We start from the raw sequence: 106,139 nt of genomic DNA on the forward strand, positions 1-106,139 counted from the left end.
AAACCGGCCTGCCCGGGGTATTTTATAGTCTGGCATTGACTTTTGGCACGCTGTTGAGTTCTCAAGGAACGGAAGCTTCCTTCGAGACCGTCTCACCGGCCCCTCCGGGCTTTCCCTTCGTGTTTCCAACCTTACCAGATCCGTTTCGCGTTTCCGCTCTTCGTTTCCGGCCCCCTGCTGGAGCGGGGTTTTTGTTTCGCGCCTTCCGGCGTGTCCACTACTTTAGCGGGTTTCCCTCCGGGCTCCTAATCGAGCCTTTCGAATCAAATTCAGGCATGCTGAAATTGACCCCGCCGGGGTGCCGTGCAGTAGTGGTTGCCGCCGGTGCGGCTTGAGTGGCTACCGCGGACCGTTACCAGTCCGAAGCAGCTGTACGACACTACACCAGGGTGCGCGGAGCACCAAAACTCGTCCCTGCGGACACGTTTGAGGCATGCGCCGGGGGGCATTTACATGCGCTTGAGCACCATCCACCGCACGGCCGTCATGGTTGGCGGGCCTGGACAAGGAGGAACGGCGGCAGGCCGGCCCGTTGTGGCTGTTGGGCGGTCAACTGGGCGTTGGGGGCGGGCTCGGCCATGGCCTCGATCGTGAACCCGTGTCCGATCAGCGCGGTGACGTAGGTCGACAGCGTCCGGTGCTGATTCCCCGGCCCGGCGGGCGCCCTCCGGGTTGGCGGAGCGCCAGAATCCCTCGGCCAGGTAGCTGCCGATGACCCGGCGGGGCGTTCCGTCCTCCGCTTCGGTCCATGTCGCGTGCGGTACCTCGAAGCATGGGTGCGGGACGGTGAAGACCAGACGCCCACCCGCCACCAGGACGCGGCGTACTGCGGTGAGCGCGGCCGGAAGGTCGGGCACGTTGTTGAGCGAAAGCCCGGCAATCACCCATTCGACGGAGCTGGTGGGGACGGTCGAGAGCGTGCATCCGTCGTCCACCGCATAGACGGCACCGGTCCGGCGGTCGGCTTCGGCGGCCCGGGCGTGGTGGATCAGGCGCGGCGCCGGATCGATGCCGATGACGGAAGCGCTGCGGGCGGCCACCGCGCGGGTGAGGATGCCCTCGCCGCAGCCGAGATCGAGGATGCGCTGATCCCCCAGGTCGTCAGGAAGACGGTCGAGGAGGATGTCACGGGCGAAGTCGTGCATCGCGGAACCGGCCCGCAGGAGCTCCGCGTACCAGTCGGCGATCGTGTTCCAGGAGTCAGCCATCGAGACCACGACCCTACTGGTGACCCCCTGAGGGTGGTGCGTCTCAAGTGCTGCAAACCGGTGGCGGGCGACTCGCCCAAGCGATATGTTCCGAGTATGACTATGCATGCGCACTCCACTCAGTGGTGGGCCGCCTGACGGCGGCCGGCGTTCAGCGCATGCGTTCCACGGCCGCCGCCTCGGCGGCCGTTCGCGTTTCTCCTGGAGCTCGCGGCCGACGGAAGCGGCGGCCCGACATAGGAGACGACGACACAGGTGACGCGGATCTTCAGCGGGGTCAAGCCGACCGGGCATCTCACGTTGGGCAATTACCTCGGCGCGGTGCGCAGGTGGGCACAGAGCGATCAACACCGCGCGGACGCGCTGTTCTGCATCGTGGATCTGCATGCGCTCACGGTCGAGCATGATCCGGCGCGGGTGCGGCGGCTGAGCAGGCAGGCGGCGACCCTGTTGCTGGCCGCGGGGTTGGATCCGGAGGTGTGCACGGTGTTCGTGCAGAGCCATGTGGACGAGCACACGCGGTTGTCCTACGTCCTGGAGTGCACGGCCACGGACGGGGAGATGCGGCGGATGGTCCAGTACAAGGAGAAGGCGGCGCTGGAGCAGAGGCGCGGGGGGAGTGTGCGGCTGTCGCTGCTCACGTATCCGGTGCTGATGGCGGCGGACATTCTGGCCTACGGAACGGATGAGGTGCCGGTGGGGGACGACCAGGCGCAGCATGTGGAGCTGACTCGGGATCTGGCGGTTCGGTTCAACCAGCGGTACGGGCACACCTTTGTCGTGCCGAAGGCCGTGCATCCGCCGGTGGCCGCGCGGGTGATGAATCTGCAGGATCCGGGCTCGAAGATGGGGAAGTCGGACGACGTGTCGTCCGGGATCGTCTATCTGCTCGATGAGCCGGATGTCGTCCGTAGGAAGGTGCTGCGGGCGGTGACGGACAGCGGGCGCGAGGTGGAGTACGACCGGCAGGCGAAGCCTGGGGTGGCGAATCTGCTGGAGATCCTGGCGGCGTGCACGGGGCAGGAGCCGGGGGCGCTGGCGGGGCGGTACGACTCGTACGGGGCTTTGAAGAAGGACACGGCGGAGGCGGTCGTCGAGTTGCTGCGGCCGTTGCAGGCGCGGCATGCGGAGCTGTGTGCGGATCCGGGATACGTGGACGGGGTACTGCGGGCCGGGGCGGAGCGGGCGCGGGGACTTGCGCGGCCGAGGGTGGACGCGGCCTACCGGGGGGTCGGGCTGCTGCTGCCGGGGTAGTCGGGGTGGCTGTCGGTTGTGGCCGGGGGCAGGTTTGTGGACACTGCCCCGGCCGTGATCGCCGGTGTCACCTTAGGGGTGCCCCGCTCGGGCGGCGTAGTGATTAATCGGCCACGCAGGACCCGTTAGTGGCTCGCTCCCAGTTCGCGGCTGCGGTCGCGGGCGGCTTCGAGGGCGTCGAGGAGGGCGGCGCGGACGCCGTGCTTTTCGAGCTCGCGGATGGCGTTGATGGTGGTGCCGGCGGGAGAGGTGACGGCCTCGCGGAGCTTGACGGGGTGCTCGCCGCTGTCGCGGAGCATGACGGCGGCGCCGATGGCGGATTGCACGATGAGGTCGTGGGCCTGGGCGCGGGGCAGGCCGAGGAGGATGCCGGCGTCGGTCATGGCTTCCACGAGGTAGTAGAAGTAGGCGGGGCCGGAGCCGGAGAGGGCCGTGGCGGCGTCCTGCTGGTGTTCGGGGACGCGGAGGGTTTTGCCGACGGGCTTGAAGATCTCTTCGGCGCGCAGGAGGTGGGCCTCGGTGGCGTGGCTGCCGGCGGAGATGACGGACATGCCTTCGTCGACGAGGACGGGCGTATTGGGCATGACACGTACGACGGCGATGCCCTCGGCGAGCCGGTCCTCGAAGAACGAGGTGGGGATGCCGGCGGCGGCGCTGATGACGAGGCGGTCTTCGGCGACGTGCGGGGCGAGCTCGTCGAGGAGGGCGGCCATGTCCTGCGGCTTGGTGGCGAGGATGAGGGTGTCGGCGGTCTTGGCGGCCTCGGCGTTGGTCACGGCCTCGACGCCGTAGCGGGTACGGAGTTCCTCGGCGCGGTCCGCGCGGCGGGCGGTGACGAGGAGGTTTTCCGGCTTCCAGCCGGCGCGGAGCATCCCGGAGAGGAGGGCTTCGCCGATCTTGCCGGTGCCAAGGACTGCGACTTTCTGGCTCATGAGGTCCATGGTCCCACTGCGGCGCGCTGCGCTGCGCTGGGCGGGGTGCGGTTTACGGCCTGCGGGCCGTGGGCGGTCACTTGCGCCTGCGGCGCACTGCGCCGCACTCGGCGGCGATGCGATGACGGCCTGCAGGCCATGACCCGCACCTGCCGCGCACTGTCTGCACTCGGCCACGGTGCGGTGACGGCCTGCGGACCGTGACCCACGCATACGGGCGCGCTGCCTTGCACACCGCGACGGTGCGGTGACGGCCTACGGACCGTGGGCGGGGGTTGCCACTCTCCTCCAGGCTTCGGCCGGAGGGGGCGCCGCCGGTCACGCCGTGCGGCGGCGTAGGGTCGCGGCGCCGAGGGCGAGGGCTAGGAGGGCGCAGGCGGCGACGATTGCGAGGTCGCGGATGAAGTCGCCGGTGACGCCGGTGTGCTGGAGGACCTCTTTCATGCCGTCGACGGCGTAGGACATGGGGAGGACGTTGGAGAGTGCCTCCAGGGCCGGGTGCATGCGGTCGCGGGGGACGAGGAGGCCGCAGAGCAGGACCTGGGGGAGGATCACGGCCGGCATGAACTGGACGGCCTGGAATTCGCTGGCGGCGAAGGCGCTGACGAAGAGGCCGAGGGCGGTGCCGAGGAAGGCGTCGGCGAGGGCGACGACGAGCAGCAGCCAGGGGGAGCCGGTGACGTCGAGGCCGAGGGCGAAGACGGCGAGGCCGGTGGCGAGGAAGGCCTGGACGACGGCGACGGCGCCGAAGGCGATGGCGTATCCGGCGAGGAGGTCGCCTTTGCCCAGGGGCATGGCGAGGAGGCGTTCGAGGGTGCCGGAGGTGCGTTCGCGCAGGGTGGCGATAGAGGTCACCAGGAACATGGTGATGAGCGGGAAGATGCCGAGGAGCGAGGCGCCGACGGAGTCGAAGGTGTGCGGGCTGGAGTCGTAGACCCAGGAGAGCAGGGCGAGCAGCACGCAGGGGACGACGAGCATCAGAGCGACGGTGCGGGGGTCGTGGCGGAGCTGGAGCAGTACCCGGCGGGCGGTGGCGAAGGTGCGGTGCGGGTTCATCGGCGGGCCTCCTCAAGGGACTTGGCCTGGTCTACGAGGTGCAGGAAGGCGCCCTCGACGGTTTCGGAGCCGGTGCGGGTGCGCAGGGCTTCGGGGGTGTCTCCCCCAAACTCCGTTTGGGAGGTGCCCCCAGCGAGGATCCGGCCGTCGCGCATGAGAAGGAGGCGGTGGCAGCGTTCGGCCTCGTCCATGACGTGGGAGGAGATGAGGAGGGTGGCGCCGCGCTCGGCGGCGAGGCGGTGGAAGAGGTTCCACAGGTCGCGGCGGAGGACGGGGTCGAGGCCGACGGTGGGCTCGTCGAGGACGAGGAGCTCGGGCTCGCCGAGCAGCGCTACGGCGAGGGAGACGCGGCTGCGCTGGCCGCCGGAGAGGTTGCCGGCGAGGGCGGCGGCGTGCGAGGTGAGGTCGACGTCGGCGAGGGCGCGGTCGACCGTGTCACGGGGGGTGCCGAGGATGGCGGCGAAGTAGGCCAGATTCTGGCGGACGGTCAGGTCGTCGTAGATGGAGGGGGCCTGGGCGACGTAGCCGATGCGGGGGCGGAGGGCGCGGTCGCCGGCGGGGCGGCCGAGGACGTCGAGGGTGCCGGTGACGCGGGCCTGGGTGCCGACGATGGAGCGGATCAGGGTCGATTTGCCGCAGCCGCTGGGGCCGAGGAGGCCGGTGATCTGGCCTTGGGGGATGCTGAATTCGAGGCCGTCGAGAACGGTGCGGCCGCCGCGGACGACGACGAGGCCGCTCGCCCGGATCGCGGGCTCCCCACTTTTATTCATCATGTGATGAATATGCTCTCGCGGCCGTCTCCCCGTCAAGCGCCGCACGGGAATGAGCCGGAGTGAACGGAGTGAAGGGGCTTGCGCTTTGGTAACACTGTGTTCACAGCCCGATTACTCTATGACTTGCGCATTGGCATCTGGCTGTGGACACAATGGAGTCCGCTGTCCAACAGCGCGGGAGGGAACGGGTGGCAAAGCTCTGGACGCTCGCGCGGGGATTCGTCGCGCTGCTGTCGGTACTGCTCGCGTTAGCCCTCCTCAGCGACGGGCCCACGGCCCTGCCGCTGCCCCCCGCCAAGTCGTCCGCCGCACTGTCCGCGGACGACGGCGACCCGGCCTACGCCGTCGCCACCACCGAGAAGCGCCGTCAGCCCGCCGCCGTCACCCGGCCGCAGCCCCGCACAACCAGGGCACTCCGGCAGCCGGCCCCCGCCGGGCGCCGGCAGGCCGCCGAAACGGCGGAGGACATGGCCGCCGAGCTGCTTCCCGTCGCCCGCCGCCATGGCGCGCACCGGCACAGACCGGGCGGAGTCCCCGCCGCACTCCAGGTGTTCCGCTGCTGAGCGCGACTCCGCGCTTCGCACACCCCTGACGCTGCGGCGCGGTGGGCGCGCGGGCGCGTGGCAACGACCTCGGACCGGTCCCGGCGGTACGGGACTGGCTCACCGAGCCGTTGCCCGCCGGGCTGCCCTCGGACGGCGGCCCGGATGTCACCGCAGCCGTGCGGCACGGCTGCGGACGCACGGCTGGATCTACGACATACAAACCGGTTCCTCTCCCTCTGACCCCCACCAGGAGGCTTCCCATGGCACATTCCCACTCTCCGCCGCGTATGTGGCGGGCCGACGTCACCGCGTCCGTCGTCGTGTTCCTCGTTGCCCTCCCCCTCTGTGTCGGCGTTGCTGTCGCCTCGGGCGCGCCGGCCGAGGCCGGACTCATAACCGGGATCGTCGGCGGACTCGTCACCGGTCTGCTGCCGGGCAGCTCTTTGCAGGTCAGCGGGCCGGCCGCCGGGCTTACCGTGCTCGTGTACGAAGCTGTACAGGAGTACGGCCTCGGCGGCCTCGGCGTCATCGTGTTGCTCACCGGCATCGTCCAGCTGCTGCTAGGAGCGCTGGGCTTCGGGCGCTGGTTCCGGGCGATCTCGGTAGCCGTCGTGGAGGGCATGCTCGCCGGGATCGGCCTCGTCATCATCGCCGGACAGCTCTACGCCATGGCCGATGCCAAGGCGCCCGCCTCCGGGCCGGAAAAACTCACCGGACTGCCGGGACTGGTGGCTGATGTCGCCGGGTCGTCCGCCATGCTCGCCGCGTTCGGCATCGGCGCCGGCACGATCGCCGTCATGGCGCTGTGGAAGCGGATGCCCGCCAGGGCCCGGCTGGTGCCGGGCGCGCTGGTCGCCGTCGTCAGCGCGACAGCCGCCGCCACACTGCTGTCGCTGCCGGTGAAAAAGGTCGAGGTGCGAGGGCTGCTCGGCTCCATCTCCTTCCCCGGTCCGGAGGACTTCGGGCGGCTCGGCGGTCTCGGGGTCATCGGCACCGTACTGGCGTTCACGCTCATCGCCTCCGCCGAGAGCCTGTTCAGCGCGGCGGCCGTCGACCGGCTGCACGACGGCCCCCGCACCTCGTACGACAAGGAACTCATGGCCCAGGGCGTGGGCAACGCCGTATGCGGTGTGCTCGGCGCGCTTCCGATGACCGCGGTCATCGTGCGCAGCGCGGCCAACGTCCAGGCCGGCGCCCGCACCAAGGCCTCCCGGGTGCTGCACGGGGTGTGGCTGCTGCTCTTCGCGGCGCTGCTGCCGGCCGCGCTCGGCGTGATCCCGGTCGCGGCCCTCGCGGGTGTGCTGGTGTACGCGGGCTGGAAGCTGCTTCCGCTCCAGGAGCTGGTCCCGCTGTGGCGGGAGCACCGCGGCGAGGCGGTGATCCTGGTGATCACGGCGGGGGCGATCGTGGTGGTGAACATGTTCGAGGGAGTGCTGATCGGGCTCGCGCTGTCGGTCGTCAAGACCGCGTGGGAGACCTCGCACGTCCATGTCGATGTGGACCAGCTGGAGCTGGAGGGCGACGGGCCGCTCACGGTACGGGTCTCGGGCAATGCCACCTTCCTGCGGCTGCCGAAAATGCTCGACAGCCTTGAGGCGCTGCCCGCCGGGCGCCCCGTCGAGCTGGATCTGACCGGGCTGCGCCACCAGGACCATGCGAGCGGCATGGCGCTGGTGGGGTGGCTGGAGCGGCACAACTCGCAGAGTGCGGCAATGGCGCGGGTCGCGACCACCTGAGGCTCCTCCCTGGGGCGGTCCGAACCCCGGGCCGTCTCAGGGTCCATCCCTATGGCGATGGCGGGCGGGGCGTCGCGGCGTCAGCGCTGGATCTTTACGGCGACGGTCACGTCCACCCCGTACGGCTCTACGACTGTGCCGTCCGGGAAGACCTTCAGCAGCTCGCGCCGCTCGTCCGCGAGGATCGGTGCCGCCGCCTCGCCGAGCACCGCGAAGTACGAGCGGCTGCCCAGCATCGCCAGATGCGTGTCCAGGGGGACGCTGCGGGTCCATCGCAGGCTGCGTGACTCCGTACGGAGGGCGGCGCCGAGGCCGAGGCCGGTGATGACGTGCTCGGCGTCGCCGGTGAGGCCGTGCTGGTGGTACCCGGGCATCCGGCGGTCCAGCCTTGCCTCCTGGGCGGCGGCCCATGGCACCGCGAGGTCCGGGACGTTCCACCACAGGGCCAGCGCGCCGCCCGGCCGCAGCACCCGCAGCGCCTCCGGCACCGAGCGGGCCGGGTCCGTCCAGTGCCAGGACTGGGCGTACGTGATGAGGTCGGCGGTGCCGTCGGCGAACGGGAGGGCGTTGCCGTCCGCACGTACGAGCGGTGCGTCCGGCTGGTCGGCGCGCAGTTGCGCCGCCATGTCGGCACCGGGCTCCACGGCGGTGACGTGCGCGCCGCGTTCGCGCAGCAGGCGGGTGGCGATGCCGGTGCCGGCGCCTATGTCCAGCGCGTCCGCGCCCCTGAGCGGGCGGCGCGCGATCGCCTCGACTGCGTCGAGGAGCGCGGGCGGGTATCCGGGGCGGGCGGCGGCGTACTGGGCGGCGACGGCGTTGAAGGACTGGGCGCGTTCCATTGCGGGGTTCTTCCCGCCCCACACGGCCATTACGCGGCACCCCTGAGGCGGCCGGGGCCCGGACCCCCGGCCGCCTCACGTTGCCGACGTACGCCTCACGCTCGACGGTCGTCAGGCGCAGCGCGGGGCGATGTAGCCGTCGACGCCGGTATGCACGTACGTGTCGGAGACGTACTGACCAGGGTTGATGTTGTCCCAGAGGTTCGACGTACCGTAGTAACCGCTGACGGTCGTGCCCGGACTCTGGCAGTAGACGGCTACGTTAGCGTCGTACGGCAGGACCTTCACTATCTGGAAGTTGGTTCCAGGGCCACTGCGGACGTTGACCCGGACACCGGGCGCCACCGGGTAGGTGACCACCGCGCTAGCGGTCGTGGCACCTCCGACCACAAGGGCAAGCGCCCCGGCCAGGCCGGCTGTCAGCAAGCCGCGCCTCTTGGCAATCCTCATCGCGTTCCCCTTACTCGTCCGGTTGTCAGGCGCAGCGCGGGGCGATGTAGCCGTCACTGCCGGTATCCACGTAGGCGTCGGAGACGAACTCGCCGGAGCCGATGTTGTCCCAGACGTTCGACGTGCCGTAGTAACCGCTGACGGTCGTGCCCGGACTCTGGCAGAAGATGGACACGCGGGCGTTGTACGGCAGAATCCGTACAATCTGGTAACTGGTTCCCGGGCCACCACGGACGTTGACCCGGACACCGGGCGCCACCGGATAGGTGACCAACTCGGCGGTCACGCTCTCCGCGCTCTCGACGCTTTCCTGGACATGACTTTCGGCCATGCGGCCCTCCCCCGGTGGGTTCCACCCTCTGTCGGCCGACAGGCTAGCGCTCCGAGCGCCCTTTTGTACGGCCAATCGACTAGGCTCCGGGGGTCGCGGCTGTACGAGCACACGGGGGTGGTGAGCATGCCGCCACTACATGGGCACGGGACCGATCCGGAAGCGGAACGTCCGGAATACGCCGGGCAGTACCCGCTGGAGAAGCGTCTTGGTTCCGGGGGCATGGGCATCGTCCATCTGTCGCGCTCAACCTCCGGGATGCGCCTGGCCGTAAAGGTCGTGCATCAGGCATTCGCTGCGGACCCCCACTTCAGGGCACGTTTCCGGCAGGAGGTGGCCGCCGCGCGGCGGGTCAGCGGAGCCTTCACGGCGTCCGTCGTGGACGCCGATCCGGAGGCCGAGCGGCCTTGGATGGCGACACTCTTCATCCCTGGGCCGACCCTCCACGAATTCGTGAAGCGGAACGGTCCGGTGCCTCCTGCTCAACTGCGCCATCTGATGACGGGGTTGGCCGAAGCTTTGCGTGACATTCACAGGTCGGGTGTCGTACACCGCGACCTGAAGCCGAGCAATGTGCTGCTCGCGGCCGACGGCCCCAAGGTGATCGACTTCGGGATCTCACGGCCGTCGGACAGCGCGCTGCGGACGGAGACGGGCAAGCTCGTCGGGACGCCGCCCTTCATGGCTCCCGAGCAGTTCCGGCGTCCACGCGAGGTCGGTCCCGCTGCGGATGTGTTCGCGATGGGGTGCGTGCTGGTGCACGCGGCGACGGGACGCAGCCCGTTCGACTCCGACAGTCCGTATGTGGTGGCGTACCAAGTCGTCCACGACGAGCCGGACCTGAAGGACATCCCGGCTGATCTGCAGCCGCTGATCGAGCGCTGCCTGGCGAAGGAGCCGGAGGACCGGCCGACTCCGGACGCGCTGATGGCGGAGCTGCGGACGGTGTCGGCCTCGTACAACACGCAGGCGTTCCCGTCGTTCGACATCGAGGCTTTTATACCGGCACAGCGACAGTCCGGCGGAGCGGAACACATCAGCGACGCGCCGGAGGCGGAGACCGAGCCGGAGCGCCGACGACCACGCCGGATACGGCGAGAGGTGGCACTCGCTGTGGCACTCGCCGTAGTCGTCGCAGGCGGGGTCCTGGCGGTCCAGCGCATCTCCGGTCTGGGAGGCGCCGGGTCCGCACCTTCCGGGCCGGGCAGGAACCCCGGAGCCGCAAAAACCTTCCGTCCATGGAGTTCGACGCTGGGGCATGGCACGGCGGATGACGGCACGATGCCCCTCTGCTCGTACGCGGAAGGTGCCCTCTACTGTGTGCGGCGGGGCGTGGAGGCGGCGAAGCTGGATCCACGTGACGGCGAGGTGGTGTGGTCGCGGCAGGCGGGACGGGACGGGACGAACGACGTCCTGCCCCTCTCACCCATCCTGTCGGACGGCCTCCTCCGGGTCGTCACGCCGGACAGATCCCGGTTGGAAGGGCTCGACCCGTCCACTGGCAGTACGCGGTGGGACCTCGACATCTCCAAGTACCGCAGCGGCTTGTACAACGCGGGCGCCACCGTCCTTCTTGTCTCGTCCGGTGGAGTCGTGACCGGGGTCGACGGTGCCTCGGGGGAGAAACGCTGGCAGAAAACCCTGCCCGGCCACACCTGGCCAGCCTTCACGCACTACGGGGATTCCGGCCCCGCCTATGCGGTCGAGCTAGCCGGCGACGGGGCGAGCACGCTGGTCAGCGCGGTCGATCCGGACACCGGTGAGGTGCGGTGGCAGCGGCGGCTGGACGGGAATCTCAGACCCATCGGAAACTCGGGCGGTGCCGTGTACTTCTACGCCGTCGCGTCCGATGCGGATGCCCAAGCGGTGGCAATCGTGCGCTACGACCCCGCCGGCCGCACAGTGCGGCGTATCCCCCTTGTCTTCCCCCTGTCGAACGTACGGGCCACTGTGCACGGCGACGTGGTCTATCTGCTGGGTTACGGCGGTTCCCTGCTGGCCGTCAACACCCGAAGCCGGGGCAGCGCCCAGGACGCGCAGCTGTGGCGGGCGGAGACGTCGGTCGCCGAGGGTTCGGAGCCGGTCGTGGTCGGTGACCGGCTGTACTTCACCGCCGGCGACGGCCGACTGCTGGCGGTCGACACGAAGCGCGGCGAACTCATCGGACAGACCAAGCCGCGCCCGGACAAGGATCCGAGCCGTTATGTGGAGGCACTGCCGTCCCCGATCGCGGTGGGCGGCAGGGTCTTCGCCACCGCTCCCGACGGCACCGTCTTCGCCGTGGACGCGCGGGACCCCTCCCGCTGGTGAGCCGTAGGAGGGGTCCCGCGATCTTCTTGGGTCTGTGACCTTCTTGGGTCTGTGACCTTCTTGGGTCTGTGACCTTCTTGGGCCTTGCAGCCGTCAGCCGTCGAGCTTGCTGACGTCGCGGACCGCGCCCTTGTCGGCGCTGGTCGCCATCGCCGCGTACGCCTTGAGGGCGGTCGAGACCTTGCGCTCGCGGCTCTTCGGGGCGTAGACGCCGCCGAGCGCCTCGCGGCGGGCGGCGAGGGTGGCGTCGTCGACCTTGAGCTCGATGGAGCGGTTCGGGATGTCGATACGGATCAGGTCGCCGTCCTCGACGAGGGCGATGGTGCCGCCGGACGCCGCTTCCGGGGAGGCGTGGCCGATGGACAGGCCGGAGGTGCCGCCGGAGAAGCGGCCGTCGGTGACGAGGGCGCAGGTCTTGCCCAGGCCGCGGCCCTTGAGGTAGGAGGTGGGGTAGAGCATTTCCTGCATGCCGGGGCCGCCCTTGGGGCCCTCGTAGCGGATGACGACGACGTCGCCGTCCTTGATGCGCTTGGTGAGGATCGCGTCGACGGCGTCCTCCTGGGAGTCGACGACGACGGCCGGTCCCTCGAAGGTCCAGATGGACTCGTCCACCCCTGCGGTCTTCACGACGCAGCCGTCCTCGGCGAGGTTGCCCTTGAGGACCGCCAGGCCGCCGTCCTTGGAGTAGGCGTGCTCCATGTCGCGGATGCAGCCGCCGGCGGCGTCCGTGTCGAGGGTGTCCCAGCGCTCGGACTGCGAGAAGGCGGTCGCGGAGCGCACGCAGCCAGGGGCGGCGTGCCAGAGCTCGACGGCTTCGGGGGACGGGGAGCCGCCCCGTACGTCCCAGGTCTTCAGCCAGTCGGCGATGGAATCGGCGTGCACGGCAGAGACGTTTTCGTTGAGCAGCCCGGCGCGGTACAGCTCGCCGAGGATGGCGGGGATGCCGCCGGCCCGGTGCACGTCCTCCATGTAGTACGTGCCGCCGGGGGCCACATTCGGCGCGACCTTCGCCAGGCAGGGCACCCGGCGCGAGACGTCGTTGATGTGGTCCAGCGTGTAGTCCAGCTCGGCCTCCTGGGCGGCGGCGAGCAGATGCAGGATGGTGTTGGTGGAGCCGCCCATGGCGATGTCGAGCGCCATGGCGTTGTCGAAGGCGGCGTGGGTGGCGATGCTGCGGGGCAGGACGGTGCTGTCGTCCTGCTCGTAGTAGCGCCGGGTGATGTCGACGATGGTGCGGCCGGCGTTCTCGTACAGCGCCTTGCGGGCGGTGTGGGTGGCCAGCACCGAGCCGTTGCCGGGGAGGGCGAGGCCCATCGCCTCGGTGAGGCAGTTCATCGAGTTGGCGGTGAACATGCCGGAGCAGGAGCCGCAGGTCGGGCAGGCGTTCTCCTCGATGCGGAGGATGTCCTCGTCCGAGATGTTCTCGTTGACGGCGTCGGACATCGCGTTGATCAGGTCGAGCTTGCGGACGGTGCCGTCGACGAGGGTGGCCTTGCCGGCCTCCATCGGGCCGCCGGAGACGAAGACCGTGGGGATGTTGAGGCGGAGCGCCGCCATCAGCATGCCGGGGGTGATCTTGTCGCAGTTGCTGATGCAGATCAGCGCGTCCGCGCAGTGCGCTTCCGTCATGTACTCGACGGAGTCGGCGATCAGGTCGCGGGAGGGGAGGGAGTACAGCATGCCGCCGTGGCCCATCGCGATGCCGTCGTCCACGGCGATCGTGTTGAACTCCCGGGGGATGGCACCGGCCGCCTTGATCGCTTCGCTCACGATCCGGCCGACCGGCTGGAGATGGGTGTGACCCGGTACGAACTCGGTGAAGCTGTTCGCGACCGCGATGATCGGCTTCCCGATGTCCGCACTCGCAACACCGGAGGCGCGCATCAGCGCGCGGGCTCCCGCCATGTTGCGGCCGTGGGTGACCGTACGTGACCTCAGCTCGGGCACGGTTGCTCCACTCCCTACCATTACGTCACTGGAGCTTCCGAGGCTACGCCCCGGGGCCGGGGTCGGGACAGTCCGTCCGCACTCCGGACATCCCGTCCACGGACCGGATCCTTCCACCCGGGCCGGGTCGCGGTCGCCTGCGGCGCCGTCCCCTCCCCGCCCCTTCCCGAAACTGGGGCTCCGCCCCAGACCCCAGTCCTCAAACGCCGGACGGGCTGGATTGTGCCGGCACATGGACACCGGGGTCCGGTCAGGCGCCGCCAGCAGTCAGGTAGCCCTGCAGAGTGGGGGCGATCATGGCGACGACGTCGTCGAAGTCCGCGGAGGCGATGGGCTCCACTTTCAGCACATGCCGGAGCACGGCGACACCGAGCAGCTGGGCAGCGGCGAGCTGCACCCTCAGCTCCGGCTCGGGGACATCGAGTTCCCCGGCGACACGGGCCAGGATGCGACGGGTGAGCATGGAGCGGAAGACCTCGGCGGCCGATTCATTGGTGAAGGCGGAGCGCAGGACGGCGAGGATCGGCTCGCGGGTGGGGGTGCTCTCCCAGATGCCCAGCATGAAACGGGCGACGCGTTCGCCGATGCCTTCGGGGGCGCCGAAGACCGCGTCCGGGCCGGCGAAGGCGGGGGCGAAGGTCAGCTCGATGGCGGCGCCGAAGGTCTGTTCCTTCGTACCGAAGTAGTGGTGCACGAGGGCGGGGTCGACACCGGCGGCCTTGGCGATGGAGCGCATGGAGGTCTTGTCGTAGCCGCGATCGGCGAACTCGGTGCGGGCGGCGGCGAGGATACGTTCCCGGGTCTCGGCGGTGCCGGCGCGGACGCCGGCGGGGCGCCCCCGGGACCGCTTCGGGGCGGGCGCCGGGCCGGGGGTCACATCGGGAGTCACGACCCAGCCACACCGGCGGCGGCCGCGAGGTGGAGTCGGGTGAAGGCGAGCGCTTCGGCGAGGTCGGCCTCGCGTTCGGCGGCGGTCATGGCACGGCGGGTGTTGACCTCGATGACGACATGACCGTCGAAGCCGCTCACGGCGAGGCCTTCGAGCAGCTCGGCGCAGGGCTGGGTGCCGCGGCCGGGGACGAGGTGTTCGTCCTTGCCGGAGCCGGTGCCGTCCGCGAGGTGGACGTGGGCGAGGCGGCCGCCCATGCGGTCGGTCATGTCGAGGGCCTCGGAGCGGGCGGTGGCGGTGTGGGAGAGGTCGACGGTGAAGTGGCGGTAGTCGTCCTTGGTGGGGTCCCAGTCGGGGGCGTACGCGAGCATTTCGCGGTCGCGGTAGCGCCAGGGGTACATGTTCTCGACGGCGAAGCGGACATCGGTCTCGTCGGCCATCCGCCAGATGCCGCGGACGAAGTCGCGGGCGTAGTTGCGCTGCCAACGGAACGGCGGGTGGACGACGACGGTCGAGGCACCGAGCTTCTCGGCGGCGGCGCGGGCGCGCTGGAGCTTCACCCAGGGGTCGGTGGACCAGACCCGCTGGGTGATCAGCAGACAGGGCGCGTGCACGGCCAGGACGGGGATCCGGTGGTAGTCGGAGAGGCGGCGCAGCGCCTCGATGTCCTGGCTGACCGGATCCGTCCAGACCATGACCTCGACCCCGTCGTAGCCGAGCCGGGCCGCAATTTCGAAAGCCGTCGCGGTGGACTCCGGGTAGACCGATGCCGTGGACAGCGCGACCTTCGCGTCGGGCACACGCACCGCGTGTCCCGCCGCGATCGCGTCGCACGCGTGCGTCTTCGGCTCGACTGGTTCAGCCACGAAGGACAGCGTACGGCGGTCGGCCGGACGGACGGGACATCGCTGCCGACCGCTCGCCGACCGCGTACGGCCGGGGTAGCGGGGGCGCGACCGTGTGGCAGTCAGCCCCGCTCACCCGACATCACGTCCAGTTTGCGCAGAATGACCCCTTCGCGGAGCGCCCATGGACAGACCTCCAGCTCCGCGATCCTGAAGAGGTCCATCGCGCCCTCCGCGACCAGCGCCCCGGCCAGCAGCTGCCGGGCGCGCCCCTCCGACACGCCGGGCAGGGCGCCGCGGGCGGTCCCGGTCATCGAGGCCAGCCTGGGCACCCACTCCTCCAGCGACTTGCGGCTCAGGGTGCGCTGTACGTACGCGCCCTCGGCGGAGCGGGCCGCGCCCGCTATCCGGGCGAGCTGCTTGAAGGTCTTGGAGGTGCCCACGACATGGTCCGGCTTGCCCATGCGGGTGACCTCGGCCACCGTACGGGCGATCTCCGCCCGTACGTGCTTGCGCAGCGCCCGTACGTCCTCCGGTGCCGGCGGGTCGCCGGGCAGCCAGGTGCTGGTGAGGCGGCCCGCGCCGAGCGGCAGCGAGACCGCTGTGTCCGGGATCTCGTCCATGCCGTAACCCACCTCCAGGGAGCCGCCGCCGATGTCGAGGAGCAGCAGCCGGCCCGCCGACCAGCCGAACCAGCGGCGGGCGGCCAGAAAGGTGAGGCGCGCCTCGTCCTCGCCGGAGAGCACGGTGAGGGTGACCCCCGTCTCAGCGGCGATCCTGGCCAGGACCTGCTCGCCGTTGGCCGCCTCGCGGACGGCGGAGGTCGCGAAGGGGAGGACGTCTTCCACGCCCTTGTCCTCCGCCACCTGCATCGCGGTGGAGATCGTGGAAACCAGCCGGTCCACGCCGTCCTCGCGGATCGCGCCGTCGGCGTCGAGGACTTCGGCCAGCCGGAGCTCGGCCTTGTGGGAGTAGGCCGGCATCGGGCGCCCGCCGGGGTGCGCGTCCACGACCAGCAGATGAACCGTATTCGAACCCACGTCCAGGACGCCCAGTCTCATGCCCGGAACGCTACTGCCCCGAATGCGGGCAGCGGATATCTGCGGACGTGGCACTGGCCACTGAAGAAGCTTCACGTGCTTACCCTGACATCGTGGCGAAGGCGAAGAAGGCAAAGCGGCAGCAGAGCGACCCGGACGAGGTGGAGCTCGACTTCGCCCGTGCCTGGGTCGAATTCCCTGATCCGGCGGACGATGAACAGGTTTTCCGCTGTGATCTGACATGGCTCACATCACGGTGGACGTGCATCTTCGGGCAGGGCTGCCAGGGCATCGAGGCCGGACGGGCGAGTGACGGGTGCTGCACGCTCGGCGCGCACTTCTCCGACGAGGACGACGAGAAGCGCGTCGCCCTGCACGCGGAGCGGCTCACGCCGGAGACCTGGCAACTCTACGACTCCGCCCTCGACGGCGGCGGCGACGGCTACGGCTGGGCCGAGGTCAACGAGGACGGTGAGCGGCAGACCCGGCGGGTCGACGGGGCATGCATCTTCCTCAACCGGCCCGGCTTCCCGGGCGGCGAAGGGTGCTCTTTGCACACACTCGCCCTCCAGGAGGGGCGCGAGCCGCTGGAGACCAAGCCGGACGTCTGCTGGCAGCTGCCGATCCGGCGTACGTACGACTGGGTCGACCGGCCCGACGACTCCCGGGTGCTCGTCGTCTCCATCGGCGAGTACGACCGCCGGGGGTGGGGGCCCGGCGGGCACGACCTCCACTGGTGGTGCACCGGCGCCACCTCCGCCCATGGCGCCGGGGATCCGGTGTACGTCTCCTACCGCCCCGAGCTCACGGAGCTGATGGGCTCCGCCGGTTATGACGCTCTGGCCGAGCTCTGCGAGGCGCGGGTCGCGGCGCTGCTGCCCATGGCCCCGCACCCGGCGGACCCGGTCTGACGGGCAGCCGACGGCTGGCGCCGGGCGCCGGTCCCCCCTCACCCTGAGGGCGAAGGGTCCGGGGAGCTGGACGGCGGGGCCGGGGACGGGGTCGGGCTGGGCGTCGGGACCGGGGCCGGGGACTGTGGGCGCCCCGAGCCGTGGAGAGTGACGACCGCCCCCGAGGGCTGGAAGGCGATGCGCGCGGTCCACGGGCCGACGGGCTCCGCCGAAGGGTCGACGCTCACCGTGATCGTGGCCGTCCCGCCGGGACGCAGCGTCCCGCTGCTCGCGCTGAGCCGCAGCCACCCCGCGCCTGTGGACGCCGTCCAGGACACCGGCGATCCGTCGGCCGCCGCCGTGAGGGTGATCAGGGTGTCGCCGCCGCGCGTCCCCGCCCGGACAGAGAGCGCCCCGGGCCCCGGCCGGGCGCTGCCGCCCGGCGTGGGCGACGCCGCGCCCGGGGCGCCACTGGCGACCGAGGCCGAGACGGACGGCCTTCCGCCCTGGCGTGAGGGGGGCGTGGGGTCGGAGACGGCGCCGGCGGTGCCCGTTCTTTCGTACGTGTCGCCGCTGAGGACGCCGGCCTGTGGGCCCGCGGAGAAGGAACCGTCGCCCTTGGTGCCGTGCGGGGCGGCCAGCGTGGTCTGGTAGGCGGTCCAGATCGCGAGCACCGGCGCGGCGACGACGGCCACGACGACCGTCGTCGTGACGGCGCGGTGGCGCAGCCGGGCGCGCCGCACGGCGTGCTCCGTCACGTCCAGCGGGAAGCCACGCCGGTCGAACCGCGGCGTGGCCGCCCGCGTGCGGCCCGCGCCGGGCGGCATCGTGTGCAGCAGCGCGGCGTACACGGCCGGGCGCGGCGCCGGGACCACGGCGAGCACGGCGGTGGCGGCCGTCGTGGCCAGGCCCGGCCATGGCGCCGTGGCGACCGCGCGCTCCGCGGTGATCCGGCACTGCGGGCACTCGTCGACATGGCGCACGATCTGCTTGCGCAGTTCGGGCCCCAGTGGCAAGTGCGGGTCCCCGGCCGCCAGCCGCGCCACAGCCGTGCATCTGCCGAGCTCGACCACCGCCAGGGCCGCCCGGGTCCGCTCGACCTCGCACGCGGCCCGGGCCAGCAACGCCCGCGCGGCCTCGGTCTCCATCCCGAGCACCGCCCCGACCTCGTGCGGCCGCAGCTGGTGCCGTACCGCCAGCTCCAGCGCCTCCCGCTGTGCCGGGGTGGTCCCGGCCGCCTCCGGCCACGCCAGCGACGCCAGTTCTCCACGCCGCTCCGCCGAGGCCCTGAGCGGCTGCTGCCGACTGCCTTGCTCCGGCCTGTCGTCCTGCGGCCTGCCTTCCTCCAGCCGCCGTACGCAGGCCCAGCGCGCCAGCGCGTAAAGCCACGCCCGGCGCAGCTCCGCGTCCCGCAGCCGCGGGCGCTGCCGCTCGGCCAGGGCCAGTGCGTCGCCGAGTGCCGCCGCGGCCGCGTCGTGCTCGCACAGTATGGAGAGGCAGTACGTGAACAGCCCGTCCAGATACGGCTCGTAATCCGCGGGTGGCCGCGCCGGCAGTGTGCCGCTCGCGCGCCGACGCACGCTCCGGACCGGCGCGCTGTGTCGACGGTGCGCGCCGGTGGTCCGTGTCGGGGGTTCAGGCCTGCTGCTCATCACTACGTGACGGTAGGGCTATGGCCCGTTCGGCCTCAGCAGTCACGGCGGCCTTTAACCCATTCGGGTGGTCATCCCGCTCAATCGGGGACAGCGCCTGCGCATGCGTTCCCCCTTCGCTACCCCACCCGCCCGCCCGACGCTGCGAGGCCGGGCCCTGCGCGCCCCACGTCCTCAATCGCCGGACGGGCCGGGTTTTTGGTGCTCTGCGCCGTGTGCGGAGCGCCTTGCCTGCGCTGCGCGCGACCGGAGATGCCTCCCTCACTGTCTGCGGTGGTTGCCGCTCCGTCCTCAAACGCCGGACAGGCCGGGTTTTGGTGCCCTGCGCCGTGGGGCGGAGCGCCTTGCCTGCGCTGGGCGCGACCGGAGATGCCTCCCCCACTGTCTGCGGTGGTTGCCGCTCCGTCCTCAAACGCCGGACAGGCCGGGTTTTGGTGCCCTGCGCCGTGTGCGGAGCGCGCTGTGTTGTCGGTTGGGTCGGTGGCGCCTCCGGGGTGACTCACTCCCCCAGCCTTCGGCCGGGAGGTGCCCCCAGGAGGTGCCCCCACGACTGTGTGCCAGGGCCCGGGACGTCATGCGCCGTCGCCGGCGGCACTTGGGCGACACAGTCTGCGGGGACACCCCTGCACCGCCCCCTCCGGCCGTCACAGCGCCTCACGGTGCGTGTTCCTTGCGGTCCGAACCACCGGGTGCGGGGCGTTGATTTTACGGTCTCCGCCCTGAGCGGCCGTCACGCGCACATCCGGCCGGGAGGGGACGCGCCGGGGTGTCCCCGCAGGGGACGAGCACATGCACCCCGGGCGCCTTCACTGCGGACCCGCACGTGCGAGCCCCGAGGAGATCACCCCACAGCGGCCCCGACCCCGACCACCACATGGCGCGCCGGCACGCACGACAACCCAGCCCGTCCGGCGCTTGGGGGCACCTCCTGGGGGCACCTCCCGGCCGAAGGCTGGGGGAGGTAGCTGGGGGAGGAGCGGCAACCCCGGCAGACGGGGCGGAACCGGCACGCCCGCAGCCGGGGCCTCCGGCTGCGGACCGGCACCGGCCCGCAGCCGGAGAGCCCAACAATGTCGGCGCCAGCCGATACGGTGCACCGTATGGCTGTACGCACCCGCACCTCCCCCAAGGACCGTCCCTCCTACCGCTGTACGGAATGCGGCTGGACAGCCGCCAAGTGGCTGGGCCGGTGCGGGGAGTGCCAGGCGTGGGGCACGATCGAGGAGTACGGGGCCGGGCCGGTCCGGACGACGGCAGCCGGGAGGGTCACGACCCCGGCGAAGCCGATCCGAGAGGTGGACGGCCGCCAGGCCACGGCGCGGAGCACTGGGGTGCCGGAGCTGGACCGGGTGCTGGGCGGGGGGCTCGTTCCGGGCGCGGTGGTGCTGCTGGCGGGCGAGCCGGGCGTGGGGAAGTCCACGCTGCTGCTCGATGTGGCCGCGAAGGCGGCGAGCGCGCAGGGCCGGACCCTGTATGTCACCGGCGAGGAGTCGGCGTCGCAGGTGCGGCTGCGGGCGGACCGGATCGGCGCCCTGAGCGACCACCTGTATCTCGCCGCGGAGACCGATCTGTCGTCCGTGCTCGCGCATTTGGACGATGTGAAGCCCGCGCTGCTGATCGTGGACTCCGTCCAGACCGTCGCGTCGCCGGAGATCGACGGCGCGCCCGGCGGCATGGCGCAGGTCCGCGAAGTCGCCGGGGCGCTGATCCGCGCGTCGAAGGAGCGCGGGATGTCGACCCTGCTCGTGGGCCATGTGACGAAGGACGGCGCGATCGCGGGCCCGCGCCTGCTGGAGCACCTCGTGGACGTGGTCCTGAGCTTCGAGGGGGACCGGCACGCACGGCTGCGTCTGATCCGCGGTATCAAGAACCGCTTCGGTGCGACCGACGAGGTCGGCTGCTTCGAGCTGCACGACGAGGGCATCACGGGCCTCACCGATCCGTCCGGCCTGTTCCTGACCAGGCGCGACGCGCCCGTCCCCGGCACGTGCCTGACCGTCACGCTGGAAGGCAAGCGGCCCCTGGTGGCGGAGGTGCAGGCGCTGACCGTGGACACCCAGATCCCCTCGCCCCGCCGGACGACGTCCGGCCTGGAGACCTCCCGGGTGTCGATGATGCTGGCGGTGCTGGAGCAACGCGGCCGTATCAAGTCAATCGGCAAGCAGGACATCTACACGGCCACCGTCGGCGGTGTGAAGCTCACCGAGCCCGCCGCGGACCTGGCGGTGGCGCTCGCGCTCGCCAGCGCGGCGATCGATACGCCGCTCCCGAAGAACCTGGTAGCGGTGGGTGAGGTCGGACTTGCCGGGGAAGTTCGCAGGGTCACAGGGGTGCAGCGGAGGCTGGCGGAAGCGGCCAGACTGGGCTTTACGCATGCCCTCGTACCGCCGGATCCCGGGCGGATTCCGAGCGGGATGAAAGTGACGGAAGTGACGGACATAGGGGACGCCTTGCGCGTGCTGCCCAAGAGGGCCCCACGCTCGTAACAGTTCCGACGGTAAACTTTGCCCTGGTCCCGCCCATCCGGGCATTCGTAGCGACCGGAGGAGAGCAGTGGCAGCCAACGACCGGGCGGCAGCTCCCGGCAAATCCGGCGGGAGTTCCGGCACCGAGGGCCTCATGCGAGCTTCCCTCAGCGCCGTCGCGCCGGGCACCGCTCTGCGTGACGGCCTGGAGCGCATCCTGCGCGGCAATACGGGCGGATTGATCGTCCTCGGTATGGATAAAACCGTCGAATCGCTCTGCACCGGCGGCTTTGTGCTGGACGTGGAATTCTCCGCGACGCGGCTGCGCGAACTGTGCAAGCTGGACGGCGCGCTCATCCTCGACACCAACATCACCAGGATCGTCCGGGCGGGGGTCCAGCTCGTGCCCGATGCCGCGATCCCCACCGAGGAGACCGGCACCCGGCACCGCACCGCGCAGCGCGTATCGATCCAGACCGGTTATCCGATCATCTCCGTCAGTCAGTCGATGCGGCTGATCGCGCTCTACGTCGACGGGCAGCGCCGGGTCCTGGAGGACTCCGCGGCGATCCTCTCCCGCGCCAACCAGGCGCTGGCCACCTTGGAGCGGTACAAGCTGCGCCTGGACGAGGTGGCCGGCACCCTCTCCGCCCTGGAGATCGAGGACCTTGTCACGGTCCGGGATGTGACCGCCGTGGCCCAGCGGCTGGAGATGGTCCGGCGCATCGCCACCGAGATCGCCGAGTACGTCGTCGAGCTCGGCACCGACGGCCGGCTGCTCACGCTCCAGCTGGACGAACTGATCGCGGGCGTCGAGCCCGAGCGCGAGCTCGTCGTACGCGATTACGTCCCCGAGCCCACCGCCAAGCGCAGCCGCACCGTCACCGAGGCCCTCGGCGAGCTGGACGCCCTCCCGCAGGGCGAGCTGCTCGAACTCCCCACCGTGGCCCGCGCCCTGGGCTACGCCGGCTCGCCGGAAGCCCTGGACTCGGCGGTCTCGCCGCGCGGCTACCGGCTGCTGGCGAAGGTGCCCCGGCTGCCCAACACCGTCATCGAACGGCTCGTCGAACACTTCGGCGGCCTGCAGAAGCTGCTCGCCGCCAGCGTCGACGACCTGCAGACCGTCGAAGGCGTCGGCGAGGCCCGTGCCCGGTCGGTCCGCGAGGGCCTGTCGCGCCTCGCGGAGTCCTCGATCCTGGAGCGTTACGTCTAGGGCCTGTTGGCCGGAGTGGCCTAAGAAGCGCTCAGTACGAACGACGTCTGCTTGGCCGCGAAGCCCGGCAGCTTGGCCTCCACCAGATAGGTCCCGGCCGCCGCCGCCTGCCCCTTCGGGGTGGCGCACTTCGGCGAGCTGCCCCTGCGGTCCCACTGCGCGACGTAGGCCGTCTTGCCGTTCGCCGGGACCTGCACGAGGTACGCGCTCCGGCTGCTCGGGCAGTCGTCGCTCGCCCATACGTGGTTGTCGCTGACATCCGTGATGGTGAAGACCGCCGCCGTCACCCCGAAGTTCAGCTTGCACGCCGTGCCGTTCGCGTTCGTGGCCGCCAGGCTGAACTTCGGCTTCACGCCGGGTTCGTAGGAATTCTGCACGCTGCGCAGCGTCAGCGTCACGCCGGTGCTCGTGCAGTCCGGCAGGCTCGACCCGGCCGGCAGCTGCACCGCGCCACCCGACGACGTGCCTCCGCTGCCGCCACTGCTGCCGGCGCTTCCGGTGTCGCCGCCGGTCGTTCCGGCCGCCGAACTCCCGGCCGTGGCAGTGGCGCCGCCGCTACCACCTGACGACGTACCACCGCTGCCGCCGCTGCCCGAGCCGCCGCTGCCGCTGTCACCCCCGACGGAGCCACCCGGCCGGCTGCTGTTCAGCGGCCCGCTCGCCGACGGCCCCGGCGTGATCGACGTCGCCGGAGTCTGGCCGCCGCTGCCGTTCGCCCCATTGCCCTTGCCCCCGCCCCCGCCGGAGTTGACGGCCCAGAGGATCAGCAGAGCGAGCAGCGCGAATACGCACAGCGCAACAGCCCTCCGTCGCCAGTAAATGGAGGACGGCAGAGGTCCGACGGGATTGCGCATAGAGCCCACGCCCAAACCTTATGCGGTCTCGGTCCAAACCACCGATGGCACGCTGGTACCCACCCGCAACTTGTGTGCCTATAAGCCCACTGGTCGGACCAGGACGCGCCGGGCCGGGGTTCAACGGGCAGGCCACTGGTAGGGCCACTGGTGGAGCCAGCGGGAGGCGCCGCGCCCGGCGCAGCGAAACGCGCCGGAGGCACGGGTAGCATGGGTGGCTCTATGAGCGCTGATGCCGACCTCCACTCCCCCGTGATCGACTGGTTCGACGAGAACGCCCGCGACCTCCCATGGCGCCGCCCGGAAGCGGGCCCCTGGGGCGTGATGGTCAGTGAGTTCATGCTCCAGCAGACCCCGGTCAGCCGCGTGCTCCCGGTGTACGCGGGGTGGATGGCGCGCTGGCCGAGCCCGGCCGTCCTCGCCACCGACCCGCCCGGCGAAGCCGTCCGCGTCTGGGGCCGACTGGGCTATCCGCGCAGGGCGCTGCGGCTGCACGCCGCCGCGACGGCGATAGCGCAGCTGCACGGCGGCAAGGTGCCGAGCGAGCATGCCGAACTGCTGGCGCTCCCCGGGATCGGCGAGTACACGGCGGCGGCGGTGGCATCGTTCGCGTACGGGCAGCGCCACGCGGTCATGGACACCAACGTCCGCCGGGTCTTCGCCCGGGCCGTGAGCGGCATCGAGTACCCGCCGACTGCGACGAGCGCCGCCGAGCGGCGTATCGCGCAGCGCCTGCTGCCGCTGGACGAGAGGACCGCCGCACGCTGGGCCGCCGCGACGATGGAGCTCGGCGCGCTGGTCTGCACCGCCCGCAGCCCGGAATGCGTACGGTGCCCGATCTCGGCGCAGTGCGCGTGGCGGCTGGCCGGGTCGCCGGCGCACGAGGGGCCGCCGCGCCGGGGGCAGAGTTACGCGGGGACGGACCGTCAGGTCAGGGGCAAGCTCCTCGCCGTGCTGCGGGAGGCGAGCGGCGCGGTGTCGCAGGCGGCGCTGGACGCCGTATGGCAGGAGCCGGTGCAGCGGGCGAGGGCGCTGGACGGTCTGGTGGCGGACGGCCTCGTCGAGGCGGTCGCGGGCGGAGTGTACCGATTGCCCCAGTAAGGGCAGCTTGGGATCGCTTACCCAAAGCGCTGTTACATAACCGTCGGGTTCCTGTGAGTCCGCTGAGCGGTCACGGTGACGAAGGCAGGACTTCCGCTCCGTAGCGTCGCTGGTGTCGTAGTGAAACGCAGCAGGACGCGGACGGAGGATCACCATGGCGGTGAACGCACAGGTACTGGATTTTGAGGAGTACGTACGTACGCGCCAGGACGCTCTGCTGCGCAGCGCCCGCCGCCTCGTCCCGGATCCGATCGACGCCCAGGACCTGGTCCAGACCGCTCTGGCGCGTACCTACCCGCGCTGGCAGGCCATCGCCGACAAGGGCCTCGCCGACGCGTATATGCGCCGAGTGATGATCAACACCCGCACCGAGTGGTGGCGCGCCCGCAAGTTGGAGGAGGTCCCCACCCCCGAGCTCCCGGACGCCTGCGTCGACGACGGCTCCGAGCAGCGCGCCGACCGCGAGATGCTCAGGGACGCGCTGCGTGTGCTGGCGCCGAAGCAGCGTCAGGTGGTGGTGCTCCGCCACTACCGGCAGCTGAGCACCGAGGAGACCGCGCACGCGCTGGGCATGTCGGTGGGTACGGTGAAGAGCACCCTGCACCGTGCGCTGGCGCGACTGCGCGCCGAGCTGGAAGCGGGCTGCTACGGTTACGGGCCCGCGATCGGCGCCAGGCGGGCAGGGCAGTGCCGGACCGGGATGGAGGACGTGTGCGCAGTAGCCGCATAACTGCCCCACGGCTGGCGCGGCGGCACGCCGGACGGGCTCTGGTCCCGGTCACGGCGATTGCCGCCGTTTGCGCGTTGATCGGCGTCAGCGGCTGTGCGGACACCGGTGGTGTACGCCTGGAGGGCGCCGCCTCCACCTCCAAGGCCTCGCCGTCCCCGACGGTCAGCGCCGGGAAGGTCAACCCGGTGACCCTGCTGAAGCAGGACCCGAAGGTGCGCCAGGAGTTCAAGGAGGACGTGAAGCCCTGTCCGGGCACGGGCGCGGGCAAACCCAAGAAGTACCCTGTTGAGGCCAAGTACGGATACCTGACCGACAGCCGTTACCCCGATGTCCTCATCAATCTGTCGACCTGCGGGGACGGCACGGGCCTCGGCGTTTACGTCTACCAGCAGAAGGGGGGCTCGTACCAGAATGTCTTCATCGACGAGACCCCTCCCGTCCACGGCGAGATCGGCGACAGCTATCTGGAGATCATCCGGAAGGTGTACACCGACACTGATGCGGTGTGCTGCCCGACCGGCAAGAGCGTGACGACCTACGCCTGGACCGGAGGCTGGTTCTCCGAGATCTCCCACAGTCGTGCTGTAGGAAAATAGCGGGTATACACCAGCAGATACCGGCATAGAGCAGAAAGCAGACGAATGGCCGAGACCCATGTGCTCTTCGTCGAGGACGACGACGTCATCCGCGAGGCGACCACCCTCGCTCTTGAACGCGACGGTTTCAGGGTGACCTCCGTCCCCGACGGCCTGACCGGCCTGGAGGCCTTCCGCGCCAACCAGCCCGACCTCGCCCTGCTCGATGTGATGGTGCCGGGCCTGGACGGGGTCAGCCTGTGCCGCCGGATCCGCGACGAGTCCACCGTTCCGGTGATCATGCTGTCGGCGCGGGCCGACGCGATCGATGTCGTCCTCGGCCTGGAGGCCGGTGCCGACGACTACGTGACCAAGCCCTTCGACGGAGCCGTGCTCACCGCTCGGATCCGGGCCGTACTGCGCCGTTTCGGCCAGGCCTCCGCAGGTGACGGACTGGTGGAGACCACCCTGCTTTCCTTCGGCGACCTCGAGATCGACCCGGACGGCATGGAGGTGCGGCGCGACGGCGAACGGCTCGCGCTGACCCCGACCGAGATGCGGCTGCTGCTGGAGTTCTCCGCCGCTCCCGGCTCCGTCCTCTCCCGGGACCGGCTGCTGGAGCGGGTGTGGGACTACGGCTGGGGCGGCGACACCCGGGTCGTGGACGTCCACGTCCAGCGGCTGCGCGCCAAGGTCGGCCAGGACCGGATCGAGACCGTGCGCGGTTTCGGCTACAAGCTCAAGGCCTGATCACCCATGGCCCTCCTTCTGTTCCGCAAGACCGGACTGCTCCGTAGGGCGGGGCTGCTCCGCAAGACGGGACTGCGCTGGAAGCTGAGCGCGGCCATCGCGGCCGTCTCCGCGCTGGTCGCCGTCGTGCTGAGTTTCGTCGTGCACAATGCCGCCCGGGCCAGCATGATCGACAACTCGCGCGATGTGCAGATGGAGCGGGTCGTCTTCGCCCAGACGGTCTACGAGTCCACCGGCCGCCTCGCCATCAACGCCCGGCTCGACGACGACGACCTGCCGTCGGCGCTGCGGCACTTCGCGGCAAAGGACAAGCGCGCCACCTTTGTGCAGGAGCACGGCAACAGCCCCGTCGTCTGGGCGGAGACCCCGCTCTCCAATGGCCGGGTGCTCTCCATGAGCAGCAAGTTCTCCGACACCTTCGCCGTCCTGGACGACCTCGACCAGGCCCTGATCCTCGGCTCCGCCGCCGTCGTCCTCGGCGGCACCGCGCTCGGCGTGCTTGTCGGCGGCCAGCTCTCACGGCGGCTCCGCAAGGCCGCCGAGGCCGCCGGGCGGGTCGCGGGCGGCGCCACCGACGTACGCGTACGGGACTCCATCGGCGCCCGGGTCCGCGATGAGACCGACGAGCTCGCCCGCGCCGTCGACGCCATGGCCGACGCCCTGGCCGGCCGGCTCGAAGCCGAGCGGCGGGTCACCGCCGACATCGCCCACGAACTCCGCACCCCGGTCACCGGCCTGGTCACCGCCGCCGAGCTACTGCCGCCGGGCCGCCCGTCGGAGCTCGTACGGGACCGCTCCCAGGCCCTGCGCACCCTCGTCGAGGATGTCCTGGAAGTGGCCCGTCTCGACGGCGCCACCGAAAAAGCCGACCTGCAGGACGTCGCTCTCGGCGAGTTCGTCCGCCGCCGGGTCGCCATCACCGCTCCGGACGCGAAGGTGCTGGTCGTCGCCGACGCCGTCGTACGCACCGACCCCCGCCGCCTGGAGCGCATCATCGGCAACCTGGTCGCCAACGCCGCCCGCCACGGCAAGCCCCTCATCGAGGTCACCGTCGACGGCCCGTACATCCAGGTCCGCGACCACGGCCCCGGCTTCCCCGAGGACCTCCTGCGCGAAGGCCCCAGCCGCTTCCGTACCGGCTCCCCCGACCGCTCCGGCTCCGGCCACGGCCTGGGCCTCACCATCGCCACCGGCCAGACCCGCGTCCTCGGCGCCCGCCTCACCTTCCGTAACGCCGCCCCCGAGGACGGCGAGGGCGGCGGGGCAGTGGCGCAACTGCTGCTACCGCGCGAATGAGGCCGCGCCCGGGCTCCGGCGCCTGAACAACAGCGGGGGCCCAGGGGCCCGAGGGTAGAACCCCCGGGCCCCTGGGCCCCCGCTTTCCGAAAAGGGAGGGTCAGGCGAGCAGCCCGCCGCAGCCGCGCCTCACACCGCCTCCCCCACCGACATCACCGGCACCGGCTCTTCCCCCGCAGCCGCCGCCTGCGGGGCACCCCGCAGCGGCACCTCCTTGACGAACCACGCCGCCGCGAAGCCGATCACACTGATCGCCGCGCCCCACAGGAACACATGGTGCGTCCCGCTCGCCACCGCGTGCAGATACGCGTCCTTGACCGCGGCCGGCAGCTTCCCGATGCTCGTCGGGCTCAGCTGCGCCGACCCCGACGTCACCGACGCCCCCGTCCCGCCGGCCCGCGCGGCCATCGTGCTCTGCACCTGGTGGGTGAAGACCGCGCCGAACATCGACACCCCGAAGGAACCGCCGATCGTCCGGAAGAGCGTCGAGGACGACGACCCGACCCCCATGTCCTTCATCTCGACGCTGTTCTGCGCGATCAGCATCGTGATCTGCATCAGGAAGCCCATGCCGGCGCCCAGCACCGCCATGAACGCCCCCGACATGAATCGCGTCGTCCCAGTGTCCATCGTCGACAGCAGGTACAGGCCGACGGTGATCAGCCCACCGCCCAGGATCGGGAAGACCTTGTACCTACCGGTCGACGTCGTCACCCGCCCGGCTATCAGCGACACCACCATCATCGCGAGCAGCATCGGAAGCAGCAGCAGCCCGGAGTTGGTCGCCGAAGCCCCCTGCACCGTCTGCTGGTACAGCGGCAGGAAGGTCATCGCCCCGAACATCGTGAAGCCCACCAGGAACCCGATCACCGAGATCAGCGAAAAGTTCCGGTTCCGGAAGATGTGCAGCGGCATCACCGGCTCCGCCGCCCGCGTCTCCGCGTAGACGAACGCGGCAAGCGCCGCGACCCCCAGCACGCCCAGCCCGATGATCTGCGCCGAGCCCCAGCCGTACTGCGTACCGCCCCAGGTCGTGATGAGCACCAGCGAGGTGATCCCGACCGTCAGCAGCGCCGCCCCGAGGTAGTCGATCCGCGCCTGCACCCGCTTCTTCGGCAGATGCAGCACCACCGAGATCATGAACAGCGCCACCACGCCCAGCGGCAGGTTGATGTAGAAACTCCAGCGCCAGCCCCAGTTGTCGGTGATCGTGCCACCCACCAGCGGCCCGCCGATCATGGCTATCGCCATCACCCCGGCGATCATGCCCTGGTACTTACCGCGCTCCCGCGGCGGAATCAGATCGCCGATGATCGCCATGACACCGACCATCAGGCCACCCGCGCCGAGACCCTGCACCGCCCGGAACGCGATGAGCTGGTCCATCGACTGTGCCATCCCCGACAGCGCCGAGCCGGCCAGAAAGAGCACAATCGACGTCATGAAGACGCCCTTGCGGCCGTACATGTCGCCGAGCTTTCCCCAGATGGGGGTCGAGGCGGCCGTAGCGAGGGTGTACGCCGTGACCACCCACGACAAGTGGCTGAGCCCGCCCAGCTCCCCCACGATCGTCGGCATCGCGGTGCCGACGATCATGTTGTCGAGCATCGCCAGCAACATGGCGATCATCAGCCCGAACAGCACCACTCGGACACTGCGCTGCTTGGGTTCCACCGCTTCGGGCGGGGCTTCTGCGGTCTGGGACATGACCTGTGTCTCCCCCCAGGGAAGGGCGGCTCGCGCAGACTCGGAGATACGTAGATCCACTTACTTGCCGCCCGGCTAGTTTATGTACGACAGTGAGATTAAGCTTTCCGCTAGCCGGTCGTCAAGTAAGTTAATATCAGCGCAAAAGCGACCGCCGGGGGGACCGGCGGCGCGCAACGCAGGAGAGCAGCAGCCATGGCCACATCGCAGGCCCGCCGCGGCGACACCCGCCGCCGTATCCAGGACGTCGCGCTGACGCTCTTCGCCGAGCACGGCTACGAGAAGACCTCGCTCCGCGAGATCGCCGAGCACCTCGACGTCACCAAGGCCGCGCTCTACTACCACTTCAAGACCAAGGAAGACATCCTCATCAGCGTCGCCGACGACCTCGTCAAACCCATTGACGAGCTCATCGCCTGGGCCCAGGCCCAGCCCAGAACCCTTGCCACCAAGCAGGAGTTCCTCCGCCGCTACAGCGAGGCCCTCTGGGGCGCTTCCCGGCTCTTCCGCTTCATGCAAGAGAACCAGGCCACCATGCGCGAACTCAGCATCGGCGAGGCCTTCAAGGACAGGATCGGCGCCCTCGGCGCCCTCCTCAATGAGCCCGGCTTCTCCATGACCGACCAGGTCCGCTGCATGACCGCTCTCTTCTCCATGCACGCCGGCATGTTCGCCATGCAGAACATCGAAGGCGACCCCGACGCCAAGCGCCTCGCCATCCTCGAAGTCGCCCAAGGCCTCATCGCCGACGCCCACGCCGAGCGCGGCTGACCCCGCCACCGTTGCCCTACCAGAGGTGACAAGGGGGACGCCATGGGCAACGACCATCTCGCCGACATCGAGCTTGCCGACGCCGTCGAAGCGATCCGCGACGGCCTCACCGCCGCAACGGCCCGCGGCACCGACCAGGATCTTCGCTTCGAACTCGGCGACATACACATGGAGTTCACCGTCGAAGTCCGCCGCGACGCCCGAGCCCGGGGCGGGGTGAAGGCCTGGCTCGTGGACGCCTCCGCCGAGAGCGGGCGCTCACGGGCCCAGACCCACAAGGTCTCGTTCACCCTGAAGCCGAAGCACGCCGCCACGGGCGGCGGCTGGGACATCGGCGCCGCCCGCCAAGGCAGCGGCTACCTGCTGACCGCCAAGCTGATCCTGACCGCCGGCCATGTGGTGCGGGACAGCGCTCGCATCCAGGCCGCCGTCCCCGGTGGGCTCGGTCTGATCGACTGCGATCTCCTCTGGTCCGGTCTCGACCACGGGATCGACGCCGCGCTGCTTCGAGCCCGCAAGCATCTCGTACCGCTGATGACATCGAAGAAGTTCAGCCTGACCCGATGGGGCGTGGTCAACTCCCTCACCCGCATACCCGGCTGCGAAGCCATCGGCTTTCCCCGCGCCCAGCGCATCGGACAGGGGAGCCTCGGCAGCGAACAGCTCGTCGGCACACTCAAACCCGGCTCCGGCCTGCTCAACAACCGGTACGTACTCGACAGCGACCACACCCCGCCCACGCCCCGCCCGGACGGCGGCTCCCCCTGGGCCGGAATGTCCGGGGCGGCGCTCTTCGCACAGGACTTACTCCTGGGAGTCGTAGCCTTCGACCCGGTGGCTGACAGCACGGCCGTGTGGAAGCCGTGCCCACACACCTCCTGCTCAACGACTCCGGGTTCCATGAAGCTCTCGGCCGGGACGCCCCCGGCCAGTACTCGATCATCACTGTCCAACCCACTGTGGATCCCGACGCCGAATTCCAGCAGCGCTACGCCGACTACCTCGCCGTCAAGCACGGCATCCTCACCATCTTCGGCATCGACCTCACCGACCGCTCCCGTGCCACCTGGCCGCTCGACGCGGCCTACCTGAGCCTGGAAGCCGCCGCCTCCGAGACGACCCGCGACTTCCCCGGCACCAACGGCGGCCCCCTCCACGCCCCCAGCGCCCCGCTCCCCGCCGACCAGGCCCTCGCCGGACGCGAGCGCGTCCTCCTGCGCGGCGTCGCCGGCTCCGGCAAGACCACCCTCGTCCAGTGGCTCGCCACCACCGCCGCCCGCCACGAACGCGGCGACAAAATCCCCTTCGTCCTCCCCCTCCGCACCCTCGTCCGGCACGGTCCCATGCCCATGCCGGACGACTCCTCCCCTCCGTACGCGTCCCCATCAGTCGCTGGCCAGCCGACATCTTGACCTCCCTGCCCCATCATCTCCCCCTGGCAAGCCTCCACCTGCCCAGCGCCGCAGGTGGCCTCGAAGTCCTCGCCGCATGGCCAAGCCTCATCACCCTCGGCTTTGCCGATCGCGATTCCGTCCTCAACCCGGACGATTGATCGCGTCCCGCCAGATGGTGTAGCCGATCAAGTACTCGGAATGCGCAGGTCATCGCCGCATTGACGCGGTTCAGGGCCGCCAATGGCGCTGACGGCAGGTCAGCCGCGCGCGACGCGGGAGCCGTGGCCCATGGGATGGCCGACACGTGGCTTACCGGAACGCGTCGAGCAAGGTCGCTTACACCACGAGGCGGGACACGACCGGATGATTGGGCACACGTATTCTCACTGCCCAATCTGGCGTTCCTGTTGTTCGCCGATCACACGGACCATGCCCTCTTCCCACCCGGCATGAAATCGCACCGCGTCACCACCCTGGTCCTCAATCGGCTATCCAGTGATGGTCATATCAGGAACCTCAGCGCGGTCCTTCCCGGCCTCCAGCGCCTGTACCTGAACGCCGCCTCCGGCGCCTTCCCCACCATCGACCTCGCGCCCCTCGCCGCTTTGCCGGACCTGCAGACCCTCACCGTCAGCTACCCCGGCACCGTCCTGAACGCCCACCTCCTGCCCTCCACCGTCAAACTCACTCTCCGCCCCCGGCCTCGGCAGTAGCCGCCTGCGTACACTTCGGCCCGCGCCTGCGTACACCCCGGTGTGACCGAAGTGCACGCAGGCATGCGCTGAAGCCCACGCAGGCGCCAGTCCCCCGATGGGGTGGCGCCATGTCACAACCCCGTGACCGCCGTTCCGGCCGGGCCGGGGCCGGGCAAGGGGCGGCCATGACGATCTCCTACGACGACGCGCTGGCCAGGCTGGCCGCCGACGACGACCATGTCGCCACGCACGCCCAACTGCTGCACGTCGGGGTCGGCGACAGCACGATCGCCGGGCGGTGCGGGCCCGGCGGGCCCTGGCAACGGCTGCTGCCGCGCACATACCTGCTGCACACCGGGCAGCCGACGCATTTGCAGCGCATGCGGATGGCGCTGCGCTACGGCGAGCACGGGCACCCCGGTTCGGCCATGCTCACCGGGACGGCGGTGCTGGCGCTGCGGCGGCTGAAGCACGCGCCGCAGCCGGAGCACGTACGGAACGTGGATGTGCTGGTGCCCGCCGGGCGACGGCGCCGGGACGAGGAGTTCGCGCGGGTGCGGCCGACGCGGCGGATGCCGGAAGCGGTGCGGGTGGAGGGGCTGGCGTGCGCGCCGCTGGCGCGGGCGGTCGCGGACGCGATGGCCACGGTAGGCACCGACGTGCGGGGGCTGCTGGCCGAAGTGGTGCAGGCCCGACGGTGCCCTGTGTCCAGGCTGGCGGAGGAGCTGCGGGCGGCGCGGCTGGACCGGCTGCCGCACATTGCCCAGGTCCTGGCCGACTTGGGGGCGGGTACGCGCTCGCCGGTGGAGGCGGAGGCCCGGGACGTGGTTGAGGGGTGTTCGGGGCTCCCCCGGCCGCTGTGGAACCCGGAGTTGCGCCTGGACGGCCGGTTCCTGGCGGTGCCGGACGGCTATTGGCCGGACCATGGCGTACTGCTGGAGGTCGAATCGATCGCGCACCACTTCGCCCTGCCCGACTGGGAGTCGACGTGGGACCGTCACAACCGCCTCGACGCACTCGGGCTCTGCGTCCAGCACATCACGGCCCGACAACTGCGGGAGCGTCCCGACGTAGTGCTTGACCGGCTGCGGTCCGCCCTGGCTGGCGGCCCGTACGGTCCGCTGGACCGGATTCAGGTGCTGCCCTGCTGAGGCACTGGGGGCGTCACCCCTCGGGCGAAACGACGTTGAGCTCGAACCAGACGCCCTTGCCGTTGCCGTCGCTGTCGGGTGCCACCCCGCACACGTCCGAAAGCGCGGTGACCAGGAACAGACCCCGCCCGTGGGTGTCGTGCCTGCCCGGGCGCCGGGGCGAGGGCAGCGCGTCACTGCCGTCGTGTACGTCGACCCGGATGCGGGTCGGCTCGATAGCGAGCCCGAGGCGGATGTCGCCCTTGGCATGCAGATGGACGTTGGTCGCCAGCTCCGAGGTGCACAGCGCCGCCGCGTCCGCCGGGCCCGCCAGGCCGGAGGCGTTGAGGGCGCTGCGTACGAAGTCGCGGCACACCCTGGGCGCGGTGGCGACGGCGGGGGCCAGCAGGGTGTAAGTGAGCGGTAGGTCGGCGGGCGGTGCCACGAGGGCCTCCAAGACTGTGTTGAAGGGCGGGAGGTGCGGTGGCCTGCCGCCCCCTTGGACATGCCGGTGCTTTGGCGGCAGACGGCATGGATCGGGGGGCGGTGCGCTTCCGCGACGGTGAGACCCAGGGCACGTTGGCGGCGGGGCCGCCGTTGTCCCTGTGTGAGCGATGCAACACTCACGGTAGAGGTTAGGTACTCATTCCTGCAACCTAATCTCACGATCGAGTGGACCCCGTCGCCAGCCACAGGCAGACTGAGCGCCGAACTCCGAGGAGACCCGCAGTGCCACTACGCACGACCATCACCGAGCGACAGCGCCGACTAGGAGCAGAGCTACGCCAACTCCGGGAACTCAGCGGCATGTCACTCACCCAGGTGGGTGCTGAGGTCGGCATGGGCGGTCCTCACCTGAGCCACGTCGAGTCCGGCCGGACCTCGATCACAACCGATCGTCTCCGCGCTCTATGTCGCGCCTACCGCTGCATTAATGAGCCCTTCATCGCCGCCCTCGTCACGATGGCGGAAAGCAGCGGCAAGGGCTGGTGGACCGAGCACAAGAAGAGGCAGCAACAACCTGCCCTCAATCTCGCGGAGCTCGAAGCCGGCGCGCGGCGCATCCAGAGCCAGGAATCGCTGTTCATCCCAGGGCTCTTCCAGACGGAGCAGTACATGCGCACGACCTTCGAGAACGTCCGTCCCAAGCTGACCGCGAAAGAGATCGACGATTCCAGCGCCTTCCGCCTCGAGCGCCAAAGCGTTCTGACTGGGGAAGATCCGCCGGTCATGCACGCCGTGATCCATGAGGCCGCCCTGCACATGCACATCGGCAGCCCGGAGATCATGCGGGCGCAGCTGCTCCACCTCATCGAGCTCGCGCGACTGCCCAACGTGGTGATCCAGGTGTTCCCGTACGAGGCAGGCGTCTACGCGGCCCTCAGCGGAACCTTCACCCTGATCACGCCTACCGCCAGAGAGTTGAGCACCGTCCTGCTGGACCACCCGGTCCGGTCCCTCTACATGGGCGACGAGCCCCACATCACCCAGTACAGCGACATGTTCGGCAAGCTGGCAGAGCTTGCGCTACCCCCGATCAACCCGGCGGCGGTCCCGGAAACGCACTCCGGGAAAAGCTCGCTCGGCCTCATCCAGCACATCCTCTACACCCTCTAGGAGAGCGAGCATGCCCACGCTCCATTGGCAAAAGTCCAGCTTCAGCGGTGACCCCAACACCAACTGCCTGGAACTCGCCCCGTCCAGCGACGGCGTCCTCATACGCGAGAGCGAAGCCCCCGGCTTCATACTCACCGCCAGCCGGGCCGGGCTGGCCGCCTTCCTCCAGGGCATCAAGGCCGACGACTTCGACCAGCCGAGCTGACCCGTTGCCGCCCGGTGTACCCCACGCCGGGCATACCGTAACGGGCGACTGCCGACTGTCGGCGTCCGCTGCACTGCCTACGGAGATTCGCATGGCCATCGATTACGTCAAACGGCCGCGCCCGGCGTCCGCGTCCGGGACTTCGGCGATCAGCCTGGAGAAGGTCCAGGTGACCGCGCCCCGTCTGGTCGACCTGTACAAGACAGCGCGGGTGTCGTTGGAGAAATCCGGCGTGGCCGGGCAGCGCGCTGCCGTTTACCTGGTCATTGACCGTTCCGGGAGTATGCGCGGCTATTTCGAGGACGGAACCGTCCAGCATTTGGCGGAGCAGGCTTTGGGGCTGTCAGCGAATCTCGATGATGACGGCACGGTGCCTGTAGTGTTCTTTTCGACCGGCATCGACGGTATCGCCGACTTCAGCCTGGACTGCTATGAGGGCCGCGTGAATGCCCTGCACAGTGGTTACGGACATATGGGGCGCAGCAACTATCACGTGGCCATGCAGGCCGTTATTGACCATTACACTACCTCCGGCGCCACTGACCCCGCCTTTGTCATCTTCCAGACAGATGGCGGCCCCACGTCTCGCGTGGCCGCCGAGCGCGTGTTGTGCGCTGCGGCCCGGCTGCCGATCTTCTGGCAGTTCATCGGTTTCGGGGACCCGGACGACAAGCAATTCGACTTCCTGCGGAAGCTCGACGATCTGCCCGTTCCGGCTAAGCGGGTCGTGGACAATGCGGGCTTCTTTCCCGCCGGCACCGATCCCCGGGCCGTGCCGGACACGGAGTTGTTCCAGGCGCTGATGAGCGAGTTCCCGCAGTGGCTGGGTGCCGCGCGGGCTGCGGGCATCGTGCACGTGCGCGTGCGGGCGCGCGGGCGCTGAAAAGGGGCTACCCCGGGGCCGTACCGCTTACGGTCCCGGGGCGGGCCGGCCGCCTTACTCCCGGACCGCCCCAGCGCCGCAGGCAACGCGATTCACCCGTTCGACGGACATTACTGGTCGTAGCTGACTGAATGCATATGATCTACGCAAGGCTCAGCAGCGGGTCAGAAAACATCAAGAACAGACCAGTCGTACCCGCCCAGCTCCGTGCCCTGCCGCCAGGGCACGGAGAGCTCCTCGACGACCTGAAAGCGATCGTCAAGCGCTCCAGCATCCGCGCCCAGCGTGCGGTCAACACCGAGCTGATCCAGATGTACTGGGAGCTGGGCCGCACCCTCCTGGAGCGCCAGTCCAGGAAGCGTGGGGCACCAAGGTCATCGACCGGATCGCCGTCGACATGCGCACGGCGTTCCCCGGGCAGCGGGGCTTCTCGCTCCGCAACCTCAAGTACATGCAGCAGATGGCTCGAACACGGCCCGAACAAATTGGGCAACAGGCTGTTGCCCAATTGCCCTGGGGACACATCATCGTCCTGATGGGCCGCCTCGATACCCCCGCTGAGCAGGACTTCTATGCGAAGACGGCCGTGCAGCACGGCTGGTCGCGCGGGATGCTGGAGCACTGGATCGGTCATCGTCTGCATCTCACCCAGGGGGCTGCGAGCAGCAACTTAGACCTGTCCCGCCTGGTCCAGGACGTCATCGACGCGGACGGCCGGGACGACTGAAAGGGGCTGCCCCTGGACCGTACGAATACGGTCCAGGGGCAGCCCCTCAGACAGGCCCGGCGCGGAGCGCTTACGCTTCCTTGCTCAGGTTCGGGGCACCGCCGGAGCCGGCCGCCTCGATGGGCGGGGTGTCGGCGACGGAGACCTTTTCCTCACCGCGGAAGGTGAACTTGCGCTCTTCACCCTCGCCCTCGGCGCCGACGACCACGATGTGGCCGGGACGGAGCTCGCCGAAGAGGATCTTCTCGGAGAGGATGTCCTCGATCTCACGCTGGATGGTCCGGCGCAGCGGCCGGGCACCCATGACCGGGTCGTAGCCCTTCTTGGCGAGGAGGGACTTGGCGTCGGAGCTGAGCTCGATGCCCATGTCCCGGTCCTTGAGGCGCTCGTCGACGCGGCCGATCATGAGGTCGACGATCTGGATGATGTCTTCCTCGGTCAGCTGGTGGAAGACGACGATGTCGTCGACACGGTTGAGGAACTCGGGGCGGAAGTGCTGCTTGAGCTCCTCGCCGACCTTGGCCTTCATCCGGTCGTACCCGGTCTTGACGTCTCCCATGGCGGCGAAGCCGAGGTTGAAGCCCTTGGAGATGTCCCGGGTGCCGAGGTTGGTCGTCATGATGATGACCGTGTTCTTGAAGTCCACGACCCGGCCCTGGGAGTCGGTCAGGCGACCGTCTTCCAGAATCTGCAACAGGGAGTTGAAGATGTCGGGGTGGGCCTTTTCGACCTCGTCGAAGAGGACAACGGAGAACGGCTTGCGGCGGACCTTTTCGGTCAGCTGGCCGCCCTCTTCGTAGCCGACGTAGCCGGGGGGAGAACCGAAGAGGCGGGAAACTGTGTGCTTCTCCGAGAATTCCGACATGTCGAGCTGGATGAGGGCGTCCTCGTCACCGAACAAGAACTCCGCGAGGGTCTTGCTGAGCTCGGTCTTACCGACGCCGGACGGGCCGGCGAAGATGAAGGAGCCACCGGGACGCTTGGGGTCCTTGAGGCCGGCCCGCGTACGGCGGATGGCCTGGGAGAGGGCCTTGATGGCGTCCTTCTGGCCGATGACGCGCTTGTGGAGCTCGTCCTCCATACGGAGCAGCCGGGAGGACTCCTCCTCCGTCAGCTTGAAGACCGGGATGCCCGTGGCCGTGGCCAGGACCTCGGCGATCAGCTCCTCGTCGACCTCGGCGACGACGTCCATGTCGCCGGCCTTCCACTCCTTCTCGCGCTTGGTCTTCGCGGAGAGAAGTTGCTTCTCCTTGTCGCGGAGACTGGCCGCCTTCTCGAAGTCCTGCGAATCGATCGCGGACTCCTTCTCGCGGCGCACGTCGGCGATCTTCTCGTCGAACTCGCGGAGGTCCGGCGGCGCGGTCATGCGGCGGATGCGCATGCGGGAGCCGGCCTCGTCGATGAGGTCGATCGCCTTGTCCGGGAGGAAGCGGTCGGAGATGTAGCGGTCGGCGAGGGTCGCCGCGGCCACCAGGGCGGCGTCCGTGATGGACACGCGGTGGTGGGCCTCGTAGCGGTCCCGCAGGCCCTTGAGGATCTCGATGGTGTGCGGCAGGGACGGCTCGGCGACCTGGATGGGCTGGAAGCGTCGCTCGAGGGCGGCGTCCTTCTCCAGGTGCTTGCGGTACTCGTCGAGCGTCGTGGCGCCGATGGTCTGCAGCTCGCCGCGGGCCAGCATGGGCTTGAGAATGCTGGCGGCGTCGATCGCGCCCTCGGCGGCGCCGGCACCCACGAGGGTGTGGAGCTCGTCGATGAACAGGATGATGTCGCCGCGGGTGCGGATCTCCTTGAGGACCTTCTTCAGGCGCTCCTCGAAGTCACCGCGGTACCGGGAGCCGGCGACGAGTGCGCCGAGGTCCAGGGTGTAGAGCTGCTTGTCCTTGAGCGTCTCGGGCACTTCGCCCTTGACGATCGCCTGGGCGAGGCCTTCGACGACGGCGGTCTTGCCGACGCCGGGCTCGCCGATGAGGACGGGGTTGTTCTTGGTACGGCGGGACAGCACCTGCATGACCCGCTCGATCTCCTTCTCGCGCCCGATGACCGGGTCGAGCTTGGTTTCACGAGCAGCCTGGGTCAGGTTGCGGCCGAACTGGTCCAGGACGAGGGAGGTCGAGGGGGTGCCCTCGGCCGGGCCGCCGGCGGTGGCGGCTTCCTTGCCCTGGTAACCGGAGAGCAGCTGGATGACCTGCTGCCGGACCCGGTTCAGGTCGGCGCCCAGCTTGACCAGGACCTGGGCGGCGACGCCCTCGCCCTCGCGGATCAGGCCGAGCAGGATGTGCTCCGTACCGATGTAGTTGTGGCCGAGCTGGAGGGCCTCGCGGAGCGACAGCTCCAGGACCTTCTTGGCACGCGGGGTGAAGGGAATGTGCCCGGACGGGGCCTGCTGCCCCTGCCCGATGATCTCCTCCACCTGCTGGCGAACCGCCTCGAGCGAAATCCCGAGGCTCTCCAGGGCCTTAGCGGCGACACCCTCACCCTCGTGGATCAGGCCCAGGAGGATGTGCTCAGTGCCGATGTAGTTGTGGTTGAGCATCCGGGCTTCTTCCTGAGCCAGGACGACAACCCGCCGCGCACGGTCGGTGAACCTCTCGAACATCGTTAATCGCTCCTCAGAGCGGTCGGGCAGTTAGGGGTCGGTCCCCTCCCTGTCCTTCCGCATGCTAGTCCCGCACCGCGGGGCAGCTCACTTCTACTGTCGACACCCATCCGGGACTCTTAGTCCCACACAGCTGACAACAGCTCCAACCCGATGGTGCGAGACGATGTTCCCGCAGGCCAGGCAGATAGACCCTTATTCGCTACGCCGATGGCGAACGCCCACCTTTCCCGACACGCCCGTCGCCCCTCTCCACTAGGTCTTTCTTACCCCGTACCCCCGACACTCCATGCAGATCCCTATGGTTCCCTGCGCTACGGGCGAACATGCTTGCGCGATGCACGACACGCATCGTAAAAGAACCGGCACTCGTTGTTGGCGATATGGGCTGGTACGAGCGCGAGCTGGGTTGGCCGACCGCAGGAGCGGTTCCGCCGGACCCGGTCACGGCGACACCGGGCACCAAGCCGGTCAGGAACCTGCTCACCGGGGTGCGTTTCGATGCGCTCGACGTCCCGGCCGAGGCGGGCTTCGAGGTGCTGGACCTGCGGCGCTTCGCGCGGGCCACGGCCACCGGGCCGGTGGCGCTGGACGGGCGGCGGATGCGGCTGCTGGTGGCCGCCGGGAGCTCGGAGGAGCTGCCCGGGCTGCTGGACTGGCTGGAGTGGGGGGGAATTCCGCTCGATCTCACCGCCCTGGGGGCCGGCGGGTGGATGCCCGCACCGACGGTGCCACGGGGTATCCGGCGGGAGACCGCGTACGACCGGCTGGCGCCGGTTTGGCTGCGGCCTCCCGGACCGGGAGACGAGGTGGAGCGGTCGCTGCCCACGATGAGCCTCGCGGGCCGCTCCGGGGCCTGTGAGGCCCCCTGGAAGGCCGGCCGGGCCGACGGGGAGAGTGGGGGGCCCGTCGGCCTGGTGGCGCTGGTGGCCGCACTCGCGACCGCCTGCCACCGGGTGAGACTGCGGCGCAGTCACCGTGCTGTGCCTGATCTGCTTGATCCGCGGGACGGGCGCGCTCAGCCGTGCACCTTGTCGTAAGCCTCGCGGATCGTCGCGGGGACGCGACCGCGGTCGTTCACCTCGTAGCCCTTCTCCTTCGCCCATGCGCGGATCTTCGCGGTGTCCTGGCCCGCAACACCCACTCGTGCGGCCTTCAGCCCACGGCCCCGGCCAGCGCGTCCGCCGGTACGGCGGCCGCTTTCCAGGTACGGAGTGAGCAGACCTCGGAGCTTGTCCGCGTTGGCGGTGGTGAGATCGATCTCGTACGTCACTCCGTCCAGAGCGAACGTCACGGTCTCGTCAGCCTCGCCGCCGTCGAGGTCGTCAACAAGAAGGACCTGAACCTTCTGTGCCACCGGCTTCCCTTTCATCGAATACGGATAACCGGTAAAAGCAAACCGCCTTTCCCCGGAAAACACAAACCCCTTGGGCGAACTCGTCCCTACCCAAGCCTGTGAGCAGGCCCTTCCATGCGGAACGATTCGGGCATAACGATCTCTCGTGACCCGCCCCTCACAGTTGCAGCAGCATGCGGCTGTTGCCCAAGGTGTTAGGTTTCACCCGTTCGAGGTCAAGGAACTCCGCCACTCCCTCGTCATTGGAACGGAGCAGCTCACCGAAGACATCCCCGTCGACCGGGGTCTCGCCGATCTCCACGAAGCCATGTTTCGCGAAGAAGTCCACTTCGAAGGTGAGACAGAAAATCCGCCGCACACCGAGCCATCGCGCGGTCCTCAACAGCTTGTCGAGCACAAGATGGCCGATACCCTTCCCGTGCAGGGCCGGATCTACCGCAAGAGTACGCACCTCGGCCAGGTCCTCCCACATCACATGCAGGGCGCCACAGGCGACGACCTCGGCGTCCTCGTCGCGTTCGGCGACCCAGAACTCCTGGATGTCCTCGTAAAGCGTCACGGTCGGCTTGTCGAGCAGGATACGGTCCCGCACATAGGAGTCCAGGAGACCGCGTACCGCGGCCACATCGCTGGTCCGGGCCCGGCGGACTGTGACAGCTTTTGATTCAAGAGGCGCTGAGGGCATGGCCGGACGCTATCGCCCGCCGGGATCAGGCGGCCGGGCGGGGTCCTCGGGATCTGCGGACCTTGCACGATCCATGGACTCCGCGGAGACTGCGGGCCGCGTCGGTTGTACAGGATCCACTGACCGTACGACGCGCATTGCGTCGCGCAGCGCTTCTCGCTGTTCCGGCGACATCATGCCGAAGAAGGCCACAAGGGCGGCTGCGGGGTTGTCACTGGCCGACCATGCCTCGTTCATGAGTGCGGCCGAGTAAGCGGCCCGGGTGGAAACCGCCTCATAGCGATAGGCACGGCCTTCGGCTTCCCGCCGCAGCCAGCCCTTGTGATGCAGGTTGTCCATTACGGTCATGACCGTCGTGTACGCGAGGGAACGCTCCTGGCGGAGGTCTTCCAGTACTTCGCGCACCGTGACCGGGCGGTTCCACTCCCACACCCTGGTCATGACGGCGTCTTCGAGCTCTCCCAAAGGACGGGGCACGTTCGAATACTACGCGCGGGTGTCGCGAATGACCGTTTCTTAGTGCGCCGGGCCTTCTGACTGGCGGGCACTCTCGGCGCGGGCGAGCGCGGCATCGACAGCCGCGTCTTCCTTGCCCTTGTTGGCCCCGCCCTGGCTCTTGATCATCGTCCGGATAACGAGCGTGAACGCGACGGCCATCACCAGGGAGGGCACAAGCGCGGCAACATAGTCCATGGATCCAGAGTAGTCACGGTCTCTTTTGCCGAGCATTGCGGGGCGGCCGCAAAGGCGCCCGTCACTCCGAAGGGGGAACAGGTGACGGGCGCCTGTGCTGTCCGGAGGTCAGCCGGTGGCGCGTTCCTCCGGAGCAGGGGGGCCCGGCTTCTCCGGCGGGCTCGGCTGGGGCGGTGACGCGGGCTCAGGCTCCGGGTCCGGTGGGGGCGCCGGGTGACGGCGCCGGGGGAACACCTCCCCGGGGGTCGGCACCGGACGCGACGGGCGCGGCGGGAGGTCCGCCGCGCACCTCCCGCCCGGCAGGGCGTACAGCCGGGCCCGGAGGGCCGCTGCGGCCCGGGCCCCGCCCGCACCGGCCGGTGCGGGGATACGGGCCTCCAGGCGGGCCCTCACGGCCAGCTCCGCCAGGTGCTCGCAGCGGCGCAGCATCGCGTCGTAGCGGCCCCCTCGCAGCCGGCGCAGGGCGGCGAGGTCGTCCGGGAGCGGGACGTAGCCGGAGTCCAGCGCTCCGTTCAGCCGTTCCAGGAAGCCGGTGGCGCTGCCGGGGAGCGCTGCGCGGTAGCGGACGAGTTCCGCGAACAGGAATGTCCGCAGCCGTACGCTCTCGCGCGCCGCCTCATCGACGGCGTCGGCCAGGCGGAGGTAGTCGTGGACGTCCTCCGGGTGGGGAGGGGTCGGGGATGTGGAGGGCTGGAGGGCCTGTGCGAGGGCGCGCCGGAGCACACGCAATTCGTCCGCGCTGAACGCCATGCCGCCTCGGGACCCGTGTGGCGTGGGCATGCACCGACTTTACGTACTAAGCGGACAAAAGGCGCGTAACGAGATATGTGCGGCGCGGCGTAGCGCGGCGCGCAGGCGGGCCGGGTCCGACTGGCTCGCCTGCGCGGCTACGTGGTCGAGACGTTGCGCTCGTAGACCAGCCGCAGGCCGATCAGGGTGAGCCACGGCTCATGGGCGTCGATGACCGCCGACTCGCCGAGCACGAGCGGCGCCAGGCCGCCCGTCGCGATGACGGTGACGTCGTCGGGATCGTCGGCGAGCTCGCGGGCCATCCGCTCGGCGACACCGTCGACCTGGCCGGCGAAACCGTAGAGGATGCCGGACTGCATGGCCTCGACGGTGTTCTTGCCGATGACGCTGCGCGGGCGGGCCAGCTCGATCTTACGGAGCTGGGCGCCGCGCGCCCCGAGCGCGTCGACGGAGATCTCGATGCCGGGGGCGATCGCGCCGCCCGCGTACTCGCCCCGTGCGGAGATCGCGTCGAAGGTGGTGGCCGTGCCGAAGTCGACGACAATGCACGGACCGCCATATAGGTGCACGGCGGCCAGCGCGTTGATGATGCGGTCGGAACCGACCTCCTTGGGGTTGTCCATGAGGATCGGGACGCCGGTCTTGATGCCGGGCTCGACGAGGATGGCCGGGACATCACCGTAATAGCGGCGGGTGACTTCACGCAGCTCGTGCAGGACCGCCGGCACGGTGGAGCAGACGGAGATGCCGTCGATGCCGTCGCCGAGGTCCTGGCCGAGCAGCGGGTGCATGCCCATCAGGCCATGGAGCAGCACCGCGATCTCGTCGGCGGTGCGGCGTTGGTCGGTGGAGATCCGCCAGTGCTCGACGATCTCCTCGCCGTCGAAGAGACCAAGGACGGTGTGGGTGTTGCCGACGTCGATGGTGAGCAGCATGCGGCTTACTGCTCCGCTCGCAGGTCGAGGCCGATGTCGAGGATCGGCGAGGAGTGGGTGAGCGCGCCCACCGCGAGATAGTCCACACCGGCCTCGGCGTAGGCGCGGGCGGTGGCCAGGGTGAGCCGGCCGGAGGATTCCAGGGCGGCGCGGCCTCTGACGAGGGCCACGGCCTCCTCCGTCTCGGCGGGGGTGAAGTTGTCGAGGAGGATCAGGTCGGCGCCCGCGTCCAGGACCTCGCGGACCTGGTGGAGGGTGTCGGCCTCGACCTCGATGGGTACGTCGGGGAATTCCTGCCGTACGAGCTTGAAGGCCGCCGCGACGCCGCCCGCCGCGATGACGTGGTTGTCCTTGACGAGGGCCGCGTCGGACAGCGACATACGGTGGTTGACGCCGCCGCCGCAGCGAACGGCGTACTTCTCCAGGGCCCGCAGGCCAGGGGTGGTCTTGCGGGTGTCGCGGACCCGGGCCTTGGTGCCTTCGAGGAGGTCGGCCCACTCGCGGGTCGCGGTGGCGATGCCGGAGAGCCTGCAGAGGAGGTTCAGCGCGCTGCGCTCGCCGGTGAGGAGGTCGCGGGTGCGGGTGCGGACGGACAGCAGGACCTGGCCGGCCTCGACGCGGTCGCCGTCCTCGACATGGCGCTCGACCTCGAACTCGTCCGTGCAGACGACGGAGAGGAGCGCCTCGGCGATCCGCAGGCCGGCCACGGTGCCCGGCTCGCGGGCGGTGAAGTCGCCGGTCGCGAGGGCGTCCTCGGGGACGGTCGCGATGGTGGTGATGTCCGTGCCGCCGTCGAGGTCCTCCTCGATCGCCATGTGGGCGATGTCCTCGACCTCCACCGGGTCGAGTCCGGCGTCCGTCAGGAGCTGCGCGAGGGCGGGGTCCAGACCGCACTCGTAGGCGTCGTCATCACGCTCCGCACCGCAGGCGCAGCCGTCGCCGCAACCGCCGGTCCCCTCGCCGGGGTGGCCGACGAGCGGCAGCTGCCCGCCGATGGACTGGTCGGGGTGGTGTGGATGGTCGGGCGTGCTCACGAGATCTCCTCCGGAGATGCGGGGCCCGCTGCGCGGGCGCCATGGGGACGCGGTGCTTGGCCCGCGCCGGCTGCGGCGGCCGGGGCGGTTGCCGCGCCCGGGGCGGCGCCGGACGCGGCGCCCTGTGTCGTGCCGGACGCTCCGCCGGGCGTGTCGGCCGGGTCGGGCAGGGTGGCTGTGGGCGGGAAGGCGGCGGTTTCGGTGGTGTGGATGGCGAGCGTGCGCTCGGGGGTGAGGCGTACCACGAGGTGGCGGCGCCAGATGGCGTCGTCGCGGTCGGGGCGGTCCTCCCGCCAGTGGCAGCCGCGGGTCTCCTCGCGGCGGCGGGCGGCCTCGACGAGGACACGGGCGACGGTGAGGAGGTTGGTGGCCTCCCACGTCTCGACGCAGGGCTCGGCGGTCTTGCCGTCGCGTTCGAGGTCGTCGGCGGCGGTGTGCTGGATGCGCCGGAGGGCGGCGGCGGCGCGGTCGAGGCTGTCGGCGCTGCGCAGGACGCCCGCGCCGGCGGTCATGACGCGCTGGATCTCGTAGCGGGCCTCCGGGGCGAGCAGCGGGAAACGGCTCGGGACAGGAATGACGGGGGCGCCGGGCCCGGCCGGGCGGGCGACGATGTCGGCGGCGATGCGCTCGGCGAAGACCAGGCCTTCCAGGAGGGAGTTGGAGGCGAGGCGGTTCGCGCCGTGGACCCCGGTGCAGGCGACCTCGCCGCAGGCGTAGAGGCCCGGGACGGTGGTGTGGCCGCGCGGATCGGTCCGTACGCCGCCGGAGGCGTAGTGCGCGGCGGGGGCGACCGGGATCGTCCCGGTGACCGGGTCGATGCCGTGGGCCCGGCAGGCGGCGAGGATGGTCGGGAAGCGGTGGGCCCACATCTCGGCGCCGAAGTGACGGCCGTCGAGATACATGTGTTCGGCGCCCTGCTCGCGCATGCGGCGCATGATGGCCTTGGCGACGATGTCGCGGGGGGCGAGCTCGGCCAGCTCGTGCTGCCCCTGCATGAAGCGGACGCCGTCGGCGTCGACGAGGTACGCGCCCTCGCCCCGCACCGCTTCGGAGACCAGCGGCTGCTGGCCTTCCGCGTCCGGACCGAGCCAGAGCACGGTGGGATGGAACTGGACGAACTCCAGGTCGGAGACCTCCGCCCCGGCGCGCAGCGCGAGCGCGACGCCGTCGCCGGTGGAGACTGCGGGGTTGGTCGTCGCCGAGAAGACCTGGCCCATGCCGCCGGTGGCCAGGACGACAGCCCGCGCGCGGACCGCGCCGACACCGTCCCGCTGGCCCTCGCCCATGACGTGCAGGGTGACGCCCGCGGTGCGGCCGGCGGCGTCGGTGATGAGGTCCAGGACGAGGGCGTTCTCGATGGTCTCGATACCGGCGTCCCGCACCGCGTCCACCAGGGCCCGCGAGATCTCCGCGCCGGTCGCGTCGCCGCCCGCGTGCGCTATCCGGCGGCGGTGGTGGCCGCCCTCCCGGGTCAGCAGGATCTCCCCGGTGTCGGGGGCGGTGTCGAACCGCGCACCGGTCGCGATGAGGCGGCGTACGGCGTCCGGGCCCTCGGTGACCAGATTCCGTACGGCCTCCTCGTCGCACAGACCGGCGCCCGCCACCAGGGTGTCGTCCAGGTGTTGCGCGGGCGTGTCGCCCTCGCCGAGCGCCGCCGCGATGCCGCCCTGCGCCCAGCGCGTCGACCCGTCGTCCAGGCGGGCCTTGGTGACGACGGTGACCTTCGCCCCCGCCGCCGCGCAGCGCAGCGCCACGGTCAGCCCGGCCACACCGGACCCCACGACGACCACGTCCGCGTCGATGGCCCAGCCGGGGGCGGGGGCGCGCAGCCGCACGCCGGAGGGCACTATGGCGGGCGTGGTGCCGTTCACTGGACGCCTCCGAAGTCAAGGGGCACGTTGTCGATCAGACGGGTCGAGCCGACCTTGGCGGCGACGGCCAGGACCGCCGGGCCGGTGTGGCCGGGGGCGGCGTCGGTGAAGTCGGTGGGGTCGATGAGCGCGAGGTAGTCCAGGACGAGACCGTCGGCACCGTCCAGGACGGCGCGGGCGGCCGCCCGTACGGCGTCGGGGCCGCCGTGCCGCGCGTCGCGCCCGGCGAACAGGGCGCGGGAGAGAGCGAGCGCGGACTGCCGCTCGGACGGCGAGAGGTAACGGTTGCGGCTGGACAGGGCCAGGCCGTCCGGCTCGCGGACGGTCGGGACGGCGACGATCTCGACCGGGAAGTTCAGGTCGGCGGCCATCCGGCGGATCAGGACGAGCTGCTGGGCGTCCTTCTGGCCGAAGAAGGCGGCAGCGGGCTGCGTCAGATGAAGCATCTTGGCGACGACGGTCAGCATCCCGTCGAAGTGCCCGGGGCGCGTGGCTCCTTCGTACCGCTCCCCCGTCGGCCCCGCCGAGATCCGCACCTGCGGCTCGCCGCCCGGGTAGACCTCATCCACGGACGGGGCGAAGACGGTGTCCGCGCCCGCCTCCTCGGCGACCTCTCGATCCGCATCAAGGGTGCGGGGGTAGCGCTTCAGGTCCTCGTTCGGCCCGAACTGCAGCGGGTTGACGAAAACGGTGACGACGACCTCGCCGTCCTCGCCCACATGCTGACGCGCGGTGCGGACGAGGGTCGCGTGGCCCTCGTGCAGCGCGCCCATCGTCATGACGACAGCCCGCGTTCGGCCGTCGGCGCCCGCCGATCGCAGTTCTTCCGCCGTCCGCAGCAGTTGCGCGGTCATCGCGTACCCCCCTCCGCGAGGACGCCCAGCAGAGCCTCGGCGAATTCCGGCTTCAACATTCCGCTGGCCAGCGCCCGGTCCGCCGTCGCCCGTGCCATCGCCAGGTACGACGCCACGGCCTGCGGCGAGTACTTGCGCAGCTCTTCCAGGTGCGCCGCGACCGTGCCCGCGTCGCCGCGCGCGACGGGCCCGGTGAGGGCGGAGTCGCCGGAGCGCAGTGCGTTGTCGAGCGCGGCGCCGAGCAGCGGGCCGAGCATCCGGCCGGGTTCGGCGACTCCGGCGGCGCGCAGCAGTTCCATCGCCTGGGCGACCAGGGTGACCAGGTGGTTCGCGCCGATCGCGAGGCCCGCGTGATACAGCGGACGGGCTGACTCCTCGATCCACTCGGGCTCGCCGCCCATCTCCACAACCAGCGCCTCCGCAGCCATCCGCAGCGGCTCCGGCGCGGTCACCCCGAACGAGCAGCCCGCCAGCCGCTGCACGTCCACCGATGTGCCGGTGAAGGTCATCACCGGGTGCAGCGCCAACGGCAGCGCGCCGGCCCGCAGCCCGGGGTCGAGGACATCGGTGCCGTACCGGCCGGAGGTGTGCACCAGCAGCTGCCCGGGTCGTACGGCCCCGGTGGCGGCGAGGCCTTCCACCAGGCCGGGCAGCGCGTCGTCCGGCACCGTCAGCAGCACCAGTTCCGCTCGCGCCAGCACCTCGGCGGGCTCCACCAACGCTACTCCGGGCAGCAACGCGGCCGCCCGCCGCCGCGAGGTGTCCGACACCCCCGACGCCGCCACCGGCCGGTGACCCGCCAGCTTCAACGACGCCGCCAGCGCCGGTCCGACCCGGCCAGCGCCGACGACTCCGACCGTCAACCTCGCAGGGCGGTCCGCCGCCTCGGGCGGTAGCCCCGCCGTATGTGATGCGTTCACGCTTTGCAGGCCTTCCCGTTCCAGTCCGCGGGGGGTACCGGACGTACAGGTTCATGCTACGGGAGTGTTACCCGCAGTCCGCCCCCCTGCCAGGATCACAGGTATGACGGATACGAACGAGGCCGAGCAGAGAGCACGGCGGCGGGCCGCGGTGAACGGGTGCGACAAGGTCCTGTCGGACGGGAAACGCCCCAGCCTGCGGGAGCGGCTGTCCCAGCTGCAGGTGGAGGCGGACGCGGCCTACGACCTGGACGGCCCTCCGGACGTCTACGGCGACGGGGTGGTGGCCGAGCTGGAGCGGCGGACGGCCGGGCTGCTGGGCACCGCTGACGCGGCGTTCTTCCCCACCGGGACGATGGCGCAGCAGGTGGCGCTGCGGTGCTGGGCGGGGCGTACCGGCAATACGACGGTGGCGCTGCACCCCCTGTCCCACCCCGAGATGCACGAGCGCCGCGCGCTCTCCGCGCTGACCGGGCTGCGCAGCATACATCCCACCAGGGAGCGGAGGCTGCCGGACGCGGAGGAGGTGCGGGGGCTGGATGAGCCGTTCGGCACGCTGATGCTGGAGCTGCCGCTGCGGGACGCCGGTTTCGTCCTGCCGACGTGGGAGGAGCTGACGGCGACGGTGGACGCGGCCCGGGAACGCGAGGCGGTGGTGCATTTCGACGGGGCGCGGCTGTGGGAGTGCCCGCCGCACTTCGGCCGGCCACTGGCGGAGATCGCGGGGCTGGCGGACAGCGTCTATGTGTCGTTCTACAAGTCGCTGGGCGCGCTCTCGGGCGCGGCGCTGGCGGGTCCGGCGGAGCTGGTGGACGAGGCGAGGGCCTGGCGGCACCGCTACGGCGGGCTGCTGTTCCAGCAGTGGCCGGCCGCGCTCGCCGCGCTGGCGGGCCTGGAGCGTGAACTGCCCCGGCTGGAGTCGTACGTGGCGCACGCCAAGGACGTCGCGGGGGCGCTGGCACAGGGCCTGGCCGGCGAGCCGTGGTCCCGGGTGCATCCCTCCATACCGCATACCCACCAGTTCCAGGTGTGGCTGCCGTATCCGGCGGAACTTCTGGACGAGGCGGCGCTGCGGCAGGCGGAAGAGACCAAGGTTTCGGTTTTCGGCGGCAATAGGTGGTTCGCCGCGGAGGTCCCGGGCGTCTCGGTGACCGAGGTGACGGTGGCGGCATCGGCGCTGGAGTGGACGGCCGAGGATGTGACGGAGGGCATCACCGACTTCCTGCGGTTCGTCCGCCGGGAACTCCCCTACCCCGCCCCGCCGGCCCGCACCAGCCCGGTCTCGTAGGCCATCACGACGGCCTGCACCCGGTCCCGCAGTCCGAGCTTGGTGAGGATCCGGCCGACGTGCGTCTTGACGGTCGCCTCCGACAGCACCAGCTCCTTCGCTATCTCCCCGTTCGACAGGCCCTGTGCGATCAGCAGCAGCACCTCCCGCTCGCGGTCGGTGAGCCGGTCCACCTCCTTGTGCGCGGGCTCACCGCCGCTGGGCAGCATCGGAGTGAAGCGGTCCAGCAGGCGCCGTGTCGTGCTCGGCGCGACCACCGCGTCACCGCTGTGGACGGCGCGGATCGCACCGAGGAGGTCTTCCGGCGGGACGTCCTTGAGCATGAAGCCGCTGGCGCCCGCCTTCAGCGCCGAGAAGGCGTACTCGTCGAGATCGAACGTGGTCAGGATGAGCACGCGCGGCCCGCCCGCGTTCACCCGCCCCCCGGGGTCCCCGCCGCAGATCTTCCGGGTCGCCTCGACTCCGTCCATGCGCGGCATGCGTACGTCCATGAGGACGACGTCGACCTTGGTGGCGCGCAGCACCTCCAGCGCCTCCACGCCGTCGCCCGCCTCCGCGACGACCTCCATGTCGGGCTGGGCCTGGAGCACCATGCGGAAGCCCGTGCGCAGCAGCATCTGGTCGTCGACGAGCATCACGCGGATCGCCATTGTCATCGTTTTCCTTTTCCCAACCTCGTTCTCAGCGTGCGGTCCTGGTCGGCAGCACGGCACTGATCCGGAATCCGCCGCCCGGCCGCGGCCCGGCGTCCAGCCTGCCGCTCACCATGCCGATGCGTTCGCGCATCCCGATGAGGCCCTGGCCCAGGCCGTCCTCACCGCCTTCCTCGTACAGCTTGTGCTGCGCACCACGCCCGTCGTCCTCGATGAGCAGATCCAACTCCGCCTCACCGAAGGTGAGGCGGACCGTGGCGTTCGCGTCCGGCCCGCCGTGCTTACGGGTATTGGTCAGCGCCTCCTGCACGATCCGGTACGCGGTCAGCTCCACCCCGCTCGACAACGGCCGCGCCTCCCCCGCCACCTCGAACCGCACCGGCAGGCCCGCCCCCCGCACCTGCTCCACGAGCTCCGTGAGCTGGTCCACGCCCGGCTGCGGCACATACTCGCCCCCGGCGTCGTCCTTCGACCGCAGCAGCCCCAGCAGCCGGCGCATCTCCGCGAGCGCCTGCCGCCCCGTACTGGAGATCGTCTCCAGCGCCTGCTTGGCCTGCTCGGGCGAGGCGTCCAGCACATATGCGGCGCCGTCTGCCTGCACCACCATGACCGACACATTGTGCGCGACCACATCATGCAGCTCCCGGGCGATCCGCGCCCGCTCCGCCGCCACCGCCGCCTTCGACTGTGCCTCCCGCTCCCGGTGGAGCCGCTCGGCACGCTCCTCCAGCTGCGCGTAATACGCGCGGCGGGTGCGCAGACTGTCACCGATCACCCACGCCAGGGCGAACGGGACTGTCAGGAACACCGCCTCGATCAGGTTCGTCCAGACCGGGTACGGCGTCACCTGCGGCCAGCTCAGCACCGCGATCGGCGCGGCGCACAGCCCCGCGGCCAGCGCCAGCCGCGACGCCCACAGCGCGCCGCTGGACGCGACCGTATAGACGATCACCAGCATCGCGAAGTCGCCCGGGTTCCACCTGACATTCACCAAGATCTGTACGAGGCCCGTGGCGATCGCCAGCAGCAGCATCTTCTCCGGCGCGCGACGCCGCAGCGCGACGACGGTGCTCAGCGCGAAGGCGACCGGGATCCCGGCGAGGCGCCGGTCGCTGATCACGTCTGCCCCCACCACCCACAGCCCGTTGATTCCGAGCAGGACGAGCGCCCAGAAGGTGTCGACCCCTGTGGGGTTCCTGCGGAGAAATTCATAGACGCGCTGCACGTCACCCAGCGTATGCACGGTCAGTGCGCCCGGGAGTCAACCGCCAGAGCGATCTGCCCTACTCCTCCGGGTGGAGGCCAAGCGCCTCCGGCCCGGGCCCTTCCCGTCCGCCGTGGGCACCGATCCCCACCGCGCGCCGGGCAACCCCCGGGGATGACCGCGGGACACGACTCACCGTGAGGCGCTGTGACGGCCGGAGGGGGCGGTGCAGGGGTGTCCCCCGCAGACTTTGTCGCCGTATGCCGGTGGCGATGGCGCATGGTGCAGGGGGTGCTGGCGACACTGTCGTGGGGGCACCTCCTGGGGGCACCTCCCGGCCGAAGGCTGGGGGAGGTAGCTGGTGGGGGCACCTCCCGGCCGAAGGTTGGGGGAGAGAGTCACCCCGGAGGCGCCACCGACCCACCCACCGAACAAGGCGCACCCCGCCCCCGGCGCAGGGCACCAAAACCCAGCCCGTCCGGCGCTTGAGGACGGAGCGGCAACCCCGGCGCCGGGGCACCCGGCGCCGCACCGGCCAGCCCGGCGAGGGCAACGTCAGCCCGCTCGGCGGTGGTTGGGGCGGTTGCCGGATCGGGAGCGCTTCTCCATGTACATGCGCTGGTCCGCGGATTGGAGGACCTCTTCGGCCGTCATGCCGCAGCCCGCCCAACCGATGCCGAAGCTCGCGCCCACGCGAACCGCGCGGCTGTCAACGCGGATCGGCGGAAGGATCGCGGTGCGGAGCCGCACCGCGAGGTCCTCCGCGTCCTCCGGTCCGAGGCCGTCGGCGAGGACGACGAATTCGTCACCGCCGAGGCGGGCGACCGTGTCGCCGTCACGCACGACGCTGGAGAGGCGCCGGGCAACTTCAATCAGCACGGCGTCGCCCGCATTGTGGCCGAAGCGGTCGTTTATCGACTTGAAGCCGTCGAGGTCGCAGAAGAGCACCGCGAGCCCCTTACCACCCGCGGCTTCGCCCTCCGGCACGATGGTGTGGCTGTGGTGGTCGTAGCCGCCGAGCGGCCGCGCCATCTCCTCGGGCCCGTAGCCGTAGCTGTACGCGAACTCGTCGGGGCCCTCGGGGTCGGCGGCCTGCCCGTCGGGGCCGTGTGGGCGGGAGCAGAGGCGCCCGGAGAGCCGGGCGCGGAGCTCGGCGCTGTTGGGGAGGCCGGTGAGGGAATCGTGGCTGGCGCGGTGGGCGAGGGCGAGCTCGCGGCCCTTGCGCTCCTCGATGTCCTCGATGTGGGTGAGCAGGAAGCGCGGCCCGTCGGCGGCGTCGGCGACGACAGAGTTGCGCAGGGAGACCCAGACGTACGTACCGTCGCGGCGGGCGAGGCGCAGCTCCGCACGGCCGCCCTCGGCGCTGGTACGGAGGAGGAGGCCGACGTCCTCGGGGTGGACCAGGTCGGAGAAGGAGTACCGCCGCATCGTGGCCGCGGGGCGCCCGAGCAGCCGGCACAGCGCGTCGTTGGCCCGCAGCAGCTTGCCGTGCTGGTCCCCGCCCATCTCGGCGACGGCCATACCGCTGGGGGCGTACTCGAAGGCCTGCCGGAAGCTCTCCTCGCTGGCCCGCAACGCCTGCTGCTCGCGCTCCAGCCGGACCAGGGCACGCTGCATGTTGGCGCGCAGGCGGGCGTTGCTGATGGCGATGCCGGCCTGAAAGGCGTACGTCTGGAGCGCCTCGCGGCCCCATGGGCCGGGCTTGCGGCCACCTTGGGGCCGGTCGACGGATATGACGCCGATCAGCTCACCGCCGCCGGCCGGGGGGGCGTACATGGGCGCGAGGAGCAGATCCTCCGGGTGCCATTCGTCGGGGAACCGGGGCGGGGGGCCGTCGGTCCGCCAGATCGGCATGTCGCCGCCGTCCATCACCCAGGCCTCGGTGTGGGGCACGAAGCGCAGCGCGCCCCAGCGCTCACCGATGCTCAGCAGCCGGTCCCAGGTGGCACGTGGGGCGACACGGCCGGCCATGAGGGCCTCGGCCGCGGCGTTGCCGGCGACGGAGGCGACGATGAGGTCGCCGTCCGGACGTGCGAGGTTGACGCAGGCGAGCTCATAGCCCAGCCCTTTGACGACTCCGTCGGCGACAGCCTGCAGAGTGTCGGCCAAGCTGCGCGCCGTATTGAGCTCCGCGACGACCTTGTGCAGCTGGCGCAGAGTCGCGAGGCGGACATACGGTTCCGACTCGTTGTCCATCGCCATCCCCGGCCCCTCTACAGCAGACTCCCCTGACATGTGGTGTCGTTCGATTGCCATCGCCACTTAATCACATAGCGGAGTTCGTTCGGTACACAGGGTCAACAATTCGTGCCCCTTGTGACTCAAGTCACAGCTCAGCGCAAAGCTTCATTTACAGACCGTAATCTCTTGCGGGTGGGGACTCCGGTCCTAGACCATAAGCCTGATGCCTCCGCCGGGCCCACCAGGCTAGCGTTCATGGCGTGACCAAGACAGTGCCGCAGCCCCGGCCCCCGGCCGACCGGCCCGCCGAAACCGCCGCCGTCCCTCATCCTGGGACCGTGCACCCCGACGAGTTCCGCGCCGCGATGGCCCGTCTCGCCGCCGGAGTCGTCCTCGTCACCGCCCACGATCCCGAGGACGGCCCACGCGGCGAGGACGTCGGCATGACGGCCACCGCCTTCATGTCGGTGTCCCTGGAGCCTCCGCTGGTCCTCATAAGCGTGCGCGAGGGCTCCCGCATGGACGATCTGCTCGAACATCAACCACTCTGGGCCGTCTCCGTACTCAGCGAGAGCCAGCGGCACATCGCCGGACGCTTCGCCATGCGCGGCCGCATCAGCGACCGGCTGCTCTTCGAGGACATCGCCTACTACCGCGGCGAGCGGTCCGGCGCGCCCATCCTGGGCGGCGCGCTCGCGGTGCTCGAATGCCGTACGGAGCAGCGGGTGGCCGCGGGCGACCACACCCTGGTGATCGGCCGAGTGCTCGCCGCCCGCACCCCGAGCGCGGACGGCGGACCGCTCATCTACTTCCGCGGCCGGTACCAGCACCTGGCCTGACCTCTCAGTCCCAGGCGCCGGGATTGCGACCGCGTTTGGTCTCGCCGCGCTGCTTCTTGGTGCGCAGCCGCCGCTCATTGATGCCACGGGGGATCTTCGTCGGGCGGCGTGGCCGGGGCGGTGGCGCCGTCGCCTCGGCGAGGAGCGCCGCGAGGCGGACGGCGGCGGTCTCCCGGTTGCGCCACTGGGAGCGGTGCTCGCTCGCCCTGATGGTGAGCACACCGCCGGTCAGCCGCCCGGCGAGCCGCTCAAGGGCACGCTGTTTCCACACCGGCGGCAGGGACTCCGTAGCGGCGAGGTCGAAGCGGAGCTCGACCTGGGTGTCGCTGGTGTTGACGTGCTGGCCTCCCGGCCCGGAGGACCTCGAAAAACGCCACATGAGCTCGGCCTCCGGGATGGAGACCGAGCCGCGGATGAGAAGAGGTCCGGACATGCCCCCCATGATCCCGCCTCGCGGCCCGTCCCGTCACACAGTTTTCACGGCGGGACAAGGAACCGGGCGGTGCCCCGACCGCGTTGTGGGGGATGACGGTAGCGTCGTCGGCAACAACCGACATCACGGAGGGGACTTCCATGGCTGTAAGCCTGTCCAAGGGCGGCAATGTCTCGCTGACCAAGGAGGCGCCGGGACTGACCGCCGTCACGGTCGGCCTCGGCTGGGACGTCCGTACGACCACGGGCACCGACTTCGACCTCGACGCGAGCGCCATCGCGGTGAACCCGAGCGGCAAGGTGTACTCGGACAGCCACTTCGTCTTCTTCAACAACAAGCAGACGCCTGACCAGTCCATCGTCCACACCGGTGACAACAAGACCGGTGCCGGAGAGGGCGACGACGAGCAGATCAACGTCAACCTGGCAGGCCTCCCCGCCGACGTCGACAAGATCGTCTTCCCGGTCTCCATCTACGACGCCGAGACCCGCAGCCAGAACTTCGGCCAGGTGCGCAACGCCTACATCCGCATCCTCAACCAGGCCGGCGGCGCCGAGATCGCCCGCTACGACCTCAGCGAGGACGCCGCCACCGAGACCGCCATGGTCTTCGGCGAGCTCTACCGCAATGGCGCGGAGTGGAAGTTCCGCGCCGTCGGCCAGGGCTACGCCTCCGGCCTGGCCGGTATCGCCACCGATTTCGGCGTCAGCATCTGAGTCGCACGACGTCCCGGCGAAGGCTCCCGACCGCGCCTGCGGCCCGGGAGCCTTCGTCGTGCGACCATCGGGCTCGTGATCGATATCGGCTACTCGCTCTCCCGCCGCTTCCCCGACCCTCCGCAGACCAATTACCGGACCGCGGATGCGCGCGCCCTCCGGCACGACCTCTTCTGCGGGGATGTCTACGTCGCCGACGTGAAGGCCGACCGCGAGTTGTCCACAGCCTGGGGATGGGTGCCGGTGCTGGACTTCGCCTGGGCCCTGTGCGACATCGTCGAGCAGCTCGACCGCGATCCCCGGGGGAACAGGGCCTCCCGGCCGCAATACGCCGAGCTGGACTTCACCGAGTCCACGGACCGCCTGCGCTTCGAGCGCCGCTTCGGCTGGGTCGACGTCACCGCCGACTGGGCGCCCGACGAGCCGCCGCTCACCTTCAACCACACGGCGCTGCGCCGTGAGGCCCGGGATTTCCTCCAGGACCTCCTCGCCGACCTCGCCGACATGCACGACGGGCTCGACGACAACCCTGTCGTATGGGACCTGCGGGCCCGCTTCTCGCGCGTATAACGCCTTACCTCCGGCTGGAGGCCTGACGCGTAGCCCTCCTGGGCCGCCAGGTTGCCGCTCTGTCCTCAAGCGCCGGACGGGCTGGGTTTGCCTTGCCGGACCAGCACAATTCCACCCCCTCCGCCGGGGTTACCGCTCCTCCCCCAGCTACCTCCCCCAGCCTTCGGCCGGGAGGTGCCCCCACAAACGCCGGACGGGCTGGGTGGTCGTGCGTGCCGGCGCGCCATGTCCGTTGTGGGGGTCGGGGCCGCTGTGGGGTGATCTCCTCGGGGCTCGCGCGTGCGGGTCCGCAGCATGCTTGCCCGGGGTGCACGCGCTCGTCCCCTGCGGGGACACCCCGGCGCGTCCCCTCCCAGCCGCATGGGCGCGTGACGGCCTCGCCGTGGCGGAGACCGTCAAACCAACGCCCCGCGCGCCGGGCAACCCCCGGGGTGACCGCGGGACACAACCCACCGTGAGGCGCTGTGACGGCCGGAGGGGGCGGTGCAGGGGTGTCCCCGCAGACTGTGTCGCCGTATGCCGGTGGCGATGGCGCATGGTGCAGGGGATGCTGGCGACACAGTCGTGGGGGCACCTCCCGGCCGAAGGTTGGGGGAGAGTCACCCCGGAGGCGCCACCGACCCAACCACCGAACAAAGCGCACCCGCACAACGGCGCAGGGCACCAAAACCCAGCCCGTCCGGCGTTTGAGGACGGCTTGGCAACCCCGGCACCGGGCAACGCAACGCAACGCGACGCAGCCGGGACCGGGCGCGCCAACCCGCCGGGCACTCCGCCCCGACGGACGGAGTCCGGCGCAGCCGTCCGAAGCCCGCGAAGCGGCGCGAGGGCGGCAAACAAGAGGCGCGCCCGTCCGGCGATCGTGGGGGCACCTCCTGGGGGCACCTCCCGGCCGAAGGCTGGGGGAGTTAGCTGGGGGAGGCTCGGCAACCCCGGCGCCGGGGGCGCCCGCCGCCGCCCCGGCCAGCCCGGCGAGGGCACAGCAGGGGCACAGGAACGCTGGCTACGCTCGCCGCATGCCGCTCGCCGACGACGCCGTGCACGCGCTCATCGAGGAAATCGACTTGGAAGGCGCGCCGGGAAGGGCGCAGGACCGTGATCGCGGGAGACTGCGCTGGGCGGCAAAGGCCTTGTATCCCGGCTTTGAGGCGATGGCCGCCGCCGCGCGCCGCACCGGGGAGCCCACGCAGGCGCTGCGTGAGGAGCTGGGCGCGATCGGGCGCTCGACGGAGTGGACGGCGATGCGGGCGGGCTGCGGGGTGCGCACGCACCGGGGGGCGATCTGGGCGCTGGGACTACATGTCGCGGCCGCTGCCTTGGAGCCGGGCGGGGACCGCCTGGCGGTCGCGGCGGCAGCGAAACGGCTGGCGGGGCTGCGGGACCGGCTGGCGCCGCTGCGCGCTTCGCATGGCTCCACCGTTTCGACGACGTATGGCGCGGCGGGGGCGCGCGGCGAGGCACGTGCGGGATTCCCGCACGTCAGGCGGGCGTTGGACGTTCTCGGTAAGTCCCGTAAGGACGGCGTCGCCGAGCCGCAGGCACGGCTCGACGCGCTGCTCAGGATCATGTCCAGTCTGCAGGACACCGAGCTCCTCTACGACGGCGGGCCGCCGGCCCTGCGCCTGGTCCAGAACGGTGCCCGGGCAGCGGTGGAGGCCGGTGGCATGGCGACCGCCGAGGGGCGGGCAGCCGTCAGCGCCCTCGATGCCCAGGTGCGGGAGCGCGGGCTCGGACCGGGCGGCAGCGCGCCACTGCTGGCCGCCGCACTCTTCGTGGACGGCTTGGGTGCGACAGATATGGCGGGTATGGCCGGCATGGCGGGCGCGGGAGCCCGGCTCAGCCGAGTATGACCGCTCCGGCGGTGCGACCGCGCATCGGGGGGATACGGGCGGCTGAGGTGCCCAGTCCGGTGGGGCCCTTCAGGGACTGCCGCGACGCACCCACCGGAATCCGTAGTTCCGATTCCACGTAGCGGGCGCACTGCTGATGCCAGATGAGGATTCCGGCCATCCAGTGCTTCAGCTCCTCCGCGTAACCGGTGAGTGTGGCACGGGCAGCGGCGTCGAGGCCGAATTCGTCGAAGAGGGCGGGAAGTTCGGTGTTGACGATGTGCTCGAATTCCTGCATCCGGGAGGTCATCAGGTCATTGACGATGCCGAGGGCTTCTTCGTAGCCGCAGTCGAAGAAATTCTGGACGACGAGGATGCAGTTGTGGATCTCGCCCTCGAACTCGATTTCCTTCTGGTACGAGTACACGTCGTTGAGCAGGCAGGCGTAGTTCACCGCCGCATGCTCCATGCCCAGGATCGTGCGGGTCCGGTAGACCTCGGGCGGGACCGTCCTGCCGTGGGACAGCCGGCACAGGCTCATCGTGAGATCCGAGCCGAAGGTGTGCCGGCGCATCTCCATGTAGTCGACCGGGTCGGGGATACGGTTCTCGAACTGGTTGGCCAGCTCCCACAGCCAGCTGCTGGTCATCTGCTCGATGGCGTCGCGGAAGGTGCGGCGGGCGCTCACGGTCATCGGGCCCGCCGTACGGACCCACAGGTCCGCCAGGCCGCGTTCCAGGGGGTTCGCCGGGGCGGGGATCGCGGTGGATTCGACCGGCATGAAGGCGGACAGCCGCTCGGTGCAGGCCTTGGCGCCGGCCATGTCGCGGGTGCGCCCGAAGACCACCGGATAGTAATCGTCCCCGTACGTTCCCCAGCTGAGCCAGTCCGAGCTCAGGTCCAGCTCCTCCAGGGACGCGTCGGGGTGGATGCCGGCCGCGCAGAGGGGGAGGTCGAAGATCCTGTGTTTGCGCTCGTCCCAGACCGCGGTGCCGGGGAGGCCGGGAACCGGGTCGAACAGCCCCACCCGGCGCCCCCATTCCACGGCGTGCTCGCGGGCGACGTCCAGGTGGGGGCTCAGCTGGGTGGTGTACGGCATGTAGAAGTCGGGGATCCGCGACGGGCCGACCTTCTCGTACGGCACATGCGCGTGGCTCTTCAGCCGTTTGGGCATTGTGGCGGCCAGCGAGGAGAGGATGCGGGCGGCCGAGGTGCCCAGCCCGCTGGGGCCGCCCAGCGCTCTGTCGGAGGCCTCCGAGGTGCCGTTCATATAGCGGCTGGAGCGCATGTGCCACTCGTGACCGCCCGACTGCCAGTCCTGGAGCCCCTTGACGTAAGCGAGAACGTCGGCGCAGGACTTCGGGTCCAGGGCGTGTTCCGCGAACAGCGGCGCCAGCTCGGTCAGGGCGGTGTGCTCGAACTGCTGCAACCGGGAGGTGAGGAGGTCGTTGACGGAGTCGGCGGCCTGCTGGGTGTCACAGCCGAGGAACCGTTCGAAGACCAGGATCCCGTTGGAGAGTTCACCCTCGTCCTCGACCTCCCGCTGGTAGGAGAAGATGTCGTTGCGCAGGTGCACCCCGTCGGCGAAGGCGTCCCTGAGCACCCGCATCGGGCGGCTGGCCGCGATGACCTCGGGGACCTCGGCCCCGGCGGCGTATTCGACGATTCCGGCCGACCACGGGGCGCCGCCGACCTTGCGGCGCATCTCGATGTATTCGAGCGGGTTGGCGACCCGGCCCTTGCTGATGTTGGAGAGCTCCCACATGCTCTCTTCGAGAAGGTTGTGGGTGCTCTCGGCGAACCGGCGCCGCCAGCCCTCCGACATGGCCGGTACGGTGCGGGCCCAGAGGTCGGCCAGGCCCCGCTCCACCGCGTTGGTCGGCACCGCCGGTGTCCCGCCCGGGTGCGGGGGCATGAAGGCCGACAGCCGGTCGAGATAGGCCTTGGCACCGGCCATGTCCTGGTTGCGTTTGAAGCTCTCCAGGAAATGGTCGTCGAAGAAGAACACCCAGACATACCAGTCGGTCACGGTCGCGAGTTCCGCGGCCGGTGCGTCCGGGTGGGTGTAGGCGCAGAGCAGGGCGTAGTCGTGTGAGTCGAAATCGTGCTCGTCCCAGATACCCGACCCCTCGATCATCTCCATCTCACGGGCCCACGTCTTCGAGTGGTCCCGTGCTGCCTCCAGATGAGGATTCAGCCGTGCCGGATACGGCTCGTAGAACTCCGGAAGCTTGAATGGCTCTGACATCCGCGCCTCACCTCTCCTCTCTCCGTGCCTGTTGGATTCCCGCGTCGGCTATTCGCGTCCGCGGGAGATCTCGACGTTCTCCAGGACGCCGAGCGCATCCGGCACCAGTACTGCGGCGGAGTAGTAGGCGGTGACCAGGTAGGAGATGATCGACTTCTCGTTGATGCCCATGAACCGGACGGACAGGCTGGGTTCGAGCTCGTCCGGGATGCCGGTCTGGTGGAGACCGATGACGCCCTGGTCGTCCTCGCCGGTGCGGAGCACGAAGATGGAGCTGGTGCGCTCCTTGGTGATCGGGATCTTGTTGCAGGGCAGGATCGGCACGCCCCGCCAGGCCGGCACCTGGTTGCCGTGCAGCTCTACATGGTCGGGGTAGAGGCCCCGGGAGTTCATCTCGCGGCCGATGGCGGCGATGGTGCGGGGGTGGGCGAGGAAGAAGTGGGAGCTCCGGCGGCGGCTCAGCAGCTCGTCGAGGTCGTCCGGGGTCGGCGGGCCCGAGTGGGTCTGGATCCGCTGGTTGTACTCGGCGTTGTGCAGCAGGCCGAACTCGCGGTTGTTGATCAGCTCGTCCTCCTGGCGTTCGCGCAACGCCTCGACGGTGAGCCGCAGCTGCTGCTCGGTCTGGTTCATCGGCTTGTTGTAGAGGTCCGCCACCCGGGTGTGGACCCGGAGCACGGTCTGGGCGACGCTCAGCTCGTACTCGCGCGGAGTGAGGTCGTAGTCGACGAAGGTGCCGGGGAGCTCGATCTCGCCGACATGGCCGGCCGACAGGGCGATCTCGGCCTCGCCGCGGGCGTTCTGCCGCTGCCGCGGGAGGGACAGGAACTCCAGGATGTGGGCCTGAAGGGCGGGCGAGCTGTCCAGGATCGCGGCGAACTCACTCCGGGGCAGAGCGAGGAGGGTGCCGCCGGTGGCGGCCTTGGCGGTGTACTCCCAGGTCGCGTCATCGCTGAGCAGGCTGCGCTCGCCGAACCGGTCGCCGTCGCCGAGCACTCCGAGCCGGGTGGGCTCGCCGTACGGGCCGCTGCCGGTCTTCTGCACCCTGCCGTGCGCGAGCAGGTAGATGTGGTCGGCGGGGGTGCCCTTCTCGGTCAGTACGTCACCGGCCTGGAACTCTCGCTGGACGAAGCGCCCGGCGAGGGCCGTCAGCACATCCACGTCATCGAAACCGCGCAGCAGGGCCAGTTCGCCGAGCTCACGGGGGATGACCCGGACCTGGGATCCGGTCTTGACGAAGTCGATCCGGCCATCGCCGACGGTGTAGGTGAGCCGCCGGTTGACCCGGTAGGTGCCGCCCTCGGTCTGCACCCAGGGGAGCATCCTCAGCAGCCAGCGGGAGGTGATCTCCTGCATCTGCGGGGCGGACTTGGTGGTGGTTGCGAGGTTGCGTGCGGCGGCGGTGCCAAGGCTGAGCTGCTGTTGGGCCTGCTGCGCTTCGCTGCCTGCGTCTACCGACATTCGCCGGGGTCTCCTTCGCGTGATGCGCCTGACGGCGCACTTACGAGGACCCGGCTCCCCGGGCGGGGAGGCACGGATCGCTCGCCGATCAATCAACGCTAAGCCGGGCCCCGGGGAGAGATCACTAGTAATTTGGTTATCTCACCAGATCCGGTGATTTGACGGACCTCGCGCTTAACGATCTTGGAGTTGGGATCAAGCCACCCCAGGGACGCGAGGGCCCTGCCACGCCTAGCCTGAACACCTGGAGGTGGCCAAAATGGCTCAGGGGGCAACAGAATTGCGGGAGTCCACGACCGTCGTCGTCATCGGTGCGGGCCCTGCCGGGCTGACCGTCGCCAACCTGTTGCGGCGCTGCGGAATCGACTGCGTCGTCCTGGAGCGACGGGCCCGCGATCATGTGGAACAGCGCCAACGGGCCGGCATCGTCGAAACCCGTGCCGTGCGCATGTTCCACGAATGGGGGCTGGCCGACCAGGTATTCGGCGGCATCCCGCTCTCCGGCTTCCTGGAGATCCGCATAGCCGGCGAGAGCCACCTGCTCTCGCAGGACGACGGCTCCGAGGGGCCGCCCGCCCGCCTCTGCCCGCAGCAGGTCCTGGTCCAGAACCTGCTCTCGACCTACGTCGCCGACGGCGGCGACCTGCGCTTCGAGGCCGCCGACGTATCCCTGCACGATCTGACCGGGGAGCGCGCCACCGTCCGCTACCGCGACCCCTCCGGCGCCGCCCGTGCCATCGACTGCGCCTTCGTCGCCGGCTGCGACGGGGACCACGGCGTCAGCCGCGCCAGCATCCCCGACGGTGTTCTCACCGCCTATCCCTTCGACCACGGCATCGCCTGGCTCACCGTCCTCGCCGACGCCCCGCCCTCGGTCCATCCCCTCATGGCCGTCAGCCCGCACGGCTTCGCCGCCCACTTCGCCCGGGGCCCCCGCGCCAGCCGCTTCTACCTCCAGTGCCCGCCCGACGACCACCCCGACGCCTGGCCGGACGACCGCGTCTGGTCCCAGCTGCGCGCCCGCCTCGGCGACCCGGCCCTCGTCTCCGGCCCGATCACCGAACGCGAGCTCTTCCAACTCCGCAGCATCGTCCACGACCCCATGGACCACGGCCGGCTCTTCCTGGTCGGCGACGCCGCCCACATCGTCTCCCCCATGGGCGGCAAGGGCATGAACCTCGCCCTCTACGACGCCGAGGTCTTCGCGCACGCCGTGTCCGACTTCCTGCACCACAACGACGACACCGGCCTCCGCTCCTACTCCCCCCGCTGCCTCCGCCGCGTCTGGAACGACCAGGAGTTCTCCCACTGGCTGACCCAGACCCTCCACGACGCCGGCGACCACCCCCTCGCCGGCCCCTTCCGCCACGGCCTCGCCCGCGCCCGCCTGGACCGCCTCACCACCTCCCCCACCGCCGCCCGCGCCTTCGCCGAACTCATGGCCGGACTCGCCTGAAAGGGGACTACTGCCCCCGGCTATGACCGAACCCGCCTACCTGCACGCCACCCGGGCGGCCTACGACACCGTCGCCGCCGACTACGCCGAGCTCTTGCTCACCGAACTCGCGGCCAAGCCGCTGGACCGCGCGATGCTTGCCGCGTTCGCCGAACTCGTGCAGCCCGCCGGCCTCGGCCCGGTCGCCGATCTCGGATGCGGCCCCGGCCGTGTGACGGCTCACCTGCACTCTCTCGGCTTGACCGCCTTCGGCATCGACCTGTCGCCGGAAATGGTCGCGGTGGCCCGCCGGACGTATCCGGACCTGCGGTTCGACCACGGTTCGATGACCGCGCTGGACCTGAAGGACGGCAGTCTGGGCGGCATCGTCGCCTGGTACTCCATCATCCACACACCACCGGAGCACCTGCCGGTGATATTCGCCGAGTTCGACCGGGTGCTGGCCCCGGGCGGCCATCTGCTGCTGGCCTTCCAGGTCGGCGACGAGCCCCGGCACCTGGAGCACGCCTACGGCCACGCGATATCGCTCGTCGCCTACCGGCTGTCGCCCGACCATGTCGCCGAGCAGTTGAGCCAGGCCGGGCTTGTCGAGGCCGCCCGGTTGGTGCGCGAACCCACTGAGAGGGAGAAGCCCAGCCAGGGCCAGCAGGCCTTTCTCCTGTTTCGCAAACCGGAAGGGTCGTAGCCACCGATAAGACGCACGGCGTCCCGGACCTTGAACGGTCCGGGACGCCGGGACGCCGCGGGGTGCGTCAGCGGGTCGGCAGCACCTGGGTGTGCTCCTGGCGTACGGCCTGCAGGGAGCGCGGGTCAAGGCCGAGGAGGCTCAGGATCGTCGGGGCGATCTGCTTGGTCTGCACCTTGGCGGCGTCACGCACACCGCTCGGGGCGGAGGCGCCGGACACGACCAGGGGGACGCTGAGGTCGTCGGAGTGGGCGCCGCCGTGCTCGGCGACCTTCCCGGTGCCGCCGGTGTAGACGACGCCGTACTGCGCGATGCCGAAGATGTCCGGGACGCGGGCGTCGCCGGCCTTGACGCCGAAGTAGTCGGCGGCGGCCTTGCCGGCGTAGACCTTGCTCAGGCCGCCGTGGGTGAAGGCCTTGGGCTTGGCGTTGATGTCGGTGCCGGTGCCGCTCTGCGCCAGCAGGTACTTCTTGGCGAAGTCGGTGGCGGCCTTGGAGCGGTCGTTCAGCCAGAGCAGCATGCCATCGTCATCGACCGAGTGCGCCACCAGGGCGCCGGCCGTGGGATGGACCTTCTTCCAGGCCGCGTTGAGGCCGTCCAGCAGCGGGCCGTCGTCGACCCGGGTCAGCGCGGCGGGGTCGGTGGGCGACTGGCCGTGCTTGGCCGACAGGATGATCGTGGTGCTGCCGGCCAGATGCTGCTTGCTGATCTCGGCGGTCAGCGCGCCGATCTCCGCGTTGACGAAGTCCAGGTTCTTCGACAGGAGCGGGCCGGGCACGTTCTTCGAGGTGTAGCCGCCCTTGAGGCCTTCCGAGGTGGGCAGCTTCTGCGCGGTGGAGACCGACTGGAAGTTCAGGCCGAAGATGGCCGGGGTGCCGACCTTGTGGGCGCGGCTGTGGTCGTAGCCGTCGATCTCGTTGAGGACGGCCTGCACCTTGTAGTTGTCGTACTGCTCGGTGGCCTTGTTGTCCATGCTCCAGTCGTTCCCGGCGGCGTAGCCGAGTGCGTCGCTGTTGATCTCCGGCGCGAACAGGTCCTGGATGCCGGTGCCCGAGGGGCCGCTGAGGATGTCGTAGGCGGCGTGCTTGTCCGACCACGCGGTCCGCAGACCCGCTTGGCGGGCCACCTCGAAGATCGTGTTCACCTTCAGGTACGAGTGCGGGTAGACCGGCTTGCAGGTCTTGGGATCGACCGGCAGCTTGGAGGGATCGATCAGGCTCACCGGGCTGCCCGTCATCGACAGGATGCTGTTCGGCAGGCCCTTGAGGCCCTGGCCGGCGTCGATGGAGGCCTTGTTCTTGTCCAGGTCCTCCGTGAGGTCCACCTCGGCACCGGGCTTTACGCCCTTGCAGTTGGTGGTCCCCGCGGGCAGCAGCGCCGCGTTGTAGGTGTCGTCGTAGTAGACGCCCGTGGTGCCGGGACTGCCTCCGGTCGCCTGGGCGACCATGCCGGGGAAGGAGTCGGAGGGCGTCGTGGTCTTGGCGTTGGTGTACTCCACACCGCTGCCGACCAGACGGGCCAGCGCCGACTTCGGGTTCCTGGATACGTACCAGGCCAGGTCCGACTGGTGCAGACCGTCGACGGAGACCAGCAGCACATGCTTGGTGGCTGACCGCTGGTGCGTGGCGGTCGAAGCAGAGGCGAAGGCGGAGGTCTGGGTGACAGTCGCACCGGCCAGGATTCCGGCGACACCGAGTAGGGCGGCGGGCCTGACAGAACGGCGGGTCATGGTGTCTCCTGGCTACTCACAGTACAAGCGGTTGCTGTTGTGGTTATGAGTAGCGGCCTCTTTTGTACTGAGAGCGGCGCGCATGTGAACGCACGGCCAACGAGCGGTCGGGTCTTCCCCAAGTAAGGACGGTGCCCGCGGTCATGGGACCGGGATACCGGGATACCGGGCCCGGCGCGGCCGGCACGGCGTGGTGCGTGCCGGCCGCCGCGGGGGCGGGCCGTCGTTCAGATGGGTCGAGGAGTCAGACGAGGCGCTTGCGGCCCCACACGAAGATGAACACCGTGATGGCGGCGGTGAGGGCGAGCAGAATGGAGGCGCCCAGCCACTGCATGGAGGACATCTGGGAGTAGGGGATGTACTCGACCGACCAGCCGACGATCCCCTTCTGCTGCACGCAGGCCGCATGCGCCTTGTCCGTCGGCGAGTTGGCGCAGGTGCTCCAGCCGTAGAGCTTTTCGGAGGCGGTGGTGAACCATTGGTCCACCTCGTAAGCGGCGTTGGGCAGCGTCGCGTCGTGCTCGACGCCCTTGTTGGTGGTCAGCGTGACGACGTTCCCGAGGTCCGGCCGGATGTACGACCAGATGATCTGCACGGCGACGGCGAAGCCGAAGGTGACGACCATGGACAGCAGGGTGCGGCGCAGCAGCATGCCGATCGCGACGCCGCCGACCATGGTGAACAGGGTGAGCGCCACCGGCACGGGTCCGCTGTTGTCGAAGCCGGAGCCGTCGGTCCAGAAAAGGACGTTGGCGTCGGTCCGGACCGGCGCCCACCACCAGGTGAACACGGTGGAGATCGCGGCGGTGCCCACGACGACCACGAGGACGGTGACACCGAGCTTCGTGGCGAGCCAGCGGACCCGGCTCACGGACTGGGAGGTCACCAGCTTGGCGTGGCCGTTCTCCAGGTCGCCCGCGATCAGTGGCGCGCCGATGAAGACACCGATCAGGATGGGGAGGAAGCCGAGAGCGGATGCGGTTTCGAGCAGCGGGCGGTGGCTGAGCTTCATGTCCCAGTTGCTCGACGCCTTCGGATGGGGCCAGCCGGGGACGCCGTTGAGGAAGTCCATCATCTGCCCGCGCTGGTAGACCATCCAGGCGACGGAGAGGACGGTGCCGGCGATGAGGGTCCAGAAGGCGGCCCGGTGCTGGCGCCAGACCAGCCAGTTCAGGCCGCTGAGGCGGGGGCCGCGGCGGGCGGCCTCGGTGGTGACCGGGGAGGGGGTGCTGGTCAGGGTGCTCATGCCGCAACCGCCTTCGCGACGGCCCGGTCGCTGGCCTGGGCGCTCGGGGTGATCAGGGGAGGGGCCTGCGGTGAGCGCAAGTAGGCGAGCAGGAGTTCCTCCAGGTTCGGGGAGTCGGCCTGCCAGTCGCCGTCGATCGGTCCGTCGGGGCGTACCAGCGCGGTGATCTGACGTCCGCTGGTACGGGATTCGACGATGGTGTGGGGCGCGAGGGCGGCCGGGACGCCGTCGCCGTCGCGGCGGGCTCCGTTGAGCAGGGTGTGGGCGGCGAGCAGTTCGTCCACCTCACCGGCCAGGCGCAGTCCGCCGTCGGCGATGACCAGCAGGTAGTCGCAGACGTCCTCCAGTTCGCTGACCATGTGGGTGGACATCAGCACGGTGGTGCCGTGCTCGGCGGCCTCCGCCATGACGGTGCCCATCATTTCGTGGCGCACCAGCGGGTCGAGGTCGGACATCGGCTCGTCGAGCAGGAGCAGGTCGGGGCGCTTGCCGAAGGCGAGGGCGAACGCCACCCGGGTGCGCTGCCCGCCGGAGAGGGTGCCGATCTTCGCGTCCAAGGGCACATTGCCCGCGCGGACGATGCTCTCGGCAGCCCGCTGGTCCCAGCCGGGGTTCAACTCCCCTCCCATGCGCAGGGTCTCGGCCACGGTGAAGCGGCGGAAGAGCGGCTTCTCCTGGGCGAGGAACGCGGTGCGGTGGTTGGCCTCCTTGGACTCCGGGGCCGCGCCGAACACCCGCAGGGAGCCCGCGGTCGGCTCCAGCAGGTGCGCCGCGATGTTCAGCAGGGTGGTCTTGCCGGCCCCGTTCGGGCCCACCAGCCCGCAGATCCGCCCCGCCGGCAGCCGGAAGGAGCAGTCCCGCAGGGCCCAGCCCCGCCGGTACTTCTTTCCGACGCCGTAGGCCTCTATCGCGGAGCCCTCGCCCGGCTCCCCGAAGCCGGTCCCGTTGCTACTCATCTGTACTCCTAGCTCCCAACGTTTCCGCGTTTCCGGCGGCCGCCGTGGTCCCGGCGTACCGCTTCTCCAGCACCGACGTGACCAGCGCGATCACGTCCTCCCGCTCCAGGCCCGCCTCACGAGCCCGGGCCATCCACACCTCCAGCTCCCCCCGCAGCGGCGAGTCCGCCCCCGCCTGGGGGCGGGCCAGCGACCGCCGCACGAAAGTGCCCAGTCCGGGGCGCGGCTCAACCAGGCCCTCCCGTTCCAGCTCGCGGTACGCCTTGAGCGTCGTGTTCGGGTTGACCGCGCAGGTCTCCGCGACCTCCTTGGCGGTCGGCAGCCGGTCTCCCGGCACCAGAACGCCCAGGCGCAGGGCCTGCTTGGTCTGCTGGACGATCTGCTGGTAGGCGGCGACGCCGCTCCGTCTGTCGATACGGAACTCCAACCTCCTTCACCACCCTTTAGCTACTTGATTAGTGGAATGAGGATGGAGGCCGGACCGCGGACCTGTCAAGCGGGCAGCAGAAAGCCCCCTCCGTGGACGTGGTCACGGAGGGGGCAAGGGACGCAGGAGCCGGCGCCGTCTCCGTCCCCTATCCCACGCGCTGAATCAGTGCCCGCCGGATGAGGAACTTGCCGGGCTCACGAACCTGCTCGAAGGCCGCGTTGTTCAGCAGTGCGCAACTCCCGGAGACCGACGTAACGGTGACCACCGTCGACTTGTTGTTGTCCAGGTTCGTCACCTTGAGCTTGGTTCCCTGCGGGAACTGGTTGCTGGACGCGGCCGGGGCCCCAGCCTCACCGGAGAGCGTCACCGTAGAGCCGGGGCAGACCACGTTTCCGGCCGGCGCGACGGATGCGGACCGCGAGGCGGCCGACGCACCAGGGACGGACGGCGAGGCGGCCGACGGGGTGGCCGCCCGCGTGGCCGATGCGACGGCGGAAGGCTGTGCGCCCGCGACCGCTGGGCAGCCGGACGCCTTGAGCTGAACTCCGATCTGCGCGATCACGGCTTCCCGGTTGGCTATCCGGGCAGCCGAGAGGGCATCCGGATGGGCCCGCTGATCGGCGATGAAGTTCTGGTTGTTCCGCACCGCGGTGTCCAGTCCGTCGCAGACGACCGACGCGTTGCTGGTTCCTGTCGTGACGATCGCGATACCCCCGGCAAGCGCAGCCGCGCCGACAAGTGCCACTGCCTTGTTCCTACGGCTCAGCGTCCTCTTTCGCGTCATGTGCGACTCGATGTCCTTTCGTGAGACCAGCCGTACGCAATTCGTGTCAGCAACCGTTACGGAGTGGCTGGGAAGATCCCTCAGCGCGGATGTCACTCAAGACCGGCTTGAAGCTGCCTTAAGGCTGCCTTGAGGCTGCCTTGAGGCAGAATCACGCCAACTAGGAGAAAAGGGCACCTGTTGCCACGACGGGAACCACCCATCGGTCAGGCGGTGTCACAGCAGCCAGACGCCCAACGCGACGAGCGCGAAGCCCACGACCAGGAACACACCGACCACAGCGCCCATGGCGCCGACCAGACGGCCGCCGCGTGGCGGCTCGGCGCTGCGCCGGAAGGTTTTCACCATGAACAGGCCTACGAGCACGACGCCGATCCCGGCGAGCAGAGCGACCATTCCGAAGAAGCCGGCCCAGCCGGGGGAAAAGTTCGGGTTGTTGTGCGCGACACCCGCGAGAATCACAGCCTTGTGCACGCGTCACTCCCCCTCGGCGAGCTGCTGGACGTCCGACTCGATCCCGGAGCCCGCGGCGTAGACCGCCGTGTTCAGACCGGTGCCGGAGGAGTTCTTGTACGCGGCGTCGGTGAGTTTGGCCCGCTCGCTGAGGTTCTCGCCGCCCAGGCTGCCGTGTTCCTCCAGGTGTCCGAAACGGGCATCGTTGGCGGCGTTCCCGGTGGAGCCCGTGGCGGCGTTCGTCAGGGCGTCCTGCGCGATGACCGAGCCATCCTGGTGGTTGGACACGTCCGCCGTAACGCCGCCGCTGATGTTGCCGAGCGCGCCGTTGACTGTGGTGCCGAGCCGGCCCTCACCACGGAGGATGTTGCCGACCGTGCCCGTCAGATGGGCGCTTTCCGCCAGCGACGCACCGCCCGCGGTGAACGCGGCCGTGCCCAGGGCCTCGCGGCTACCGGTGGACAGATCCTGGCCGACCGTGACCGGCTGACCGCTGAGCGTCTGGTTCAGCATCATGCTGCCCGAGTCGGCGACGAAGTTGGTGGCGAAGCTCTCGGCACCTTTCGTAGCGAAGTCCGCGCCGAACCGGGCCACCGTGGAGAGCACCTCCGCCAGCGTCGCCGCCTGTTCGGCGCTGAGCGCGGCGAACCGTTCCAGCAGGGTGGCCACCTTCTCGGCCGCCGACGAGAACAGCTCGACCAGGTCGACGACCTTGGCGATCCGCTCGGCCACGGCCGTGTTGGCGACGAGGTCGGAGAGGAAGCCGGTGAAGAAGGACAGCGCGGCGCCCGCCACCTCCATCTCGGCGATCTGGACGCAGATGTCAATGATCGACTCGTTGATCCGGTCGATTTCGTCGGCGTACGACCGCAGTCCCGCCGCGATCTGGTGGAAGTTCCCCGCGACCTCGTCGATAACCTTCTTCTGCTTCTGCCAGTGCTTCTCAAAGGCGTCGCGCGCATCGCCGTGCCAGCCCTGGTGGTCGACATTCTCGACGGCGAGATCGAGGGCTCCTCTGATGCCGGTCAACTCGGTTCCCATGGCGTCCCAGCTGCGGGCGATCGACCGCAGGGCCTCGCCGTCGCCGCCGGGCAGTTCCACGCCGCATGCCTGGAGGATCCCCAGGACCTTGCCGTCTATCCAGCTATTGACGCTCACGCCCGCCCCTACCGGGTCACGGACCGGAGGTACTCGACCGCGGCCTGGTCCGAGGCCGAGTAGTTGGTCGCGTTGATGCGCAGCCCCCGCTCATCGCCCGCCAGCGCCTTGGACAACTGCCCGAGCGCTTTGACGGTGCTGTCGAGCAGCTGCTGGTACTTCGCCGTCGCCCCGTCGCAGGCCCCGAGCAGGCCGAATGCCTGTCCGACACCGGAGGCGCCCGCCGAGAACGTACCGACCTCTTTGGCCAGGCCCCGCGACTCTCCTCCGAACTTGCCTGCCAGCTCGGTCAACACCTCCGGGTTGACCCCGAACTGCGCGCTGCCGCCGCCCATCCCGCTGCCCCCGTTCGTATACGCGACCCGCAGTATCTCAGCCCGGAACGGGCCCGAGGAAGTGTTTACGCGGGCTATGCGGGAAGCAGCCATATGTTTTGCCCCACCTTGAGCGGTCGCTTGCCCGCAACCGGTCCGCGCGCCGCGCGAGGGCGGCCGGGCGGCTCTGGCGTCGTTCGGACCTGTCAGGTCAGCCACGCCTCGTACGACATGACGTCACCGGCCTTCACCTTGTACTCGTCGTCGTCCTTGGTGAAGGTGGTTTCGAGTCCGAGGACCTGCCCGGTGCGCGGATCGAGAATCAGCATCTGCCGGCCCCCGCCTTCTGCGACGCGATCGGCTGGCTGACCGCCGCCCTGCGCGAGGACATCGAACGCCGTTACATCCAGGACCAGACCGCCATCACCCGCGACTCGCTTCAGCACGTGGCCGGGCGAGTGCACGAACTGCGGACGGAATACCAGCAGCGCTACGACACCCTGCGCGCCCGCCTGCTCGCCGGCTGGCTCCTGGGAAGCATCCCCGTGCTGACCTTGGCGTGGGTGGTCAGCGCCCGCTGACCATAGAGTGTCCCGGATGAGTGCTCGTCAGGGGCGTGACAGCCCATTACGCACCCGCCTGTTGGCCTCCGGAGCGGCCGCGGCGACGGTGACCGCGGGGTTGGCAATCACGGCCGGCGTGGAGGGCGACGTCGCCAAGTCCGCCGGGGACGCCCTCTACACCGTCCTGGTCCAGACGCTCGTTGTCGCGGTCGCGCCCCGCTTGAAGCCCGCGATGGCGGCCGGGATCGCGGTGGGAATCAGCTGGACCGTCGAACTCCTGCAGCTCACCGGGGTGCCCTCGGAACTGTCCGCGCGGAGCGTCCTCGCGCGCCTCGTCCTGGGATCCACCTTCAACCCGCCCGACCTGTTCTGGTACGCCGTAGGTGCGTCATTCGGCTGGCTCATCCACACGGCGGTACGCTCCCGCCGGCTCACCGCCCGGTGACCCGCGCGGAGCTCCAGTGGTGGTGTCAAGCCGGAGAGATTCCCCGGGGCCCGCCGTCTTCTGGCCGAGGCCCGCGGCCACCAGCTTGCTGAGACCCGCAAGCCTGATGCGGTACCTGTAGCCGCGGCTGACCGCTGTTGACCGTGGCTGACCCTTGCATCTGGCACGGCTGTAGCACGCCAGCCATCACAACTCCCCGAGTCTTGCTCGGCAGGAAGGACGGTGGCCATTTACAAGATGATGGCGTGTACACCAGGGAGGTCATCAAAGGCCGCCTTGGCATCGGTAGTGACAACGGTGCGCGCCGTGGCCGCAGCGATGGCCGCGATGGTCAGATCATGTGCGCCCCGCGGCTTCCCACTACGCCGCACGTGCGCAAGCAAGCGAGCATGAATGCGGGCGGTGTCGGCGGTGTAATCATCCACAGGGACCAGAGCGAGCAGACCATCGACAAACGCCTGGCGTCGTCGCGAAGGATCCTGAGTCAGGGAAGGACGGCTGCCCGTCCGTCTTTGTCGACGAGGACAACGCCGACCTGGTGCTCCAGGGGGTGAAGGCCGATGAGGAGACCCGCGAGGGTTGCCTGACCGTCGGTCCGATTCCGGGGCACGAGGCGGTGATTCGGATTCCGGCCCGGTTGGTGCCGGCCTTGAGGGAGGCGTGCGATGCCGCAGAGCGTGCCCAGCTTCATTGACATGCTGGCCGAGTGCCACCAGTCGGCCGTGCATTTGGAGATGCGCGATGCCTACGCGGTCGGCGATGAGGCTGACGAGTTCGAAGCGTGGCAGCGCGGGCACCGCACCGACTGGGACGACCGGGCAACGTGGTGGCATCCCTTCTACCAAGGGATCTCCGACGCCGTGGCGCGCGGCGTCGTGGTCCGCCGCGCACGTGTCGTCTCCGAACCGGTCACTGAGTACATCCGGTACGAGCACTTCATCACCCGAGCCAACGTGGTGGCCGGGGAGCAGGTGCGGTGGCTGCCCCGCCGCCGGGCAACAGACATCGCGTTGCCGGGCAACGATTTCTGGCTCTTCGACGACCGCCTCGTCCGCGTGAACCACTTTACCGGCGACGGGGTCATGGTGGACCAAGAAGTAATCGACGACACGGCCGTCGCGAAGCTGTGCAGTTCCGCGTTCGAAGCAGTCTGGGAACGGGCTGTGCCGCACGAGGATTACCAGGTCTGACAGTACGAATCACCGGACAGCCAGTCATGCCCTCATCACCGTCCTCCAGCGCCCAGGTCGCTCGCGAAGCCGTCGCCGCACGGCTGAAGGAGATACGTCTGGACGCCGGGCTGACCGGGCTTGACCTGGCTGTCCGGTGCGGCTGGCACAAGGCGAAGTCCTCCCGGATCGAGAACGCGAAGACCCCGCCCTCCGATGCCGACATCCGGGCCTGGACCCAGGTCTGCGGCGCCGAGGACCAGGCCGCCGACCTCATCGCTGCCTCCCGCACGGCCGAGTCAATGTACATGGAGTGGAAGCGCAAACAACGCACCGGACTGCGCCGTCTCCAGGAGTCGTACATCCCGCTCTACGAGCGCACCAGACACTTCCGCGTCTACTCCTCAGACGTCGTTCCCGGGTTTCTCCAAACCCCTGGCTACGCCACCGCACTGCTCTCGGCGATCACCGATTTCCGCGGCATCCCGAATGACGTCCCGGAGGCTGTGGAAGCCCGTATGGCCCGATCGCACGTCGTCCGCGACCGACACCGCCGCTTCGCCCTTCTCGTCGAGGAATCGGTCCTGCGCTACCGCATCGGCGACCACGAGACGATGGCCGGTCAGCTCGGCCAGCTCCTGGCCGTGATGTCGCTGCCATCGGTCTCCCTGGGCGTCATCCCGTTCACGGCGTCCCGCCGTATGTGGCCGCTGGAGGCGTGCTACATCTACGACGACCAGCTGGTGCAGGTCGAGCTGCTAACGGCGGACGTCACTGTGCGCGCGCCCAGCGAGGTCGCCACATACGTGAAGGCATTCACCCAATTGCAGGCACTCGCCGTCTACGGGGCGAAGGCACGCGCTCTGATCACGTCGGCGATCAACGACCTCGGCTAATCCCCGCGCAACCTCATGCAACTTCATTGAGGTCCAACTGCCCTGCTCCGTAGCGTTGTTGCCGTGGCCGCCACATGCGCGGAACCGATGCGACGGAGGTACGTAATGAACCGAGGCAAGCCCCAGGTAACGAGGAACGCGGCCGTTCCCGCCGTCACGCCCGAATCCGTACGGGCCCTCCAGCGGCGTGTGAAGGCGTTCGCCGCGACCGGCACCACCAGCAACTCGCCGGTGACCTACCACCGATAACCGTCTCCCGGAGGGGGACGCCGCCACGACGTAACGGCGTCCCCCTCCGCCCGCACTGCCTGCACCGCCTCAACCGTACAGCGCGGACTACGGCGTTCATGGCGGCGGTGATCTCGTAGTGGTGGGCCTGGTTGGTCTCGGCGGGGTCTACGGCCATGGCGTGTGCGTGTCCTCGCGGCGTGGTGAAGCAACTCGTCGCCGACCTGATGACCATGAGCCAGCCACCGTCTGACCCGTTGCGCTCGCTGGCAAACGAGTTGGGTGTGCAGGAAGCGGACCTGCACCTCAAGCGCTGAACAGTGCTGGGAGTACGAAGCCCGGCAAGGCATCGTACTGACAATTATCTGGAGGGACGCCGTCAGCCCTTCGGTGCCAAACCGGGCACTGACACCACCCTGCTCCGCGCCCAGCTCACCGGATCACCAGGTCAACGATGAGGCCTCGGGCACGAAGGTGGTCGGCGGCACGACCCCCCGCAACCCACCGGCGTCGGCCGTGCCGGCCGTCAGGCGACCGAGCCGAGGGATCCGGCCGCGTTCGGCCTGGCCTCAGCGGTTCCGTGCTCCGCCGCGTCGTGGTGGATCGGCGTGTGCGCGCCGGTCAGCGGGACGCCCGTGCCGCCACGCCGGGCGGCGACGATCTCTGCCGCGATGGAGAGGGCGGTCTCCTCGGGTGTGCGGGCTCCGAGGTCGAGGCCGATGGGCGAATGGAGCCTGGCCAGTTCGAGTTCGGTGACGCCGGTTTCGCGGAGCCTGCGGTTGCGGTCCTCGTGGGTGCGGCGCGAGCCCATCGCGCCGACGAACGCGACGGGCAGCCGCAGGGCCAGCTCCAGCAGGGGGACGTCGAACTTGGCGTCGTGGGTGAGAACGCACAGGACCGTACGGCCGTCGGTCCCGGTGTGCTCAAGGTAGCGGTGCGGCCAGTCGACCACGATCTCGTCGGCTTCCGGGAAGCGGACCCGGGTGGCGAAGACGGGGCGGGCGTCGCACACGGTCACGTGGTAGCCGAGGAACTTGCCCGTGCGCACCAGCGCCGCGGCGAAATCGACGGCGCCGAAGACGATCATGCGCGGTGGCGGCACGCTCGACTCGACGAGCAGCGTCAGCGCACGTCCGCAGTGCGATCCGCTCTCTCCGATGACGAGAGTGCCGGTGCGGCCCGCGTCCAACATGGCACGGGTCTCGCCCACGGCTGTGCGGTCCAGCTCCGGGTGGCCGCCGAGGCCGCCTTCGTACGATCCGTCGGGGAGTACGAGCAGGGGCCTGCCGAGCAGTTCGGCCGGGCCTTCGGCCACCCGGGCGACTGCCAGGGCCTTCCCCCGGGCGGCGGCCGACAGCGCCGCCGCGAGCACCTTTCTGCCCGGAGCGTCGGCGCGCACCGGCGTGACAAGGATGTCGATGACCCCGCCGCAGGTCAGTCCCACGGCGAAGGCGTCCTCGTCGCTGTAGCCGAATCGCTCGAGCACGGTCTCGCCGTCCTGGAGCGCCTGGGCGCACAGCTCGTACACCGCTCCTTCCACGCAGCCGCCGGAGACCGAGCCGATGGCCGTGCCGTGGCTGTCGACGGCCAGGGCTGCGCCGGGTTGACGGGGTGCGCTGCCGCTGACGGCCACGACTGTGGCGACGGCGAAGTCCCGGCCCTGCTCGACCCACCGGTCCAATTCATCGGCGATGTCCAGCATCTCGGTCTCCTCGTGGTTTGTGGGGCGCTGGCGCAGCGGGGCAGGCCACCCGGGGACCTGCCCCGGGTGGCCCTTGGACTCAGCCGGCCCGGTTGTCCCCGGTTCCCGCCAGCAGCACCCGGTCGGGCCGGATCGGCAGGTGCCGGTGGCGTACGCCGGTCGCGTGCCAGACCGCGTTGGCGATCGCCGCCGCGGCTCCCACGATGCCGACCTCGCCGAGGCCCTTGATCCCGGTCGGGTCGTGGGTGTCCGGGTCGTCCACCCAGTCCGCCTCGATGAGCGGTACGTCGGCGTTCGCGGCGAAGTGATAGCCCGCGAGGTCGCCATTGGCGAGGCCGCCCGACGCCTGGTCCCTGATCGCCTCCTCGTGCAGCGCCATGGAGATACCCCAGGTCATTCCGCCGATGAGCTGGCTGCGTGCGGTCAGTGGGTTGACCACCCGGCCCGCGGCGAAGATTCCGAGCATGCGCCGTACGCGTACCTCGCCGCTGGTCACATCGACGGCGACCTCGGCGAACTGCGCACCGAAGGAGTGCCGTTCGCGCTTCTCCAGCGCGCTGACGGCCTCTGCGGTGTTCGACCGTGCGGTGATGCCTTCCGGCGGGATGTCGCCGGTCAGGGCCAGTTGGGCCCGCAGTTCGCTCGCCGCGACGGTGATCGCCCAGGCCCAGGATCGGGTGCCCATCGAGCCGCCGGCGAGCATCGCCTGGCCGAAGTCGCTGTCCGCGATCTTCACCCGGACGCGTCCCAGCTCCACCTCCAGCGCGTCCGCGGCGATCTGGGTCAGCGCGGTCCGCGCCCCGGTCCCGATGTCGGCCGCGGTGATCCGTACGGTGAAGGTGCCGTCCGCCTCGGCCGTCACGGCCGCCGTGGACCCGGCGACCCCCGCCGAGTACGTGGCCGCCGCCGTACCGGTCCCGAGCAGCCAGCGGCCTTCGCGGCGTACTCCGGGACGCGGGTCCCGGTCCGCCCAGCCGAACCGGCGGGCGCCCTCCTCGAAGCAGCCGAGCACATTGCGGCTGCTGAACGGCAGCCCGGAGACGGGCCCGACGTCCGGCTCGTTGCGGGTGCGGAGCGCTATCGGGTCCACGCCACACCTCTCGGCCAGTTCGTCCATCGCGGACTCCAGCGCGAACGAGCCCGGTGCCTCCCCCGGCGCGCGCATCCAGCTCGGAGTAGGCACGTCGAGTCGTACGACGCGGTTGACGGTGTGGTGCGCGTCGGCGTCGTACATCACCCGCCCGTAGGCGGCGGACCGCTCGACGAACTGGTGAACGGTCGATGTGAGGCAGGCCGCCTGGTGGTCGAAGGCGCGCAGCCGCCCGTCGGCGTCGGCACCGAGCCTGACCCGCTGCGCCGTCGGGCTGCGGTAGCCGACCAGCGAGAACATCTGACGGCGGGTCAGTACGACCCGGACCGGGCGGTTGATGACGGTCGCCGCCATCGCGGCGAGCACCGTCTGCGGTCGGGTCGAGCCCTTGGACCCGAAGGCGCCGCCGACGTGCTCGGACCGCACCCGTACCGACGCCGGATCTAGGGAGAACAGCTTCGCGAGGTCCTGCGCCACCATGAAGGCGCCCTGGTTGGAGTCGACGACCTCGAGCCGGCCGCTGTCCCAGCGCGCCATCGCCGCGTGCGGCTCCATCGCGTTGTGGTGCTCCTCCGGCGTGGTGTATTCCTCGTCCACCACGACGGCGGACGCGGCGAGTCCGGTCTCGATGTCCCCCTTCTCCGTCTCCGCCAGGAGCATGAGGGTGTTGTCCGGCGTGTACATACCGGGGTGCCCGGCGGAGAACGCGACGTCGTGCGGCTCCTGGTCGTAACTGACGACCAGCGCGTCGGCGGCTTCCCTGGCCTGCTCGGAGGTCTCGGCGACGACCAGTGCCACCGGCCAGCCGACGTGCGGCACACGGTCGTGCTGGAAGACCTGGATCACCGGGTTGGGCCCGAACAGGCCCACCACCTCCTCCAGGTGCGGCGCGTTCCCGTAGTGCAGGACGGCCAGGACACCGGGCATCGCCAGTACGGGCCCGGACTCGACGGAGCGGATACGGCCGCGGGCGATGGTGGACAGGACCAGCCAGCCGTGGGCGAGCTCCGCGAAGGGGATCTCGCCGGAGTAGCGGGCCGCTCCCGTGACCTTGGCCCGGCCCTCCATGCGGGTGTGGGAGGTGCCGACGGCCGGCGTCGCCGCGGTGGCCGTAGCGGTTGTTCCGGTCGTCGTGGTCATCGGGCGGCCTCCTGGGTGAGCTCGGTCAGCATGGCCACGACGAGGTTGCGCGTCAGGGCCACCTTGTACCCGTTGTGGGGCAGCGGCTCGGCGGCCGCCAGTTCGGCGTCGGCGGCGGCGGCGAACGCCTCGGCGGTCGCCGGACCGCCGGTCAGCACCCGCTCGGCCTCCAGGGCCCGCCAGGGCCTGGACGCGACCGCCCCGAAGGCGAGGCGCACGTCACGTATCACGCCGTCCTGGATGTCGAGGGCGGCGGCGATCGAGCCGATCGCGAACGCGTACGAGGCGCGCTCGCGCACCTTCCGGTAGCGGGAGGCGGCGGCGACCGGAGCGGGCGGCAGGGTGACGCCGGTGATCAGCGCGCCGGGCGGCAGCGCCGTCTCCAGGTGCGGGGTGTCGCCCACGGGCAGATAGAACTCCGCCAGCGGCAGTTCGCCGGGCCCGTCAGCCGTCTCGTACGACACGACGGCGTCGAAGGCGGTGAGCGCCACCCCCATGTCCGAGGGGTGGGTGGCCACGCAGTGCGCGGAGGCGCCGAGGATGGCGTGGTTGTGGTGCTCGCCCGCGATGGCGGGGCAGCCGCTGCCCGGAACGCGCTTGTTGCACGGCTTGGTCGTGTCGGCGAAGTAGCCGCAGCGGGTGCGCTGGAGGAGATTCCCGCCGACCGTGGCCATATTGCGCAACTGGCCCGAGGCGCCGGCCAGTACGGCCTGTGCCAAGGCCGGGTAGCGGCGCCGCACTTCTGGATCGGCGGCGAGGTCACTGTTGGTGACGGTCGCGCCGATGCGCAAGCCGCCGCCCTCGGTGACCTCGATCCGGTCGAGGGGGAGCTCACGTACATCGATGAGCAGCGCGGGTTTCTCCACCCCGGTCTTCATCAGGTCGACGAGATTGGTGCCGCCGCCGAGGTAGCGCGCCTCGGGGTCGGCGCCGAGCAGGGCGACGGCGCCGGGGACGTCGGTGGCGCGCTGGTAGCCGAATTCCCTCATGCCGTCACCGCCGAAGTCTGTGCGCTTTCAGCCGCTCGCGCGACTGCCTTCACGATCGACACGTACGCGCCGCAACGGCACAGGTTGCCGCTCATCCGCTCTCTTATCTCCTCGGCGTCGAGCGGCGGCACTCCCGCTTCGGGCCGTACGTCGGCGGTCGCGGCGCTCGGCCAGCCCGCCGCGTGCTCCTCGATCACCGCGATGGCCGAACAGATCTGACCCGGGGTGCAGTAGCCGCACTGGTAACCGTCGAGGTCTATGAACGCCTGCTGCACCGGATGCAGCCGGTCACCGTCCGCCACGCCCTCGATGGTGGTGATCGCGCGCCCCTCGGCGGCGACCGCGAGCTGCAGGCAGGCGACGGCACGGCGGCCGTCGAGCAGCACCGTACAAGCACCGCACTGGCCCTGGTCACAACCCTTTTTGGTACCGGTCAGATCGAGATGCTCACGCAACGCGTCGAGCAGGGTGGTGCGATGGTCGACGGGCAGCGTGTACTTCTCGCCGTTGATGTTCAGGGTGATGGCGCTGGACGTCGATAGGGCCATGTTCAGCCTTCTTTCGAGTATGTGGTGCGGGCGTCGAGCGGCGGCCCCCGATGCCGGGGTTGTCCACCGGGGCTTCGAACGGACCTCGCCACGCGGAAGTGATCGTACGTCTGCCGCCCGGGCCGGTCCCCTCGGCGGCCCCGGTAGCCGTCGGGAGGCGTCCCGCACCGACCGCGCCTGCCCTATGGTGAACCTAAGCGGACAACCATCCGCTTCCTCGAAGCTATCGGACAGCTGTCCGCTTAGCAACCCCGCCCCGGTCGTGAATCTGGATCGTGAATCTGGATAAGGAGGACGAGTGCAGCAGAAGAGAAACGAGCGACTGCGCTCGGACGCGCAACGGAATCGCGAACGCATTCTAGAGGTGGCGCTGGAGGCGCTGACCCAGTCGGGCGAGGCCTCGCTGACCTCGATCGCGAAGAGGGCCGGCGTCGGGCAGGGCACGTTCTACCGTAACTTCCCCAACCGCGAGGCCCTCGTGCTGGAGGTCTACAAACACGAAGTCCAGCAGGTCGTCGACACCGCGGCCCGGCTGCTGGAAACCCGCCCACCCGACCAGGCGCTACGCGAGTGGATGGACCGCCTCGCCCAGTACGCCATGACCAAAGCCGGCCTGGCCGACGCGATGCGCAGGGCGACCTGCTCGAACGGCAGCTTCGCCGGCTTGTCACACGGCCCGGTGACTTCCACCATCGCGACCCTGTTGAAAGCGAACCAGGAGGCCGGCACCATCCGCCCGGGGCTGGATGCCGACGACCTCGTGCTCGCCATCGGCGGCCTCTGGCAGATCGACCCCAACGGGGATTGGCGGTCCCGCGCCGGACGGCTCCTGGACCTCGTCATGGACGGATTGCGCGCCGGTGCTCCCGGGCCACAGGCTTCAGCGGCTGACGACCCGAAGCCGCAGCCGGCACCGTAGTCGCAGCCGTAGTCGCAGATGAGGCCGGGCGGGCGGAGGAAGACGCGGCTGCGCTACTCTCGCGCCCACATCAGCCACCTGAGAGATCCGGGACTCCCATGCCAGACCACAACCGCAGCCGGTTAGGTGCGATGGCCTACGCGGCGGCCGGCGTAGAACCGCCGCCCACGATCCCCCCGCGTGAGGACGACCCCGAGCGGGTCGGCCCGTATCTCATCGTGTCGGTGCTCGGCAGCGGCAGGACGGGCCGGATCTATCTGGGCCGGGGCGCCACCGGCGCGCGCGACTTAGCCGCGGTCAAGGTGCTCCGGTCCGAGTACGCGGAGGACCCGCGCTTCCGCAAGCGTTTCGAGCGGGAGATCGACGCGCTGGCCCGTGTCCAGAGTGCGCACACCGCGCAGCTGATGGGCAGCGGCTGCGACGAGGCCCTGGTGTGGGTGGCCACCGAGTACACACCCGGGCCGACCCTCGCCGAGGCCGTCACCGCGCGCGGGCCGATCAATGCGGCGGCGGCCTGGCGGCTGATGGCCGACCTGGGACGCGCGATCGAGGCCATGTGGCGGGCGGGGATCGTTCATCGCGACCTCAAGCCGTCCAATGTGATCCTGGCTGCCGACGGCGCCCGCGTGATCGACTTCGGTGTCGTCCAGGCCGCCGGCAGCAGCGCGGTCACCGCCACCGGCCAACACCTGGGCACACCCGCCTACATGTCCCCGGAACAGGCCGTAGGCCAACAGGTGACGGCCGCGTCCGACGTCTTCTCGCTGGCCTCCACCCTCACGTACGCCCTCGTCGGGAAGGCGCCGTTCGGCGAGGACCCGGGCGCCGACGTCCTGCACCGGGTCGCCTCCGAACCGCCGCGGGAGGAAGTCCTCGACAAGGTGGCGGCCATCGACCCGGACCTGGCCGTATTCATCCGGGCCTGCCTGGACAAGGACCCCGAACGACGTCCGGCACCGGGGCAGGTGTTCAGGACGGCCATCGGGCACCAGCTGTCCGCGCCGGCCGGGAGCCCGCCTCGTCCCGCCCGGAGCAGCTCATCCGCCCGTGACAAGCCGCCCGCCGCTCCGCCCGCGGCCACGGACCCGCCCGCCGCGACTGCCGCGCCCGCCGCGTCCGCTCCCAGGAAGCGCAGAAACGTGTGGGCCGCCGCCGTAGCAGGGGTGGCCGTCCTGGCCGCCGGGGGCGCCGCAGTGGCGCTGCTGCAGCCGGGCGGCGACCAGGCCTCCGCCCAGCACGGACCCAGGTCCTCCCCGGCCGCGACGGGCATCCGGACCGAGGCGCCCGGCACCTCGCCGAGTGCGACCGAGCCGACGCCCACAGCCACGGCATCGAAGGCGGCCGTGCCGCCGGCTGCCGTGAAGCCGGCGGCTACGCAGGATTCCTCGTCCCTGGACATCCGATCCGGCTCGTGCCCCGCCCAGATCACCTCGGAGGCCGGCGGAAAGAACTGCGTCACGGCTCTGCAGACCCTCCTCGTCGGCTACGGCCTGAACCTCGCGGTCGACGGGCAGTTCGGAGCGGAGACCCTCGCCGCGGTCAAGGTCTTCCAGACCGAGGCCGGGGTCGCCGCCGACGGGAAGGTCGGCGCACAGACCAAGAAGTACCTCTACAGCCAGCCTCCCGGTCCGGTCCGGGTCGGCGCGCTGACCGTGACCGAGTCCGTCCACGCGACCGATGTCGGCCGCTGCCTCGACGCGGGTTCCGGCCCCGCGAACGGCCAGAGCGTCCGGGTGTGGCAGTGCACGGCCGCCCGCAACCAGAAGTGGGCGCTGTACCACGTGCCCGGTCAGAGCTCCCGGTACACCATCGTCAACCAGGGCGACCACCGCTGCCTGGACGCCGACATCGGCACCGTCGGCAAGAACGGCCAGCCGATCCGCGGCCGGAACTGCGACGGGCTGAGCGCCCAGAGGTGGACCCTCGGCACCCCCGACCCCTCCCGCGGCGGGACGCTGGTCAGCGTCCCGGACGGCTTCTGCCTGGACGCGTACGCCCCTGCCTCCGGCCAGAACGGTCAGAAGGTCCAGGGATGGGGGTGTGCGGGCAGCAGCAACCAGGTGTGGCACTGGGCCTGAGGGGTTTCCCTCGCTCGACGCCCCGCTCAAGGCGCGGCGACATCGGTGCTGCTTGCTGACTCTCCTCTGCCGGCCGGTGCCGTCGGCCCCGGCCAGGCCGGGATGGCGCGCGTCAGCCAGTATGGGCCATGACAGCCCTGCGAGCGGATCGAGGAAACTGATGAGCGGTACGGACGACAAGGCCGTGGTGGTGGTCGCGACGATCACGCCCGCGGAGGGCCGCGAGGCCGACGTCGAGAAGGCCCTGCGGGAGGCGATCCCGGCGGTGCACGACGAGCCGGGCTGCCTGATCTACGCGCTGCACCGGGCCCGGTCCGGTGCGTTCGTCATGGTGGAGAAATGGGCCTCGGCGCAGGCACTGAAGACCCACTCCGCGGCGGCAGCGCTGACCGCGCTCGCCGCGAAACTCGACGGCGCTCTGGCCGTGCCGACCGACGTCCGGCTCCTCGAGCCGCTGCCGGAGGGGAACGCGGACCGCGGCACGGTCTGACGTACGACCTGGTCCGCGCCGTACCCGGGCGGCCGTCCCTTCAGAAGGAGACTTTTCATTGGTGGAACTTCTACAGGTGACCCGTCACTTATAGAACGTAGAATGACCGGCCGACTCCAGTCGGCAACCGGTCGGTGGCAGCGCGGCCGGTATTCACCGGTCAACGGCGGCGGCCCGCACGGTGTGTTGCAGCAACAGGGCGGTGGTGACCGGTCCGACTCCGCCCGGGACCGGGGTCAGGCCCCCGGCCTGCTCGGTGACGGATACCGCGTCCACGTCGCCGGCCAGGCCGCCGCCGTCGGTGGGGTTGGTACCGACGTCCACGACGATCGCTCCGGCACGTACGTACTCGGCGGTGATCAGCCCGGCCCGGCCGACCGCGGCGACCACCACGTCCGCCGACGACGTGACGGCGGGCAGGTCTGCGGTGCGCGAGTGGCAGACCGTGACAGTGGCGTTCTTGTCCAGCAGCAGGTGTGCGGCGGGCTTGCCGACCACAGTGGAGCGGCCGACCACGGCGACATGGCGGCCGGTCAGCTCGACCTTGTGGTGATCCAGGATCGCGACCACGGCCTCGGCGGTCGCCGGAGCGAACGCCGGAAGGCCGGCCACCAGACGGCCGAGCGAGAGCGGGTTGGCGCCGTCCACGTCCTTCTCGAACGCGATGGCCGAGGCCAGGTCTTCCAGGGCGGCCCCAGCGGGGAGCGGCGTCTGCAGGATGATGCCGTGAATCGTGTCGTCCGCGCTGAGATCGACCAGTGCCGTGCGGATCGTCTCCGTGGCGGCGTCACCACCGAGGTCGACGATGTCGCAGGTGATGCCGACCTTCTCGGCCGCCTTGGCGATCGAGCGGACGTACCAGGCACTGGACTCGTCCGCCGTGGCGACCACCACCGCCAGCCGGGGCGGTGTCCCGGCCTCGGCCAGCCCGGCGGCCTTGGCGGCGGTCTCGGTACGGATAGCGGCGGCGAGTTCCCTGCCGGACAGGACTGTGGCGCTCACTTGCTGATCTCCTTACGGACGGCAGCGGTGACCTGCTCGGCGCGGGCGGCGATGTCGTCGACCTTGTCGGCTTCAGCAGCCAGTTCGGCGCGGGCGGTGACGTCCTTGATGCCGCCGAGGTTGATCTCGACATTGACCCGGGCTGTGGTGGCCGCCGCCCGGGCGGCCTCCGTGGCGGCGGCCACATCAGTGATGACGTTGCGGTTGCCGATCGGCAGCAGCTCCTCGGCCAGCTCGACCACGATCTGCGCCACCGCGATGACCTCGGCCGGGGGCTTGCCCGCACCGATCAGGGCCGCTGCGACAGCCGCCGAGCGGGCGGCCTTCTCCTCATCCGTCGCCTTGGGGAGCTTGTAGGCGTCGGTGACGGCGGTGAACGCCGCCGCGTCGTCCTCGGCCAGTTGCACTGCGGTGGTCCGCAGTTCGTCGGTCTCGGCAATGATCCGCTCGATGGTCAGCCGGTGGCCGGCGTACTTCTCCCCGGTGCTGTAGCGGGCGACCATGCCCAACAGAGCCGCGGCCTGAGCCGCGTGCAGCGCGGCCGATGCGCCTCCGCCCGGAGCCGGCACCCGGTCGGCAAGCCGGTGCAGGAAATCGCCGATCTTCTCGTCGCGCATGAGCGCTCGTCCTCCGGATCACTGAGAGTGCAGGCACACGGCACAAATCCTCCCACGCTCCGCACCAGGCCAGTCACACATCGGTGGGGCGTTTGGGCGGTGCGCCGGCTGTAGCCGCAGTGGTAGCGAGCGGAAGGGTAACGATCATTCGGGCGCCGCCGGTGGGGCTGTCGGCGATGGTGATGCGGCCGCGGTGGGCGAGGGCGATTTCGCGGGCGATGGCCAGGCCGAGGCCGGTGGTGCCGCTGCCGCGTTCTCGGCTGCTGTCCAGGCGCACGAACCGGTCGAAGACGCGTTCTCGGTCGGTGGCCGGGATGCCGGGGCCATCGTCGTCGACCTCGACCCGAACACCGTCGGCGCTGGTAGTGGCCGTGATGAGGACGCGGCCATGGGCGTAGCGGACCGCGTTGTCGATGATGTTGCGGAACAGCCGCTGCAGGTGGTCGGGGTTGCCGACGGTAGTCGCGCCGGGTGCCGCGTCGAGGTCGATGTCGAGGTCGACATGGTGGGCCTGGGTGCTGGTGGCAACGTCCCGAAGGAGTACGCCCACATCCACCCGCTGCCGCTGAGCCGATAGCTGTTGCTCGTCCGCTTTGGCCAGCAGCAGCAGTTGCTGGATGAGGTCTTCCAGTCGGATGGACTGCTGGGCGGCGCGTTCGGCGATGACCGGCCAGGGGGCCCGGTCGGGGTGGGCCAGGCCGACTTCGAGGGTGGTGCGGATCGCGGCGAGAGGGCTGCGCAGTTCGTGGGAGGCGTCGGCGACGAACGCCGTGGCCGAAACAGAGCACGGGCCCGTCACCGCCGAGGAAATCCAGGAGAAGCTCGACCTCCTGCTGCGCGCCCGGGAGCAGCAGCGCACGCCCCCACACACTCAACGCCCCTGTGGCCAAGGGAAGAAACGGAGTGGAATGATGCGATAACTTCCAGTGATACAGCTGCGAAAGTATGCCAAAGTGGAAGCGCAACGGGCCCGCCGGGTCCACTGCGTATCGGGGGAGAAAACATGATCACTGGTAATGAGACGCCGCTTCCGGGCTGGCGGGGCGGTGACGGAAATGCCGCCTACCTCGACAAGACGCTGCGCCACCGGCACATCGAGATGTACCTCAACGAGAGCGTCGACGGGAAGGTCATCTTCCAGCTGTGGGTGCGAGCCGCCGTCGTCTCGTTCGTTGTCTACCTGATCCCCGCCTTCATCGGTTTCATCGTGCTGGCCTCCAGCATCAGCGATTCCTCCACATCCGGCTTCGGCACGCAGTCCTCGGGCAGCGGCAACGGCTCCGGTATTGGCTGGTTCGTGTTCGCGGGGGTGGCCTCCTTCGTCGTCTTCTGGGTCGTGCTGCTTCTGTCCAGGCTGCCGGAGCCGATCGGCGAGTGGCGGGTGCTGCTGGCAGACCGTCATGACCGGGCCGAATCGGTCTACGGGACGATCGCCCGCACCCTGAGCACCCGCAACTACCCCATCACGCCGAAGAGCTTCGGCACTCGGTTGACGCTCAATGAGCGCCATTACACCGCGTATATCTCCGTCTTCAACTACGGCAGTAGCCTCTACCTCGGCTGGATGATGTGGCGGTCGCGCCGTGGCACGGAACTGATCGGCCAGTTCATCGGCGACCTGGTCCGCAGCATGAAGGGCGAGAACGAGATCGAGCACCAGTTGCTGCGCAGCGAGGGCGCCCGCGCCATGCGCGAGGCGGTCCATCTCGCCTGCCGGGAAGGCCTGATGGTCGCCCTTGAGGGCGCGCCGACGGGGGGAGGCATTGCCGCCCCGCCCGCCACGGGCCACATCCCGTCGCCTCCCGTCGCCCCGCCCACCGTTCCCCCGCGCACCGGACAGTTCCCGAACCAGCCTGGGCAACCGCAGTGGGGCCCCGGCAGCGGGTACGCCAACGGCGGATGAGCGTCCTTGTCTCTGCCGGGCCGCAGGGAGCCTGGGCCTGGGCCGGGCTCCGGCTCGAACCGGAACCGGCGATCTCCGAGAACGGCGCGCATGTCGGCCTTCCGGAAGCCCAACGGCGGATAGAGGCGGCCTCCCTGGAGCAGGTCTGGCTGTCGCAGCACTGGCGGCCCGATGGCCGCAGCTTCGAGCTCCGCTATGCCAGGCCTCCAGGAGGCGGCGTCTCCTGCACCTTGCTGTGCCGGATGCACGGAAGGGACGCCGCCTCCGCCTCGGCCGCCGCGCTCGCCCTGCGTGACGCCCTGTCGAGCGCCCCCCGCCATGTCCGCGTTCAGCCGATCGAGGACAGCCAGGAGCTGCATACGGCGCTTGTGCCTTTCGAACGCGCTCCGGGCGGCCTCGCCGAGGTGCGCAAGCGCCTCACTTGGGCCTGGCTGAACCGCCGCGACACCGATTTCTCCCTGGGAGTGGCGGTCTCCCCGCTTGTCGGGGACGCTGTGAGCTGGGAGCCGGTGTGGGACGCGCTGGCGCGCCAGGCGGACCCGACAGTGATCGGCGTCTGCCTGGAGCCGTACGCGCCGCCGCAGGACCTGCACTCCTACCTCCGCTTCCTGGCCCAGGAGTACGGCAGGCTGTGCCGGCCGGGACAGCCGAACCCGATCTACCAGCAGTACATCGCGCCCGATCCGTTCGCGCTCCGGGCCGCGCCGCTCTACCAGGACGCGCTGCGCGTCTGCTCGGGCCGTGCCTATCGGATGCGGATCTCCCTGGCGGCCGTGGGCGCTGCACCCCTGCACCTCGCCGAACTGCTCGCGGCCACCATCTCCCCGCTCAATGCCACGTTCGACGGTGGGGCGGTGGCCAGGGCGGTCCCGCCGCCGGAGTCGGAGGCGGCCTGGACCAACGTAACCGGGCTCCACCGCACCTGGCTGGACGCCGCCTACCGGCAGGAGGTGCCGCAGCCGCTGGGCGAGCGGGAGAAGGTCCTGGCCGACCTCGTCGATCTGCCGCAGGCCTCGGCCGCCTTTCGTTTCCCGTACGAAATCCCGGGCCGGCCGCCGCTGTTCGTCACCACCCGGCGGTCGGAAGCACCGCCGGCCAGGCCGGCTTCCGTCCCCGTACAAGGTGATCCGCACGCCCCGACCTTCGGACCAGGAGACCCCTCTTGAACGCCACCGCCTTCGAGTTCGACGGACCGGCCGGTGAGGCCGACGAACTCGCCCGTTCCCTCGCCAAGTGGCTGAACGACGACGAGGACCTCAGCGGCTCGGCCCGGCTCCGCATGGTGCCGCCCGCACCGGGCGAACAGGGCGGCCTGGCGGACGCCGCGGAGGTGCTGAGTGCGGCGGGCCCCTTGGCGGACGCGCTGGTCGGCGGGCTCTTCGTCTGGCTGGTTGAACGGGTCAGGTCCCGGCGGGTGAGCTTCAAGGTGACCAGGCCGGACGGCGCCTGCGTCGAACTGTCGGCGGGCAGCGTCGAGGAAGCCGCAGTCGTGCAGCAGCAGTTGCGGCAGTTCCTGGACCCTGGCCCCGGCCTCCGCCCCGGCCCCGGCCCCGGCCCCGGCGCCCCGAGCTGAGCGCGGCGCCGTGCCCGCGACGACATGGCCCCCGCTGGTTCCCGGCCGGCTGCGTTCGGCTGCCGTGCTGGTCGGTACGGCCACCCATGTCGTGCCGGGCACCCTGCCGCCGCTCCCGCAGGCGGAAGCGAGTGTCGCTGCCCTGGCCGCCCGGCTCACCGGGCCGCTGGGCCTTCTCGATCCCAGCGCCGTTCACTGCCGGATCGACCCGCAGGTCCCCGCTGATGTGCTGAGGCTGCTCCCCGCCCCCGGCGGGGCAGCACTCGACCTGTGCCTTTTCTACTTCGCGGGACATGGAGTTCTCGGCGAGGACCAACGGCTGTGCCTGGCGCTGCCCGGTTCGGTGGACGACGAGAGGAGCGCGGAGCGCACCTCGCTGCCGGTCGCCGCCGTCTTCCAGGCGATGCGGCAGATACGGGCCGAGCACAAGGTCGCCATCATCGATTGCTGCTTCTCCGGCCGGGCCCTGGATGCCCCGGCGGCAGCCGACATCCATCTGCTGACCGCCGTGGGCCGCACAAGGAAGGCGCTGAGCCCCGAGCGCCAGGAGCTCACCGGATTCACCGGCGCTCTGCTGCGGCTGCTGGCCGAAGGCGTGCCCGACGGCCCGGAACACCTCGATCTCACCACGGTCTACCGGCACCTCGCCGTCACCCTCCCCGGCGCTCGTCTCCCGGCACCCCTGCAACGGGCCTTCGGCGCCAGCGGTGACCTCGCCGTGGCCCGCAACCCTGCGCACGGTACGTCCCGCACCCGTCAGGGACTGCTCGCACGCGCACGCTTCGCCGAACAGGTCAAGGCGCTAGGGCTGGCAGGGCGGCCGCGGCGCTCGGTGCAGGCGGCCCTCCTCTTCGAGGGCATCGCCTCCGACGCCGTACGGGAACTCGGCCCGACCCATTACGAGACCCTGCTCTACAGGCACGTACACGCCTCCGCGACAGGCGAATCCGGCAACCCGCGCCAGGCCTGCGCGCTGCTGGAGCGGACTGTCGCCGACTGGGAGACCGTCGCCCCTGCGGGCGATACGGGACTCGAAGCGGCGCGGGCCAGCCGCGACCACTGGCGAAGCCGTATCGCCTGACCGGGCGGCGGCAGCCCCGGATCCAGGAGACGCACCGCGTACCGGCGAATGAAGGACCTGAAGGACACATACATCACATGATCAGCGGGCAAACAGGGACACATGGGCATCCGGCGCGCGTCGGTGGATCGCCTTCTGGGCCGGCCATCGGGCCGTGGGCTGGTGGCGATCCCGCTCGTGCTGATCGTGCTGATCGTGCTGGCGGATCTCCGCACCGGCCCCAATGTCCATCTGGGCCCACTGCTGGTCATCGCCCCCGCTGTCACCGCCTCCTTCGCCAAGGCGCGGCTGACCGCTCTGATCGGGGTTCTGGCCGTGGCCGCCCAGGTATTCATCGCCGTCCTCGAGGGCAGCCTGACCTCCACCAACCACGTGGCGCAGATCATCGCCCTGACCCTGCTCTCCGCTGTGGTGGTCTTCCTCTGCCATGTGCAGGACCGGCGTGGCCGGGCGCTGAACCGGGCACGATCGGTGGCCGAGGTGGCGCAGCGGGTCCTGCTGCGGCCTCCGCCCCACCGGATCGGGGCGTTGCGGGTGGCCTGGCTGTATATGGCGGCCGAGGACGAGACCCAGATCGGGGGCGACCTGTTCGCGGTCGCCCGCGCCGACGGGCCCTGCACCCGGGTGCTCATCGGCGACGTCCGGGGCAAGGGCCTCGCGTCCATCGGCGAGGCGTCGGTGGTGCTGGGCGCGTTCCGCGAGGGCGCCCACCGGTGCGCCACGCTGCCCGAGCTCGTCAGCGCCGTCGAGGAGAGCGTCTACCGCGACCTGGAGGAGGTCGCCGACACCGAGCACGACCCCGGCGAACACTTCATCACCGCCGTCCTGATCGACATCCCCGACCACGCCCCGCAGGCAGAGATGATCAACCGCGGCCATCCGCCGCCCCTGCTGGTCCACGGCGAACAGGTCACCATCCTGCACACCCGCCGCTCCGCGCCCCCGCTGGGTGTGGGCGAGCTGCACGCCGCAAGCCCCCGCACCGACCCGTTCATCTTCGAGACCGGCGACATCCTGCTGCTCTACACCGACGGTGTCACCGAAGCCCGCTCACCGAGCGGAGTCTTCTACCCGCTCGCCGAGCGGGTCGCCTCCTTCCCCGCGTGCGGCCCCGACGCCCTGCTGTACCGCATCCACCGCGACCTGGTCACGCACGTCGGCGCGGCCCCCGCGGACGACGCCGCCCTTCTGGTCATCGAACGCACCAACTTCCCTCACCTCCTCCACTGGCCGCACGTCACGGCCCACCCGCTCAACGATCACCACCGGCTCCGCCCGGGCGGCGGAGCCTGAGAGGCGCGGCGAACCGGCGCGGCGGCCCGTCCCCCGGTTCCCGTTCCGGCCCGTGTCACTGGCCGGGGCGGCTACTGCTCACTGCGTACGTGGGGGCGGTCGGGCCGGATCGACCGGTAGCCGGGGTGCACTCCCGGGCTGAGTCCATGCTGCTCGGCCATCCGCCGGAGCAGCGCGCTCAGCTGCTGGTGCTCCTCCGGGGAGAGTGCCTGGCAGACCTGCTGCTCGTGAGCGGCACCCGCCTTGTGGAGCTCGGCCAGCAGGCTCTCGCCCTGTTCGGTCAGGTGCAGCGCGTACAAGCGCCGGTCGCTGGGATTCTTGCGGCGCTCGATCAGGCCGCGTTCCTCCAGTTCGTCGGCGAACGGAACGAATCGGCTCGGCGGCATCCCGAGGTCGTCCGCGAGTTCGCGCTGGCTGCGACCGGGGGTCCTGGCCAACAGGCGCAATAGCCCGGCCTGCGCGGGAGTCAGGTCGAGCCCGGCGATCCGTTCCGCGAACAGTTTGGCCGCATGCGCTCCGAGCTGGGCCAGCAGGAAGGCGGCGCCACCCTGGCGCCCGGGCCTCCCATCCTCACGATTGATACTCATGATGACATCATAGCCGCTTGACAATCGTTCCGACTTGTAATCATTATTTTGAGTAATCGACCGACCGAGGAGAAGCCATGACCACCACCCCGACGGCGCAACGTGCCGCGGTCACCGCGCACCGCCCGCAGTCCGGTCCGCCACTGCTGGCCCCCGTCCTGGCATTCGCCGTACTGACCGTCGCCTACGTCGTCGTCAACCGGTCCACCCCGCGCCCCGACGCCTCGGGCCTCGCGGTCCTGCACTACGCCCAGGCGCACGGCACCGCGATCAAAGTGGGCGCCTTCCTGTTGTCCGCCTCCGCGGTGCCGCTGGCGCTCTCGGCGGCGGTGCTCTACCGGCGGCTGCGGGCGCTGGGCATCACAGCGCCGGGCTCGGCGATCACCCTGGTCGGCGGAGTGCTGGCGTCCACCGCGCTGACCCTCAGCGCGATGTTCACCTGGAGCGGTGGCCGCCTGCCGGCGGACGCCGGCCCGGCGCTGGCCCGCGCACTGGCCGACCTGTCGTTCCTGTCCGGCGGCCCTGCCTACGCGGTGATGTTCGCCCTGCTCATCGCCGGAGTCTCGGTGCCGGGCCTGCTCGCCGGTCTGCTGCCGCGTGCCGTGACCTGGACCGGACTGGTGCTCGCCGCCGTCGGAATGCTCTCCACGCTCACTCTGCTGGCCTCCGGCTTCGGCTACCTCCTGCCGGTCGTCCGCTTCGGCGGCACCATCTGGCTGGTGTTCGTGGCCGCCCTGCTGCCGCGCACCCGCCCCTCACGTCACCCGTAAAAGCCGCCACGCCGCCGCATCGACGCCGACCGCCCGCACTCGAAGGAGCCACCTCACATGTCCAGCACCTACCCGGACCTGACCGGCAAGACCGTCGTCATCACCGGCGGATCGCGCGGCATCGGCGCGCAGACCGCACGGGCCTTCGCCGCCCAGGGCGCCAAGGTCTGCGTGGTCGGACGCGACCAGGGCGCCCTGGCCACGGTCGTCGCGGACATCACCGACAAGGACGGCGCCGCGATCGGCGCGGTCGCCGACGTCACCGACTCCGCTTCGCTGGACCGCATGCGCCGGCAGGTCGAGTCCCAGCTCGGCCCGGTCGACGTCCTCGCTGCCTTCGCCGGAGGCCAGGGCTTCCCCGTCCCCTCCCAGGACCTGACCGAAGAACGCTGGCGTCAGGTCATCGACTCCGATCTGACCTCGGCGTTCCTGACCATCCAGGCGTTCCTGCCGGGCATGCTCGAACGCGGCCGCGGCTCGGTCATCACCATGTCCTCGTCGGCCGGCCGCCAGCCCAGCCAGGCCAACCTCGCCTACGGCGTCGCCAACGCCGGGCTCGTCATGCTCACCCGCCATCTGGCCACCGAGATCGGGCCGCGCGGAATCCGCGTCAACTGCATCGCGCCGTCGTCCATCCGCACCGAAAACGTGCAGGCCCGCATGCCCGCCGATGTGCAGGAGAAGGTCGCCGCCACGCATCCGCTGGGCCGCATGGGAACCACCGACGACGTCGCCCGGACCGCACTGTTCCTCGCCTCCGACGCCGCCTCCTGGCTGACCGGACTCACCATCGACGTCGCCGGCGGTCGGATCACCCAGTAAGAGGCCGCGCGAATAGGTGGGGCGGCGTCGCGTGCCGAGCTGTGACATCAGCCGACTCCGTCGGCGGGGGCGTCTGGAAGTGTTGTCGTCGGTGTGGGTCAACGACTCTCCCCCAGACTCCGTCCGGGAGGTGCCCCCACCAAGCTCTCGGCTCCGCTCGAGCAGGGGGCACCCCCATCGCGTCGCCTCGCCCCCAGCCTTCGGCCGGGAGGTGCCCCCACCCCCAGCTACCTCCCCCAGCCTTCGGCCGGGAGGTGCCCCCAGGAGGTGCCCCCACCTCCGCCTTGCCAGACTTGCCCCTCGCCCCGCTCCTTCACCCGCCCCACCTATTCGCGCGGCCTCTAAGAACTCAGAGTTTGTGGAAAGACGGATCGTACTGCTCACCAAGGACGGCCCGGCCTATGGTGGCCAGCACGTGATCGTCGTTGTCATGGAGCTCGTACAGGGTCAGATCGCGCAGGATCCGCTCCACCGGGCTGGGGCGGATCAGGCTGCGGGCGCCGCACGCGCGGATGACGTGGTGCACCGTTTCCTCCGCCAGATGCTCGATCACATGCCAGGCCCGGTCGCCGGCGATCCGGGCCTCGTCGAGCCTGCGTTCGTCCCACAGACCGGCGACATGCCGCAGCCAAAGGCGGCCGGTTTCGACATTGACCGCCATGCTGCCCACCCGCTGCTGCACATAGGGGTCGCCGCCCTTGCCCTGCCGCTTCAGATACCCGAGCCCGTACTCGTAGGCGGCCAGGGCGGCGCCGAGGAAGCTGGCCGCGTACTGCGGGACGAAAGCGGTCTGCCAGTGCCCGTCGAAGTAGCTACCGGGACCGCCGATGAGACGCTCGCGCGGTATGAAGGTGTCGTCGAAACGCACCACGTGGCTGACCGTCGCGCGCATCCCGACCGGGTCCCACCACGAAGTGTCCACGGTCACGGTCGGGTCGGACAGGTCGCAGGCGAGCAGCAGGAGCCTCCCGTGGACCTCCCGGGTCTGGCGGGCTCCGCCGGGGCCGGCCGGATCGACGAGCAGGATCGCCCACTGTGCTCCGGTGGCGCTGGTGGCGAACGCCTTGCTGCCGCGGAGGGTCCAGCCGCCGTCGACAGGGGTCAGCGTGGTGCCGAAGCGAACGCTCTCGCCCGGCTTCGGGGTCTGGGGTTCGCCGCTCCAGGCGACCCATTTCTCCCCGTGTTCCACCACGCCGGTGAACCAGCGTCGCTTCTGCTCCGGGGCGGCCAGGGCGTCGATGAGGACGAGTGAGTTGGCGTGCCCCTCCCAGCAGCGGGCCAGCGACAGATCGGCCTTGGCCAGCGTGGTGGTCATCTCCCACAGGGGCAGGGTGTTGCGCTGCTGGGGGCCGTAGCCCAGGCCGCCGTACTCCCGGGGCACGGCGACGCCGAGGAAACCGCCGGAGAACAGATCGTCGAAGTCCTCGGCGGGGAAGGCGGCCCGGCGGTCGTAGTCCTCGGCGCGGGGGGCGAATTTGTCCGCGGCGAGCTTCGCCACGGCGCCGAGAACGGCCAGGTCGTCTCCGACCGCCAGCTCGGGGGCCGGGCCGGTGGCGTGGCGCAGGTCGTGGGTCATGTGGGGGTAGCCCCTTCCAAGCGGTAGAAGTGGGCGCGGTACATCACATTCGGTATCGGCGCGTCGGTTGAGTGGACGGTACGTACATCGATGGTCAGCAGGCCGCGGTTGAGGTAGCCGACGAGGATGGCCTGCCGGGAGCCGAGCGGGCCTTCGGCGAGGAAGGCCACGGCCTCGGTGGTGTCGATGTCATCGGCCAGCGGGACGGCGGGCAGGGTGGCGCCGGTGACGGGCGTCGCGGTCGGTTCGGGCGCCTCTTGTGAGGGCTCCGGGCCGCCGCGCTCGGTGATCCGCAGCATGAGCCGGCTGCCGTCGACCGCGGCATCGACCAGGTCGATGCCGGTGGCGGTGGTGTCGAAGTTGATCCAGCTGCCTGCCAGCGGCGCCGGATCGACCGTGTGTGTCGTCATGACCGCCCCTCCGCCCGGTGGAAGAACGAGCGGGCCCAGTGGTCGCCCCCGTTGCCGTCGCTGAAGACGCTGCACGTGGTGGTCACCAGGATGCCCGTCTTGTAGTAACCGCCTATGACGGTACGCAGCGAGCCGAAGTCGTAGACCGCCGAGAACGAGCAGGCGGCCGACGGTGTATCCGGCGGGGTGTACACGACCGCCGGCACCTGACCCCAGTCGCGCGGCTGCGGGCTACCGGTGCCGAAGGCCCTGACGAACAAGCCCTCTTCGTGCCATGTCACGCTCAGCCGGAGGGCGCCCTTCGAACTGCGCTGGTCGGTGTTGACCCAGTCGCCCAGCAGCGCCGAGACCTCTGGCGTGCCGGGCGGCCGCGGTGTGGCCGGTGCGGTGTGGGACGCCGAGCGGCTTGTCATGGTGCCTCCCTGCTCGTGGGTTGCCTCGGGGCCAGTCCCGCTGATTCGGTGCGGCGGTGGGCATCGGCCCGCCCGGCCGGGCGGGAGCAGAGGGAGTGCATGGACAGCGCCTCGGGCATCGGATGGCCTGTCAGGAGCCGGAACTGCTCGCGTACTTCGACGAAGAGGACGTCCCAGCCGTCGATGCCGATCAGTCCGCGGGCGCGGGTGGCGCCCATGAGCGCGCTCGGCGGTTCGCGGTAGGCCATCTCCAGCACCGCCGCGTCCGAGTCGGCGGCGGCAACCGGGAACGGCTCCCGTTCCACCAGGGGCGTGGCATGCGCGAGCACGGCGTACCCCGCCGGGGAGAACCGGGACAGCGGTACGTAGGGAAGCCCGAGCCGCGAGGAGGCCGCCAGGCCGTGCGCGATCCCTCGGTTGACCAGGGTGACCCGGGCTCCGGCCCGGCGCAGGGCCCAGGCGACGGCCCGTCCGGCGCCGCCGCAACCGATGACGGCGGCCCTGCGGCCGCTCGGATCGACTCCGGACCGGGCAAGGGTGTGCAGGGCGGCGACAGTGTCGGTGGTGGCCGCCCGCCAGCGCCCGGCGTCGAGCCACAGCAGGTTGGCCGCGCCGCACCCCAGCGCCTCCGGGTCGGCGATGTCGGCCGCTTCGAGCGCGCTCTCCTTGTGGGGGGCGGTCACGGTCAGCCCGCGCAGCGGCAGCCCGCCCAGCGACTCGAAGTCGAAGGCCCAGTGCCAGAAGCGGGAGAACAGCTCCACCTGGAAGGGCAGATAGAGCGCGGGCAGCCCCAGCTCCCGCAACGCCGCATTGTGCAGCCGGGGCGACAGCGACCGCCCCGGGGCACGCCCGGCAATGCCGAACAGACCGCTGAGCGGGGGCAGCGCGGGCAAGCCGTAGTCGCTCAGGAGCTGGCCCACGCTCGGCATTCCGTCCGCCCCCGGGGCGCCGGCCCGGCCGAAGACGACGGGTGCCCCCAGCCACGGCGCCAGCACCCGGGTCCAGGTGCCGGCCGGACCGGAGGCGAACGCCGTCACGTCGGTACGTCCGAGCCCGGTGAGCAGCAGCGGCGAGACCGATCCGTACTCCGCGCCCGACTGGGGCACGAGGAGGTACAGCGCCGCCGGTACTGCGGCCATCGCGGCGAACCGCTCCCGCAGTGCGCCTGAGGCCGCCAGCAGGCCGGCCCGGCAGCCGCGGTCGGCCCGCTCCGGGCGGGCGGGCGCGTGCCAGGAAATCCGCCGCTGCCGGGCGGGGATGCCCGCCAGCAGCTCCGGCACCACGTCGTCCATCGCCTCCAGATCGACCAGGTCGTAGTGGTCCGCCGCGCGCAGGAGCCGGGCGCGCCGTTCGACCGGGCCGGCAGCGGAGCGACCACCGTGTCGCGGTGAGCGCAGGCTGTAGGTAAGCGGCCCCTGGAAGTGCCGGCGCAGCCGGCGCGGATCGGGATCGCCGACCAGGTCGGCCCGGACCTCCAGCACGTCGGCCACCTCCGCTAGGCCGCGCAGGCGGGGCGTGGTGAGGTCCTCCGGTTCGGCGAGCACCGCCACCATTCGGGCTCGCCGCCGGACGGCGGCACCGTATCCGTTCGTCAGTCGCGCCACTGGACGTACTCCTCCAGACCGGCCCGCTGCGGGACGAACCGATTGACCGGGGCTGCCTCGTCCGCGTAGCCGACAGCCATGGTGCATACGACGAGCCGGTCGGCGTCGATTCCCAGCTTCAGGCGCAGCACATCCCCGTAACCGGCGACACTGAACTGCGGACAGCTGCTGAGGCCCCCGGCTACCAGTCCGAGCATGACGTTCTGCAGGAAGAGGCCCATCTCCAGGAAGGTGCCCGGCACCGCGTTCCCGGGCAGATGGCAGACCAGGACGGCCGGCGCCCCGTAGAAGCGCAGGTTGTCCCGGAAGTGCGCCCGTGCGGCGGCGGGGTCCGGGGCTGCGTAGCCCTTGGCCAGCAGCACTCCCGACACGGCCTGGCCGGCGCGGCGCTCGACGACGGCGTCGAGCGACGGCGGCCGGTTGGCGTAGTCCGGCCGGGGCGGATCACCGCGGTCGAACGCCGCGCACAGGGCATCCACCAGAGCCTCCAGGGCGCTGCCGGTCGCCACCGTCACCTGCCACATCTGGGTGTTGCGGCTCGAGGGCGCGTGGCCGGCGGCGAGGAATATCTCCGCCAGGGCATCCCGTGGTACCACCCGGTCCAGAAAGGCTCTCTTGCAGTGACGGGAGGTGATCAGGGACAGGCCGTCGCGTAGCCCGGGTGTCATCGGTCACTCACACCCTCGTCCGGTAGCGAGGCCACGAGGCCGTCGGGGCCGACGAGCTCGCACAGTCGGACGCGGACGGACCGCTGGATGTGCCGGGCGCACCGGCGGTACACCTCCGGAGACTGCCCCTCCGGATTGGGGATGTCACCGCGCGGGTCCAGACAGAGGGTACGGCCCTCGGCTTCGGGCGCCATGGCGATCACCCTGTCGCGATGGGCTCGGGTCATGCAGTAGATGACGAAACTGACCCGGCACACTTCCGGGGTCACCGGGCGCGCGCGGTGACGGCGGGGATTTCCCCGGCCCAGCACCCGCTGCAGTCCGAGTTCAGCGATCGCGGACCGGGCGTCGGGCGCCATCGGGCTCGCAGGCTGCGTCGTCGCGACACCCGCACTGGAGAACCGGAACATCGTTACGACTCCGGCCTCCGCGGCCTGCGCCCACGCGATGACCTCCGCCATGGGCGAACGGGAGGTGTTCCCACCGCAGACGAACAGCACCCGGCATGCCGCGCCGGTGCCGCGGGTTCGCCACCAGAGGACGGCCGACGGGTAGGACAGCGCCGCCGCCGCGCCCACGCCGAACACGAGCGCGATGAGCTGGCTGCTCCCCGGAGCTTTGAGTCCGGCCAGCCACATGAGCGCGTAGGAGGCGACCAGGCCGGACATCAGGCTTGCGAACGCCCAGGCCGGCACACCCCAGGTGTACTCACGCCGGTCGAGGTAGATCAGCGAAGCGAAGATGAACAGCACCTCGTACACCACCCCTATCCCCGCTGCCCCCAACGCGGCAGGGGTAGCGAGGAACGTGGTGAAGCCCGCGCGCAGCTGCGGTTGTCCGGCCAGCGCCCCTGCCGCCAGCAGCAGAGCCAGCCAGACCGGTGCGGCGGCATGCTCCTCCACGAAGAAGCGGCGGTCCGTTGCGACCACCCCGTTCTTGGCCACCCGGCTCATGATTTCGAACCGGCCCAGGTAGCCGACGAGGTAGGTGAGGACGCTCAGCACGGCGGCCAGCGTGAGGTGGTAGCTGTTCACATCGCCGAGAGCCACCGAAACCGCTATCAGGCTGAGGCACAATCCCACCCAGGAAGATGTCATCACCCGCCGCTTGCGGGCCATGTCGATCAACGGGGAGAGGACCAGAACTCCCCCCCGCATCAACAACAGCATAAAGAGGATCGAGACGCCGGAAAACGTGTAATTCATCGTGGTGGCGCCAATGATGAACGAAGTGAAGAAGCCAGCCGCCAGCGTCTCCCGCCCCAGCACCGGAATCCGGCGCCCGCCGATCTCACTCCGCCGCATGTGCCGCCACCGCCCCGTCAGGCCCAGGAAGACGGCCATCGCGGCGAGCTGCCCGAGGGCGGCCGCGGGCAGCAGCTCGTAGCCGTTGACCGGCTGGGGCGCCAGCGGAGTCACTCCGCTGGCCAGTGCCTTCACCAGCATGGCGTAGGGAATGTACGACACGAAGTAACCGAAGGTGAGCCAGCCCATATGCAGAACCCATTACTGGTCGAACGTCAAGGTTTTACGCCGCGAGTCCGGGATCGACACGGACCGCGGCGCGCAGATAGAATCGCGCATTCGAGTCCCCACTGTTGAAGGGCTTTTTATGGGATGCGCCGCGAACGATGAGTGCGCACATCCAGCGGCCCGGCAATGTTTCCGAGCCTTCTACTATTGAGTCACGTGCGCTATCCAAAAAGGCTACCGCCCATACGCATGTTCGGCCACCGCATGCGGTGCGCGCACGGGGTGCGCACGCAGGCCGCGTAAGCCATCGTGGAATGACCCGGCCGGCTCCGCTTCCAGCGCCTCGGGCACCGCACCGGGCGACGTCACCCGTCCCAGAAAGGCACCCGATGACGGATCTGAAGGACGTGGGCCGGATCGCCGCAGCCGACCACAACTTGGCGGTCGTGGCGACAACCCGCGCCGACGGCTCGGTCCAGGCGTCGGTGGTCAACGCCGGGATCACCGACCACCCGGTGACCGGCGAGCCGGTTCTCGCCTTCGTCACCTACGGCCGCATCAAACTCGCGAATCTACGGGCCCGACCGCGTGCCACCCTCACCTTCCGCGCCGGGTGGACCTGGGCCACCATCGAGGGCCGCGCCGAGATCGCGGGCCCCGACGACGCCTTCGACGACCTCGATGACGAGCGTCTCCGCCTGCTGCTGCGCAAGATCTTCACCGCCGCGGGCGGCGGTCACGACGACTGGGCGGCGTACGACCGCGCGATGGCCGAAGAGCGCCGCGCCGCCGTCTTCATCCACCCCGAGCGCGTCTACGGCAACTGACGCCGGCACGGCGGGCACGGCGCCCGCGGCACGACGTCGCGGCGACACCCGCGCCGCCGCGACAGATCCGCGACAGAACAAGGACAGCGAGGAGCACACACATGGCTGATCGCACCGCACCCCCGACCGTGGACCTGCCCGCCCTCAAGCAGCGCCTGGGCCGCACAGGCGTATGGCTCTCATCGCTGTCCACGGTGCCGGCGGAGGAGGAGCGGCGCGCCGTCGCCGCCATCGAGGAACTCGGTTACGGGACACTGTGGTTCGGCGAGACCCCCGCCGGAAAGGAAGCGCTGACGCATGCGGCCGTCCTGCTGTCCGCAAGCCGGCACCTCATGATCGCCACCGGCATCGCCAACGTCTACGGACGCGACGCGACCGCCGCGGCCAACGGCGCCAACACACTCTCCGAAGCGTGGCAGAGCCGTTTCGTGCTGGGCCTCGGCGTCAGCCACCGTCCGTTGGTGAGCAGCCGCGGCCACACCTACGACAAGCCGGTATCAACCATGCGGGCCTACCTCGACGCCATGGACGCGACCCCCTTTTCCGTGCCGTTGCCCGAACCGGTGCCGCGCGTGCTCGCCGCGCTGCGCCCCAAGATGCTGGAGCTCGCCGCGACGCGGGCCCAGGGGGCCCACCCCTACTTCGTCACGCCCGAACACACCCGCAGGGCCCGCGAGACCCTCGGCCCCGATCCCCTCCTGGCCCCCGAGCAGGCCGTGGTGGTCGACACCGACCCCGAGCGGGCACGGGCCACCGCCCGCGGATACGCGGCCGTCTACCTGAATCTGCCCAACTACGTGAACAACTTGCGCGAGCTGGGCTTCTCCGACTCCGACTTCGAAAACGGAGGCAGCGACGCGCTCATCGACGCGGTCATCCCCTGGGGCGACCCGGACACACTGGGTGAGCACGTCCGGGCGCACTACCGGGCCGGTGCCGACCATGTCGCCGTGCAACCCATCGCGGAGACACTCGACCGGCAACTGGAGGACCTGCGCCAGCTGGCTTCCGTCCTGGCCCGCTGACCCCGGCCCCGCCCTCCTGCCGCCGGTGGCCGGACCGGTGCTCAATTGCACGAGAGCAACTTGCCGCCCCGGCGTGATGGTTCGGAACCCGCCCTTCACCCTTGCGCGCCCTTCCACGGCCTGGGTGCAGATGGACACGCACATTCACCCAGGGAGCAAGCCCGCCGCAAGATCGCCATCCCGGAGCCCGAAGCCCCCACCGGAGGCCCCCGCCGGAGGCTGGTTTGTGCACGTCGCAGCCCGAGAAGGCGGCGGTAACGGCATCACCCGGCGCAACCATGATCCGCAGCCAGTCGACTGTGAAGACAATCACTTGAGACCTGGATCATATTAACCGCATTGGAGCATTTGGCATAGTTCACGTAGTTCCACGTAGTTCCGTCTACGAACGGGCGTCTACGAACCGTCTCCACCTAAGGGCAAAAAAACATGGGTGTACAGGTCCAGGGGCCCGCCGCAATCCGCAGCACCACCGTTCGATCGCTCAGGCAGGTGATCGCCCCCAAACGGCTCTGCCGGCATATGCAGGATGAGGGCCGGCCGTTCGAGCTGGCACTCCTCACCCCGCTGCTGGTGATCGCGCTGGTCACGGTGGTGGACATCTTCACCCCCCATCTGCAGTTCTACCGATTGCTCGGGGCGGCGCCGGCGCTGGCCGCCGCCATGTTCTGCGTGGTCGGCACTCTGGGTATCGGGCTGCTTGCCCTGACGGTCGGCGTCGCCCTGTCCGCCGTCCATCACGACCTGGGCCAGACACCGTCCGGTTTCACTCTGCTCGCGATCACGGCCATCACCCTGGCCGCCACCTATGCCAGCCGGGTACGGCAGCACCGGGAGCACACCCTCGCCGAGGTCCGCGCCGTGGCGGAGACCGCGCAGCGGGTGCTACTACGGCCGCTCCCGCAACACCTCGAGCACATCGACGTCGAGGTGCTCTACCAGGCTGCCGCCGCGCAGGCCCGCATCGGCGGCGACTTCTACGAGGCGATGCAGACCCCGCACGGAGTGCGGCTGATCATCGGTGACGTGCGCGGCAAGGGACTTCCGGCTGTCGAGGTCGCCGCGGCCATGCTCAGCACGTTCCGGGTGCACGTGCATGGCGCGCCCGACCTGCCGTCCCTGGCAGGCCAGCTGGAGACCGTCATGGGCCAGTACTGCCGGACCGTCCCCGACGACTCGCTGGAGCGCTTCGTCACCGCCGTGCTCGTCGAGATCCCCGCCGACGACCCCATCGCGCGCCTGGTCAACTGCGGGCACCCCGCGCCACTGCTGCTGCACGGCGACGAAGTGCGCGAGGTGGAGCCGAGCGCACCGTCACCACCCATCAACATGGCCGACCTGCTCGGCCACCAGTACCACGTCGACACCATTCCCTTCACCACCGGCGACCGCCTGCTGCTCTACACCGACGGCGTCAGCGAGACCCGCGACCGTACCGGCACCTTCTACCCCCTCGCCCAGCGCATCCGCCGGTGGGCCTCCGCCTCCCCCCGCCAGCTCCTGGACCAGCTCCACCAGGACCTGCGCGCCTACGTCGACGGCACCCGCGACGACGACCTCGCAGCCCTGGCCGCCCACCGCGTCACACCGTGCGACCAGGAAACGGCGGAACTAGATCGCGCTGTCCCCGTACAGCGCGGCCACTGACCGGGACGTTCGGCCTGTTCAGGCGTTGAGCCCTTTGTCGGGTTCGAACCGATGACATCCGCAACTCACCGGCGCACGGGCGGAAGCTGCTGTTCGCAGAGCTCGATCCCGAGATCCCCGAGATCGTTGCCATCGCTGCCAGAGGCTCCAGGGTGGTGGCCTATACAGCCGAACTTGATGTCCCGCGCCATACCTCGAAGTTCCTCGCCCACCTACTCACCGCCCACCGCCGGCGTTTGCGCACCCCGCGTGGCTCACGCGCGCTGGGCCCATTCCGCCAGGCCACCGGGTACCGACGGCAACGACCTGTGGTCCAGCCAGAACCACAAGAAGTTCGGTTGCCGCTCGTAGCACTAATGGACCTCTTTTGGATGGTTTCAGGCGTTAATCACTCGATAGGGGATTTATGTAGTGCGGCCGCGATGGAAGGGCAGGCTCTCCTCCGGGGGCAGTAGCCCGTCCTTGTGGAGTCCGGACAGCAGCCGGCCGGGAGATGCGGGGGACGCAGTGACGGAAGTCAGCGACGGTGCGGGAGGCAGCCGTGAGCGCGAGGCTGTGCTGGTTGTTGCCGGGGTGGCCGACCTGGCGCTCAGCGGTATCGGGGCGGCCTTTCGGGGAGTGCGAGGGCTGTTGAGGCGGTCGGACTTGGCCGAGCTGGCTCAGGACGGGCAGGAGGAGATGAAGGCGCGGGGGCGGCTGGCACTTCAACGGTATGCCTGCGTGCCCGAGCCTCATCTGGAGTTGCTTGCCCGACGGGTCGCCGCTCGCCCCGGGCAGGGCGATGCTTGAGGCAGGAGAGCACGTCGCGCTCCGAGCGCGGGTGGACGAGGCGCTGCAGGTGTTCGCACGGCAGGAGATGGAGCAGCTCGTCGCCATCGATGCGGATCTGCTGCCGGTCGCCGAGCAGTTGGCGGCGGCGGTGGCCGGAGGCAAGCGACTGCGTGCGGCCTTCTGTTATTGGGGGTGGCGGGCGGCCGGGCAGCCGGACAGTGATGCGCTGGTCAGGGCCGCCGCCGCCATGGAGCTGGTCCACGCTGCGGCCGTCGTTCACGACGATCTCATTGACGAGAGCCCGGTGCGGCACGGCGTGCCCAGCACACATATTGCCCTGCGCGCGGCCTTCGGCGGCCGTGCGAGCCCTGGGGCCGGTGCCCGGGCTCTGGCCCTGCTGGTCGGTGACTTGCTGATGTCGTGGGCCGGGCAGCTGTTCACCTCCTGCGGCCTGCCGGCGGCGTATCTGGCCCGGGCCCGCGTCCTGTGGGTGGTCATGGCCAGGGAGCTGATCGCCGGAGAGTGCCTGGAGATCCTGCGCACCGGGGCACGGCCGGATACGGGCAGCTCGCTGCAGGTGGTCCGGTACAAGACAGCGAAGTACACCGTCGAGCACCCGCTGCATATCGGTGGCGCGCTGGCCGGTGCTCCGCGCCCACTGATGGAAGCCTTCACCGCCTACGGGCTGCCGCTGGGCGAGGCATTCCAGCTGCGCGACGACCTGCTCGGACTCTTCGGCGACCCGGAACGTACCGGCAAGTCGAACCTGGACGACATCTGTGGCAACCGGCCCACCCCGCTGCTCGCGGTGACCTGGTCGGCTGCCACCGCGGCCGAGCGCAGGGAGCTGCGCGGCCTGCTCGGCCGGCGCGGCCTGGGCGGCGACGGCCTGCTGCGGGTACGGGAGATCATGCGGCGCACCCAAGCGCCCGCCCATATCGAGGAGATGATCACCCAGCGCGTGCAGGCCGCAACCACGGCCCTCGCGCACGCGGATCTGCCGGCCTGCGCGGCTCGCGCCCTGTCCCAGCTGGTGACCTCGGCCACCGCCCGTCAGTCCTGACCCGCCGAAAGGACCCCATGTCCTACACCGACCAGTCCATGAACGCTCTGCGGCTCATGGGGGACGAACTCGCCGACCAGACAGTGGCCACGATGTTCGAGCGTGGGCAGATCGGCAAGTTCAACACGCTCATGCGCCACTTCTCCACCGCCGGCCAGGACCTCCCCGACGGGCTGCCCGACGTGGCCCGCGAGTACCTGCACGCCACCAGCACACCACCGTCATGGGTGGACTGGGGCGAGATGGAAAAGGCCCGGCTGTTCTTCATCGACAACAATGTGCATATCTCCACCGCCCTGTCCTTCGCGGCGATGCCCGCCTGCTACGTCATCCCGCACGTGGCCAGACTGCTCAGCGCCACCCACTCCCTGGAGTACCCCTCGCGGCGGATGGCCGAGACCGGGCAGTTCACCGTCTACCTGATGCAGCCCGACGCGTTCGAAGCAGGCAGCCGGTTCATCCCCGCCGCGCAGAAGGTGCGTCTGCTGCACGCTTCCATCCGTCATCACCTGCGCCGCGAGGGCCGCTGGGACGTGGCCGGGCTCGGCACGCCGATCTGCCAGGAGGACATGATCGGCGCCCAGGTGCTGTTTTCGCTCCAGGTCCTGGACGCACTGCACCGCCTGGGCATCCACATGTCGGTCGACGGCGCGGAGTCCTACTTCTACGCCTGGCGCGTCGTTGCCGCGATGCTCGGCGTCAGTCTCGACCACGCTCCGGCCGATCTGGACAGCGCGCGGCAGTTCTCCGACCTGTACATGACCCGGCACATGGGACCCTCCGAAGAAGGAGCACGGCTGACCCGCCAGCTCATCGACCTCTATGAGGAGGTCGTCCCCGGAACCCTTCTCGACCCGCTGGTGGCCGCTCTGGTCCGCTATCTCATCGGTGACACCTGCGCGGACTGGCTCCAGGTACCCCGAACCGCATGGGACACAGCCGTCAAAGCCGCCCCCGCCCTCCTCGGGATCCTCGAACGCATCGAAGACAGCTCCCCTCTGGGAGCCTGGGCCCTGGACCGCCTCGGCCAGCTCACCACCGTCCTCGAACTCAGCTCCCTCACCCGCGGCCGGGTCATGCAGTACGCCATCCCCGAACAGCTCAAGAGCCAGTACGGCGTCACCTCCACCAGCCCCCGAACCAACCGCTGGACCCCACCACCGCTGACCGCCCAAGCCTGAACCACCCGCCCCTTCAGCGTCAGCGGGCGGATTCTCACGCAAAATCCGGCACGGGACGGCCATAGCCCCGCTCTGCTCGGACGACGGCGTGGGCGGAGGAAGCGAAATGTCCCTCGCCGACACGGCCGACGTGTACGCGGGGGGAGGCGAGTGCGAGGAGATTCTCGTCCGGGTCCTGGGCTCCCGCCGCCGGCTGCCGCTTGAGGCATGAGAACCTGCGCGGGCTCGGCCACGGCCCTGGTCATCGACATCGGCGGCGAGCCGGCCGGCTGGCTCGCTCCTCATGAAGCGTGGCTTGCGGCGCGTTGTCCACCGCGCCGCGAGGCGGGTCAGCGGCATGGAGCCGCTGTCCCGCCTCGCCTGTCTGTTGGACCTGTTGGGCCTGTGGGCCCGGTGGGCCCTGCGGCTGCGGTCAGCCGCCGATGGGGCGACGCGGCGTGTG

Annotated in this window: 104 protein-coding genes; 50 read left to right on the forward strand and 54 right to left on the reverse strand. The window is 70.2% G+C overall.

The features are described 5' to 3' along the window. A partial coding sequence (locus tag FCI23_RS58390) for a hypothetical protein (RefSeq protein ID WP_136726836.1) occupies positions 1 to 335 on the forward strand: 335 nt, incomplete at its 5' end. Positions 336 to 449: 114 nt separating this feature from the next. Here FCI23_RS58390 and FCI23_RS28625 read toward each other — a convergent pair. After that, positions 450 to 1,208: a class I SAM-dependent methyltransferase gene (locus FCI23_RS28625; RefSeq protein ID WP_169316970.1), complete on the reverse strand. Its 759-nt coding sequence runs from the start codon at positions 1,206 to 1,208 to the stop codon at positions 450 to 452. Positions 1,209 to 1,463: 255 nt separating this feature from the next. Here FCI23_RS28625 and trpS point away from each other — a divergent pair, with 255 nt between their 5' ends. Further along, positions 1,464 to 2,462, forward strand: coding sequence for a tryptophan--tRNA ligase (gene trpS / locus FCI23_RS28630; RefSeq protein WP_136726838.1), 999 nt, complete (start codon positions 1,464 to 1,466; stop codon positions 2,460 to 2,462). Positions 2,463 to 2,587: 125 nt separating this feature from the next. On the opposite strand, the gene proC is transcribed toward trpS, so the two are convergent. From proC to FCI23_RS28645, 3 genes are all read right to left on the reverse strand, one after another. Continuing rightward, complete coding sequence (proC, locus tag FCI23_RS28635; RefSeq protein ID WP_136726839.1) at positions 2,588 to 3,394, reverse strand: pyrroline-5-carboxylate reductase; 807 nt, start codon at positions 3,392 to 3,394, stop codon at positions 2,588 to 2,590. Between the two features lie 318 nt (positions 3,395 to 3,712). Further along, a complete protein-coding gene (locus FCI23_RS28640) occupies positions 3,713 to 4,450 on the reverse strand; it encodes an ABC transporter permease (protein WP_136726840.1) in 738 nt (245 codons plus the stop codon). Next, positions 4,447 to 5,223, reverse strand: coding sequence for an ABC transporter ATP-binding protein (locus FCI23_RS28645; RefSeq protein WP_136726841.1), 777 nt, complete (start codon positions 5,221 to 5,223; stop codon positions 4,447 to 4,449). The genes FCI23_RS28640 and FCI23_RS28645 overlap by 4 nt, the downstream gene beginning before the upstream one ends. Before the next feature lie 188 nt (positions 5,224 to 5,411). Between FCI23_RS28645 and FCI23_RS28650 the strand changes: the two genes are divergently transcribed. Together FCI23_RS28650 and FCI23_RS28655 are read left to right on the forward strand one after the other, a co-directional pair. Further along, on the forward strand, positions 5,412 to 5,786 hold the full coding sequence (locus FCI23_RS28650) for a hypothetical protein (protein WP_136726842.1): 375 nt from the start codon (positions 5,412 to 5,414) through the stop codon (positions 5,784 to 5,786). Positions 5,787 to 6,028: 242 nt separating this feature from the next. Beyond that, complete coding sequence (locus FCI23_RS28655; protein WP_136726843.1) at positions 6,029 to 7,504, forward strand: SulP family inorganic anion transporter; 1,476 nt, start codon at positions 6,029 to 6,031, stop codon at positions 7,502 to 7,504. Positions 7,505 to 7,584: 80 nt separating this feature from the next. Here the strand turns inward: FCI23_RS28655 and FCI23_RS28660 are convergent, their stop codons facing one another. The 3 genes from FCI23_RS28660 to FCI23_RS28670 form a co-directional block, all read right to left on the reverse strand. Beyond that, positions 7,585 to 8,343: a class I SAM-dependent methyltransferase gene (locus FCI23_RS28660; protein ID WP_322973908.1), complete on the reverse strand. Its 759-nt coding sequence runs from the start codon at positions 8,341 to 8,343 to the stop codon at positions 7,585 to 7,587. 111 nt (positions 8,344 to 8,454) lie between these two features. Then, positions 8,455 to 8,793 carry a hypothetical protein gene (locus tag FCI23_RS28665; protein WP_169316971.1) on the reverse strand — a complete coding sequence of 113 codons (339 nt, stop codon included), beginning with the start codon at positions 8,791 to 8,793 and terminating at the stop codon, positions 8,455 to 8,457. A gap of 25 nt (positions 8,794 to 8,818) precedes the next feature. After that, a complete protein-coding gene (locus FCI23_RS28670; RefSeq protein WP_136726845.1) occupies positions 8,819 to 9,124 on the reverse strand; it encodes a peptidase in 306 nt (101 codons plus the stop codon). A gap of 126 nt (positions 9,125 to 9,250) precedes the next feature. Between FCI23_RS28670 and FCI23_RS28675 the strand changes: the two genes are divergently transcribed. Further along, positions 9,251 to 11,434, forward strand: coding sequence for a serine/threonine-protein kinase (locus FCI23_RS28675; RefSeq protein ID WP_136726846.1), 2,184 nt, complete (start codon positions 9,251 to 9,253; stop codon positions 11,432 to 11,434). Between the two features lie 93 nt (positions 11,435 to 11,527). Here FCI23_RS28675 and ilvD read toward each other — a convergent pair whose 3' ends face one another. The 4 genes from ilvD to FCI23_RS28695 all read right to left on the reverse strand — a co-directional run bounded on the left by ilvD (position 11,528) and on the right by FCI23_RS28695 (position 16,176). After that, positions 11,528 to 13,381, reverse strand: a complete 1,854-nt coding sequence (gene ilvD, locus FCI23_RS28680) for a dihydroxy-acid dehydratase (RefSeq protein WP_136726847.1) — start codon at positions 13,379 to 13,381, stop codon at positions 11,528 to 11,530. Between the two features lie 250 nt (positions 13,382 to 13,631). After that, positions 13,632 to 14,270, reverse strand: coding sequence for a TetR/AcrR family transcriptional regulator (locus FCI23_RS28685; RefSeq protein ID WP_136726848.1), 639 nt, complete (start codon positions 14,268 to 14,270; stop codon positions 13,632 to 13,634). Next, entirely contained in the window at positions 14,267 to 15,076 is an 810-nt protein-coding gene (locus FCI23_RS28690) for a sugar phosphate isomerase/epimerase family protein (RefSeq protein ID WP_136726924.1), read from the reverse strand. Before FCI23_RS28690 ends, FCI23_RS28685 begins: the two co-directional genes overlap by 4 nt. A gap of 161 nt (positions 15,077 to 15,237) precedes the next feature. After that, the gene (locus FCI23_RS28695; RefSeq protein WP_136726849.1) at positions 15,238 to 16,176 is read right to left on the reverse strand and encodes a Ppx/GppA phosphatase family protein; all 939 of its coding nucleotides are present in this window, start codon (positions 16,174 to 16,176) and stop codon (positions 15,238 to 15,240) included. A gap of 92 nt (positions 16,177 to 16,268) precedes the next feature. On the opposite strand from FCI23_RS28695, the gene FCI23_RS28700 reads away from it, so the two are divergent. Continuing rightward, positions 16,269 to 17,066 carry a hypothetical protein gene (locus FCI23_RS28700; protein ID WP_136726850.1) on the forward strand — a complete coding sequence of 266 codons (798 nt, stop codon included), beginning with the start codon at positions 16,269 to 16,271 and terminating at the stop codon, positions 17,064 to 17,066. Positions 17,067 to 17,104: 38 nt separating this feature from the next. Here FCI23_RS28700 and FCI23_RS62475 read toward each other — a convergent pair whose 3' ends face one another. Then, positions 17,105 to 18,625, reverse strand: coding sequence for a BACON domain-containing protein (locus FCI23_RS62475; RefSeq protein WP_265737775.1), 1,521 nt, complete (start codon positions 18,623 to 18,625; stop codon positions 17,105 to 17,107). A gap of 1,172 nt (positions 18,626 to 19,797) precedes the next feature. Between FCI23_RS62475 and radA the strand changes: the two genes are divergently transcribed. Then, entirely contained in the window at positions 19,798 to 21,183 is a 1,386-nt protein-coding gene (radA, locus tag FCI23_RS28710) for a DNA repair protein RadA (RefSeq protein WP_136726851.1), read from the forward strand. 67 nt (positions 21,184 to 21,250) lie between these two features. Continuing rightward, the gene (disA, locus tag FCI23_RS28715; protein ID WP_136726852.1) at positions 21,251 to 22,375 is read left to right on the forward strand and encodes a DNA integrity scanning diadenylate cyclase DisA; all 1,125 of its coding nucleotides are present in this window, start codon (positions 21,251 to 21,253) and stop codon (positions 22,373 to 22,375) included. 20 nt (positions 22,376 to 22,395) lie between these two features. Here the strand turns inward: disA and FCI23_RS28720 are convergent, their stop codons facing one another. Further along, the gene (locus FCI23_RS28720) at positions 22,396 to 23,229 is read right to left on the reverse strand and encodes a hypothetical protein (RefSeq protein ID WP_322973909.1); all 834 of its coding nucleotides are present in this window, start codon (positions 23,227 to 23,229) and stop codon (positions 22,396 to 22,398) included. Between the two features lie 210 nt (positions 23,230 to 23,439). On the opposite strand from FCI23_RS28720, the gene FCI23_RS28725 reads away from it, so the two are divergent. From FCI23_RS28725 to FCI23_RS28745, 5 genes are all read left to right on the forward strand, one after another. Beyond that, entirely contained in the window at positions 23,440 to 24,330 is an 891-nt protein-coding gene (locus FCI23_RS28725; RefSeq protein WP_136726854.1) for an HhH-GPD family protein, read from the forward strand. A gap of 154 nt (positions 24,331 to 24,484) precedes the next feature. Next, entirely contained in the window at positions 24,485 to 25,060 is a 576-nt protein-coding gene (locus FCI23_RS28730) for a SigE family RNA polymerase sigma factor (RefSeq protein WP_136726855.1), read from the forward strand. Then, entirely contained in the window at positions 25,042 to 25,656 is a 615-nt protein-coding gene (locus tag FCI23_RS28735) for a hypothetical protein (protein ID WP_246144122.1), read from the forward strand. The genes FCI23_RS28730 and FCI23_RS28735 overlap by 19 nt, the downstream gene beginning before the upstream one ends. A gap of 45 nt (positions 25,657 to 25,701) precedes the next feature. Next, the gene (gene cseB / locus FCI23_RS28740) at positions 25,702 to 26,385 is read left to right on the forward strand and encodes a two-component system response regulator CseB (RefSeq protein ID WP_136726856.1); all 684 of its coding nucleotides are present in this window, start codon (positions 25,702 to 25,704) and stop codon (positions 26,383 to 26,385) included. Between the two features lie 6 nt (positions 26,386 to 26,391). Next, positions 26,392 to 27,681 (forward strand): sensor histidine kinase, encoded by a 1,290-nt coding sequence (locus FCI23_RS28745; RefSeq protein WP_136726857.1) that lies wholly within the window; start codon positions 26,392 to 26,394, stop codon positions 27,679 to 27,681. Between the two features lie 129 nt (positions 27,682 to 27,810). Here FCI23_RS28745 and FCI23_RS28750 read toward each other — a convergent pair whose 3' ends face one another. Next, on the reverse strand, positions 27,811 to 29,388 hold the full coding sequence (locus tag FCI23_RS28750; protein ID WP_211265501.1) for an MDR family MFS transporter: 1,578 nt from the start codon (positions 29,386 to 29,388) through the stop codon (positions 27,811 to 27,813). 195 nt (positions 29,389 to 29,583) lie between these two features. Between FCI23_RS28750 and FCI23_RS28755 the strand changes: the two genes are divergently transcribed. The 5 genes from FCI23_RS28755 (at position 29,584) to FCI23_RS28775 (ending at position 33,399) form a co-directional block, all read left to right on the forward strand. Continuing rightward, the gene (locus tag FCI23_RS28755; protein ID WP_136726858.1) at positions 29,584 to 30,159 is read left to right on the forward strand and encodes a TetR/AcrR family transcriptional regulator; all 576 of its coding nucleotides are present in this window, start codon (positions 29,584 to 29,586) and stop codon (positions 30,157 to 30,159) included. Positions 30,160 to 30,201: 42 nt separating this feature from the next. Next, positions 30,202 to 31,251 carry a trypco2 family protein gene (locus FCI23_RS63155; protein ID WP_322973910.1) on the forward strand — a complete coding sequence of 350 codons (1,050 nt, stop codon included), beginning with the start codon at positions 30,202 to 30,204 and terminating at the stop codon, positions 31,249 to 31,251. 122 nt (positions 31,252 to 31,373) lie between these two features. After that, entirely contained in the window at positions 31,374 to 31,571 is a 198-nt protein-coding gene (locus FCI23_RS63160; protein WP_322973911.1) for an NACHT domain-containing protein, read from the forward strand. Between the two features lie 431 nt (positions 31,572 to 32,002). Further along, entirely contained in the window at positions 32,003 to 32,266 is a 264-nt protein-coding gene (locus FCI23_RS28770; RefSeq protein WP_136726860.1) for a hypothetical protein, read from the forward strand. 167 nt (positions 32,267 to 32,433) lie between these two features. After that, the gene (locus tag FCI23_RS28775; RefSeq protein ID WP_136726861.1) at positions 32,434 to 33,399 is read left to right on the forward strand and encodes a hypothetical protein; all 966 of its coding nucleotides are present in this window, start codon (positions 32,434 to 32,436) and stop codon (positions 33,397 to 33,399) included. A gap of 13 nt (positions 33,400 to 33,412) precedes the next feature. Here the strand turns inward: FCI23_RS28775 and FCI23_RS28780 are convergent, their stop codons facing one another. Beyond that, positions 33,413 to 33,823, reverse strand: coding sequence for an ATP-binding protein (locus FCI23_RS28780; RefSeq protein ID WP_136726862.1), 411 nt, complete (start codon positions 33,821 to 33,823; stop codon positions 33,413 to 33,415). Between the two features lie 284 nt (positions 33,824 to 34,107). Here FCI23_RS28780 and FCI23_RS28785 point away from each other — a divergent pair, with 284 nt between their 5' ends. The 4 genes from FCI23_RS28785 to FCI23_RS60215 all read left to right on the forward strand — a co-directional run bounded on the left by FCI23_RS28785 (position 34,108) and on the right by FCI23_RS60215 (position 36,810). Further along, a complete protein-coding gene (locus FCI23_RS28785; RefSeq protein WP_136726863.1) occupies positions 34,108 to 34,995 on the forward strand; it encodes a helix-turn-helix domain-containing protein in 888 nt (295 codons plus the stop codon). Between the two features lie 10 nt (positions 34,996 to 35,005). Further along, positions 35,006 to 35,200: a DUF397 domain-containing protein gene (locus FCI23_RS28790; RefSeq protein ID WP_136726864.1), complete on the forward strand. Its 195-nt coding sequence runs from the start codon at positions 35,006 to 35,008 to the stop codon at positions 35,198 to 35,200. A 91-nt stretch (positions 35,201 to 35,291) separates the two neighbouring features. Beyond that, a complete protein-coding gene (locus FCI23_RS28795; protein ID WP_136726865.1) occupies positions 35,292 to 36,083 on the forward strand; it encodes a vWA domain-containing protein in 792 nt (263 codons plus the stop codon). A gap of 397 nt (positions 36,084 to 36,480) precedes the next feature. Beyond that, entirely contained in the window at positions 36,481 to 36,810 is a 330-nt protein-coding gene (locus tag FCI23_RS60215; protein ID WP_246144123.1) for a DUF1016 N-terminal domain-containing protein, read from the forward strand. A 70-nt stretch (positions 36,811 to 36,880) separates the two neighbouring features. Here FCI23_RS60215 and FCI23_RS28805 read toward each other — a convergent pair whose 3' ends face one another. Further along, the gene (locus tag FCI23_RS28805; RefSeq protein ID WP_136726866.1) at positions 36,881 to 39,406 is read right to left on the reverse strand and encodes an ATP-dependent Clp protease ATP-binding subunit; all 2,526 of its coding nucleotides are present in this window, start codon (positions 39,404 to 39,406) and stop codon (positions 36,881 to 36,883) included. Positions 39,407 to 39,789: 383 nt separating this feature from the next. Here FCI23_RS28805 and FCI23_RS28815 point away from each other — a divergent pair, with 383 nt between their 5' ends. Beyond that, positions 39,790 to 40,446, forward strand: a complete 657-nt coding sequence (locus FCI23_RS28815) for an SCO3374 family protein (protein WP_211265502.1) — start codon at positions 39,790 to 39,792, stop codon at positions 40,444 to 40,446. Here FCI23_RS28815 and FCI23_RS28820 read toward each other — a convergent pair. From FCI23_RS28820 to FCI23_RS28860, 10 genes are all read right to left on the reverse strand, one after another. Beyond that, the gene (locus FCI23_RS28820; protein WP_136726867.1) at positions 40,425 to 40,763 is read right to left on the reverse strand and encodes a histone-like nucleoid-structuring protein Lsr2; all 339 of its coding nucleotides are present in this window, start codon (positions 40,761 to 40,763) and stop codon (positions 40,425 to 40,427) included. The genes FCI23_RS28815 and FCI23_RS28820 overlap by 22 nt on opposite strands. Positions 40,764 to 40,920: 157 nt before the next feature. Further along, positions 40,921 to 41,448, reverse strand: a complete 528-nt coding sequence (locus FCI23_RS28825) for an amino-acid N-acetyltransferase (protein ID WP_136726868.1) — start codon at positions 41,446 to 41,448, stop codon at positions 40,921 to 40,923. A gap of 9 nt (positions 41,449 to 41,457) precedes the next feature. Further along, positions 41,458 to 41,925 carry a BlaI/MecI/CopY family transcriptional regulator gene (locus tag FCI23_RS28830; protein WP_136726869.1) on the reverse strand — a complete coding sequence of 156 codons (468 nt, stop codon included), beginning with the start codon at positions 41,923 to 41,925 and terminating at the stop codon, positions 41,458 to 41,460. Between the two features lie 39 nt (positions 41,926 to 41,964). Then, a complete protein-coding gene (locus FCI23_RS56740) occupies positions 41,965 to 42,141 on the reverse strand; it encodes a hypothetical protein (protein WP_169316973.1) in 177 nt (58 codons plus the stop codon). 108 nt (positions 42,142 to 42,249) lie between these two features. Continuing rightward, positions 42,250 to 42,921, reverse strand: a complete 672-nt coding sequence (locus FCI23_RS28835) for a hypothetical protein (RefSeq protein WP_246144125.1) — start codon at positions 42,919 to 42,921, stop codon at positions 42,250 to 42,252. A 107-nt stretch (positions 42,922 to 43,028) separates the two neighbouring features. Further along, positions 43,029 to 43,826 carry a type III pantothenate kinase gene (locus tag FCI23_RS28840; protein WP_136726870.1) on the reverse strand — a complete coding sequence of 266 codons (798 nt, stop codon included), beginning with the start codon at positions 43,824 to 43,826 and terminating at the stop codon, positions 43,029 to 43,031. 5 nt (positions 43,827 to 43,831) lie between these two features. Then, on the reverse strand, positions 43,832 to 44,809 hold the full coding sequence (nadC, locus tag FCI23_RS28845) for a carboxylating nicotinate-nucleotide diphosphorylase (protein WP_136726928.1): 978 nt from the start codon (positions 44,807 to 44,809) through the stop codon (positions 43,832 to 43,834). 47 nt (positions 44,810 to 44,856) lie between these two features. Then, on the reverse strand, positions 44,857 to 46,731 hold the full coding sequence (locus FCI23_RS28850; RefSeq protein WP_407646039.1) for an L-aspartate oxidase: 1,875 nt from the start codon (positions 46,729 to 46,731) through the stop codon (positions 44,857 to 44,859). Then, positions 46,728 to 47,585, reverse strand: a complete 858-nt coding sequence (gene panC / locus FCI23_RS28855; protein WP_136726871.1) for a pantoate--beta-alanine ligase — start codon at positions 47,583 to 47,585, stop codon at positions 46,728 to 46,730. Before panC ends, FCI23_RS28850 begins: the two co-directional genes overlap by 4 nt. Next, on the reverse strand, positions 47,582 to 48,505 hold the full coding sequence (locus tag FCI23_RS28860; protein ID WP_136726872.1) for a Rossmann-like and DUF2520 domain-containing protein: 924 nt from the start codon (positions 48,503 to 48,505) through the stop codon (positions 47,582 to 47,584). The genes panC and FCI23_RS28860 overlap by 4 nt, the downstream gene beginning before the upstream one ends. Before the next feature lie 103 nt (positions 48,506 to 48,608). Here FCI23_RS28860 and FCI23_RS28865 point away from each other — a divergent pair, with 103 nt between their 5' ends. Then, a complete protein-coding gene (locus tag FCI23_RS28865) occupies positions 48,609 to 49,793 on the forward strand; it encodes a threonine aldolase family protein (RefSeq protein ID WP_136726873.1) in 1,185 nt (394 codons plus the stop codon). Here FCI23_RS28865 and FCI23_RS28870 read toward each other — a convergent pair. The 3 genes from FCI23_RS28870 to cdgB all read right to left on the reverse strand — a co-directional run bounded on the left by FCI23_RS28870 (position 49,754) and on the right by cdgB (position 53,846). Beyond that, positions 49,754 to 50,443: a response regulator gene (locus FCI23_RS28870; protein WP_136726930.1), complete on the reverse strand. Its 690-nt coding sequence runs from the start codon at positions 50,441 to 50,443 to the stop codon at positions 49,754 to 49,756. The two genes, FCI23_RS28865 and FCI23_RS28870, sit on opposite strands and share 40 nt — an antisense overlap. Before the next feature lie 31 nt (positions 50,444 to 50,474). Next, on the reverse strand, positions 50,475 to 51,671 hold the full coding sequence (locus FCI23_RS28875; RefSeq protein ID WP_136726874.1) for a sensor histidine kinase: 1,197 nt from the start codon (positions 51,669 to 51,671) through the stop codon (positions 50,475 to 50,477). 534 nt (positions 51,672 to 52,205) lie between these two features. Then, the gene (gene cdgB / locus FCI23_RS28880) at positions 52,206 to 53,846 is read right to left on the reverse strand and encodes a diguanylate cyclase CdgB (RefSeq protein WP_136726931.1); all 1,641 of its coding nucleotides are present in this window, start codon (positions 53,844 to 53,846) and stop codon (positions 52,206 to 52,208) included. Positions 53,847 to 54,169: 323 nt separating this feature from the next. Here cdgB and FCI23_RS28885 point away from each other — a divergent pair, with 323 nt between their 5' ends. Next, positions 54,170 to 54,670, forward strand: coding sequence for a flavin reductase family protein (locus FCI23_RS28885; RefSeq protein WP_136726932.1), 501 nt, complete (start codon positions 54,170 to 54,172; stop codon positions 54,668 to 54,670). Between the two features lie 4 nt (positions 54,671 to 54,674). On the opposite strand, the gene arfB is transcribed toward FCI23_RS28885, so the two are convergent. Continuing rightward, positions 54,675 to 55,112: an alternative ribosome rescue aminoacyl-tRNA hydrolase ArfB gene (gene arfB, locus FCI23_RS28890; protein WP_136726875.1), complete on the reverse strand. Its 438-nt coding sequence runs from the start codon at positions 55,110 to 55,112 to the stop codon at positions 54,675 to 54,677. 131 nt (positions 55,113 to 55,243) lie between these two features. On the opposite strand from arfB, the gene FCI23_RS28895 reads away from it, so the two are divergent. The 3 genes from FCI23_RS28895 (at position 55,244) to FCI23_RS28905 (ending at position 58,239) form a co-directional block, all read left to right on the forward strand. Further along, positions 55,244 to 55,819, forward strand: a complete 576-nt coding sequence (locus FCI23_RS28895) for a TerD family protein (RefSeq protein WP_136726876.1) — start codon at positions 55,244 to 55,246, stop codon at positions 55,817 to 55,819. Positions 55,820 to 55,894: 75 nt separating this feature from the next. Then, positions 55,895 to 56,389 carry a hypothetical protein gene (locus FCI23_RS28900; RefSeq protein WP_136726877.1) on the forward strand — a complete coding sequence of 165 codons (495 nt, stop codon included), beginning with the start codon at positions 55,895 to 55,897 and terminating at the stop codon, positions 56,387 to 56,389. A gap of 1,016 nt (positions 56,390 to 57,405) precedes the next feature. Further along, positions 57,406 to 58,239, forward strand: coding sequence for a triphosphoribosyl-dephospho-CoA synthase (locus tag FCI23_RS28905; RefSeq protein WP_136726878.1), 834 nt, complete (start codon positions 57,406 to 57,408; stop codon positions 58,237 to 58,239). On the opposite strand, the gene FCI23_RS28910 is transcribed toward FCI23_RS28905, so the two are convergent. Beyond that, positions 58,226 to 60,466 (reverse strand): family 2 encapsulin nanocompartment cargo protein terpene cyclase, encoded by a 2,241-nt coding sequence (locus tag FCI23_RS28910; RefSeq protein ID WP_136726879.1) that lies wholly within the window; start codon positions 60,464 to 60,466, stop codon positions 58,226 to 58,228. The genes FCI23_RS28905 and FCI23_RS28910 overlap by 14 nt on opposite strands. Positions 60,467 to 60,514: 48 nt before the next feature. Then, a complete protein-coding gene (locus tag FCI23_RS28915) occupies positions 60,515 to 61,924 on the reverse strand; it encodes a family 2B encapsulin nanocompartment shell protein (RefSeq protein WP_136726880.1) in 1,410 nt (469 codons plus the stop codon). Positions 61,925 to 62,183: 259 nt separating this feature from the next. Here FCI23_RS28915 and FCI23_RS28920 point away from each other — a divergent pair, with 259 nt between their 5' ends. Together FCI23_RS28920 and FCI23_RS28925 are read left to right on the forward strand one after the other, a co-directional pair. Further along, positions 62,184 to 63,380: a 4-hydroxybenzoate 3-monooxygenase gene (locus FCI23_RS28920; protein WP_136726881.1), complete on the forward strand. Its 1,197-nt coding sequence runs from the start codon at positions 62,184 to 62,186 to the stop codon at positions 63,378 to 63,380. Positions 63,381 to 63,402: 22 nt separating this feature from the next. Then, positions 63,403 to 64,065 carry a class I SAM-dependent DNA methyltransferase gene (locus FCI23_RS28925; RefSeq protein ID WP_136726882.1) on the forward strand — a complete coding sequence of 221 codons (663 nt, stop codon included), beginning with the start codon at positions 63,403 to 63,405 and terminating at the stop codon, positions 64,063 to 64,065. Between the two features lie 67 nt (positions 64,066 to 64,132). Here the strand turns inward: FCI23_RS28925 and FCI23_RS28930 are convergent, their stop codons facing one another. From FCI23_RS28930 to FCI23_RS28965, 8 genes are all read right to left on the reverse strand, one after another. Next, positions 64,133 to 65,794 carry an alkaline phosphatase family protein gene (locus tag FCI23_RS28930; RefSeq protein ID WP_136726883.1) on the reverse strand — a complete coding sequence of 554 codons (1,662 nt, stop codon included), beginning with the start codon at positions 65,792 to 65,794 and terminating at the stop codon, positions 64,133 to 64,135. Between the two features lie 244 nt (positions 65,795 to 66,038). Beyond that, positions 66,039 to 67,040, reverse strand: a complete 1,002-nt coding sequence (locus FCI23_RS28935; protein ID WP_136726884.1) for an ABC transporter — start codon at positions 67,038 to 67,040, stop codon at positions 66,039 to 66,041. After that, positions 67,037 to 67,996, reverse strand: a complete 960-nt coding sequence (locus FCI23_RS28940; protein ID WP_136726885.1) for an ABC transporter ATP-binding protein — start codon at positions 67,994 to 67,996, stop codon at positions 67,037 to 67,039. The genes FCI23_RS28935 and FCI23_RS28940 overlap by 4 nt, the downstream gene beginning before the upstream one ends. Then, complete coding sequence (locus FCI23_RS28945) at positions 67,989 to 68,423, reverse strand: GntR family transcriptional regulator (RefSeq protein ID WP_136726886.1); 435 nt, start codon at positions 68,421 to 68,423, stop codon at positions 67,989 to 67,991. The genes FCI23_RS28940 and FCI23_RS28945 overlap by 8 nt, the downstream gene beginning before the upstream one ends. A gap of 148 nt (positions 68,424 to 68,571) precedes the next feature. Then, entirely contained in the window at positions 68,572 to 69,210 is a 639-nt protein-coding gene (locus FCI23_RS28950) for a hypothetical protein (protein WP_136726887.1), read from the reverse strand. Between the two features lie 216 nt (positions 69,211 to 69,426). Further along, positions 69,427 to 69,684 (reverse strand): hypothetical protein, encoded by a 258-nt coding sequence (locus FCI23_RS28955; protein ID WP_136726888.1) that lies wholly within the window; start codon positions 69,682 to 69,684, stop codon positions 69,427 to 69,429. A 3-nt stretch (positions 69,685 to 69,687) separates the two neighbouring features. Continuing rightward, entirely contained in the window at positions 69,688 to 70,821 is a 1,134-nt protein-coding gene (locus FCI23_RS28960) for a WXG100 family type VII secretion target (protein ID WP_136726889.1), read from the reverse strand. Positions 70,822 to 70,829: 8 nt separating this feature from the next. Continuing rightward, positions 70,830 to 71,249, reverse strand: a complete 420-nt coding sequence (locus FCI23_RS28965) for an ESX-1 secretion-associated protein (RefSeq protein WP_246144127.1) — start codon at positions 71,247 to 71,249, stop codon at positions 70,830 to 70,832. Between the two features lie 5 nt (positions 71,250 to 71,254). On the opposite strand from FCI23_RS28965, the gene FCI23_RS56745 reads away from it, so the two are divergent. From FCI23_RS56745 to FCI23_RS56750, 5 genes are all read left to right on the forward strand, one after another. Then, the gene (locus FCI23_RS56745; protein ID WP_169316969.1) at positions 71,255 to 71,716 is read left to right on the forward strand and encodes a hypothetical protein; all 462 of its coding nucleotides are present in this window, start codon (positions 71,255 to 71,257) and stop codon (positions 71,714 to 71,716) included. 16 nt (positions 71,717 to 71,732) lie between these two features. Next, complete coding sequence (locus FCI23_RS28975; protein ID WP_136726891.1) at positions 71,733 to 72,143, forward strand: ribosomal maturation YjgA family protein; 411 nt, start codon at positions 71,733 to 71,735, stop codon at positions 72,141 to 72,143. A 665-nt stretch (positions 72,144 to 72,808) separates the two neighbouring features. Further along, positions 72,809 to 73,333, forward strand: a complete 525-nt coding sequence (locus FCI23_RS28990) for a DUF6879 family protein (protein WP_136726892.1) — start codon at positions 72,809 to 72,811, stop codon at positions 73,331 to 73,333. 26 nt (positions 73,334 to 73,359) lie between these two features. Continuing rightward, on the forward strand, positions 73,360 to 74,208 hold the full coding sequence (locus tag FCI23_RS28995) for a helix-turn-helix domain-containing protein (protein WP_136726893.1): 849 nt from the start codon (positions 73,360 to 73,362) through the stop codon (positions 74,206 to 74,208). A 105-nt stretch (positions 74,209 to 74,313) separates the two neighbouring features. Then, the gene (locus FCI23_RS56750) at positions 74,314 to 74,457 is read left to right on the forward strand and encodes a hypothetical protein (RefSeq protein ID WP_169316974.1); all 144 of its coding nucleotides are present in this window, start codon (positions 74,314 to 74,316) and stop codon (positions 74,455 to 74,457) included. 505 nt (positions 74,458 to 74,962) lie between these two features. Here FCI23_RS56750 and FCI23_RS29000 read toward each other — a convergent pair. The 4 genes from FCI23_RS29000 to FCI23_RS29015 form a co-directional block, all read right to left on the reverse strand. Next, positions 74,963 to 76,138 carry an XdhC family protein gene (locus FCI23_RS29000; protein WP_136726894.1) on the reverse strand — a complete coding sequence of 392 codons (1,176 nt, stop codon included), beginning with the start codon at positions 76,136 to 76,138 and terminating at the stop codon, positions 74,963 to 74,965. 79 nt (positions 76,139 to 76,217) lie between these two features. After that, a complete protein-coding gene (locus FCI23_RS29005; RefSeq protein WP_136726895.1) occupies positions 76,218 to 78,368 on the reverse strand; it encodes a xanthine dehydrogenase family protein molybdopterin-binding subunit in 2,151 nt (716 codons plus the stop codon). Beyond that, complete coding sequence (locus FCI23_RS29010) at positions 78,365 to 79,357, reverse strand: FAD binding domain-containing protein (RefSeq protein WP_136726896.1); 993 nt, start codon at positions 79,355 to 79,357, stop codon at positions 78,365 to 78,367. The genes FCI23_RS29005 and FCI23_RS29010 overlap by 4 nt, the downstream gene beginning before the upstream one ends. Then, entirely contained in the window at positions 79,354 to 79,905 is a 552-nt protein-coding gene (locus FCI23_RS29015; RefSeq protein ID WP_136726897.1) for a (2Fe-2S)-binding protein, read from the reverse strand. The genes FCI23_RS29010 and FCI23_RS29015 overlap by 4 nt, the downstream gene beginning before the upstream one ends. Positions 79,906 to 80,203: 298 nt before the next feature. On the opposite strand from FCI23_RS29015, the gene FCI23_RS29020 reads away from it, so the two are divergent. The 3 genes from FCI23_RS29020 (at position 80,204) to FCI23_RS29030 (ending at position 83,392) form a co-directional block, all read left to right on the forward strand. Then, positions 80,204 to 80,824 carry a TetR/AcrR family transcriptional regulator gene (locus FCI23_RS29020; RefSeq protein ID WP_136726898.1) on the forward strand — a complete coding sequence of 207 codons (621 nt, stop codon included), beginning with the start codon at positions 80,204 to 80,206 and terminating at the stop codon, positions 80,822 to 80,824. Positions 80,825 to 80,922: 98 nt separating this feature from the next. After that, entirely contained in the window at positions 80,923 to 82,902 is a 1,980-nt protein-coding gene (locus FCI23_RS29025; RefSeq protein ID WP_246144129.1) for a protein kinase domain-containing protein, read from the forward strand. A 160-nt stretch (positions 82,903 to 83,062) separates the two neighbouring features. Then, positions 83,063 to 83,392 carry a putative quinol monooxygenase gene (locus FCI23_RS29030; protein ID WP_136726900.1) on the forward strand — a complete coding sequence of 110 codons (330 nt, stop codon included), beginning with the start codon at positions 83,063 to 83,065 and terminating at the stop codon, positions 83,390 to 83,392. A gap of 153 nt (positions 83,393 to 83,545) precedes the next feature. On the opposite strand, the gene FCI23_RS29035 is transcribed toward FCI23_RS29030, so the two are convergent. The 3 genes from FCI23_RS29035 to FCI23_RS29045 all read right to left on the reverse strand — a co-directional run bounded on the left by FCI23_RS29035 (position 83,546) and on the right by FCI23_RS29045 (position 85,810). Beyond that, positions 83,546 to 84,394, reverse strand: coding sequence for a bifunctional 5,10-methylenetetrahydrofolate dehydrogenase/5,10-methenyltetrahydrofolate cyclohydrolase (locus FCI23_RS29035; protein ID WP_136726901.1), 849 nt, complete (start codon positions 84,392 to 84,394; stop codon positions 83,546 to 83,548). Further along, the gene (locus tag FCI23_RS29040; RefSeq protein WP_136726902.1) at positions 84,391 to 85,011 is read right to left on the reverse strand and encodes a cyclodeaminase/cyclohydrolase family protein; all 621 of its coding nucleotides are present in this window, start codon (positions 85,009 to 85,011) and stop codon (positions 84,391 to 84,393) included. The genes FCI23_RS29035 and FCI23_RS29040 overlap by 4 nt, the downstream gene beginning before the upstream one ends. A 73-nt stretch (positions 85,012 to 85,084) precedes the next feature. Continuing rightward, a complete protein-coding gene (locus FCI23_RS29045; RefSeq protein WP_169316975.1) occupies positions 85,085 to 85,810 on the reverse strand; it encodes a sensor histidine kinase in 726 nt (241 codons plus the stop codon). Positions 85,811 to 86,014: 204 nt separating this feature from the next. Here FCI23_RS29045 and FCI23_RS29050 point away from each other — a divergent pair, with 204 nt between their 5' ends. The 5 genes from FCI23_RS29050 to FCI23_RS29070 all read left to right on the forward strand — a co-directional run bounded on the left by FCI23_RS29050 (position 86,015) and on the right by FCI23_RS29070 (position 90,861). Then, positions 86,015 to 86,914 (forward strand): adhesin, encoded by a 900-nt coding sequence (locus tag FCI23_RS29050; protein WP_136726904.1) that lies wholly within the window; start codon positions 86,015 to 86,017, stop codon positions 86,912 to 86,914. Beyond that, positions 86,911 to 88,080, forward strand: a complete 1,170-nt coding sequence (locus tag FCI23_RS29055) for a hypothetical protein (RefSeq protein WP_136726905.1) — start codon at positions 86,911 to 86,913, stop codon at positions 88,078 to 88,080. The genes FCI23_RS29050 and FCI23_RS29055 overlap by 4 nt, the downstream gene beginning before the upstream one ends. After that, positions 88,077 to 88,487, forward strand: a complete 411-nt coding sequence (locus FCI23_RS29060) for an effector-associated constant component EACC1 (protein ID WP_136726906.1) — start codon at positions 88,077 to 88,079, stop codon at positions 88,485 to 88,487. The genes FCI23_RS29055 and FCI23_RS29060 overlap by 4 nt, the downstream gene beginning before the upstream one ends. A 10-nt stretch (positions 88,488 to 88,497) precedes the next feature. Beyond that, positions 88,498 to 89,568 (forward strand): caspase, EACC1-associated type, encoded by a 1,071-nt coding sequence (locus FCI23_RS29065; RefSeq protein WP_136726907.1) that lies wholly within the window; start codon positions 88,498 to 88,500, stop codon positions 89,566 to 89,568. A gap of 162 nt (positions 89,569 to 89,730) precedes the next feature. After that, positions 89,731 to 90,861, forward strand: coding sequence for a PP2C family protein-serine/threonine phosphatase (locus FCI23_RS29070; protein WP_246144131.1), 1,131 nt, complete (start codon positions 89,731 to 89,733; stop codon positions 90,859 to 90,861). Between the two features lie 71 nt (positions 90,862 to 90,932). Here the strand turns inward: FCI23_RS29070 and FCI23_RS29075 are convergent, their stop codons facing one another. After that, positions 90,933 to 91,448, reverse strand: coding sequence for a MarR family winged helix-turn-helix transcriptional regulator (locus tag FCI23_RS29075; RefSeq protein ID WP_136726909.1), 516 nt, complete (start codon positions 91,446 to 91,448; stop codon positions 90,933 to 90,935). 77 nt (positions 91,449 to 91,525) lie between these two features. On the opposite strand from FCI23_RS29075, the gene FCI23_RS29080 reads away from it, so the two are divergent. Beyond that, positions 91,526 to 92,218 carry a DUF4386 domain-containing protein gene (locus tag FCI23_RS29080; RefSeq protein WP_136726910.1) on the forward strand — a complete coding sequence of 231 codons (693 nt, stop codon included), beginning with the start codon at positions 91,526 to 91,528 and terminating at the stop codon, positions 92,216 to 92,218. A gap of 57 nt (positions 92,219 to 92,275) precedes the next feature. Continuing rightward, positions 92,276 to 93,040, forward strand: coding sequence for an SDR family NAD(P)-dependent oxidoreductase (locus FCI23_RS29085; protein WP_136726911.1), 765 nt, complete (start codon positions 92,276 to 92,278; stop codon positions 93,038 to 93,040). A 349-nt stretch (positions 93,041 to 93,389) separates the two neighbouring features. On the opposite strand, the gene FCI23_RS29090 is transcribed toward FCI23_RS29085, so the two are convergent. The 6 genes from FCI23_RS29090 to FCI23_RS29115 are packed head-to-tail and all read right to left on the reverse strand — an operon-like array spanning position 93,390 to position 99,204. Beyond that, a complete protein-coding gene (locus tag FCI23_RS29090; RefSeq protein ID WP_136726912.1) occupies positions 93,390 to 94,616 on the reverse strand; it encodes an acyl-CoA dehydrogenase family protein in 1,227 nt (408 codons plus the stop codon). Further along, complete coding sequence (locus FCI23_RS29095) at positions 94,613 to 95,026, reverse strand: hypothetical protein (RefSeq protein ID WP_136726913.1); 414 nt, start codon at positions 95,024 to 95,026, stop codon at positions 94,613 to 94,615. Before FCI23_RS29095 ends, FCI23_RS29090 begins: the two co-directional genes overlap by 4 nt. Continuing rightward, positions 95,023 to 95,439, reverse strand: a complete 417-nt coding sequence (locus tag FCI23_RS29100) for a hypothetical protein (protein ID WP_136726914.1) — start codon at positions 95,437 to 95,439, stop codon at positions 95,023 to 95,025. The genes FCI23_RS29095 and FCI23_RS29100 overlap by 4 nt, the downstream gene beginning before the upstream one ends. Next, positions 95,436 to 97,043, reverse strand: coding sequence for a type I 3-dehydroquinate dehydratase (locus tag FCI23_RS29105; RefSeq protein WP_169316976.1), 1,608 nt, complete (start codon positions 97,041 to 97,043; stop codon positions 95,436 to 95,438). The genes FCI23_RS29100 and FCI23_RS29105 overlap by 4 nt, the downstream gene beginning before the upstream one ends. Further along, on the reverse strand, positions 97,031 to 97,711 hold the full coding sequence (locus tag FCI23_RS29110; RefSeq protein ID WP_136726916.1) for a nitroreductase: 681 nt from the start codon (positions 97,709 to 97,711) through the stop codon (positions 97,031 to 97,033). The genes FCI23_RS29105 and FCI23_RS29110 overlap by 13 nt, the downstream gene beginning before the upstream one ends. Further along, positions 97,708 to 99,204 (reverse strand): arsenate reductase/protein-tyrosine-phosphatase family protein, encoded by a 1,497-nt coding sequence (locus FCI23_RS29115; RefSeq protein ID WP_136726917.1) that lies wholly within the window; start codon positions 99,202 to 99,204, stop codon positions 97,708 to 97,710. The genes FCI23_RS29110 and FCI23_RS29115 overlap by 4 nt, the downstream gene beginning before the upstream one ends. 368 nt (positions 99,205 to 99,572) lie before the next feature. Here FCI23_RS29115 and FCI23_RS29120 point away from each other — a divergent pair, with 368 nt between their 5' ends. The 5 genes from FCI23_RS29120 (at position 99,573) to FCI23_RS29145 (ending at position 105,697) form a co-directional block, all read left to right on the forward strand. After that, entirely contained in the window at positions 99,573 to 100,010 is a 438-nt protein-coding gene (locus FCI23_RS29120; RefSeq protein WP_136726918.1) for a TIGR03618 family F420-dependent PPOX class oxidoreductase, read from the forward strand. 101 nt (positions 100,011 to 100,111) lie between these two features. Next, positions 100,112 to 101,035, forward strand: a complete 924-nt coding sequence (locus tag FCI23_RS29125) for a TIGR03620 family F420-dependent LLM class oxidoreductase (RefSeq protein ID WP_136726919.1) — start codon at positions 100,112 to 100,114, stop codon at positions 101,033 to 101,035. A 429-nt stretch (positions 101,036 to 101,464) separates the two neighbouring features. Continuing rightward, on the forward strand, positions 101,465 to 102,682 hold the full coding sequence (locus FCI23_RS29130) for a PP2C family protein-serine/threonine phosphatase (RefSeq protein ID WP_246144133.1): 1,218 nt from the start codon (positions 101,465 to 101,467) through the stop codon (positions 102,680 to 102,682). A gap of 781 nt (positions 102,683 to 103,463) precedes the next feature. Further along, positions 103,464 to 104,516, forward strand: a complete 1,053-nt coding sequence (locus tag FCI23_RS29140) for a polyprenyl synthetase family protein (RefSeq protein ID WP_136726921.1) — start codon at positions 103,464 to 103,466, stop codon at positions 104,514 to 104,516. Between the two features lie 17 nt (positions 104,517 to 104,533). Next, positions 104,534 to 105,697, forward strand: a complete 1,164-nt coding sequence (locus FCI23_RS29145; RefSeq protein WP_136726922.1) for an oxygenase MpaB family protein — start codon at positions 104,534 to 104,536, stop codon at positions 105,695 to 105,697. Positions 105,698 to 106,139: the final 442 nt, after the last annotated feature.

Source organism: Actinacidiphila oryziradicis (genome assembly GCF_005047355.1).
GTDB classification, from domain to species: Bacteria; Actinomycetota; Actinomycetes; order Streptomycetales; family Streptomycetaceae; genus Actinacidiphila; species Actinacidiphila oryziradicis.

Coding starts and splice junctions, on each gene's coding strand:
- FCI23_RS28625 (WP_169316970.1), bottom strand. CDS start 1,208: ATGGCTGACTCCTGGAACACGATCGCCGACTGGTACGCGGAGCTCCTG.
- proC (WP_136726839.1), bottom strand. CDS start 3,394: ATGAGCCAGAAAGTCGCAGTCCTTGGCACCGGCAAGATCGGCGAAGCC.
- FCI23_RS28640 (WP_136726840.1), bottom strand. CDS start 4,450: ATGAACCCGCACCGCACCTTCGCCACCGCCCGCCGGGTACTGCTCCAG.
- FCI23_RS28645 (WP_136726841.1), bottom strand. CDS start 5,223: ATGATGAATAAAAGTGGGGAGCCCGCGATCCGGGCGAGCGGCCTCGTC.
- FCI23_RS28655 (WP_136726843.1), top strand. CDS start 6,029: ATGGCACATTCCCACTCTCCGCCGCGTATGTGGCGGGCCGACGTCACC.
- FCI23_RS28660 (WP_322973908.1), bottom strand. CDS start 8,343: ATGGAACGCGCCCAGTCCTTCAACGCCGTCGCCGCCCAGTACGCCGCC.
- FCI23_RS28665 (WP_169316971.1), bottom strand. CDS start 8,793: ATGAGGATTGCCAAGAGGCGCGGCTTGCTGACAGCCGGCCTGGCCGGG.
- FCI23_RS28670 (WP_136726845.1), bottom strand. CDS start 9,124: ATGGCCGAAAGTCATGTCCAGGAAAGCGTCGAGAGCGCGGAGAGCGTG.
- FCI23_RS28675 (WP_136726846.1), top strand. CDS start 9,251: ATGCCGCCACTACATGGGCACGGGACCGATCCGGAAGCGGAACGTCCG.
- FCI23_RS28695 (WP_136726849.1), bottom strand. CDS start 16,176: ATGAGACTGGGCGTCCTGGACGTGGGTTCGAATACGGTTCATCTGCTG.
- radA (WP_136726851.1), top strand. CDS start 19,798: ATGGCTGTACGCACCCGCACCTCCCCCAAGGACCGTCCCTCCTACCGC.
- FCI23_RS28720 (WP_322973909.1), bottom strand. CDS start 23,229: ATGCGCAATCCCGTCGGACCTCTGCCGTCCTCCATTTACTGGCGACGG.
- FCI23_RS28725 (WP_136726854.1), top strand. CDS start 23,440: ATGGGTGGCTCTATGAGCGCTGATGCCGACCTCCACTCCCCCGTGATC.
- FCI23_RS28730 (WP_136726855.1), top strand. CDS start 24,485: ATGGCGGTGAACGCACAGGTACTGGATTTTGAGGAGTACGTACGTACG.
- cseB (WP_136726856.1), top strand. CDS start 25,702: ATGGCCGAGACCCATGTGCTCTTCGTCGAGGACGACGACGTCATCCGC.
- FCI23_RS28745 (WP_136726857.1), top strand. CDS start 26,392: ATGGCCCTCCTTCTGTTCCGCAAGACCGGACTGCTCCGTAGGGCGGGG.
- FCI23_RS28750 (WP_211265501.1), bottom strand. CDS start 29,388: ATGTCCCAGACCGCAGAAGCCCCGCCCGAAGCGGTGGAACCCAAGCAG.
- FCI23_RS28755 (WP_136726858.1), top strand. CDS start 29,584: ATGGCCACATCGCAGGCCCGCCGCGGCGACACCCGCCGCCGTATCCAG.
- FCI23_RS63155 (WP_322973910.1), top strand. CDS start 30,202: ATGGGCAACGACCATCTCGCCGACATCGAGCTTGCCGACGCCGTCGAA.
- FCI23_RS28770 (WP_136726860.1), top strand. CDS start 32,003: ATGAAATCGCACCGCGTCACCACCCTGGTCCTCAATCGGCTATCCAGT.
- FCI23_RS28775 (WP_136726861.1), top strand. CDS start 32,434: ATGACGATCTCCTACGACGACGCGCTGGCCAGGCTGGCCGCCGACGAC.
- FCI23_RS28790 (WP_136726864.1), top strand. CDS start 35,006: ATGCCCACGCTCCATTGGCAAAAGTCCAGCTTCAGCGGTGACCCCAAC.
- FCI23_RS28795 (WP_136726865.1), top strand. CDS start 35,292: ATGGCCATCGATTACGTCAAACGGCCGCGCCCGGCGTCCGCGTCCGGG.
- FCI23_RS60215 (WP_246144123.1), top strand. CDS start 36,481: ATGCGCACGGCGTTCCCCGGGCAGCGGGGCTTCTCGCTCCGCAACCTC.
- FCI23_RS28805 (WP_136726866.1), bottom strand. CDS start 39,406: ATGTTCGAGAGGTTCACCGACCGTGCGCGGCGGGTTGTCGTCCTGGCT.
- FCI23_RS28815 (WP_211265502.1), top strand. CDS start 39,790: ATGGGCTGGTACGAGCGCGAGCTGGGTTGGCCGACCGCAGGAGCGGTT.
- FCI23_RS28825 (WP_136726868.1), bottom strand. CDS start 41,448: ATGCCCTCAGCGCCTCTTGAATCAAAAGCTGTCACAGTCCGCCGGGCC.
- FCI23_RS56740 (WP_169316973.1), bottom strand. CDS start 42,141: ATGGACTATGTTGCCGCGCTTGTGCCCTCCCTGGTGATGGCCGTCGCG.
- FCI23_RS28835 (WP_246144125.1), bottom strand. CDS start 42,921: ATGCCCACGCCACACGGGTCCCGAGGCGGCATGGCGTTCAGCGCGGAC.
- FCI23_RS28840 (WP_136726870.1), bottom strand. CDS start 43,826: ATGCTGCTCACCATCGACGTCGGCAACACCCACACCGTCCTTGGTCTC.
- panC (WP_136726871.1), bottom strand. CDS start 47,585: ATGACCGCGCAACTGCTGCGGACGGCGGAAGAACTGCGATCGGCGGGC.
- FCI23_RS28865 (WP_136726873.1), top strand. CDS start 48,609: ATGACGGATACGAACGAGGCCGAGCAGAGAGCACGGCGGCGGGCCGCG.
- FCI23_RS28870 (WP_136726930.1), bottom strand. CDS start 50,443: ATGGCGATCCGCGTGATGCTCGTCGACGACCAGATGCTGCTGCGCACG.
- cdgB (WP_136726931.1), bottom strand. CDS start 53,846: ATGGACAACGAGTCGGAACCGTATGTCCGCCTCGCGACTCTGCGCCAG.
- arfB (WP_136726875.1), bottom strand. CDS start 55,112: ATGGGGGGCATGTCCGGACCTCTTCTCATCCGCGGCTCGGTCTCCATC.
- FCI23_RS28895 (WP_136726876.1), top strand. CDS start 55,244: ATGGCTGTAAGCCTGTCCAAGGGCGGCAATGTCTCGCTGACCAAGGAG.
- FCI23_RS28905 (WP_136726878.1), top strand. CDS start 57,406: ATGCCGCTCGCCGACGACGCCGTGCACGCGCTCATCGAGGAAATCGAC.
- FCI23_RS28910 (WP_136726879.1), bottom strand. CDS start 60,466: ATGTCAGAGCCATTCAAGCTTCCGGAGTTCTACGAGCCGTATCCGGCA.
- FCI23_RS28915 (WP_136726880.1), bottom strand. CDS start 61,924: ATGTCGGTAGACGCAGGCAGCGAAGCGCAGCAGGCCCAACAGCAGCTC.
- FCI23_RS28920 (WP_136726881.1), top strand. CDS start 62,184: ATGGCTCAGGGGGCAACAGAATTGCGGGAGTCCACGACCGTCGTCGTC.
- FCI23_RS28925 (WP_136726882.1), top strand. CDS start 63,403: ATGACCGAACCCGCCTACCTGCACGCCACCCGGGCGGCCTACGACACC.
- FCI23_RS28930 (WP_136726883.1), bottom strand. CDS start 65,794: ATGACCCGCCGTTCTGTCAGGCCCGCCGCCCTACTCGGTGTCGCCGGA.
- FCI23_RS28935 (WP_136726884.1), bottom strand. CDS start 67,040: ATGAGCACCCTGACCAGCACCCCCTCCCCGGTCACCACCGAGGCCGCC.
- FCI23_RS28940 (WP_136726885.1), bottom strand. CDS start 67,996: ATGAGTAGCAACGGGACCGGCTTCGGGGAGCCGGGCGAGGGCTCCGCG.
- FCI23_RS28950 (WP_136726887.1), bottom strand. CDS start 69,210: ATGACGCGAAAGAGGACGCTGAGCCGTAGGAACAAGGCAGTGGCACTT.
- FCI23_RS28965 (WP_246144127.1), bottom strand. CDS start 71,249: ATGGCTGCTTCCCGCATAGCCCGCGTAAACACTTCCTCGGGCCCGTTC.
- FCI23_RS28975 (WP_136726891.1), top strand. CDS start 71,733: ATGAGTGCTCGTCAGGGGCGTGACAGCCCATTACGCACCCGCCTGTTG.
- FCI23_RS28990 (WP_136726892.1), top strand. CDS start 72,809: ATGCCGCAGAGCGTGCCCAGCTTCATTGACATGCTGGCCGAGTGCCAC.
- FCI23_RS28995 (WP_136726893.1), top strand. CDS start 73,360: ATGCCCTCATCACCGTCCTCCAGCGCCCAGGTCGCTCGCGAAGCCGTC.
- FCI23_RS56750 (WP_169316974.1), top strand. CDS start 74,314: ATGAACCGAGGCAAGCCCCAGGTAACGAGGAACGCGGCCGTTCCCGCC.
- FCI23_RS29000 (WP_136726894.1), bottom strand. CDS start 76,138: ATGCTGGACATCGCCGATGAATTGGACCGGTGGGTCGAGCAGGGCCGG.
- FCI23_RS29005 (WP_136726895.1), bottom strand. CDS start 78,368: ATGACCACGACGACCGGAACAACCGCTACGGCCACCGCGGCGACGCCG.
- FCI23_RS29010 (WP_136726896.1), bottom strand. CDS start 79,357: ATGAGGGAATTCGGCTACCAGCGCGCCACCGACGTCCCCGGCGCCGTC.
- FCI23_RS29015 (WP_136726897.1), bottom strand. CDS start 79,905: ATGGCCCTATCGACGTCCAGCGCCATCACCCTGAACATCAACGGCGAG.
- FCI23_RS29025 (WP_246144129.1), top strand. CDS start 80,923: ATGCCAGACCACAACCGCAGCCGGTTAGGTGCGATGGCCTACGCGGCG.
- FCI23_RS29030 (WP_136726900.1), top strand. CDS start 83,063: ATGAGCGGTACGGACGACAAGGCCGTGGTGGTGGTCGCGACGATCACG.
- FCI23_RS29040 (WP_136726902.1), bottom strand. CDS start 85,011: ATGCGCGACGAGAAGATCGGCGATTTCCTGCACCGGCTTGCCGACCGG.
- FCI23_RS29050 (WP_136726904.1), top strand. CDS start 86,015: ATGATCACTGGTAATGAGACGCCGCTTCCGGGCTGGCGGGGCGGTGAC.
- FCI23_RS29055 (WP_136726905.1), top strand. CDS start 86,911: ATGAGCGTCCTTGTCTCTGCCGGGCCGCAGGGAGCCTGGGCCTGGGCC.
- FCI23_RS29075 (WP_136726909.1), bottom strand. CDS start 91,448: ATGAGTATCAATCGTGAGGATGGGAGGCCCGGGCGCCAGGGTGGCGCC.
- FCI23_RS29080 (WP_136726910.1), top strand. CDS start 91,526: ATGACCACCACCCCGACGGCGCAACGTGCCGCGGTCACCGCGCACCGC.
- FCI23_RS29085 (WP_136726911.1), top strand. CDS start 92,276: ATGTCCAGCACCTACCCGGACCTGACCGGCAAGACCGTCGTCATCACC.
- FCI23_RS29090 (WP_136726912.1), bottom strand. CDS start 94,616: ATGACCCACGACCTGCGCCACGCCACCGGCCCGGCCCCCGAGCTGGCG.
- FCI23_RS29095 (WP_136726913.1), bottom strand. CDS start 95,026: ATGACGACACACACGGTCGATCCGGCGCCGCTGGCAGGCAGCTGGATC.
- FCI23_RS29100 (WP_136726914.1), bottom strand. CDS start 95,439: ATGACAAGCCGCTCGGCGTCCCACACCGCACCGGCCACACCGCGGCCG.
- FCI23_RS29110 (WP_136726916.1), bottom strand. CDS start 97,711: ATGACACCCGGGCTACGCGACGGCCTGTCCCTGATCACCTCCCGTCAC.
- FCI23_RS29115 (WP_136726917.1), bottom strand. CDS start 99,204: ATGGGCTGGCTCACCTTCGGTTACTTCGTGTCGTACATTCCCTACGCC.
- FCI23_RS29120 (WP_136726918.1), top strand. CDS start 99,573: ATGACGGATCTGAAGGACGTGGGCCGGATCGCCGCAGCCGACCACAAC.
- FCI23_RS29125 (WP_136726919.1), top strand. CDS start 100,112: ATGGCTGATCGCACCGCACCCCCGACCGTGGACCTGCCCGCCCTCAAG.
- FCI23_RS29130 (WP_246144133.1), top strand. CDS start 101,465: ATGGGTGTACAGGTCCAGGGGCCCGCCGCAATCCGCAGCACCACCGTT.
- FCI23_RS29140 (WP_136726921.1), top strand. CDS start 103,464: ATGCTTGAGGCAGGAGAGCACGTCGCGCTCCGAGCGCGGGTGGACGAG.
- FCI23_RS29145 (WP_136726922.1), top strand. CDS start 104,534: ATGTCCTACACCGACCAGTCCATGAACGCTCTGCGGCTCATGGGGGAC.